At 63.4% G+C, this 114306-nt stretch carries 109 protein-coding genes (1 of these 109 only partly in view); 41 read left to right on the top strand and 68 right to left on the bottom strand.

The window, feature by feature from the left end; genetic code table 11:
* Together EYW47_RS30955 and EYW47_RS30950 are read left to right on the top strand one after the other, a co-directional pair.
* A protein-coding gene (locus tag EYW47_RS30955; RefSeq protein WP_133198615.1) for a LysR substrate-binding domain-containing protein crosses the window boundary here: on the top strand, positions 1-8 show its 3' end. The gene continues 868 nt to the left of window position 1, outside the view; 8 of the gene's 876 nt are visible here — the last part of the coding sequence; its start codon lies beyond the left edge, outside the window; its stop codon occupies positions 6-8.
* A gap of 111 nt (positions 9-119) precedes the next feature.
* A complete protein-coding gene (locus EYW47_RS30950; protein ID WP_133198614.1) occupies positions 120-419 on the top strand; it encodes a hypothetical protein in 300 nt (99 codons plus the stop codon).
* Positions 420-610: 191 nt separating this feature from the next.
* Here EYW47_RS30950 and EYW47_RS30945 read toward each other — a convergent pair whose 3' ends face one another.
* The 6 genes from EYW47_RS30945 to EYW47_RS30920 form a co-directional block, all read right to left on the bottom strand.
* Positions 611-1762, bottom strand: a complete 1152-nt coding sequence (locus tag EYW47_RS30945) for a porin (RefSeq protein ID WP_205710182.1) — start codon at positions 1760-1762, stop codon at positions 611-613.
* 156 nt (positions 1763-1918) lie between these two features.
* Positions 1919-2614, bottom strand: a complete 696-nt coding sequence (locus EYW47_RS30940) for a response regulator (protein WP_133198612.1) — start codon at positions 2612-2614, stop codon at positions 1919-1921.
* 65 nt (positions 2615-2679) lie between these two features.
* Positions 2680-4101 carry a sensor histidine kinase gene (locus EYW47_RS42800; RefSeq protein ID WP_133198611.1) on the bottom strand — a complete coding sequence of 474 codons (1422 nt, stop codon included), beginning with the start codon at positions 4099-4101 and terminating at the stop codon, positions 2680-2682.
* A 101-nt stretch (positions 4102-4202) separates the two neighbouring features.
* On the bottom strand, positions 4203-5072 hold the full coding sequence (locus tag EYW47_RS30930) for an ABC transporter permease (RefSeq protein WP_133198610.1): 870 nt from the start codon (positions 5070-5072) through the stop codon (positions 4203-4205).
* Between the two features lie 25 nt (positions 5073-5097).
* Entirely contained in the window at positions 5098-5919 is an 822-nt protein-coding gene (locus EYW47_RS30925; RefSeq protein ID WP_133198609.1) for an ABC transporter ATP-binding protein, read from the bottom strand.
* A 116-nt stretch (positions 5920-6035) separates the two neighbouring features.
* On the bottom strand, positions 6036-7022 hold the full coding sequence (locus EYW47_RS30920) for an ABC transporter substrate-binding protein (RefSeq protein WP_377785376.1): 987 nt from the start codon (positions 7020-7022) through the stop codon (positions 6036-6038).
* A 36-nt stretch (positions 7023-7058) separates the two neighbouring features.
* Here EYW47_RS30920 and EYW47_RS30915 point away from each other — a divergent pair, with 36 nt between their 5' ends.
* The gene (locus EYW47_RS30915; RefSeq protein ID WP_133198607.1) at positions 7059-7352 is read left to right on the top strand and encodes a hypothetical protein; all 294 of its coding nucleotides are present in this window, start codon (positions 7059-7061) and stop codon (positions 7350-7352) included.
* Between the two features lie 113 nt (positions 7353-7465).
* On the opposite strand, the gene EYW47_RS30910 is transcribed toward EYW47_RS30915, so the two are convergent.
* From EYW47_RS30910 to EYW47_RS30895, 4 genes are all read right to left on the bottom strand, one after another.
* On the bottom strand, positions 7466-8752 hold the full coding sequence (locus EYW47_RS30910) for a dicarboxylate/amino acid:cation symporter (protein ID WP_133198606.1): 1287 nt from the start codon (positions 8750-8752) through the stop codon (positions 7466-7468).
* A 509-nt stretch (positions 8753-9261) separates the two neighbouring features.
* A complete protein-coding gene (locus EYW47_RS30905) occupies positions 9262-12816 on the bottom strand; it encodes an autotransporter outer membrane beta-barrel domain-containing protein (RefSeq protein WP_240763989.1) in 3555 nt (1184 codons plus the stop codon).
* A gap of 331 nt (positions 12817-13147) precedes the next feature.
* The gene (locus EYW47_RS30900) at positions 13148-14143 is read right to left on the bottom strand and encodes a 2-hydroxyacid dehydrogenase (RefSeq protein WP_133198605.1); all 996 of its coding nucleotides are present in this window, start codon (positions 14141-14143) and stop codon (positions 13148-13150) included.
* Between the two features lie 54 nt (positions 14144-14197).
* Positions 14198-15790 carry an aspartate:alanine exchanger family transporter gene (locus EYW47_RS30895; protein ID WP_133198604.1) on the bottom strand — a complete coding sequence of 531 codons (1593 nt, stop codon included), beginning with the start codon at positions 15788-15790 and terminating at the stop codon, positions 14198-14200.
* A 387-nt stretch (positions 15791-16177) separates the two neighbouring features.
* Between EYW47_RS30895 and EYW47_RS30890 the strand changes: the two genes are divergently transcribed.
* Together EYW47_RS30890 and EYW47_RS30885 are read left to right on the top strand one after the other, a co-directional pair.
* Positions 16178-16381 carry a hypothetical protein gene (locus EYW47_RS30890; protein ID WP_028220288.1) on the top strand — a complete coding sequence of 68 codons (204 nt, stop codon included), beginning with the start codon at positions 16178-16180 and terminating at the stop codon, positions 16379-16381.
* Positions 16382-16655: 274 nt separating this feature from the next.
* Complete coding sequence (locus tag EYW47_RS30885; RefSeq protein WP_133198603.1) at positions 16656-16943, top strand: H-NS histone family protein; 288 nt, start codon at positions 16656-16658, stop codon at positions 16941-16943.
* A gap of 160 nt (positions 16944-17103) precedes the next feature.
* Here EYW47_RS30885 and EYW47_RS30880 read toward each other — a convergent pair whose 3' ends face one another.
* From EYW47_RS30880 to EYW47_RS30870, 3 genes are read right to left on the bottom strand one after another with little or no spacing between them, the layout of a single operon-like run.
* Positions 17104-17706 carry a phosphatase PAP2 family protein gene (locus EYW47_RS30880; protein WP_133198602.1) on the bottom strand — a complete coding sequence of 201 codons (603 nt, stop codon included), beginning with the start codon at positions 17704-17706 and terminating at the stop codon, positions 17104-17106.
* A gap of 30 nt (positions 17707-17736) precedes the next feature.
* Positions 17737-19140, bottom strand: a complete 1404-nt coding sequence (locus tag EYW47_RS30875; protein ID WP_133198601.1) for an ATP-binding protein — start codon at positions 19138-19140, stop codon at positions 17737-17739.
* On the bottom strand, positions 19137-19799 hold the full coding sequence (locus tag EYW47_RS30870; protein ID WP_133198600.1) for a response regulator: 663 nt from the start codon (positions 19797-19799) through the stop codon (positions 19137-19139). The genes EYW47_RS30875 and EYW47_RS30870 overlap by 4 nt, the downstream gene beginning before the upstream one ends.
* Before the next feature lie 187 nt (positions 19800-19986).
* Here EYW47_RS30870 and EYW47_RS30865 point away from each other — a divergent pair, with 187 nt between their 5' ends.
* Positions 19987-20337, top strand: coding sequence for a YgiW/YdeI family stress tolerance OB fold protein (locus EYW47_RS30865; protein ID WP_133198599.1), 351 nt, complete (start codon positions 19987-19989; stop codon positions 20335-20337).
* A gap of 270 nt (positions 20338-20607) precedes the next feature.
* On the opposite strand, the gene EYW47_RS42720 is transcribed toward EYW47_RS30865, so the two are convergent.
* Both EYW47_RS42720 and EYW47_RS30855 read right to left on the bottom strand, forming a co-directional pair.
* Positions 20608-20853 carry a hypothetical protein gene (locus tag EYW47_RS42720; protein ID WP_377785377.1) on the bottom strand — a complete coding sequence of 82 codons (246 nt, stop codon included), beginning with the start codon at positions 20851-20853 and terminating at the stop codon, positions 20608-20610.
* 275 nt (positions 20854-21128) lie between these two features.
* Positions 21129-21878 carry a TetR/AcrR family transcriptional regulator gene (locus EYW47_RS30855; RefSeq protein WP_133198638.1) on the bottom strand — a complete coding sequence of 250 codons (750 nt, stop codon included), beginning with the start codon at positions 21876-21878 and terminating at the stop codon, positions 21129-21131.
* A 229-nt stretch (positions 21879-22107) separates the two neighbouring features.
* Here EYW47_RS30855 and EYW47_RS30850 point away from each other — a divergent pair, with 229 nt between their 5' ends.
* From EYW47_RS30850 to EYW47_RS30840, 3 genes are all read left to right on the top strand, one after another.
* A complete protein-coding gene (locus EYW47_RS30850; protein ID WP_133198598.1) occupies positions 22108-22524 on the top strand; it encodes a nuclear transport factor 2 family protein in 417 nt (138 codons plus the stop codon).
* Positions 22525-22566: 42 nt separating this feature from the next.
* Positions 22567-23322, top strand: coding sequence for an SDR family oxidoreductase (locus EYW47_RS30845; protein ID WP_133198597.1), 756 nt, complete (start codon positions 22567-22569; stop codon positions 23320-23322).
* A gap of 156 nt (positions 23323-23478) precedes the next feature.
* Entirely contained in the window at positions 23479-25869 is a 2391-nt protein-coding gene (locus tag EYW47_RS30840) for a patatin-like phospholipase family protein (RefSeq protein WP_133198596.1), read from the top strand.
* 124 nt (positions 25870-25993) lie between these two features.
* Here EYW47_RS30840 and EYW47_RS30835 read toward each other — a convergent pair whose 3' ends face one another.
* From EYW47_RS30835 to EYW47_RS30805, 7 genes are all read right to left on the bottom strand, one after another.
* The gene (locus EYW47_RS30835; protein ID WP_133198595.1) at positions 25994-27511 is read right to left on the bottom strand and encodes a CoA transferase; all 1518 of its coding nucleotides are present in this window, start codon (positions 27509-27511) and stop codon (positions 25994-25996) included.
* Between the two features lie 20 nt (positions 27512-27531).
* The gene (locus tag EYW47_RS30830) at positions 27532-28461 is read right to left on the bottom strand and encodes an NHL repeat-containing protein (protein WP_133198594.1); all 930 of its coding nucleotides are present in this window, start codon (positions 28459-28461) and stop codon (positions 27532-27534) included.
* Positions 28462-28503: 42 nt separating this feature from the next.
* Positions 28504-29472 (bottom strand): 3-hydroxyacyl-CoA dehydrogenase NAD-binding domain-containing protein, encoded by a 969-nt coding sequence (locus EYW47_RS30825; RefSeq protein WP_133198593.1) that lies wholly within the window; start codon positions 29470-29472, stop codon positions 28504-28506.
* A 112-nt stretch (positions 29473-29584) separates the two neighbouring features.
* Complete coding sequence (locus EYW47_RS30820; protein ID WP_133198592.1) at positions 29585-30763, bottom strand: NAD(P)/FAD-dependent oxidoreductase; 1179 nt, start codon at positions 30761-30763, stop codon at positions 29585-29587.
* 293 nt (positions 30764-31056) lie between these two features.
* The gene (locus tag EYW47_RS30815) at positions 31057-31671 is read right to left on the bottom strand and encodes an HD domain-containing protein (protein WP_133198591.1); all 615 of its coding nucleotides are present in this window, start codon (positions 31669-31671) and stop codon (positions 31057-31059) included.
* Between the two features lie 56 nt (positions 31672-31727).
* Positions 31728-32777, bottom strand: a complete 1050-nt coding sequence (locus EYW47_RS30810; RefSeq protein ID WP_133198590.1) for a patatin-like phospholipase family protein — start codon at positions 32775-32777, stop codon at positions 31728-31730.
* Between the two features lie 170 nt (positions 32778-32947).
* Positions 32948-33955 (bottom strand): fatty acid desaturase, encoded by a 1008-nt coding sequence (locus tag EYW47_RS30805; RefSeq protein ID WP_133198589.1) that lies wholly within the window; start codon positions 33953-33955, stop codon positions 32948-32950.
* A 65-nt stretch (positions 33956-34020) separates the two neighbouring features.
* On the opposite strand from EYW47_RS30805, the gene EYW47_RS30800 reads away from it, so the two are divergent.
* Entirely contained in the window at positions 34021-34845 is an 825-nt protein-coding gene (locus EYW47_RS30800; RefSeq protein ID WP_133198588.1) for a phosphate/phosphite/phosphonate ABC transporter substrate-binding protein, read from the top strand.
* Positions 34846-35105: 260 nt separating this feature from the next.
* Entirely contained in the window at positions 35106-36926 is a 1821-nt protein-coding gene (locus EYW47_RS30795; protein WP_240763986.1) for a sigma-54-dependent Fis family transcriptional regulator, read from the top strand.
* 67 nt (positions 36927-36993) lie between these two features.
* On the opposite strand, the gene EYW47_RS30790 is transcribed toward EYW47_RS30795, so the two are convergent.
* Positions 36994-37299 carry a hypothetical protein gene (locus EYW47_RS30790; protein WP_133198587.1) on the bottom strand — a complete coding sequence of 102 codons (306 nt, stop codon included), beginning with the start codon at positions 37297-37299 and terminating at the stop codon, positions 36994-36996.
* 554 nt (positions 37300-37853) lie between these two features.
* Between EYW47_RS30790 and EYW47_RS30785 the strand changes: the two genes are divergently transcribed.
* The 9 genes from EYW47_RS30785 to EYW47_RS30745 all read left to right on the top strand — a co-directional run bounded on the left by EYW47_RS30785 (position 37854) and on the right by EYW47_RS30745 (position 45886).
* Positions 37854-38120 (top strand): phenol hydroxylase subunit, encoded by a 267-nt coding sequence (locus tag EYW47_RS30785; protein WP_240763985.1) that lies wholly within the window; start codon positions 37854-37856, stop codon positions 38118-38120.
* 52 nt (positions 38121-38172) lie between these two features.
* Positions 38173-39255 carry an aromatic/alkene monooxygenase hydroxylase subunit beta gene (locus EYW47_RS30780; RefSeq protein ID WP_133198586.1) on the top strand — a complete coding sequence of 361 codons (1083 nt, stop codon included), beginning with the start codon at positions 38173-38175 and terminating at the stop codon, positions 39253-39255.
* A complete protein-coding gene (locus EYW47_RS30775) occupies positions 39248-39520 on the top strand; it encodes an MmoB/DmpM family protein (RefSeq protein ID WP_133198585.1) in 273 nt (90 codons plus the stop codon). Before EYW47_RS30780 ends, EYW47_RS30775 begins: the two co-directional genes overlap by 8 nt.
* A 23-nt stretch (positions 39521-39543) precedes the next feature.
* Complete coding sequence (locus tag EYW47_RS30770) at positions 39544-41151, top strand: aromatic/alkene/methane monooxygenase hydroxylase/oxygenase subunit alpha (RefSeq protein WP_133198584.1); 1608 nt, start codon at positions 39544-39546, stop codon at positions 41149-41151.
* A 78-nt stretch (positions 41152-41229) separates the two neighbouring features.
* Positions 41230-41592 carry a phenol hydroxylase subunit P4 gene (locus tag EYW47_RS30765; RefSeq protein WP_133198583.1) on the top strand — a complete coding sequence of 121 codons (363 nt, stop codon included), beginning with the start codon at positions 41230-41232 and terminating at the stop codon, positions 41590-41592.
* A gap of 30 nt (positions 41593-41622) precedes the next feature.
* A complete protein-coding gene (locus EYW47_RS30760; protein ID WP_133198582.1) occupies positions 41623-42687 on the top strand; it encodes an NADH:ubiquinone reductase (Na(+)-transporting) subunit F in 1065 nt (354 codons plus the stop codon).
* Between the two features lie 37 nt (positions 42688-42724).
* Positions 42725-43627, top strand: coding sequence for a catechol 1,2-dioxygenase (catA, locus tag EYW47_RS30755; RefSeq protein WP_133198581.1), 903 nt, complete (start codon positions 42725-42727; stop codon positions 43625-43627).
* A gap of 119 nt (positions 43628-43746) precedes the next feature.
* On the top strand, positions 43747-44838 hold the full coding sequence (locus EYW47_RS30750; protein ID WP_133198580.1) for a porin: 1092 nt from the start codon (positions 43747-43749) through the stop codon (positions 44836-44838).
* Positions 44839-45271: 433 nt separating this feature from the next.
* Positions 45272-45886 carry an outer membrane lipoprotein gene (locus EYW47_RS30745; protein WP_133198579.1) on the top strand — a complete coding sequence of 205 codons (615 nt, stop codon included), beginning with the start codon at positions 45272-45274 and terminating at the stop codon, positions 45884-45886.
* An 801-nt stretch (positions 45887-46687) separates the two neighbouring features.
* Here EYW47_RS30745 and EYW47_RS30740 read toward each other — a convergent pair.
* The 4 genes from EYW47_RS30740 to EYW47_RS30725 form a co-directional block, all read right to left on the bottom strand.
* Positions 46688-48295, bottom strand: coding sequence for a purine-cytosine permease family protein (locus EYW47_RS30740; RefSeq protein ID WP_133198578.1), 1608 nt, complete (start codon positions 48293-48295; stop codon positions 46688-46690).
* A 168-nt stretch (positions 48296-48463) separates the two neighbouring features.
* On the bottom strand, positions 48464-49393 hold the full coding sequence (locus tag EYW47_RS30735; RefSeq protein ID WP_133198577.1) for a LysR family transcriptional regulator: 930 nt from the start codon (positions 49391-49393) through the stop codon (positions 48464-48466).
* Between the two features lie 4 nt (positions 49394-49397).
* On the bottom strand, positions 49398-50864 hold the full coding sequence (locus tag EYW47_RS30730) for an NAD(P)/FAD-dependent oxidoreductase (RefSeq protein WP_133198576.1): 1467 nt from the start codon (positions 50862-50864) through the stop codon (positions 49398-49400).
* A 60-nt stretch (positions 50865-50924) separates the two neighbouring features.
* Positions 50925-51269 carry a cupin domain-containing protein gene (locus EYW47_RS30725; protein ID WP_028219658.1) on the bottom strand — a complete coding sequence of 115 codons (345 nt, stop codon included), beginning with the start codon at positions 51267-51269 and terminating at the stop codon, positions 50925-50927.
* Positions 51270-51429: 160 nt separating this feature from the next.
* Between EYW47_RS30725 and EYW47_RS30720 the strand changes: the two genes are divergently transcribed.
* From EYW47_RS30720 to EYW47_RS30710, 3 genes are all read left to right on the top strand, one after another.
* Positions 51430-52278 carry a helix-turn-helix transcriptional regulator gene (locus EYW47_RS30720; protein WP_133198575.1) on the top strand — a complete coding sequence of 283 codons (849 nt, stop codon included), beginning with the start codon at positions 51430-51432 and terminating at the stop codon, positions 52276-52278.
* 188 nt (positions 52279-52466) lie between these two features.
* Positions 52467-53417 carry an agmatinase gene (speB, locus tag EYW47_RS30715; protein WP_133198574.1) on the top strand — a complete coding sequence of 317 codons (951 nt, stop codon included), beginning with the start codon at positions 52467-52469 and terminating at the stop codon, positions 53415-53417.
* A 19-nt stretch (positions 53418-53436) separates the two neighbouring features.
* Positions 53437-54960 (top strand): aldehyde dehydrogenase family protein, encoded by a 1524-nt coding sequence (locus EYW47_RS30710; protein WP_133198573.1) that lies wholly within the window; start codon positions 53437-53439, stop codon positions 54958-54960.
* Between the two features lie 99 nt (positions 54961-55059).
* Here the strand turns inward: EYW47_RS30710 and EYW47_RS30705 are convergent, their stop codons facing one another.
* Both EYW47_RS30705 and EYW47_RS30700 read right to left on the bottom strand, forming a co-directional pair.
* Positions 55060-56211 carry an MFS transporter gene (locus EYW47_RS30705; RefSeq protein WP_133198572.1) on the bottom strand — a complete coding sequence of 384 codons (1152 nt, stop codon included), beginning with the start codon at positions 56209-56211 and terminating at the stop codon, positions 55060-55062.
* A gap of 41 nt (positions 56212-56252) precedes the next feature.
* Positions 56253-57035: a DeoR/GlpR family DNA-binding transcription regulator gene (locus EYW47_RS30700; protein ID WP_133198571.1), complete on the bottom strand. Its 783-nt coding sequence runs from the start codon at positions 57033-57035 to the stop codon at positions 56253-56255.
* Between the two features lie 174 nt (positions 57036-57209).
* Between EYW47_RS30700 and EYW47_RS30695 the strand changes: the two genes are divergently transcribed.
* A complete protein-coding gene (locus EYW47_RS30695; RefSeq protein WP_133198570.1) occupies positions 57210-58124 on the top strand; it encodes a LysR substrate-binding domain-containing protein in 915 nt (304 codons plus the stop codon).
* A gap of 62 nt (positions 58125-58186) precedes the next feature.
* Positions 58187-59332: an alpha-hydroxy acid oxidase gene (locus EYW47_RS30690; RefSeq protein ID WP_133198569.1), complete on the top strand. Its 1146-nt coding sequence runs from the start codon at positions 58187-58189 to the stop codon at positions 59330-59332.
* A 153-nt stretch (positions 59333-59485) separates the two neighbouring features.
* Here EYW47_RS30690 and EYW47_RS30685 read toward each other — a convergent pair whose 3' ends face one another.
* The gene (locus EYW47_RS30685; RefSeq protein ID WP_133198568.1) at positions 59486-60088 is read right to left on the bottom strand and encodes a lytic transglycosylase domain-containing protein; all 603 of its coding nucleotides are present in this window, start codon (positions 60086-60088) and stop codon (positions 59486-59488) included.
* Positions 60089-60335: 247 nt separating this feature from the next.
* Between EYW47_RS30685 and EYW47_RS30680 the strand changes: the two genes are divergently transcribed.
* The 5 genes from EYW47_RS30680 to EYW47_RS30660 all read left to right on the top strand — a co-directional run bounded on the left by EYW47_RS30680 (position 60336) and on the right by EYW47_RS30660 (position 65769).
* Positions 60336-61382 (top strand): LysR family transcriptional regulator, encoded by a 1047-nt coding sequence (locus EYW47_RS30680; protein ID WP_133198567.1) that lies wholly within the window; start codon positions 60336-60338, stop codon positions 61380-61382.
* Between the two features lie 104 nt (positions 61383-61486).
* On the top strand, positions 61487-62137 hold the full coding sequence (locus EYW47_RS30675; protein WP_133198566.1) for a DUF4286 family protein: 651 nt from the start codon (positions 61487-61489) through the stop codon (positions 62135-62137).
* Between the two features lie 138 nt (positions 62138-62275).
* Positions 62276-63586 (top strand): MFS transporter, encoded by a 1311-nt coding sequence (locus tag EYW47_RS30670; RefSeq protein ID WP_133198565.1) that lies wholly within the window; start codon positions 62276-62278, stop codon positions 63584-63586.
* A 2-nt stretch (positions 63587-63588) separates the two neighbouring features.
* Entirely contained in the window at positions 63589-64323 is a 735-nt protein-coding gene (locus tag EYW47_RS30665) for a DUF2848 domain-containing protein (protein ID WP_133198564.1), read from the top strand.
* A 69-nt stretch (positions 64324-64392) separates the two neighbouring features.
* A complete protein-coding gene (locus tag EYW47_RS30660; RefSeq protein WP_133198635.1) occupies positions 64393-65769 on the top strand; it encodes an amidase in 1377 nt (458 codons plus the stop codon).
* Between the two features lie 327 nt (positions 65770-66096).
* On the opposite strand, the gene EYW47_RS30655 is transcribed toward EYW47_RS30660, so the two are convergent.
* The 10 genes from EYW47_RS30655 to EYW47_RS30615 all read right to left on the bottom strand — a co-directional run bounded on the left by EYW47_RS30655 (position 66097) and on the right by EYW47_RS30615 (position 74765).
* On the bottom strand, positions 66097-66813 hold the full coding sequence (locus tag EYW47_RS30655; protein WP_133198563.1) for a hypothetical protein: 717 nt from the start codon (positions 66811-66813) through the stop codon (positions 66097-66099).
* Between the two features lie 101 nt (positions 66814-66914).
* Positions 66915-67124, bottom strand: coding sequence for an NAD(P)-binding domain-containing protein (locus EYW47_RS30650; protein ID WP_205710181.1), 210 nt, complete (start codon positions 67122-67124; stop codon positions 66915-66917).
* 34 nt (positions 67125-67158) lie between these two features.
* On the bottom strand, positions 67159-67923 hold the full coding sequence (locus tag EYW47_RS30645) for an SDR family NAD(P)-dependent oxidoreductase (RefSeq protein ID WP_133198562.1): 765 nt from the start codon (positions 67921-67923) through the stop codon (positions 67159-67161).
* A gap of 88 nt (positions 67924-68011) precedes the next feature.
* On the bottom strand, positions 68012-68176 hold the full coding sequence (locus EYW47_RS41085; RefSeq protein WP_165976722.1) for a hypothetical protein: 165 nt from the start codon (positions 68174-68176) through the stop codon (positions 68012-68014).
* Between the two features lie 151 nt (positions 68177-68327).
* Positions 68328-69629, bottom strand: a complete 1302-nt coding sequence (locus EYW47_RS30640; protein ID WP_133198561.1) for an Nramp family divalent metal transporter — start codon at positions 69627-69629, stop codon at positions 68328-68330.
* 219 nt (positions 69630-69848) lie between these two features.
* On the bottom strand, positions 69849-70373 hold the full coding sequence (locus tag EYW47_RS30635) for a DUF302 domain-containing protein (RefSeq protein ID WP_165976721.1): 525 nt from the start codon (positions 70371-70373) through the stop codon (positions 69849-69851).
* Between the two features lie 102 nt (positions 70374-70475).
* Positions 70476-71333, bottom strand: coding sequence for an FAD binding domain-containing protein (locus EYW47_RS30630; RefSeq protein ID WP_133198559.1), 858 nt, complete (start codon positions 71331-71333; stop codon positions 70476-70478).
* Complete coding sequence (locus EYW47_RS30625) at positions 71330-73702, bottom strand: xanthine dehydrogenase family protein molybdopterin-binding subunit (RefSeq protein ID WP_133198558.1); 2373 nt, start codon at positions 73700-73702, stop codon at positions 71330-71332. The genes EYW47_RS30630 and EYW47_RS30625 overlap by 4 nt, the downstream gene beginning before the upstream one ends.
* Positions 73695-74195, bottom strand: a complete 501-nt coding sequence (locus EYW47_RS30620; protein ID WP_133198634.1) for a (2Fe-2S)-binding protein — start codon at positions 74193-74195, stop codon at positions 73695-73697. Before EYW47_RS30620 ends, EYW47_RS30625 begins: the two co-directional genes overlap by 8 nt.
* A gap of 93 nt (positions 74196-74288) precedes the next feature.
* On the bottom strand, positions 74289-74765 hold the full coding sequence (locus EYW47_RS30615; RefSeq protein ID WP_338117852.1) for an SRPBCC family protein: 477 nt from the start codon (positions 74763-74765) through the stop codon (positions 74289-74291).
* Positions 74766-74960: 195 nt separating this feature from the next.
* Here EYW47_RS30615 and EYW47_RS30610 point away from each other — a divergent pair, with 195 nt between their 5' ends.
* Positions 74961-75518 carry a TetR/AcrR family transcriptional regulator gene (locus EYW47_RS30610; protein WP_240763984.1) on the top strand — a complete coding sequence of 186 codons (558 nt, stop codon included), beginning with the start codon at positions 74961-74963 and terminating at the stop codon, positions 75516-75518.
* Positions 75519-75576: 58 nt separating this feature from the next.
* Here EYW47_RS30610 and EYW47_RS30605 read toward each other — a convergent pair whose 3' ends face one another.
* The 3 genes from EYW47_RS30605 to EYW47_RS30595 all read right to left on the bottom strand — a co-directional run bounded on the left by EYW47_RS30605 (position 75577) and on the right by EYW47_RS30595 (position 77825).
* Positions 75577-76713: a thiolase family protein gene (locus EYW47_RS30605; protein WP_133198631.1), complete on the bottom strand. Its 1137-nt coding sequence runs from the start codon at positions 76711-76713 to the stop codon at positions 75577-75579.
* A 43-nt stretch (positions 76714-76756) separates the two neighbouring features.
* A complete protein-coding gene (locus EYW47_RS30600) occupies positions 76757-77140 on the bottom strand; it encodes a tautomerase family protein (RefSeq protein ID WP_133198557.1) in 384 nt (127 codons plus the stop codon).
* A 100-nt stretch (positions 77141-77240) separates the two neighbouring features.
* Complete coding sequence (locus EYW47_RS30595; RefSeq protein ID WP_133198556.1) at positions 77241-77825, bottom strand: GNAT family N-acetyltransferase; 585 nt, start codon at positions 77823-77825, stop codon at positions 77241-77243.
* Between the two features lie 358 nt (positions 77826-78183).
* Between EYW47_RS30595 and EYW47_RS30590 the strand changes: the two genes are divergently transcribed.
* The 4 genes from EYW47_RS30590 (at position 78184) to EYW47_RS30575 (ending at position 82035) form a co-directional block, all read left to right on the top strand.
* Positions 78184-79077, top strand: a complete 894-nt coding sequence (locus EYW47_RS30590) for an alpha/beta hydrolase (RefSeq protein WP_133198630.1) — start codon at positions 78184-78186, stop codon at positions 79075-79077.
* 28 nt (positions 79078-79105) lie between these two features.
* Positions 79106-79894 (top strand): enoyl-CoA hydratase/isomerase family protein, encoded by a 789-nt coding sequence (locus tag EYW47_RS30585; RefSeq protein ID WP_133198555.1) that lies wholly within the window; start codon positions 79106-79108, stop codon positions 79892-79894.
* A 55-nt stretch (positions 79895-79949) separates the two neighbouring features.
* Entirely contained in the window at positions 79950-80861 is a 912-nt protein-coding gene (locus tag EYW47_RS30580; protein ID WP_133198554.1) for a LysR family transcriptional regulator, read from the top strand.
* Positions 80862-81078: 217 nt separating this feature from the next.
* Positions 81079-82035: a helix-turn-helix domain-containing protein gene (locus tag EYW47_RS30575; protein ID WP_133198553.1), complete on the top strand. Its 957-nt coding sequence runs from the start codon at positions 81079-81081 to the stop codon at positions 82033-82035.
* Positions 82036-82121: 86 nt separating this feature from the next.
* On the opposite strand, the gene EYW47_RS30570 is transcribed toward EYW47_RS30575, so the two are convergent.
* The 9 genes from EYW47_RS30570 to EYW47_RS30530 form a co-directional block, all read right to left on the bottom strand.
* A complete protein-coding gene (locus EYW47_RS30570; protein WP_276322968.1) occupies positions 82122-82550 on the bottom strand; it encodes a MarR family winged helix-turn-helix transcriptional regulator in 429 nt (142 codons plus the stop codon).
* Positions 82551-82736: 186 nt separating this feature from the next.
* Positions 82737-83921 carry a thiolase family protein gene (locus EYW47_RS30565; RefSeq protein WP_133198551.1) on the bottom strand — a complete coding sequence of 395 codons (1185 nt, stop codon included), beginning with the start codon at positions 83919-83921 and terminating at the stop codon, positions 82737-82739.
* Between the two features lie 134 nt (positions 83922-84055).
* Positions 84056-85615 carry a DHA2 family efflux MFS transporter permease subunit gene (locus EYW47_RS30560; RefSeq protein WP_133198550.1) on the bottom strand — a complete coding sequence of 520 codons (1560 nt, stop codon included), beginning with the start codon at positions 85613-85615 and terminating at the stop codon, positions 84056-84058.
* A gap of 72 nt (positions 85616-85687) precedes the next feature.
* Complete coding sequence (locus tag EYW47_RS30555; RefSeq protein ID WP_133198549.1) at positions 85688-86866, bottom strand: HlyD/EmrA/EmrK family protein; 1179 nt, start codon at positions 86864-86866, stop codon at positions 85688-85690.
* 68 nt (positions 86867-86934) lie between these two features.
* The gene (locus EYW47_RS30550; protein ID WP_133198548.1) at positions 86935-88452 is read right to left on the bottom strand and encodes an efflux transporter outer membrane subunit; all 1518 of its coding nucleotides are present in this window, start codon (positions 88450-88452) and stop codon (positions 86935-86937) included.
* A 383-nt stretch (positions 88453-88835) separates the two neighbouring features.
* Positions 88836-89270, bottom strand: a complete 435-nt coding sequence (locus tag EYW47_RS30545; protein ID WP_133198547.1) for a MarR family winged helix-turn-helix transcriptional regulator — start codon at positions 89268-89270, stop codon at positions 88836-88838.
* Positions 89271-89496: 226 nt separating this feature from the next.
* On the bottom strand, positions 89497-89892 hold the full coding sequence (locus EYW47_RS30540; protein WP_133198546.1) for a VOC family protein: 396 nt from the start codon (positions 89890-89892) through the stop codon (positions 89497-89499).
* Positions 89893-89946: 54 nt separating this feature from the next.
* Positions 89947-90303, bottom strand: coding sequence for a nuclear transport factor 2 family protein (locus EYW47_RS30535; protein ID WP_133198545.1), 357 nt, complete (start codon positions 90301-90303; stop codon positions 89947-89949).
* A gap of 65 nt (positions 90304-90368) precedes the next feature.
* The gene (locus tag EYW47_RS30530) at positions 90369-90806 is read right to left on the bottom strand and encodes a cupin domain-containing protein (protein ID WP_133198544.1); all 438 of its coding nucleotides are present in this window, start codon (positions 90804-90806) and stop codon (positions 90369-90371) included.
* A gap of 281 nt (positions 90807-91087) precedes the next feature.
* On the opposite strand from EYW47_RS30530, the gene EYW47_RS30525 reads away from it, so the two are divergent.
* Positions 91088-91588: a hypothetical protein gene (locus EYW47_RS30525; protein WP_133198543.1), complete on the top strand. Its 501-nt coding sequence runs from the start codon at positions 91088-91090 to the stop codon at positions 91586-91588.
* 93 nt (positions 91589-91681) lie between these two features.
* Here the strand turns inward: EYW47_RS30525 and EYW47_RS30520 are convergent, their stop codons facing one another.
* The 8 genes from EYW47_RS30520 to EYW47_RS30485 all read right to left on the bottom strand — a co-directional run bounded on the left by EYW47_RS30520 (position 91682) and on the right by EYW47_RS30485 (position 100317).
* A complete protein-coding gene (locus EYW47_RS30520) occupies positions 91682-92299 on the bottom strand; it encodes a TetR/AcrR family transcriptional regulator (protein ID WP_165976720.1) in 618 nt (205 codons plus the stop codon).
* Between the two features lie 562 nt (positions 92300-92861).
* A complete protein-coding gene (locus EYW47_RS30515) occupies positions 92862-93761 on the bottom strand; it encodes a LysR family transcriptional regulator (protein ID WP_133198541.1) in 900 nt (299 codons plus the stop codon).
* 105 nt (positions 93762-93866) lie between these two features.
* Positions 93867-94133: a superinfection immunity protein gene (locus EYW47_RS30510; protein WP_133198540.1), complete on the bottom strand. Its 267-nt coding sequence runs from the start codon at positions 94131-94133 to the stop codon at positions 93867-93869.
* 130 nt (positions 94134-94263) lie between these two features.
* A complete protein-coding gene (locus tag EYW47_RS30505) occupies positions 94264-95466 on the bottom strand; it encodes a porin (protein WP_165976719.1) in 1203 nt (400 codons plus the stop codon).
* A gap of 79 nt (positions 95467-95545) precedes the next feature.
* Entirely contained in the window at positions 95546-96901 is a 1356-nt protein-coding gene (locus EYW47_RS30500) for an MFS transporter (protein ID WP_133198538.1), read from the bottom strand.
* An 89-nt stretch (positions 96902-96990) separates the two neighbouring features.
* Positions 96991-98325, bottom strand: a complete 1335-nt coding sequence (gene fahA, locus EYW47_RS30495) for a fumarylacetoacetase (RefSeq protein WP_133198537.1) — start codon at positions 98323-98325, stop codon at positions 96991-96993.
* Positions 98315-99550 (bottom strand): CaiB/BaiF CoA transferase family protein, encoded by a 1236-nt coding sequence (locus tag EYW47_RS30490; protein ID WP_133198536.1) that lies wholly within the window; start codon positions 99548-99550, stop codon positions 98315-98317. The genes fahA and EYW47_RS30490 overlap by 11 nt, the downstream gene beginning before the upstream one ends.
* 2 nt (positions 99551-99552) lie before the next feature.
* Positions 99553-100317, bottom strand: a complete 765-nt coding sequence (locus EYW47_RS30485; protein ID WP_133198535.1) for an enoyl-CoA hydratase/isomerase family protein — start codon at positions 100315-100317, stop codon at positions 99553-99555.
* 322 nt (positions 100318-100639) lie between these two features.
* On the opposite strand from EYW47_RS30485, the gene EYW47_RS30480 reads away from it, so the two are divergent.
* Positions 100640-101326: a TetR/AcrR family transcriptional regulator gene (locus tag EYW47_RS30480; RefSeq protein WP_133198534.1), complete on the top strand. Its 687-nt coding sequence runs from the start codon at positions 100640-100642 to the stop codon at positions 101324-101326.
* On the opposite strand, the gene EYW47_RS30475 is transcribed toward EYW47_RS30480, so the two are convergent.
* The 6 genes from EYW47_RS30475 to antA form a co-directional block, all read right to left on the bottom strand.
* Positions 101323-102240 carry a LysR family transcriptional regulator gene (locus EYW47_RS30475; protein ID WP_133198533.1) on the bottom strand — a complete coding sequence of 306 codons (918 nt, stop codon included), beginning with the start codon at positions 102238-102240 and terminating at the stop codon, positions 101323-101325. The two genes, EYW47_RS30480 and EYW47_RS30475, sit on opposite strands and share 4 nt — an antisense overlap.
* A 96-nt stretch (positions 102241-102336) precedes the next feature.
* Positions 102337-102858 carry a DUF302 domain-containing protein gene (locus tag EYW47_RS30470; protein ID WP_133198532.1) on the bottom strand — a complete coding sequence of 174 codons (522 nt, stop codon included), beginning with the start codon at positions 102856-102858 and terminating at the stop codon, positions 102337-102339.
* Positions 102859-103182: 324 nt separating this feature from the next.
* On the bottom strand, positions 103183-104181 hold the full coding sequence (locus EYW47_RS30465; protein ID WP_133198531.1) for an AraC family transcriptional regulator: 999 nt from the start codon (positions 104179-104181) through the stop codon (positions 103183-103185).
* 84 nt (positions 104182-104265) lie between these two features.
* A complete protein-coding gene (gene antC, locus EYW47_RS30460) occupies positions 104266-105306 on the bottom strand; it encodes an anthranilate 1,2-dioxygenase electron transfer component AntC (protein WP_133198530.1) in 1041 nt (346 codons plus the stop codon).
* A gap of 16 nt (positions 105307-105322) precedes the next feature.
* A complete protein-coding gene (gene antB / locus EYW47_RS30455) occupies positions 105323-105814 on the bottom strand; it encodes an anthranilate 1,2-dioxygenase small subunit (protein ID WP_133198529.1) in 492 nt (163 codons plus the stop codon).
* A 3-nt stretch (positions 105815-105817) separates the two neighbouring features.
* Positions 105818-107227, bottom strand: coding sequence for an anthranilate 1,2-dioxygenase large subunit (antA, locus tag EYW47_RS30450; RefSeq protein ID WP_377785292.1), 1410 nt, complete (start codon positions 107225-107227; stop codon positions 105818-105820).
* Positions 107228-107564: 337 nt separating this feature from the next.
* Between antA and EYW47_RS30445 the strand changes: the two genes are divergently transcribed.
* The 3 genes from EYW47_RS30445 to catA (EYW47_RS30435) all read left to right on the top strand — a co-directional run bounded on the left by EYW47_RS30445 (position 107565) and on the right by catA (EYW47_RS30435) (position 110038).
* On the top strand, positions 107565-108701 hold the full coding sequence (locus EYW47_RS30445; RefSeq protein ID WP_133198527.1) for a muconate/chloromuconate family cycloisomerase: 1137 nt from the start codon (positions 107565-107567) through the stop codon (positions 108699-108701).
* 31 nt (positions 108702-108732) lie between these two features.
* Positions 108733-109023 (top strand): muconolactone Delta-isomerase, encoded by a 291-nt coding sequence (gene catC / locus EYW47_RS30440; RefSeq protein ID WP_133198526.1) that lies wholly within the window; start codon positions 108733-108735, stop codon positions 109021-109023.
* A gap of 79 nt (positions 109024-109102) precedes the next feature.
* Entirely contained in the window at positions 109103-110038 is a 936-nt protein-coding gene (gene catA, locus EYW47_RS30435) for a catechol 1,2-dioxygenase (RefSeq protein WP_133198525.1), read from the top strand.
* Positions 110039-110233: 195 nt separating this feature from the next.
* Here the strand turns inward: catA (EYW47_RS30435) and EYW47_RS30430 are convergent, their stop codons facing one another.
* Both EYW47_RS30430 and EYW47_RS30425 read right to left on the bottom strand, forming a co-directional pair.
* Positions 110234-111325, bottom strand: a complete 1092-nt coding sequence (locus EYW47_RS30430) for a porin (protein ID WP_133198524.1) — start codon at positions 111323-111325, stop codon at positions 110234-110236.
* Between the two features lie 209 nt (positions 111326-111534).
* Positions 111535-112947 carry a carboxylesterase/lipase family protein gene (locus tag EYW47_RS30425; protein WP_165976718.1) on the bottom strand — a complete coding sequence of 471 codons (1413 nt, stop codon included), beginning with the start codon at positions 112945-112947 and terminating at the stop codon, positions 111535-111537.
* A 289-nt stretch (positions 112948-113236) separates the two neighbouring features.
* On the opposite strand from EYW47_RS30425, the gene EYW47_RS30420 reads away from it, so the two are divergent.
* Complete coding sequence (locus tag EYW47_RS30420) at positions 113237-114169, top strand: LysR family transcriptional regulator (RefSeq protein ID WP_133198522.1); 933 nt, start codon at positions 113237-113239, stop codon at positions 114167-114169.
* Positions 114170-114306 lie beyond the last annotated feature (137 nt).

The raw sequence follows: 114306 nt of genomic DNA, 5'->3' as shown, positions 1-114306 counted from the left end.
CGCGATGAGCATCCCCTGACACGATCCTTGAGCCGCCCGCAAGAGTGATTTTCCGAATTCGCGCTGGCGCGCAGCCTTGCCTTGGCCGAAGATAGGCCATCGCCATTCAGGAGCGTGCCATGAAACTCGTGCAATTCGGATACGCAATCGGCGTTGCCGCTGCGTTATGGAGTACTTGCAGTATTGCTGCCGAACCGGGTTCGGCCTACCAGACCCCGGTCCAGCTATCGAGCGGGAAGAATCTGCTTTGCGGCGTCAACGAAGCGCCGCCCGCCGGCGCGAAGGCCGTGCTGACACAGCGTGAGCAGGTGCAAGCCGATGTGCTGGCGACGCAACATCTGCGCCTCCTCAGCGGCCCGACTTCGCCGTACCCGTCGGACTACACCGCGCCGACCGTGGCGTGCGTGACTGCTGGCTGAAGCCTCGCCAGCCGAAGCACACGCCTCCAATGATGTGAAGAAAAAGCGATCCCTCTTCCCCAGACCGATCACACGATCAAGCGCCGTTCATCCGGCCGATGGCAGGCCAACGCTCCGGTCCCGGCATGGTTCATGCGTTTGCGCCATGACGCCTGCGGGACCGGAGCCTGCAGCATGAGAAACCAATCCGCTCAGAAGCGCGTGCGCACGCCCGTGGTCACTTCGACCTGGTTGGTCGCGCCGTACGTCGTGCCGACCGTGTAGCCGCCATGCAGCTTCATGAAGTCGCCGGCCAGATACACTTCGGTGCGCTTCGAGAGGTGATAGAAGATCGAGCCGTAGAGCGTTTCCTTGAAGCCGTTGTGCAGGCCGCTGGTCGGATCGAAAGCGCCAATGTTGGCGTTCGGAATGTCGCCATCGGCGTTGTAAGCGGCATTATGCGTGCGCATCTGCTGATAGCCGATTTCGTAGTCGAGCGCGCCCTTCGGAACGAGCTTGAGCGATACCGTCCACGCGTTGTCCTGACGCTGGCCCAGCGCCCCCTGGTTGCCCCAGTAGCGGAAATAGCCCGCATTGGCGCGCACGATGCCCAGCGTATAGTTGCCGCCCACCGAGAACGCCTGGTTCGTGTTGCCGTCGCGGTTCACGTGATTATAGAAGGTCGAAGCCGTCCAGGTCGGGGCGTTGTAGCCGAGCGCGAACTGGTAGTTCGAGTTGTTGCCGAAGCTCGTGGAGTTGCCGAACGCGTAGCCCGCGGCCGCGAAGATGCCGTTGTCGAACACCTTCTTCCACGCGAGACCGTTGTCGTAACGGGTGCCCGTCGCGCTCGCGGCGTAGAAAATCATCTGCTTGAAGTTGTTGGCGTTGGTCCAGCCGCCCTCTTCGGTCGTCAGCTTCGCGTTGCCATAGGGGTCGCCGTAGATCGCCGAAGCATCGCGCGCGATGGTGTTCTGGAAGCCGGCCGTGAGCTTGCCGAAGCGCTCGTCTTCCACGCCCACCCATGCGTCGCGGTCGAAGATCTGGCCCGGGTCTTCCATCTGGCCGTCGCTCGCGCGGTACTCGCTTTCGAGGCGGAAGATCACCTTGGTGCCGCCGCCAATGTCTTCCGCGCCCTTCACGCCCCAGCGGCTGCCACTGAACCACGGCTCGCCGCCAATGCCCATCCCGATCACGTGGTCGCCTTTGGCGTCCGCATGCGATTGATACGTGGGAACGCTCAGGTCGATGAGCCCGTAGAGCTGGACGCTCGACTGCGCATGCGCGCCACTCGCTGCCAGTGCGCCAGCTGCCACGGTGAATGCGAGATGCCTTTTCTTCAAGATTGTCTCCTCAGATAACTGCATTGAAGTTCTGATTGGTCCGTTGCCAACTCTTCGCCAGGTTTGCTCCAGCCACCCCCGGCTTGCATGACAATCAACGGATGAGACGAATCGTAGTGGTCACAATCCTTCGCGCTCCTTTCGCGAACGGTTCGCATCACTAAGTGGAATCACCAATGTTTAAACGGCGCTTTGCTCGCACCGGGCCACGTCCTTCGCACGCAGGATGTAGCCGAGCCCGCGCAGGGTCATGATCTGGGCGCTCGAGTCCACGAGATGCTTGCGCAACCGGTGGATATAGATGTCGATGGCGTCGGCGCTCGGCTCGTCGTCGAGGCTGTAGACGCGCTCCATGAGGGTGTGCTTCGAGACGGTCTTGCCCTGCTGCAGCATCAGCGCCTCGAGAATCGCATGCTCGCGCCGGCGCAGCGCGAGCGGATCCTCGTTGTGGCGGAACTCGCGCGTGTCGGAGAGGTAATGCAGATCGCCGCAAGTCAGCCAGCCCGACTTGTCGCCAACCTGCCGGCGTATCAGCGCCTTGATGCGCGCGACCAGCTCGCGGCTGTCGAAGGGCTTCACCACATAATCGTCGGCGCCGGCGCTGAAGCACGCCACCTTGTCCTCGATCGAGCCATGCGCCGTGAGCATGAGCACCGGCACGTTGTCGCGCCGCCGTCTCAGGCGGTTGAGCACGTCCTTGCCGCTCATGCGCGGCAGGCGCATGTCGAGCAGCACGACGTCGTAGCTCTGCGTCATCAGCACCGAATCCGCGGACTCGCCATCGCTCACGCAGTCCACCGTGAAATTCTCGGCGCGCAACAGGTTGACGATCCAGTGCGCCAGCTCGGCGTTGTCTTCCACGAGCATCAGCTTCATTGTCTTTCCTCGTTCATGTCACCGATTCATCCCACTGATTCATCCCGCTGATTCCCCCCATCGATTCATGCCAGCGATGCATGCAGCTCCTTCAAGCCGGCGCTTCGTGCCATCGCCACTTCGCGCCAGACCGGCAAGCGCACGGTCACCACGAGCCCGACACGCCCGTCACCGGGCGCCATGCTCACCGAGCCGCCATGCGAGCGCGCCACCTGGTGCACGATGGCCAGCCCGAGGCCCGTTCCTTCGGTGTCCGTTGCAACGCGGTAGAAGCGCTCGAACACGTGCTTGCGCGCCTCGGCAGGAATGCCCGGGCCGTTGTCCACCACCTGCAGCACGACCTCGTCGCCCACGCGGCGGCACAGCGCCGTCACGTTGCCGCCCGGTTGGGTGTAGCGGATCGCGTTGTCGACCAGATTGGAGGCGAGCGAAGCCAGCAGGCCCGCATTGCCCGCCACTTCCACCCCGTTGGCCAGCTCCGCGCCTAGATCGATCTCGCGTTGCTGCGCCGCCTGGATCAGCTCTTCGAGCACCGAAGACACCACCGCCCCGAGATCCACGCGGATGCCCTTGCGCGCGGGCGCCATCGATTCGGCTTGCGCCAGCAGCAAGAGCTGGTTGGTGAGCTCCGCCATCTTGTGGCTGGTGCGGCGCACCCCGCGCAGCGCGTCGAACAGCGCCGGGTCGCGGGCATCGCACTGGCTCGCGAACTGGATCTGCGTGGCGAGCAGCGTGAGCGGCGTGCGCAATTGATGTGCCGCGTCGGCGATGAACTGACGCTGGGTCGAAGCATGCACCTTCAGGCGCGCAATGCACTGATTGATCGCGTCGACGATCGGCCTTAGTTCGGAGGGCAAATGATCTGGGCGGATTGGTTCGAGCTGCGTCGGCTCGCGGTCCGCCACGTCGTCCTTGAGCTTCATGAGCGGGCGCAGCTCGAGCGTGAGCCCGAGCGGCACGAGCAGCACGGCGAGTGCGAGCATCAGCCACTGGCGCATCAGCTGCGGCCGCCAGAGCCCGTCGATCATCGCCTGGCGCGAAGCCACGGTCTTGCCGACGATCACCGTGACGCGCTCGGCATGGCCCGAGTCGTAAAGCATGCGCTCGTAGGCCACGGCGCGAATGGGCGCGCCATCGTAGGTGGTGTCGTAGAACGCCGGCAGCGGCGCGCCAGCGGGCGGCGGCACGAGATCCGGTGCGCCGCCCAGCAGCCGGCCGTCGCCCGCCAGCACCTTGTAGAACACCTGATCCTGGTACGGCGACTCGAAAATCTCCAGCGCGGCCGGCGGAATATTCGCAGTGAGCGCGCCGTTGTCCCAATCGACGTCTTCGATGATCGTGCGCGCCGAGGCCAGCAACGCGTTGTCCTGCAACAGATCGGCCGTCTGGCGCGCGGCGTCGTAAGACATCCGGCCCGAGACGACCGCGAACGCCGCCAGCGGCAGCAACAGCCACAACAGCAGGCGCGCGCGCAGGCTATGTACCATTTTCAAGCACTCCAGTACAAAGCCGTCCCGCAAAGCGGGACGGCGTTCGAACGCTTCGGACCTGATCTGCTGAAAAGGTCAGCGGTTCGGCATATCGACACTCAGAATGCCGCAGGCCGCCATTTGAGCAGGCGCTTTTCCAGCGCGCTCAGCAGGTAATCGGTTGATAGCGCAACCACTGCCAGCACGATCATCGCCGCGAATACGCCGCTCGCATTGAAGGCGCCCTGCGCCGTCGAGATCAACAGACCGATGCCCTGCTTCGAGCCGAGGAATTCACCCACCACGGCACCCACCAGCGCAAAGCCGAAGCTCACGTGCAGGCTCGCGAGAATCCACGAGAGCGCGGAGGGAATCACCACCGAGGTCGTCACCTGGCGGCGCGACGCACCGAGAATCTGCGCATTGGCGATCATGTAGCGGTCGGCTTCGCGCACGCCCTGGAAGGCATTGCCGAACACCACGAAGAACACCATCACCACGGCGAGCGCGACCTTCGAGGCCATGCCCAGACCCAGCGCGATCACGAACACCGAGCCCAGCACCACGCGCGGGATCGAGTTGGCAATCTTGATGTAGAGGCTGAACACGTCGGAGAGCAGCTTGTTGCGGCCCAGCAGCACGCCGCACACCACGCCGCCCGCGGCGCCGATCAGAAAGCCCAGCACCGTCTCCTCGAGCGTGACCCACACCTGCAACAGCAGCGGCCCCTGGGACGTGCCGTTCACGAACCAGTCGACGATCTGCTGAAAGATCAGCGAGGGCATCGAGAAGAAGAACGGGTCGATCCACTTGTTGCGTCCCGCGAGTTCCCAGCCGCCCAGCACGACGACGAGCACGAGCACGCGCAGGCCAATCACGAGTGCGTGGCGCTGCCGGATGCGGCGCTGCGCCATCCGCTCGACCTGGGCGAGCGAGTTGCGGTCGAGAGCGGCCGCGTTCGAAGCGGTTGCAGATGCGGGAGCGGTCATGGGCGGTTTCCGGAGTTCGAGCGTGTCAGGCAATTTGCACCTCCTCGCGCAGGTCGTGCCAGATGTCACGGGAGATTTCGATAAAGCGCGGTTCGTAGCGGATTTCCGAGGTGATGCGCGGGCGCGGCAGGTCGATTTCGTAGACCTTCTTGAGCGTCGCGGGCCGCGCCGTGAGCACGAACACGCGGTCGGCGAGCGCGATGGCTTCTTCCAGGTCGTGCGTGACGAACACGACCGAGCCCGTGCCGCCCCACAACTGCAGCAGCTCGTCCTGCATCAGCGTGCGGGTCTGCATGTCGAGCGCCGAGAACGGCTCGTCCATCAGCAGGATCTCGGGCTTGTTGATGAAGGTCTGCGCGAGCGCCACGCGCTTGCGCATGCCGCCGGAGAGCTGATGCGGGTAATGCTTGCCGAATTTGTCGAGGCCGACGCGGCGCAGCCATTCGTTCGCCTCGCCATAGGCCACGTCTTTCGAGCGGCCGCGAAACAGCGGGCCGGCCGCCACGTTGTCGAGCACCGAGCGCCATGGAAACACCGCATCGGCCTGAAACACGAAGCCGATGCGCGGGTCGATGCCGTTCACGGGCGCGCCCATCACGCGCACTTCACCGGTGGTGGGCTTGAGCAGCCCCGTGATCATGCTGAGCGTGGTGGACTTGCCGCAGCCGGTGGGGCCGACGATGGCGACGAATTCCCCCTGCGCGACGGCCATGCTGAAATCGCGCAGCGCCACGGTCGCCTTGCCGTCGGGCGCGATAAAGCGGCACGAGACAGAACGAAATTCGATGGCCGGCGTAGCGGTTTGCGCGGCGGTTCGCGCAGTGGCTTGAACTGGAGCTTGCTTCATCAAGGACATCTCACGATTGTTCCGGCGCCGCCAGGGAAAAAGCCGGCGCCGAAGCCTCAAAACACAAGGAAGCGGCGGCGAAGGCGGCCCGCAAGGACCACCCCGCCGCTACGGCGTCATTTCGCGCTAACGAACTCGTTCGTATAGGTCCTCGCCAGATCCACGTGCTTGCCCTTGACCGACGGATTGAACGCCGAGAGCACCTTCAGCACGGTGGCGGGGCCATCGGCCGGCATCTTGCCGTCCGCCGTGTACATGGGCAGCGACGCCTTGAGCGCCGTCACGTAGAGCGCCTTGTCCTTCTGATAGTCGTCCGGCATCTTCGCTGCGATTTCCTCGGCGCTATGCGTGTGGATGAACTGCATCGTGCGCGCGAACGCATGCGCGAGCTTGACCGCCTCGGCCTTGTGCGAAGCCGCCCACGCGTCCTGCACATAAAGGCTCGCCGCCGGATAGGTGCCGCCGAGCGCAGCGCGCGTGCCGTCCACGGTGCGCATGTCCACCAGCACCTTGGCGTCGCCAGTCTGCAGCAGGCGCGACACGGTGGGCTCGGTGGTCATGCCCGCGTCGATGCGGTTCTGCTTGACCGCTGCGATGAAGCTCGCGTCGGCGCCGACCGGCAGCATCGTGTACTCGGTCGACGCAATGCCGTGCTGGCCCGCGAGATATTGCGTGAGAAAGCTCGTGGAAGAGCCAAGACCGGTCACGCCGAGCGTCTTGCCCTTGACGTCGGCCATGGACTTGAGCGTGTCGGCCGACTTCGAGGACACCACTTCCACTTCGCCCGGCACCTGGCCAAACACGGCGATCGCCTTGACGTCCTTGCCCTTCGTCTGCAGGTCGATGGTGTGGTCGTAGAAGCCCACCACGCCTTGCACGGCGCCCGCCAGCAGCTCGTTTTCGGCGTCCACGCCGGCAGGCTGCGAGAGCAGCTCGACGTTCAGCCCTTCGTCCTTGAAGTAGCCGAGCTGCTCCGTGAGCTTCGCGGGCAGATAGATGAGCTTCGTGATTCCGCCCACCATGATGGTGATCTTGCCGGGCTCGTCGGCGGCGCGGGCGCTTTGAAGCGCGGCACCGAACAGCAGGCCGCAAGCGATCGCCATGGCGGGCACACGACGGCGCAATGCGCGAGAAGTGGGTTGCATCGACTGTCTCCATTATTTTGGGCCGGCGGCACGATACCGCTTGCCTCGATGAATGGCGGCATTCTATCCAGCGGAACCCTTCTCGATGCTTTCGCGCCAGGTGCTGAAATATGGGGGATTTCCATGAATCGCCAGGGCGGCGGGTCGTTGTTTTTCAACACGAATCACTTTTATTCAATGATTTGCCATGCGCGCACTGTGCAGCGGATATTGAAGCGGGCACGTCAATTGAAATTAATTTGTAATGATCTGGAAGCAATTTGGAAAATGCGAAACATCCGTTTTTGAGCGTTGCCGTCAGGTGTTTTGCCGCCTCCAATAGCAATGGGCCCCGCATTGCTGCGGGGCCCATCATTTCGTGCTTCCAGTTTCAGGCAACCGCTCGCGCAGCCGCCCGGCGCTCAAACCTTCTCCGTCTCGCGCGCGCTCACCATCGCCTCGTATTCGTCGTCGCTCAGCACGGGACCCAGTTGGCCCTCCCACTTCGTCACGACCGCCGCGGCCACGCTGTTGCCGAGCACGTTGGTGGCCGTGCGCCCCATGTCGAGGAAGGTATCCACCCCGAGGATCAGCAGCAGTCCCGCCTCGGGAATATTGAACTGCCCCAGTGTGGCCGCGATCACCACGAGCGAGGCCTTCGGCACCGCCGCCATGCCCTTGCTCGTGAGCATCAGGATGGCGAGCATCGTGGCCTGCTGCACGAACGAGAGCTCGATGCCATACGCCTGCGCGATGAACAGCGTGGCGAAGGTGCAATAGATCATCGACCCGTCGAGGTTGAACGAATAGCCGAGCGGCAACACGAAGCTCGAAATGCGGCGCGGCACGCCGCCTCGCTCGAGCTGCTCGAGCAGCTTCGGATAAGCGGATTCGCTGCTCGCGGTGCTGAATGCCAGCAGCATGGGCGTGCGCACGCCGCGCACGAGATCGAACACGCGGCCGCGCAGCACCACGGCGCCCGCTGCGATGATCACGCACCACAGCAGCGCCAGCGCGCCAAAGAAGACGCCCATGAAGGTCCCGTAGCTGACCAGGATCCCGAGCCCCTGAATGGCGACCACGTGGGCGAGCGCGGAAAACACCGCCACCGGCGCGAACGCCATGACATAACCGGTCACCTTGAACATCACGAACGAAACCTGCTCGAGCAAGGTGACAATGCCCTTGCCGTGTTCGCCGACTGCGATGATGCCAAGGCTGAAGAACGCCGCGAACACGACAATCTGCAGAATCTCGTTCTCGGCCATGGCCTGCACGATGCTCTTGGGCACGAGGTGCGTGACGAACTCCTTCACGTTGATCGCGCCCGCGCGAATGCCGGTGCTCGCGTGCGAGTCGGGCAGCGGCAGGTTCAAGCCCGCGCCGGGCTGAAGCCAGTTCGCCACCAGCGCGCCGAGCAGCAGCGAGACGAAGCTCGCGCCAAGAAACCATGCGAGCGTACGCATGCCGACACGGCCCACCGATTTGGCGTCGCCCATCTTGCCCACGCCCACGACGAGCGTCGTGAACACGAGCGGCGCGACGATCATCTTGATGAGCCGCAGGAAGAGCTCAGTGACGAGCCCAAAGTAGTCCGCGACCGCTTTGAGCTCCTGGGGGTCGGCAATGCTGCCATGGCAAGCGTAGCCCACCGCAATGCCCAGCACCATGCCGATCACGATCCATGTGGTCAGCTTCAAACGTTTCATTGCGTCACCCCTCGCAGTCCAGGCAATACAGCCTTTCAAAAATCTTACAACCGAATTGGTGCGGTACTTTACGACGTCGCATCGAATGTTGCAATCGTTGTAAAAGCCCTGTATTTACGGGATAAAACCGCGCTTTGATCCACCACATACCGATACGCGCCATGACGTTGCGTGCTGCAAACAGGCGCTGAGCAAGTGCGGGAGTAGCGTTGCTGGAGTGGTTGAGGTAACCGTCTGCTCACGTTTTCATGAGCAGTTTTATTGACTGCGCTCAATCGCATGCATATCTAGAAATAGATATGGGGTGCGAAAAGATCGATCGCTGTACGGAGCGCCTGACGGCTGGCGTAGGCATTGTTCGAAAAGCGCGCGAATAGAGATGCGCATGTGATTATCGCTTCAGCTCAAGTCCGGCGGAGATGACGCGCCGGCCATACAGACATGGCCGGCGCGCCCGGTGATCTACTGTGCAGGTGCACCGGTACGGATTGCCCGCACGATCATCGTGCTCACCACGCCCACCTCACGCCCACGTCGCCGCCAATCACGCGCTGGTGCTCGCCGCCGAAATTTGTCAGATAGCTCACGGTCGCAAACGCGCTGCCGCGCTTCGTCAGTTGCGCGACGAGCCCCAGGCCGACTTGTCCCATCGTCTGGCCTACCGGCGTGCCCAGGGTGGTCACGCCGCCGAACGTGGTCTTGTCGTCGGCGCCGAACGAGCGCAGCACGTTCATGCGCAGGTACGGCTTCCAGTTCACGCCGCTCGCGTCGAAGGCCCATTGCAGGCGCGCGCCGATGCGGCCCAGGAACGTATTGCCATTGTTCCAGGTGACATCGGAAATGCCGTCGTTGAATTTTTCGAGGGCGAGCCATTGCCACACGAGCTGCGCTTGCGGCTCCAGCGTCAATCCGTACCCCAAAGCAATCGGCAAGCCCGCTTCGATCGAGCCCGTGAACGCGTTGCCGTCGGTCGAGCCGCCCACGTTCTCGATCGAGTGCGTACGCACCGTGAGCGCGCTGCCCATCGCGACGGCGTCGGTGTACCAGCCGCCCGCGCCGATGTGGGTCCAGTACGCGCCCAGGTTGTACGCGTTGACCTGCAGCGAACCGGCGCCGTAGTCGTACTGACCCAGCGCGAGCCCGTTCACGTCGCCCACCGCGCGCGAGAAGCCGAGGAAGAAGCCGTAGTGATTGCGCGCGCCGCCCGGCTGATTGTCCGCGTAGAGGTCCTGACCGACCTGCATGCCCCACACCGAGCCGTCGAACGAAGGCTTCACGTCGCCGCTCTGCGCGATGTTGCTGTACGCGCCCCACGCGCGCGCCCATGACGCCGGGACCGTGCCGCTTTCGGTCAGGAGGCCCTGTTCGCCCTGGCGGTCGTGGAAGGTGTCGATCTGCAGGAGACCCAGTTGCCGCGCGACGCTCGGCGCTTCTGCATAGAGCGCCACTTCGGGGCGGTAGACCGGCACCGCTGGGGCGGTTGCGCCGGCATTCACGCTTGCATTCGCGCTCGCGCTAGCGCCGGAATTCGCGCTGGCCTCGGCACCCGCCAGGGCCTCGACGATCGGCTCCGGGGTGCCCGGGGCCGCCACGATCGGCGTCTGCGTCGTGGTGGACGTGGGCGAGGACGGCGTGCCAGGGTTGCCAGGCGAGGTCGGGGTCGTCGGCGGCGTGCCCGGATTGGCCGGCGAAGTGGGCGAAGTGGGCGAAGTGGGCGAAGTGGGCGAAGTGGGCGAAGTGGGCGATGTCGGCGATGTCGGCGATGTCGGTGAGATGGGCGACGTCGGCGACGTCGCGGGCGGCGTAACCTCGGAAACCGCCGGAATCGTATTGCGCAGGTACCAGCTCTCGCCCGTCCCCGCGCTCACCCCGCCTTTCGCGAGGAAGTACTCGTAGGCACCCGCCTTGATCGTCCCGCCCGCGAGCGTGAATGCACCCGTGCTCGTCGTGGCGCCGTTCGCGGCCTGCACGACCTGGATGCCGTCGGTGAGCGTGGGCGCGCCCGGGCCGCCCACGTTCGTCACTTTCAGCGCGCTCGTGCCGCTCGCGGCGCCGCCGCTCACCACCAGCTTGTCCGACGCCGCGCCGTCGCCGGCCAGATAAGTGTTCAGCGCGATCGCCGCGCTCTGGCCGACGTAATTGCCGGCCACGGTGAGCGTGTTGCCCACGCCACTGCCGCCGAGCTGCACAAGGCCCGCGTTCACGAGATTGCCGTTGAGCTGGAAGTTGCCTGTCGCGCCGCCCGCGAGACTCGCGAGCGCATTCGCAACGGCAATCGTGCCGTTGTTCGTGACATTTCCCGTCACGCTGCCATAGCCGCCGAGCGTCGCGCCGGCGGCGACCGCGACCGGCCCGCCGCCGGACAGCACAGGCGGATCGCCCGCCGCATCGCCCACGATCAGCGTGCCTTCGTTCACGTTCGTGCCGCCCGTGTAGCTGCTGTCGCCGTTCAGGGTGAGCGTGCCAGTGCCCAGTTTAGTGAGCGAGCCCGTCCCGGTGATGTTCTGCGCAATCGTGGAGCTGAAACCCTGTGTGTCGATGGTGCCGTTATTCGCGCTGATCGACATGGCGCGGCTCGCCGCGAGATCGAAGCTGCGGCCGAGCTGCAGCGTGCCGCCGTTGAGCGCGAGCGGTCCTGACGATGCGCCCAGCGCGCTGTCGGCAGCGACGGACAACGTGCCCTGCGTGATGGTCGTGCCGCCGGAATACGTGTTGCCGCCAGACGCCGACGGTGCGAGCGCAAGCGTTCCAGCGCCCGTCTTCTCCACCGCGCCCGTGCCGCCTATCAGCCCCGAGTAGGCGCCGTCGCTGTCCTGCTGGAAGCGCACGAGCCCGTTGTCGGTCACCACGAGCGGCAGGTTCGACGCATTCGCCTGCAAGGTCGCACCGCTATTGACGGTCGCGACAACCGTGGCCGTGGTCGTGCCGAGCGTGCCGGTGAGATTGAGCGTGCCGGTCTTGACGAGCGCGCTCGAAAACGTGCCGGTGCCAGCCCATGTCCAGGCGTCGCCCTCCATCGTCAGGCTCTGGTAGTTCACGAACGCGTTGGACGCCGTGCCGCTGCCCTGCAGCCGCACGATGTTGTTGCCGCCGCCGCCATCCGCCGTGCCCACGATCTGCGAGCCTGTCTGCAGGATCAGCGTGTCGTTGCCATTGCCGTTCTTGATGGCCGTGCCGCCGCCTCCCTGTATCAGGCCCGCGTTCGTAATCGTCGTGTTGCCGTTGGTCGAGCGCACGCCAATGCCGTTGTTGCTGATGATCTTGCCGCCCGCCGCGTTCGTGATCGTTGCCGTGAACGAGCTGCCGAGCGTGTTCGACACGACGGCATCCACGCTGCCGCCGCTCGATGCCGTGCCCGTGGTCTGGATCGTGCCGCTGTTGATGAGCGTATCGTTATTGCCCTGCATATAGACCGCGGGACTGTCGCGGCCTCCCGCCGTCAGCGTGCCGCTGTTTTCGATCACGCCATTGCCGCCCAGAATCGAGGCCGCCCGCGCATTGCTGCCCGATGTCGTTACCGTGCCCGTGTTGACGAGCACATTGCCCGACGCGCCAAGATTGCTTTGCCCCCACGCCGCGGTCATGCCGTACGAGTTCGCCCCCGTCGTGGCGATCTTGCCGTTGTTGACGAGCGTGTTGTTGTTGCCGTTCGCGGCGAGGCCGTCGTTGTACGCGCCCGTGGTCGAAACGACGCCGCTCGTGCCGTTGGTGATCGTGTTGCCGTGGCTCACGCCGAGCAGCATCGCACCGCGATTCGCGACGCCCGTGCCGTTGCCCGACAAGGAGAGGCGGCCGTTATTGGTGATCGTGCTCGAGGTATCGACGGAAAACGGCGTAGGCGTGCTCGCAAGCGTGTAGCTGCCCGTTGCGGTGCTCTCGAGATTGATCGTGACGTTCTTGCTGTCGGCTACCGCTACGACCGATGGAACGCCAGTGCCACTACAGGTGACGGTGGTATTGCTGGCGGGCGCGCTGGACGAACAGGCGGCATAAACGCCCGATGGCACGGTGCCGGCGAGAATGACCACGCCTCCAAGACTCAAATTCCACGCATTTATTTTCATTCTTCTGATCCACGTAATTGAACGTTACGGCGGCAATCTGGGCGTGAATCGGTTTATAGCACCGACCCATCAATTATCGCAAGACCGAATGAAATGATAATGCCGATATGAGTCGACACATTAAAGCCGATGTTTATGGAGACGTGATTGGGCAATTCAAAGGAAATTTTGACCGGATTATCGGCCGATAATCGGACAAAACTGCCGGCTGGCATCTGAAATGAATACCAGGGCGGACGCGCCGATAATTCATCCCGTCCGCACCCGGCCTTATGATCCCGTTATTGGGAATTGGAAAAAAGTTTGCAAACCACCATTACACGCGGCGCGCTCAGCCGGCGCCGATTTCGTTCGTCAGCGCTTGCCCTGTTTCGAACTCCGTAATGCTTCGCAAGGTCGTTTCACAAATCGTCGATACGGCCTCACGCGTCAAAAACGCCTGATGCCCTGTCACGATCACGTTCGGGAAAGTCATCAGCCGTTGCAGCACGTCGTCGTTGACGATCGTGCCGGATAAATCGCGGAAGAAAACGTCCGCCTCCTGCTCATAAACGTCGATCGCCAGTCCGCCCAGTTGCCCGCTCTTGAGCGCCTCGATCGCGGCTTCCGTATCGACCAGCCCGCCGCGGCTCGTGTTGATCAGCAGCGCGCCGCGTTTCGCGCGTGCCAGCATGTCGACGCCAATGATGTGGTGGGTCTGCGGTGTGAGTGGACAATGCAGCGAGACGATGTCCGCGTTCGCGCCAACCTCCTCCACCCGCGCGTAGCGCCCCCCCAGCGCCTCGAATTCCGGTGACGGGTACGCGTCGTAGCCAATCACATTGCAGCCGAATCCCACCATGATGCGCGCGAACACGCGGCCGATCTTGCCCGTGCCAATCACGGCGACGGTCTTGCCGCACAGATCGAAACCCATCAAGCCGTCGAGCGCGAAATTGAAATCCCGGGTGCGGTTATAGGCCCGGTGCACTTTTCGATTGATTGCCATCAGCAAGGCAACCGCATGCTCGGCGACTGAATTGGGCGAATAGTCAACCACGCGCACGACCTTGATGCCACGCTCCGCGGCGGCCTTCAGATCGACGTTGTTGTAGCCGGTGCAGCGCAACGCAATCAGTTGCGTGCCGCCGTGCGCCAGCACGTCGAGCACCGCCTCGTTGGCCTCGTCGTTGACGAAGATGCAGACGCCGCGATGCCCCGCGGCAAGCCCTGCGGTATCTGCATTGAGCGGGTCGTCGAGATACCTGATCCGGTGGCCATGATCCGCATTCGCCGCATCGAGAAACTGGCGATCGTAGGGCTTCGCGCTGAATACGGCTATGTCCATCAACACTCTCCGGGACGAAGGTTTGCACAGGGCCCTCACTGGACCCGCTGCCGGCTATCCGCCGCTCAATACAACGGCGAGCTGCACGAACAGAATTTTCACGATGGTCATTGAGGGGAAAATCATCGCATAACCGATGTCGGGGCGATCGGTCGGTGCGAGGCGATTGGCAAAAGCGAGTATCGCCGGATTCCCGGTCGCTCCGCTGATGACACCCACCGCAAGATCAAACGGCATGCGAAAAATCCAGAGGCAGCACGCCGCTGTGATGATCAGCAATGCGAGCGCAATCACCACCCCATAGAGCAGAAAGGAGGCGCCCGTCACGCCAACGGTCGCGAAGAATTTCGGTCCCGAGGCAATGCCCACCTGGGCGAGAAAAATCGTCAGGCCGAAATTGCGCAACACCAGATTCGCGGTGAGCGGCATGGTCCAGACGAACGGCCCGAAGCGGCGCACCCGGCCGAGGCAAAGCGCGACCAGCAGCAGCGCAGCCAGCCCGAACGTCATTTTGCCGACACCGGGAATCGCGAACGGAATCGCACCGGCCAGCAACCCGAGCGCCGCGCCAACGCCAATCGAAATGAAGCTCAGTTCAGCGGTGCCCTTGATCGAGTCGCCGAAGAACGCACGCATCGTCTTATGGTGGGCACTGTTGACCAGCAAGCCGACCCGGTCGCCAAATTCCAGGATCAGATCCTGGCCGGGCATCATGTCGGCATCGCCGCGGCGCACATGCGCGATCGAGCAGTCGACCCCGTCGGGAAAACGCAGGTCGCGCAGCGCGTGCCCGACCACGAGCCGGCTCGACGCGAACACGCGCAGATAGTCGAGGTCCTCTCGATGGCTCGTCATGCGCCCCGGCTGCAGCTCTCCGAACATCGACGTCGTTTCGCGCAGCAATGCCGGACTGGTCGCGGTCGCGAGCAGCACGTCGTCGGGCTCCAGGACGAGATCGTGAGCGGGCTGCTGGTTGTGGTGGGCGCGGCGCACGGCGGCGATGGCGACCTCATCGGGCAGGCGCTTGATGAGGTCGGACAGTTTCAGGCCGATGAGCGCCGGGTTGCGCAGCGCGATCTCAGCGGTCTCGATCACCTTTTGCGGCGGCCGCTCGATTGTCGGCTTGATCAGGGCGCTGAGCGCGTACAGAAAGAGGATGGGCCCGGCAACACCGAACGGATAAGAGACGCTATAGCCGACCGTCGCCCCGTCGCCTTTCAACATGGCCATCGCCGCCTGCAGGCTTGCGGTGCTGGTGCCGGAGCCGGCGAACATGCCCAGCGACTGATCGAGCCCCACCCCGAACAGATGAACCAGTGCGACCGAAACGAGGCCCGCGCCGATCACACCCAATGCAGCCGCGATATTCGCCTTGAGTCCATCGGCACTGGTCAAGCCCTTGAAGAACTGCTCGCCGTATTGAATGCCGATTCCATAGAGAAACAACAGCAACCCGAGCGTGCCGAGCAGTGCGGGCGGCGCCGACTTCGGCGCCCATCCGCCGATCGCGAGACCGACGAACAGCACGGCGCCCGAGCCGAGCGACACCCCCTTGATATTGATTTCGCCGACCACGTAGCCCAGCGCCACCGTTACAAAGAGCGTGAGCAACGGCTGGGTTTCAAGCAACGTCTTGAGCATGTCCATGCCAGCAGTCCCTGTTGACCAGCCTGATTCGGTTCACCGGCTTGCGCGCGCCTGGTTGTGGTCAGGCGGGCCGCGTCGCCGTCGTTCATACCATCTGAAAATATCAAATTCATTGATTCCGTGCGCTATTCGTGTGCTATTCGTGCGCCATTCAACCGAATCTCCAGTCACGGCTCTGTGGCCATGTAGCCTGGCACGGTGCTGGCTCACAATACAAAGGATTGCTAACATCATGACTTAATGAAGCAACGCAGCGAAGCTGCGAGCCATGCTGGGGTCATAGCGACTATCGGCCACTTTCTCGCATTGCATCCGTGCAATACGATTCATTCGATTACGTCAGAAAGTGAAGCATCGTTGCCTGTTTGGCAAAGGAGAAATCGGCAAATGAACGAATCGATGGTTGAAGCTTTTCTCTGTATGCGCGATGAAGATGAAGATCGCCAATACATTATTGACGCTGCCTATTGTCTCGACGCCAACGCAGCCTTGCCCGCCGGATCAACCATAAAAGAGCAGCAGCCCCGCAGCCTCATCGAACGCGGGCAGCCTCACTGGTACACGACTACGAGCGCGGCCACGCGGCACTGAATACGAATGGCCGCTGAAGCGCCCTGACCTCCATGGCTCCCGTGCAATGCGTCGAGCCCCCATGTTGTGCCACGGTCACGCGAAGTGCGGCCCAAGCGGCCTGTTACGCCGCGTTGTCTCGCCACCGGCGGGCCACTCCGATTTCACGCTCCGGACACGAGCGGCCCTGGTCCGCTCGATCATCCGCGCATTCCGGCGCGCTCGATGTGGGCACTGCGCGAACGCGCGCCCACGCGCGTTAAAATATCGGCGTTACCGTCAACCGCCCATCACGATGTCCAGCTACAAAGAATTGATCGCCCAGCGCGAGCAGCTCGAGGCCCAGCTTCAGGAAGCGTTCAAGGAAGAACGCCTGAACGTGCTCGACGAGATCGCCCGGAAGATGAAGCTCCACCGCATCACGCTCGATGAAATCCGCGGCCCCGCGCCGACGGCAAAGGCCAGCAAGGTGCCACCGAAGTATCGCGACCCGGTGACGGGCAGCGAATGGTCGGGGCGTGGCAAGCCGCCGAACTGGATCAAGGACGAGCCGGACCGCAGCAAGTTTTTGATCGGCGACTGACCTGCGTTGACCTGCAGCCGGCGCGCGCGCCGCGTGCGATGACCGGCGCGCCCGCGTGCGGAACCCCGCGCGCGGCACTTCGGCGCTCGCTCAGAGCCGTACTCCGGGCGTGTTCAGCGCCGTACTCCGGGGCGTGCTCAGAACCTACTCCGGGCCGTGCTCAGGGCCGCAGCCAGCCGAGGCGGATAGGGGCCGAGAGCAGCGCGCGATAAAGCGCGACAGCGAACCGTGTGAGCGCCGCGCCGCACGCCATCCAGACCGGCGCCGCCACTGCGTAGACGAGGCACGAGACCACGACTGCGCCGATCATGTCGAACGGATAGTGCACGCCCACGAAGATCCGGGACCACGCGACCGCGACGCCCACGGCAAGCGCAAACAAGCCGGTCCGCACCCTCCCGCCCATCAGCAGCGTCAGCACGAACGTCGAAAACACGGTCCCGTGATCGCTCGGAAACGACGGGTCGCTCGCATGCGCGAGGAACGTGTGCCCAAGCCCGATCACGAATGGGCGCGGATGCGGATAGACGTAGCCGATCGCCTGGTTGACGCCCAGCGCCAGCAGCGTGACCGCGCACGCGCGAATGGCGGTGGCGCGCTGCCGGGCATCCCCGGAAAGCCACATCAGCACCAGCGTGAGCGGCACCAGCAAGATCAGGTAGTTCGCGATGAAGAGCGCCGTGTCGATGAGCCAGGGCGGTGTGGCGGGCGTTGCGTTGATCGAGAGAAAGAGCGAACGGTTCAATGCTTCGAGTGTTTCCATTGCAAAGTCGGATAAGTCCAGTCGGATAAATCAAGTTGAAGTACAGCCGCTCGCCCCGGCGCCTGGGCGCGCGAGCGGCTCCCGTGCCGGAAAGCGCACGCGGACCGTCAAGCCGCGCCCGTCGGGCCCGGTGTCGAGCGTGACGCTCGCCTGATGCTGCTCGGCGATGCGCCGCACGATCGACAGCCCCAGTCCGCTGCCTGAAGCAGCGTGGCCGCTGCCGCGATAGAAGCGCTCCCACACGCGTGCGCGATCGGCCTCGGGAATTCCCGGGCCATTGTCGCTGACTTCGAGCACCGCGCACGATCCCTCTTGCCGCACGACGACGTCGACGCGTGTGTGCGCGCCGGCATAGCGAATCGCGTTGTCGACCAGGTTGTTGAGCAGAACACGCAGGTTCTCGCCGTAACCGCCAACGCTCACCGCAGGCTTGCCCGCCAGCCCGAGGTCGATCTGGCTCGCCTCGGCAAGGCGAACGCGATCGGCAACAACGGAGCGCGCAAGCGCGCTTAGGTCCACCTCCTGCCTCGCTTCACGGCCGGTATCCGGATCGAGCCGGGCCAGCGTCAGCAACTGGGCGACCAGATGCGCGAGCCGCTGCGTGCCCGAGCGGATCTGCATGACGATCTCGTCGTGCTCCTGCGCGCTCTCCGCCTTCGGCAATAGTTCGGCCTGCAAACCAAGCCCCATGATCGGCGTGCGCAATTCATGCGCGGCGTCCGCAATGAAATGCTTCTGCAGCGTAAAGGCGTGATCGAGCCGCACCAGCAGGTCGTTGAGGGCATCGACGAGCGGCTTGACTTCGTTGGGCATCCGGGACGTCTCGATCGTCTGCATGTTGTTCGCATCGCGGCGCTTCAGTCCCGAGGCGACCTGGCGCAGCGGCCTCAAGCCGTAGCCGATCCCGAACCACAGCAACAGCGCAACCACCGGCACGAGCGAGAGCACCGGCCAGAACAAATGCATGGAGACCTCGGCCAGCGCTTCCCAGCGCGCGTAGCGCGCCTGGGCGACGCGCACCAGCGTGGCGCCGCTCGTGCTCGCGTACGTGTGCCAGACCTGGCCGCCGACGTTGACATCGGCGTAGCCCGGGCCCTGCGGCGGCGGCAACGCCGCGTCCGGGTCGCTGCTGAACACGAGCTTGCGGTTCTCCCACACCTGCAGCAGCACGCCGTGCGATTTCCGGCCGGAGAGCCGGCCCTTGGCGTCCGTGCCCGTGAGCGAGAGCCGGCCGTCGGCATCCACCACGACATGCCGCGCAATCGTCTTCATCTGGTCGTTGAGGATCTCGTCGATCTCGGCAAGCGTTCCCCACCAGGTCGCCGCGCTCGCCAGCACGCCGGCGAGCAGCGTGGCCGGCAGCAGCCACAGCAGCAGGCGGCGGCGCAGCGACGACATGAACCAGCGCGCGGAGCGCGAGCGCAACGTACTCATTCGATGGTTCCGATCCCGTAGCCCACGCCGCGCACGTTGCGGATAGCCTCGGCGCCCAACTTGCGGCGCAGGTTGTAGACGTGCACCTGGATGGCGTTGCTCTCGATTTCCTCGTTCCAGCCATAGAGGCGCTCTTCGAGCTGCTCGCGCGTCACGATGGCGCCCGGGTCGCGCATCAACTCCTCGAGCAGCGCGAATTCGCGTGCCGTGATGGGGATCTCCGTGTCGCGCACCCAGCAGCGATGCCGGGCCGGATCCAGCCGCAACGCGCCCGCCGTCAGCATGGCCTGGGCACGCCCCGCCTGGCGGCGGCTCATGACGCGAATGCGCGCGAGCAGCTCCTCGAGTGCGAAGGGCTTGACGAGATAGTCGTCGGCGCCGCCGTCCAGACCGGCGACCCGGTCCGGCACGCTGTCGCGCGCGGTGATGACGATCACGGGCGTGGCATCGTCGCGCCGGCGCAATGCGGCAAGCAGCGTCATGCCGTCCTGGTTCGGCAAGCCCAGATCGAGCAGCACGAGCCCGTAGGCCGTGGTGCGCAGCGCCAGCGCGCCGGCGTTGCCGTCCTGCGCCCAGTCCACGGCAAAGCCTTCCCGGCGCAAGCCGAGCCTCAGCCCATTGCCGATCAGCGGATCGTCCTCAACCAGCAGTATTCGCATCCCGTTGTCATCTCCTGTTCCGGCCGGTTCCCCGACAAGGCCGCACGAGCTTACCTTCGCGCAGGTTAACAGAGCATTAACGCGACGGCCCGCGTTGCCACCCCGGCTTCACGCAGGCTTCAGCCTCGGGTCCGTAGACTGCTTCCTGTCGCGGCCACCGGGCCGCACAATTGCACAAGGAGAACTCATGAAAAAGCTCATTATCGCCTGCCTGGTCGCCACCTTCGCCGCCGCTGCGCATGCCGACTACGCGGGCCCGGGCGCGCAACCCGCGGCCACGACGGTCCAGCAGTTGACCAATGCGGGCAAGGACGATCAGCGCGTCGTGCTGCGCGGCCATGTGTTGAAGGCGATGGGCGACGAAAAATACACGTTCAGCGACGGCACCGGCGAGATCGCGGTCAAGATCGACCCTAAGCGCTGGCCGGCGGGACAACAGGTGAGCGAGACGACTACGGTCGAGCTGACGGGCAAATACGACAAGGAATTGTTCGGCAAGCCCAAGGTCAAGGTCCACGAGGTCCGGGTCGTGCAGTGACGGGGCGTGGCGCGCCGTATGCGTGTTGAGGCACGCGTGCGCTTCGAGGCGTTTTCAGAGGGCGCCGCCATGGCGCATTTCATCAGGATTGCAGATTGATCGGGATGAAACGCGCGATGGCCCGTCGTGCCCGGGCGCACTGGCGTCAGCGTCTCTCTGCGATGGGTCAGGCTGGGGCCACGCCCCTGCCTTGAACAACGGGATATGCACGGCAAAGGTGTGCGAAGCCGCGCGCCTTCAATGGCAAGCGGCTTCGGCCGTGCATCGTGGTTAGACCTCGTGGCCGACGGCCAGGTGCTCACCGTGCTTGCTGTGCACATGCTCGGCGTGCTTGCTGGGATGCGATAGCGCGTGCATGCTCGCGCGATCGCTGGCGCGCTCATGGCCCTTGTCACGGTCCGCCGACACGTGGCTATTCGTGTTGGTCATGCCCTTGCCGCTCATATGGCCAGCCGACATGCCGCCCGCGTGGCCGTCACCCATGCCACCACCCACGCCGCCATTGCCGCCGCCCATTCCACCACCCGCACCGCCATTACCTCCACCTCCACCTCCACCGCCGCCGCCATTACCTCCACCGGCGCCGTGCGCGAACGCCGGTGCGCTGGCACAAGCCACCAGAAAGGCGGACACCGCAACGATCGATCGTATTTTTGCCATCGTCTTCTCCAAGAGTACCTGTTCGATGGCTGGATTGTATGAGCGCCGTTATCGCCCGGATGCGTCAGATATGTAATCGTCTGTAAAACCTGTTTCGGGCCGGGTAGCGTGCCTGCGCAAGCCCCGCGTGATCAGCTTTGCCGCGCGCGTGCACGGGCCCGCTGTCCGCGTTGTCCGCCGTCTTGTTCGCCGTCTTGTCCGCCGTGTTGCCCGCCGTCTTGTCCGCGATGCGCGCCGGTCGCGTCGAGCAAATGGCGCCGGCCCTCATCGAGTATTTCATCGGCCAGTGCCGGGGCCACGTCCACAACGGCGCGTGACAGCACCAGCGTTCCCACCAACTGGCTGAGCAGCGCGATCGCTTCCGCGCGGCTGCCTTCGCCGCGCGCTGCCGCGTGGGTCGCTGCCGCTTGGGTCGCTGCCGGCCTCCCCGGCTGGCTTCCTCCACGCTCTTCGATCACCGCGGCGATCCGTTCGAGATAGATCGCGAGCCCCTGCGCGTAGGCGGCCCGAGCCTCGTCGTCCAGCCGGCGGGCGTCGCCCGCGAAACCGGACAAAGGGCAACCCGCTTCGATATCCCTGCGATGCTCGGGAGACAGGTACGTGCGGATGTGCTGCTCGATCGCGTCGGCGCCGGCCTGCCTCGCGTGATCGATGACACCGGCAATCGTCTCGCCGCCCTCTTCCAGCGCCTTGTCCATCACCGCGGCCACCAGCGCGTCCTTCGATTTGAAGTGGTTGTAGAAACCGCCCTGCGTAAAGCCCGCTGCCTTCATCAGCTCGGCGAGCCCGACCGCATCAACGCCGCGCTCGCGAAACAGTTTTTCTGCGGCCGCCACAATCGCGCGCCGGTTCTCCGCTGCCTGTTCCCTCGAAACACCCATATCGCCCTCTTTTCGGCCTGCCTCGGCCCAATCGAATTCATCGAAAAATACAATGGTGATCACCATTGACATCGCCGGAGCGCACGACCACAATCCACTGCATTGACGATGTCGATCACCATTGTCTTGAGTATAGCCTGCTTTTGCCCGGACGGTCAGGCAAAGCAGGTCCGGTCACCATCGGACGCGCATGCGCGCCCCTGCAGGAACCTTTCAAGAGAGATTGAAAATGACGAAAACCACGCCTGAACAGAACAAGGCCCTCGTGCTGGAAGCCTTCGACACCTTGTTCAACAAGCGCGACTACGACGCCGCGCAGCGCTTCTGGTCCGAGCGCTACATTCAGCACAGCGCGCATATCGCACCGGGACGCGACGGCCTGTTCGATCTGGTCCGCACGCTGCCCGCCACCTTGCGCTACGAGAACCAGTTGATCCTGGCCGAGGGCGATTACGTGATCGCCCATGGCCGCTTCTCCGGGCACGGCAGGCCGGCGGCGTGGATCGCCGCCGACGTCGTGCGCTTCGAAGACGGCAAGCTCGCCGAGCATTGGGACGTGCTCCAGGACGAGGCGACGCAAGCCGAATCGGCGAGCGGTCTGCCGATGTTCGGCGACCGGTTCCCCGGCGAGCGCACTGCCGCCTGATTCAATCCGCTGCATCGATACCATTTATTCAGGAGTACGATCATGAAACTCACCGGCAACACGATCTTCATCACGGGCGGCACCTCGGGCATCGGCCGCGCACTCGCAGAAGCGCTCCACCAGCGCGGCAACAAGGTCATTATCAGCGGGCGCCGGCGCAGCCATCTCGACGAGGTGGTCGCGGCCAATCCCGGCATGGCCGCCGTCGAGCTCGACATCACCGACCCGGCCAGCATCTCGCGGGTGGCGGCGCGGCTGATCGCTGAATACCCCGATCTGAACGTGCTCATCAATAACGCGGGCGTCATGCAGCCTGACGACGCGGGCGGCCACATCGACGACGCACTGCTGGTCTCCACCATCGACACCAATCTGATTGGGCCGATCCGCATGACGTCGGCGCTGATCGAGCATCTGAAGACGCGCAACGACGCCGTCGTGGCCTATACGAGCTCGGTGCTGGCATTCGTTCCGCTGGCTCTGACGGCCGTGTATTCGTCGACCAAGGCGGCGGTGCATTCGTACGTGCTCTCGCAGCGCTTCATGCTGCGCGACACGAGCGTGCGCGTGCTGGAGATCGCACCGCCCTGGGTCCGCACGGACCTCATGAACAGCCGCGAGGCCGAGCAGGCGATGCCGCTCGATGCGTTCATCGAAGAAACGATGGCGGTGCTCGGCACCGATGTGGACGAGGTGCTGGTCGAAGGAGCGAAGCCGTTCCGCGCGAATCCGGGGCCGGGCGAGCATGGCTTCGTCAATAGCTTCAACACGGAGGCCATGGAAATCTTCGGCCGGTGATCCGGCCGTAGAATCTTTCGGCCAGAAAAGAGTATTGACATAAATTAAAACACCCCGCGTTTTCATCACGCGGCTGATAGCTCACATCGGTCCCGGTTCGTAGACTACGGCCCCCGCACATGCATCCGGCTGTGCGGCCCGTCAGACGAACGACTCGTGACCGATTCTCCCCTCTCCCATCGCCTTGCCAGCCTCGCGCTGTTGGGCCTGCTGCTCGTGTCCGCCGCGCGAGCGGCGCAGCCAGATCCCGCTGCCGCTACCGCGTCGCCAGTCGTCGCCTCGGGAGCGGCCGTCCCAGCCCGCCCGCTCCCGGTTTCCACGGCCACGCAGCTTGCGGACACCCGAGCGCCATCCGCCTCCGCAGCGCATCGGCCGCGCATCTGCGTTGCGTTGTCGGGAGGCGGCGCGCGCGGCTATGCGCATATCGGCGTACTCAGGGAGCTGGAAAGGCTGCATGTGCCCGTGGACTGCATCGCGGGCACCAGCATGGGCGCCGTGATCGGCGGACTCTACGCGAGCGGCATGTCCGCCGACCAGATCGAGCACGCGCTGTCCGCGAACAACCTGAACGACGTCGCATTCGATCGCGATCCCCGCGAGGACTGGCCACAGTCCGTGCGCGACGACAACCTCGCGTATCCCGTCGGCATGCCGGTGGGCTTCGGCAACGGCCAGTTGAAGATGCCGAACGGCTTCGTCCAGGGCAACAAGCTCACCGCACTCTTGCGGGCCAATACGGGCCAGATACCCAGCGACGTGGACTTCGACCGCCTGCCGATTCCGTATCGCGCCGTGGCGACCGATCTCGAAACCGGCGACCGGGTCGTGCTGAGCCACGGATCGCTGCCGCAGGCCATCCGCGCGAGCATGGCGGTGCCGGGGCTCTTCGCGCCCGTGAAGATCGATGGCCGCACCCTGATCGACGGCGGCGCGGTGTCGAATCTGCCGATCGACATTGCGCGGCAGATGGGCGCCGACATTGTGATTGCGGTCGATATCGGCACGCCGCTGAACCGCGCCGACCAGATCACGTCGATGGCGGGCGTCACTTCGCAGATGATGCGTCTGATGATGAACCGCAACGTGCTCGAACAGAAAGCGACGCTGCGCCCAACCGACGTGCTGCTCGAACCGGATCTCGGCGACCTGTCGTTCAGCGACTTTGGCGCGATGGATCAAGGCGTTGCCGCCGGCACGGCGTCCGCGCAGGCGCACAGCCAGCAGCTTGCCGCACTGTCGATCGCCGGCACACAGTACGCGGCGTATCGCGCCGGCCTCTCCCACGAGACCTTCCTGCCCCCCGGCACGCGCATCGACCGCATCGAAATCGCCACGCACGGCAACGTGCCGGCAAGCCGCGTGCGAGCGGCCCTGCATGCCCAACCCGGCGACGTATACGATCCCGCGGCCATCGATCACAGCCTGGGCATTCTGGTCAGCGCCGACGACTTCGAAAGCGTCTCGCACTCGTTTACCGGGCCGCCCGGCGACCGTGTGCTGAGCGTCGATGCCAGCGCGAAAAGCTGGGGGCCGAATCTGCTGCTGTTCGGCCTCGCCCTCTCGACCAACTTCGATGGCGACGGCGCCTTCGCGCTGCAAATCGGCCATCGCCTGCCCTGGATCACGGAGAGCGGGCTGTCCTGGCGCAACGACATCGTGCTCGGCAGCCGCGATCTCGGCTGGCGCACGGAGCTGCGCCAGCCGGTCTTCGGCGACGTCTACGTGGCCCCTTACGCGGGCATCCGGCGCAACGACATCAACCTCTACAGCGACGACGTCACCAATAGCGAGCCCATTGCCAAGTATGTGCAGCAGGACGTGCGGGCGGGCATCGATATCGGCGTGCCGCTCGGCAACTGGGGGGAGGTGCGGGCCGGCGTCGCACAGGTGTGGACGTCCTACAAGGCGCGCTCGTCGATTCTCGCCATGACCGATAACGGCAACGGCGACTGGTCATTCGGGACCACTCAAGTCACGCCCGAGTCGACCAGCCAGGCCGTCGGCAACGTCGGCATCAAGATCGATCAGCTCGACGACCCACTGTTCCCCCGCCACGGCTTCTATCTCGACAGCAACGTCCAGGTGAGCCTGACCCAGAGCGACGGCAGCTACAACCTGGCGCACGCCCGCGGCCTGTGGGCGGCGAGCCATGGCATCTTCAGCGTCAACGCCGCAATCGAGGTGGGCGGAAAGTTCGGCGCCGACCGCGGAGCGCCCACGTACGTCTTCAATCTCGGCGGCTTCCAGCGGCTCTCGGCCTACGCGCAGGACCAGTTCAGCGGCGACTACATCCTCTACGGGCGCACCACCGGCTTCGCGCAGCTCTCGAAAGCCGACACCGGACCGCTGCGCGGCGTGTTCGCCGGCGCGAGCCTCGAAGCCGGCAACGTCTGGACCTGGTCGCGGCAATTCGCGCGCGGCCCGTGGCTCACCAGCGCGAGCGTCTTTGTCGGCTCCACAACCATGATCGGCCCCGTGTATCTGGGCTTCGCCATGGCGCCGCGCGGCATCTACAACGTCTACTTCCAGCTCGGCAACCGGTTCTGAGCCGCCAGCAATCACCGGTAGTCACCGGTAGTCACCGTTAATCACCGGTAGTCGAGCGTGCACCGGCCGGCTGCGAAAACGCCGGCCGGCACGCGGCCAGGTTATGGAGACCCGCCCGCGAATCTCACCTCGGCAGCCACTCGGGGGCACAGGCGCCCAGCGGCAGCAGGGGGTAGCGGTAGCGCCCCGGCGTGCGCGACATGTACACCTGCTCGGCCACGCCACGATAGAGACCCATAGGCGTTTGCTCGATCATGGGATCGGGATCGACATAGGCATGCTCGTCGTTCGAACCGGCCACGCGTCTCGCATACCCCTGGTCGAAAATGCCCATCGACATCAGCCACGCGACGGCCCGCGACAGCGAGACCGACACCTTGTAGCTACCGCCTTCGGTAGCGCGACGCTTGAGCGCCTGCACGATGCCCACCATCCCTAGCCACGCCACCACGTAGTCGCTGATGATCGAAATCTGTGGTGTAGTGTGCGGCGTGCGGGTGGGCGTATCGGTGCCGCCGAGGCTTTCGAGCCAGTACGGTCCGGCGTAAGCGCCGGTCGACACGTCGAAGCCCGCGCGCCCGGACCAGGGGCCTTCAGAGCCGCTGAAATAGACGGACGCACTGATCAGCCCCGGATGCTTGCGGCAGATGTCGTCCGGCGAAAGACCGTAGCGCTCGAGAAATCCCGCACGCCGGTTCGCGAAGAAAATATCGGCGCCGTCGAGCAATTCGTCGAAAGTCTTGCGCGCGGTCGGCGCATCGAGATTCATGCGCGCCGAGCGCATGCCGACGTTAGACGTGAAGTGAAACAGGCTGTGCTCGTAATCGGACTGCCGCCAGATGTTCAGCACGTCCGCGCCGTGCAACGCCAGCGCGCGCCCCATGCCCGCGCCCGCAATGACGTGTCCGAGGCCAAGCGCGCGAATGCCCGAGAGAACGTCGCCGCCTTGCTGGAAAGGGATGGGGTCGCCGTCCGCCACCTTTTCGACCGAGATCAGTGGCTGGTTCTTCAGCACGTCCTGGAACACGTCCAGTTTGAGAAATTCCTCCGGAGACCGAACCATGTAAAGCGGAATGGCGATCTTCGCGGCGGCGGCTTCCAGCGCAACGGCGTCCCATTGGGCGACGGCTCTCGCCACCTGTTCTTTGCCCGGCGCGCATTGGAGCAATTGCAGCGCCGCATTGCGCAGCTTTGGGTAGTTGCAGGTGAAAAAGACCCACCTTCCATCCCTGCATTGATGGAAGTCCGCCATCACGCCGGACTCGGCTTCCGAACCCATATTGCCGGGCAGGCCGTTGACGAGTTCGAGCGTTCCCTCATGGAATGTCGCGAACCGGCGCAGCGCCTTGCGAACGTCGACATGGATATTCTGGCTCTGCCCCGTCTTCATGCGCCAGACGCTCGCCATCTGAGCGGCTTTCGCGGCAAGACCGATCGCCGAAAACGTGCCATAGCGCAATACGCTCGGAATGATCGGATCCTTTCCGTAGAAACTGAGTTCGCCGCCAAATTCCGTGAGCGAAGCCCCCACCGAATTCAGAACAGCCTCGGTTTCCGCATGAATGTCGAACGCGTCGCTGGTTGTCCGGCAGTCCAGATGCTGGCGAATCCGGGCTTCGAGATTGAATGTGTCGTTCTGCATATTGAATTGTCCTGTTCTGTTCAAGACCGGGCTCGTTCCCGCAAACGAACGAGCGGCGCCTCGCAAAGCGCGATGCCGGTCAGCTTGCCGCACTGACCACCTACCCTCTTCTTGCTGCCGGTGACAACGTCGACCGCAACGAGGTTTCCGCCCAGGTCCGACACATAGGCGAGGTTGCGCGCCGGATCGAGGGCGAGGCCGATCGCTTCGGCGAAGCCGGTGCAGATCACCCTGTGCCCCTCTAGACCCGTCTCCGTGATAGCTGCGCAGTTCAGCGAATTGCCATCGGGCTCGGCGCCCCGGTCTGTCCAGTACAGGAGGTCCTTGGCAGCGTCGATTTCGAGGTCGATGGGCTCCGGCAAATCCCCCAGCAGCAATTCGATATCCGTGCGACTGGCGGCTGTCTCGCCGGAAAGCATCGCGAGCGGCGCCCTGAAGATCCTTCCCTTGCCGCCTTTTGCCGGTCCTTTCTGCGTCCAGATAAAAGCATGCCGGCGATGATCGACGGCGATGCCGACGCACGCGTTCAACACGTCGTCCTTGCCTCCGGGCGCCGATGAACGGTCGACCAGCTTCGTGAGGTTTTTGCCATCGGCGTCAGAACGCCAGATCGCGGCGCCTTCTCGATCGCACCAGTAAAGGCGCTTTTCATGACGATCCAGATAGATTTGCTTTGGTGTGCGTATCGCCCCATTTCCAACCAGTACACGCCGGCCGGTGCCGTCGAGACGAGCGACCTCAACGGTGCCGTCGTCCAGATGGAAGTCCTTGCCCATGTTGGTCCAATAGACAAGGTTTTGCGCAAGGTCGACCTGAATGCCGTCCGGTGTCCCCCCCAGATCGTCCAGCACGATGTGCGCATCGCCGCTATCAGCGTCGATCGAGACGATCGAAGGGTGATCGATGCGCAGCGCGAGTATCGCGCGCGCGGATGTTGAATCAGCTTTCATAGAGAGCTCGCGAGAGTGGCAATAGATGTCTGGCGTGGTTTTTTACTGCGGCAAATCGCGGACACTATTGAGTACGGCGATCTCCTTCGTGTCGCGCGCCGCGGCCAGTTGCGCAATCGAACGGTTTCCATAACCGCTTTGAATCTGCTCGATGATGAGCCGCTTCGTGGGCTCGTCGAAATGGACCGACGAGGCCAGTTGCTCGCGCCAGCGGGTTTCCATGCCCGGCGCGAGATGGTCGAGGAAATGAGCGAACCCGCCGTCGCCCCCGCCGAGATGGAACGAGAGGAATGGGCCATTGGTCGCCCAGCGAATACCGAGGGAATGCGTCACGACACTGTCGAGATCGGCCACCGTGATCACGCCTTGACTGACGAGATACACGCACTCCCGAAAGATGGCCGATTGCAGACGGTTAGCAACGAACCCGTCGATTTCCTTGCGGATCTCGAGTGCGCACTTGCCCAGCGCCCGATAAAAGGCAAGCGACGCGTCGATCAAAGCGCGGCTCGTGCCGGGACCCGGAACGACTTCCACCAGAGGAAGCAAATGCGGCGGATTGAAGGGATGGCCGATCACCAGCCTGCCAGGCGCACGCATTTTCTCCGACTGAACCGAAGCCGGAATACCGGAACTGGACGAGAAGAACAGACAGGTGGCCGGCGCTGCCTTTTCGATCTGAGCCCAGACGGACGTCTTGAAGTCCACCCGTTCAGGACCGTTTTCCTGTATGAAGTCGGCGTCCTGCACGGCCTTTTCGATGTCTGGCTCGAATGAGAGGTTGCTGCTCGCACCCTCCATACCGAAACCGAGCGAGCGCAACGCGGGTGTCGCCTGAGCCACATAGTCCCGAACCTTCTGCCCGATATTCGGCTGCGGGTCGCTGACCACCACCTGCATGCCGTTGGCAAGAAAGAGCGCCGTCCATGACGCACCAATGACGCCGCCGCCAATGACGGCAACCTTGCGTTGAGCCAGGGGGCGATCCTTATCGTTCAAAGACGTATTCATTCCGGTTCCTTAAATAAAATGAAAAAACAACCCGTACGCTTTCGCCGCAAAGCATCCTTTACCCATCCGGCCTGTGAAGAACGTATGCTCGACGACTTCTTCCACCTCTCAATTAATCAGCATGACTTATCATATTGCCGATACTCGATACCTCAAGAATCTCGGTGTCGTTGATCAGCTTCTTGATCGCAGCGACCTTGCGGCCCTCCAGTTTCATGCTGCCGTCTGCGCCGATTTGCGCAATACCCAGCAAGGGGCCGAGCGAACATACCGTTCCGCGAGACTTGAACGTGAAGTCGGTCATGGGTTTGCCGGCAATCTGGGCTTTCAGATTCAGCGCCGCATGCGTCGCTTGGGCCACGGAGATCTGTGCCGTGGTCGGATACACATGCCCGCTTCCCGGATCGGCAACGGCGCTAACGTCACCGATGAAGAAGACCTCCGGGTGGCCCTTGAGTGACAGGGAGGGTTCCACGGCGACGCGGTTGCGTTTCTGCGCGAAACCCGAATTCGCGACGACGTGACTGCCGCGCACGCCCGTAGTCCAGATAATGGTGTGCGCGGGAAATACTCGCTCGCCGCTCCTGACGCCAGTCGCGGTGACTTCGTCGATTGCCGACGAGGTTTGGAAGGACACCCCGCGATCGGCAAGGTGTGCAATCGCGTAACGACTCAGCTCGGCGTCGAACATCGGCAAGATCGCCGGCATGGCGTCGAGGCAGGTGATCCGGATCTTGTCGGCAGGCAGCTTGTGCTGGGCGACCCACTCCGGCATCCGATAAACCAGCTCGCCGACCAATTCGATGCCGGTGATGCCGGCGCCGCATACGACGATGCTCAGGTCGTTTTCATCGCGGCTATCGTTGAAACGCGCGAGGCGCTGCTCCAAATGCGTTCGAATCGCAAACGCGTCAGCCAGATTCGCAAGCGGCAATGCATATTGCGCAGCGCCTTTGATTCCGAAATCTTCAGATTCAAACCCCAAGGCAACGATGAGATAATCGTACGCAATGGGGATATTCTCGTCTTCGAGGTACACGCATTGGGTTTCGACATCGATTTTATTGACCGTTCCGCTTCTAAAATCAACACCTTCGGGAATGGAAGACTCTAGATCGAAGATAATGTCGGCAGGCGCTTTCGTTCCAGCCGCGACCGTGTGCAGTTCTGTTGCCTCGTAGTGGTACAGGTCGCGGTTGATCAATGTAATCTGGAGGCCGGCTTCCTTGTGCAACTCCTTCATTGCGCGCAGCCCCGCATAGCCCGCGCCTAGAATAACGATCTTCCGCATATTATGCTCACGCTCCGTAACTATGCTCGATTTGCCCAGCATAATTCGAAAGCGCGAATTCACCTTGATGCGGATATCGTTAATTGAGAATCAGCATCTATCTCAGTACAAGCATTGACAAACGTCATGCGCAGATCATTTACCTCAACAAATCAGACTTTCCAAAACGTAATCCTTAGCCCACGACTGAAATCAATTCGTAATTTATTATCGAGCGCGTTCGCTGCGCGCCGGAATGCGAATTTTTCGCCATCGATTGCGCTTGCCGCCGAATACGTATCGTTTTCTCGCCGCTATTGCGGCGCCTGCAAGCCAAGACGCCACGCCAGATTCCCGCGCGCGCGCTGCTCGCAGCGCGCGTAAAAATAATCGGTCAGATAGATGCGCGGCCGCGCGAGCAGGCCGCCCAGGAAGCGCCGTTCCTGCTGCCCGTATGCGAGATCGTCGAGATCCGGGCGCTCGGCACGCAAGCGTATGCCGTTCTCGCGAAACCGGCTGCGCGGCGCGCCCAGCGCTGCGAGGTCGATATCGCACGCGAAGCGATCGTCGAGTTCGTCCGGCACGCCGGTATGGCGGGTCGTGAGGATCATCGCGCCGATACGCTCGCGCGTCGCGATCCCATCGCCGGCCCAGTGCCGGAACCAGTCCGCGCTGCGTTGCTCGTTGTCCCGCGCGCCCGGCACATAAATGACGTCGTGGCACCACAGCGCAAGCTCCACGACATCGGGATGCGGAATCGCGCTGCGTGCCAGATCGAAATCGCGCAGGCAGCGAAGTACGTGACGCAAGGTGTGATAGTGGCGTACCGGCTCGCCATAGCATTGCGCAAGATCGGCATAGACCGCCTCCGCGCGCACGCCCCCGTTGCGCGCCCACAGCGAGACGAAGCGTGCTTGCGTCCGGTTCATCCCTGCTCCTTTCCTGCGCGGCCCGGCCACCAAGCCCAGCGCCGCCGTCCCGATGCTCAGAGAAACTCCCTGCGGATGTCGATGCTCGAACGCTGGCCGATATTCGCGTAGTGCTGCAGCAGCCACGCATCGGCTTCGCGCCGCCCGTTATCGCGCAGTTCGCAAAGGAAGCCCCATTCGGCGTTGTACTTGCTCGACACGCTGAGCGCGCACATCGCGGCATCCGACCGGATCGAGTGAATCAGCATCTCCTTCATCTCGTTGCGGTCGACCTTGCCTTGCTGGATCAGCTCGGTGACGAACGCGATCGCGCGCATTTCGCGCATCAGCGAGGAATTGAAACTGATCTCGCTGATGCGGTTGAGGATCTCGGCGGCCGTGACCGGCACGCCGCGGCGCACGAGCGGATTGATATGGACGATGATCACATCGCGCGCCGTGCCATGGTAGATCAGCGGATAGATGGCCGGATTGCCCATGTAGCCGCCGTCCCAGTAGTGCTCGCCGTCGATCGTGACGGCCTGGAACAGCGTCGGCACGCACGCGGACGCCAGCACGGCATCCGCGCAGACATCCTCGCCCGTGAAAAGCCGGATCTTGCCGGTCTCCACGTTGGTCGCGCACAGGTACAGCGGGATCGGACAGGCCTTGCGCAGCGCAGCAAAGTCGACCTGGCTTTCGAGCACTTCACGCAAGGGATTGAGGTTGTGCGGATTGAACTGGTACGGCGAGAACACGCGCAGCATCATGTCCGCGAACGCATAAATCGGCGAATGGTCGAGTCCGAAGCTGTGCGTGCCTTTGAGCCACGGCACCCAGCGCAGCGGGTTATAGCGCTCGGCCGACTGCGAGATCGCACGCCAGAAGTCGTGCAGCGCTTGCCGTGCGCCTTCCTCGCCACCCTTGAGCAGACCGTAAGCGAGCACGGCGCCGTTCATGGCCCCGGCGCTGGTCGCGCTCACGCCTTCGATCGAGAGCCTGCCGTCTTCGAGCAGCCGGTCGAGCACGCCCCACGTGAACGCGCCGTGCATCCCGCCGCCCTGCAAAGCCAGCGCGATCGGCTTGGGCGCCGCCTGCTCGCGGCTTCTTGTTTGCTTCGTCGCCATATGCCATCTCCTCGGCCCGTGCGGATCGGCGTACTACAACGCGTCGAGCAGCGCCCTCGCCTCGCCTGGCGGACTGAAAAGCGGCGGCCGCCAGCGTCTCGGTGAGCGAAGCCCTGCGCCATTATGCGCTGCATTTCGCTATCTGCCGAAGACTCGAACGGCGCTTTCGCTCACCCGGCCGCGGGCCGTTGCGTCGCGGGCCTGGGCGTCCCGGCCCCACTCAAGCGTGGCCAATTGGGGTGGACCGGCCCATCCGTGGCGCGCCACGCGTAAAGGCGCAAGAGTTCGCGGTATCCGCCGCGAATCACGAAATGCCCGCTTTTGACCGCATAGGCGTCGCGGCGCAGCCGGTACGCGCCGGGCAGGCAATACCAGGCGAGCGAGGGCAAGTCGTGGTGCACCAGGTGATAGTTGTTGTTGAGGAACAAGAGCCGCATGACGAAGCCCGCCTCGTTGATGACGATGCGCGCCTTCGGATCGGGCGCCGCGCGATGCTCGTAGAGCGAGCGGATGGTCGCGAGCGAAAGCGCGGGCCAGGTCACGGCGAGCAGGTAGTACCACCACGGCACGCCGGCCCACAGGTCCAGCGCCGCCAGCAATGCGGCGACGCACAACAGATGCGCCGCCCACATCGGCGCGTAGCGGCGGTCGCGCTCGCGCAGCGCACGCCATGCCTCTGCCAGCACGGCGGCGGCGCTCATGGGCGGCCCCACCACCATCCTGCCGACGAAGCGCTTGCGCGCGTGCCACAAGGCGCGGCGCCATGCCGGCCAACTGCGCCAGCGCTCGGCGGGCACATAGTTGCTCTCGGGGTCGAGGCCGGGCAGCGTGAGCGCCTCGTCGCGATGGTGTTCGAGATGAGTGTCGCGATAGAGCGTGCAGGGGAACCAGATGGCGAGCGGTGGGTAGCCGAGCAATTTGTTCAGGGCTGCGAATCGAGTGGGATGTCCATGCAGCAGCTCGTGCTGCATGGACATGTGCCAGGCGCATAGGACGACGGGGAGCGGCGTGGCGGCGCCCAGCGAGAGCGCGTGGGCGCGCACGAGCAGCACGGTGGCGACCCAGCCGCCATACACGGCAGCGATGAGGAGCCACGTCGGCCATTCGGTGCGAGCCGTCAGGCTCGCTTCGAGCGCGGCTACGTCCCGCGCATGCTCCGCGTCGATATATTCAGCCATGGTTTGCCTGATTCGCTTGATTCAAGTTGCCGGCACAGCGGCCCGCAATTGCCTACACTTGCACGATGAGCCAATGGATCACCGCCCTGCCGATGTACAACGTGACGCCGCACCACGGTGCGCTCTGGCGCGCCCTGCTGGAAGACGCCCTCGATGCCTTTGCGCAGGCGGGAGGCCCGCGTGACGTGGCCGTGCTCGACAACCCCGGCGACGACTTGCTCGCGCTCTGGCGCCGCCCCGATCTGCTGCTCTCGCAGACCTGCGGCTTCCCGTATCGCATGCTCGGCCTCACAGACGCCGTGCAACTGCTCGCGACGCCGGCCTTCGACGCCGAAGGCTGCGAGGGCGCGCATTACCGCAGCACGCTCGTCGTCTCGGCGCGCGCCTGGGCGCAAGGCGCCGTCACGCTCGCCGCCTGCTGCGGCTTGCGCGCCGCCTGCAACGGCCACGATTCGCACAGCGGCATGAATGCGCTGCGCCACGCCGTGGCGCCTTACGCGCGAGAAGGCCGCTTCTTCTCCTCGGTCGCGTGGGTCGGCTCGCATCTGAACGCCTTGCGCGCGCTCGGCGCGGGCGTTGCCGATGTGGCCGCGATCGACTGCGTGACGCTCGCCTATATACGCGACGCCCTGCCCGAGCTGCTGCACGACGTGCGCACGATCGGCGCAACGGCGTCCGCGCCCGGCCTGCCCTTCGTCACTTCGCATGCGCTGCCTGCCGAGGACGCCGCGCGCCTGCGCGACGCGCTCGACCTTGCCTGCGCCGCCGATGCGCCGCGCGCGAAGGCGCTGCGCCTGCGCGGCTTCGTGCGCCTTTCGAGCACCGATTACGCCGCCATCGAGCAATGCGCCGACGAAGCCCGCGCGCTCGGCTATCCGGAGCTCGCGTGAGCGCGACGCAGCATGCAATCTAACAACGAACGCCACACCGGCCAAACGAGCGTTTGAGACATCGATATTCCCCGGCGTGGCAAGCCAGCGCGCGAGCGAAGGCTGAATGTGTCGAAATGAGCGAATTCCATGCGATTTCCGCGTTTTCCAGTCGCTCAAAACAGCATCGGGGAATATCCGTAAAGACAAGGCGCCACTGAGGCAGTGCACTATGCAAAGGGAATGCGCGCATTCGGCATTGCATGGGAGCGAGAGACGGCATGGTGGATACAGAGAAAAGAGCACACGCGCAGGGCGACCCGATGAAGCTGGTCACGCCCAAGGGCGCGCGCGTGGATAGCGTGCGTTACCCGGATATCGCAGACCTGATGTCACGGCTGCGCTTTTCGCCCGGTGACGGACGCATCTGGCTCGACGACCAGCGCATGGTGCTGCTGCACACGGAGTCGATCGGCACGCTCCGGCGTGAGCTGATTGAAAGCCTCGGCATCGACACCGCACGGGGCCTGCTCACGCGCATGGGCTACAACTCGGGTGCGCGCGACGCGGAACTCGCGCGACGCGTGCGTCCCGACAACAACATCATGGACATGTTCTCCGTGGGCCCGCAGTTGCACATGCTCGAGGGGCTCACGGCGGTCGAGCCCGTGCACGTCGAAATCGACGTGGAAAAAGGCGTGTATCACGGCGAGTTCATCTGGAAGAACTGCTCCGAGGACGAAGAGCACGTGCGTATTTACGGCATCGGCGTGGAGCCGGTCTGCTGGACGCAGATCGGCTACGCATGCGGTTACACGAGCGTCTTCATGGGGCGGCCGATTCTCTACCGCGAGATCGAATGCCGGGGCCTCGGGCAGCCGCACTGCCGCATCATCGGCAAGCCAATCGAGGAATGGGGCGAGGAAGCCGCCAACGACCTGCGCTTCCTGCAGGCGCAGTCGTTCACCCAGGGGCTTTGCGCCGGGAGCGCACCGCGCGGCGGCGTGGCCGATCTCGGCCAGCGTCCGACGCCCACGGCGTTCGGCGACAGCAACATGGTGGGCGCGTCGCCTGGCTTCAACGCGGTCTGCCACATGATCCGCCGCGTGGCCGACACCAAGGCCACGGTGCTTTTTCTCGGCGAGAGCGGCGTAGGCAAGGAAGTGTGCGCACGCACACTGCACCGGATCAGCCGCCGCAATGACGGGCCTTTCGTGGCCGTGAACTGTGCGGCGATTCCCGAGGCGCTGGTCGAGTCCGAACTGTTCGGCGTGGAGAAAGGCGGCTTCACGGACGCCACGCAGAGCCGCCCCGGCCGCTTCGAGCGAGCGCATGGCGGCACGCTCTTTCTCGACGAAGTCGGCATTCTCAGCCCAACCGCCCAGGGCAAGCTGCTGCGCGCGCTGCAGGAAGGCGAGATCGAGCGCGTGGGCGACACGCAAACGCGCCGTGTCGACGTGCGCGTGGTCGCCGCGACCAATCTCGATCTCAAGGACGAAATCCGCGCGGGACGCTTTCGCGAGGATCTCTATTTCCGTCTGAATGTCTTTCCGATCCGCGTGCCTTCGTTGCGCGAGCGGCGCGAGGATCTGCCCGTCCTTCTCAATCACATGCTGCACAAGTACCGCGAATTGCACGGACGCCCCGTCACGGGCTTCACGAGCCGCGCGATCGATGCGCTGTTGAACTACGGCTGGCCGGGCAATATTCGCGAGATGGAGAACATTGTCGAGCGCGGCGTGATCCTCGCGCCCGAAGGCGGCGCGATCGACATCGGCCATCTGTTCATCAGCGGGGAAACCATCGAGGCCTCGCTGTTCGGCCTCGATACGAGCGGTGCGCTCTCGCCTTCCGGCTCGCTGCTCGCCCAAATGGAAAGCCAGGCGGGCACCGAGGTGGACCGCGTGAGCCGCAAAGTGAACAGCCTGCTCATGGGGCTAGGCGGCGACGCGGAGCCGACTTCGCTCGACGACATCGAGTCCGCGCTGCTCAAGAGCGCCGTTCGCCAGGCCGACGGCAATCTCTCCGCGGCGGCACGCACCCTGGGGATCACGCGTGCCCAGCTCGTGTATCGGTTGAAGAGCCGCGGCCTGCGGGTTTGAGGGCGGCTGTGTACGTTGGTATGCGGTGGTATGCGGCGGCGTGCGGTGGAACCCGGCGGCGCCGGGATCAGGCCGCCTCGCCAAAAATCCGCACGACGGGGCTCACGTCGCTCGGCGGGAAGATGTACCACGCGCCGTCGTCATGGCGAAAGAAGAAGAGACCCACCTCGCTCGCCATGCCGAGGGCCCGGATATAGACGCAGCGCCGCTTACCCTTGTGCACATGCTCGCGCCCTTGCGCGTATCGCGTCACCTCGACCAACGTGTCCGCCCGCAGTGCGAGCCATTTGTCTGCCATGGCCCGCAGCGACTGCCTTGTCCCGTCCATCATCGTCTCCTTCGCGCCTGCCCCAGTGCCCTTGATGTTTTGCACCGAACCTCGCCGGCATGCTCTATAACGCAATCGCCATGCCAAACCTCACCTGGCAGCCGCGCCAATCGGCAATCGCCGGGTGAACCACGCCGTGCGGCCCGCCCGACAAGGCGCCGCGCACGCGCGCCTTAACGTCGGACGAAAGCCACTGGCGCCACACCGCTGGCGTAATTGCTCAAATGAGCAACATCCCGCCTCGGCGGTGCGTCGCAAATGGATCAATTCGTCACGCGCGGTGGCATCTGCACGTGCGGCTTCGGGCTCGCGCGTGCGGGTTACTCCCGATGCTCGTTTGAGCGACCGAATTCCGGTCCGCATCCGCCGGTTTCGATCACTTCAGCGAATCGCAAATCGTGCTTCGCTCACACGTCGCATTGGCGTTCGCGCGCCTGCTCACGCCAGAGCCTTGAAGCAAAAGCGATTTTCAGGAATCGCACGACGCTTCACCGCGCTCGCGCAGCGCGCTGGCCCGCTCATTGCGTATAGAGAGCCACACGCGGCCCACCAGACGAAAACATCGAGCGGCGCCGCGCACACCACCAAGGAGACAAGCCGTGAGCGAATCGCAAGCACCACTTGGGCGGCCGTTCGACGTCTCGCAGCGCTACGTGCGCATGCGGGAGCATCGCGCGGACGGCTTCGTGGAGTTCGATTTTTCGATTGGCGACCCGCGCATTTGCGTGGAGCTCGTCATGCGTGAAGCCGACTATCGCGCTTTCTGCCGCACGCACGAAGTCGAGCATCTGAGAGGCGAAGACGGCGCCGCGCTCGACGCGGAAGAACTCAAGTGGCGCTACGGACTGCCTGGTATTGCTCAATGAGCGTGCTGGCCGGGCGCTGAGCCCAGTACCCAACTACAAGGAGGAGCACACGATGCAAATCGATATCAAAACCTCGGCGGTGCAGCCGATACGCCAGACGTTCTCGCACGTCGCACGGCGCCTGGGCGCCGACAAGCCTGCGTCGCGCTATCAGGAGGCCACGCTGGATCTGCAGCCCGAAACCAACTTCCACTATCGCCCGCTCTGGCAGCCCGAGCTCGAGCTCTACGACACGCGCCGCACGGCTATCCGCATGAGCGACTGGTACGCGTTCAAGGACCCGCGCCAGTACTACTACGGCGCCTACACGATCGCGCGCTCGCGCCAGCAGGAGATGATGGAAAAGAACATCGAGTTCGTCACGCGGCGCGCACTGCTGAGCGGCTTGTCTGATGCACAGAAGCAGGCGATTGCCGCGCTGATGGTGCCGCTGCGCCACGTCGAATGGGCCGCGAACACGAACAACTGCTACGTCACGGCCTACGGCTGGGGCACGGCCATCACCCAGGCCACCATGTATCACAGCATGGACCGCCTCGGTCTCGCGCAGTACCTCTCGCGCATTGGCCTGCTGCTCGACGGCAACCAGGGCACTTCGCTGGAGCAAGGCAAGGCGCGCTGGCTCGACGATCCGGTATGGCAGCCGCTGCGCCGGCTCGTGGAGGACCTGATGGTCGTGCAGGACTGGTTCGAGACCTTCGTTGCGCAAAACGCCGTGCTCGACGGCCTGCTCTATCCGCTCGTCTACCGTCACGCGGACGCGCATCTCTCGGCACAATGCGGCGCGGGCCTCGGCATGCTCAACGAGTTCGCCATCGGCTGGTTCGACGAAACGAGCCGCTGGGTGGACGCCACGCTCAAGACCGCCGCTTCGGAATCGCCCGAGAATGCTGCCCGCCTTGCGCAATGGATTGCGCGCTGGCGCGAGCGCGCGCTCGAAGCGTTGCGGCCGATTGCGCGCGCGGCCCTGAACAATACGCAGGACAACGCGCTGGGCGATACCCAGGGCGATAGTGCCCTCGCCGAAGTCGATGCCGCTTTCGCGGCCCGCATGACGAAGCTTGGCATCGATGTGTCCGCACAGGCCGCAACGGCCCGCGCAGAATCGCTCGCCACGGAGGCCGGCCATGTCTGACACCGTCTTCATCGCCTTCCAGACCAACGACGATTCGCGCCCGATCATCGAGGCCATCGCCGAAGACAACCCGCATGCCGTCGTGAATGCCATGCCCGCCATGGTGAAGATCGACGCGCAGGGGCTGCTCGTGATCCGGCGCGAGTCCATCGAGGCGCGCATCGGCCGCGCGTTCGACCTGCGCGAGCTGCAACTGAACCTGATCTCGCTCTCCGGCAACATCGACGAAACCGACGACGAATTCATCCTCGCGTGGAATAACTGAGAGAAGGAAAGAGGAGCACGAACATGACCAATGCATCCAATACCGTAAGCATGCCTAAAAAGCTCAGCATCAAGGAAAACTACGCGCTGCTCACGCGCGGCCTCGCCTGGGAAACCACGTATCAGCCCATGGACGCGATCTTCCCCTACGACCGCTTCGAAGGCATCAAGGTGCACGACTGGGACCGCTGGGAAGATCCGTTCCGCCTCACCATGGACGCCTACTGGAAATATCAGGGCGAAAAGGAGCGCAAACTCTACGCGATCATCGACGCATTCCAGCAGAACAACGGCCAGTTCAACGTCACCGACGCGCGCTATATCAACGCGCTCAAGCTGTTCCTGACGGGCGTGAGCCCGCTCGAATACGCGGCCCACCGCGGCTTCGCGCTCGCGGGCCGCAACTTCCGCGGCGCCGGCGCACGCATTGCCTGCCAGATGCAGGCGATCGACGAGTTGCGCCACGCGCAGACCCAGGTTCACACCATCAGCCAGTACAACAAGTACTTCAACGGCTTTCACGACTTCAAGCACATGCACGACCGCGTGTGGTACCTCTCGGTGCCGAAGTCGTATTTCGAAGACGCCATGAGCGCCGGGCCTTTCGAGTTCGTCACCGCCATCTCGTTCTCTTTCGAATATGTGCTCACCAACCTGCTCTTCATGCCGTTCATGTCGGGGGCGGCGTTCAATGGCGACATGGCGACGGTCACGTTTGGCTTCTCGGCGCAGTCGGACGAATCGCGGCACATGACGCTCGGCCTCGAAGTCGTGAAGTTCCTGCTCGAACAGGACCCCGGCAATGTGCCCATCATCCAGAAGTGGATCGACAAGTGGTTCTGGCGCGGCTATCGCCTGCTCACGCTCGTCGCGATGATGATGGACTACATGCTGCCCAAGCGCATCATGTCCTGGCAGGAGGCGTGGGAGACCTACTTCGAGCAGAACGGCGGCGCGCTCTTTCACGACCTCGAACGCTACGGCATTCGCCTGCCGAAGTATCACGACGTGGCGGCCAAGGAGAAGGACCGCCTCTCGCACCAGGCGTGGGGCATCTTCTACAACTACACGCACGCGGCGGCCATCCATACCTGGATTCCCTCCGACGACGAAATGGACTGGCTCGCGCAAAAGTATCCGCGCACGTTCAACCAGCTTTACCGGCCGCGCTACGAGCACTGGCGCCGCGAGCAACAGGAAGGCAAGCGCTTCTATAACAACTCGCTGCCGATGCTGTGCCAGATCTGCCAGATTCCGATGGCCTTCACCGAGCCCGACGATCCGACCAAGACCTGCTACCGCGAGAGCGACTACCTCGGCAACAAGTTCCACTTCTGCTCGGACGGCTGCAAGGACATCTTCGACAACGAGCCGCAGAAGTACGTGCAGGCATGGCTGCCCGTGCACCAGATCCACCAGGGCAACTGCTTCGAGCCCGACGTGGACCCCACGGCCAGCGACTTCGACCCGATGCGCGAAGTGCTGCGCTACTACCACATCGCGCCGGGCGTGGACGGCCACGAGTTCGACGACTCGCCCGACTGCGCGAACTGGCAGCGCTGGACCGGCAAGCCCGCACACGGCGGCGAGACCGCGGCCGACGAAACCACGCCATCCACACGGGCCGCTTGAAGGCGTTCAAAGCCGCTCAGGGCCATTCAAAGCCGCATCGAGCCGCACGTAAGCGGCGACTATCGAAGGAGACAGATCATGGCCGTAATCGCATTGCACGAAGACTACGCGGGGCCCATGCGCGACCGCGTCGAGAATTTCCACGGCAACCAGCTTCTGTATGTGGGCTGGGACGATCACCTGATGTTCTGCGCGCCGCACTGCATCGCCGTGCAGCCGTCGATGAGCTTCGCCGCGCTCGCGCACGACGTCATTCCCGCGATGTACAGCGCGCATCCCGACTGGCCCTCGGTGCGCGCCGAGTCGATCGAGTGGTATCGCGGCAGCGAGCGCTTCGCGCCTGACTTCGACGCGAGCCTTGCTGAAAACGGGCTCGGCCACAAGGCCGTGCTGCGCCTGCGCACGCCGGGCCTCACGGGCATCGGCGGCTCGTGCAGCTAGCCGCCGGCCCACCAGAAGGAGCTGAGCATCATGAGCTATCAATTGACCATCGAGCCCATCGGCCAGACCATCGAGATCGAAGAGGATCAGACGATGCTTGACGCGTGCCTGCGCGCGGGCGTCTGGTTGCCTCACGCGTGCTGCCACGGTCTGTGCGCGACCTGCAAGGTCCAGGTCGTGGACGGCGAAGTGGAGCACGGCGAAGCCTCGCCGTTCGCGCTGATGGACTTCGAGCGCGACGAGGGCAAGTGCCTCGCGTGTTGCGCGCGCGTGCAGTCCGACGTGACCATCGAGGCCGACATCGACGAGGATCCCGACGCGCGCCACTACCCCGTGCGCGACCACGTGGGGCGCGTCGCTGAAGTGGTCGATCTCACGCCGACCATCAAGGGCATCTTCGTCGATCTCGAAGGCGCCGGCATCGAGTTCCAGGCAGGCCAGTACGTGAACGTGCAGATTCCGGGGGAAAGCGTGCCGCGCGCGTTTTCGCTCGCGGGCGAGCCCGGCGCGAGCGCGCGCATCGAGCTCAACGTGCGCCTCGTGCCGGGCGGAAAAGGCACGACATATCTGCACGAGCAGTTGAAGCCCGGCGACGCGCTGCGCTTCGCCGGCCCGTTCGGCCGCTTCTTCGTGCGCCGCTCCGACCCGCAGCCCATCATCCTCATCGCGGGCGGCTCGGGGCTCTCTAGCCCCAAGTCGATGCTGCTCGACCTGCTCGCGCAAGGCGAGTCGCGCCCGATCACGCTGCTCTATGGCGCGCGCAGCCGTGCCGAGCTCTACTACCACGAACTCTTTCGCAAGCTCGAGCAAGCCCACCGGAATTTCAGCTACGTGCCCGCGCTGTCCGACGAACCCGGCGATTCGCCGTGGGACGGTTTTCGCGGCTACGTGCACGACGCGGCGCAAACGCATTTCTCGGGCGATTTTCGCGGCCACAAGGCGTATTTGTGCGGGCCGCCTCCGATGATCGAAGCCGCCATCCGCACGCTCATGCAGGGCCAGCTTTTCGAACGCGACATCTATACCGAGAAGTTCCTCACGCATGCGGACGGCGAGCAGGCCGCCGCGCGAAGCCCGCTTTTCAAATCGATCTGATCGCAGATCCAGAACCCCACTATCAGGAGACGACTTCATGAATCATCAGGCCATCGACGCCCTGCTCGCCAGACTCAGCGCGCCCACCACCGGCGAGCCGCAGGCGCGGACCAAATCGATCGTCGATCGCATCGTGCGCGACCTCTTTTATACGATCGAAGATTTCGACGTGACGCCCGACGAATTCTGGACCGCCCTCAACTACCTCGCCGCGGCGGCACCGGAACTGGGCCTCATTGCGGCGGGACTCGGCTTCGAGCATTTTCTCGACGTGCGCCTCGACGAAGCCGAAGCGAAGCTCGGGCTCGAAGGCGGCACGCCACGCACGATCGAAGGGCCGCTCTACGTGGCGGGGGCACCGGAGTCGGCGGGGCACGCGCGCATCGACAACGGCACAAGCCCCGGCGAGACGCTGCTCATGCGCGGCCGCGTGCTGGGCGAGGATGGCGAGCGGGTTGCCGGCGCGCTCGTGGAGGTGTGGCACGCGAACCATCTCGGCAACTACTCGCACTTCGATCAGTCTCAGCCGCCGTTCCATCTGCGCGCGTCGATCCGCACCGGGGCCGACGGCAGCTACAGCTTCCAAAGCATCGTGCCCGTGGGCTACAGCGTGCCGCCCGCCGGCAAGACCCAGCAGTTGCTGGACGCCCTCGGGCGCCACGGCCACCGCCCCGCGCATATCCATTTCTTCGTTCGCGCCCCAGGCCATCGCACGCTCACCACGCAGATCAACATCGACGGCGACCCGCATCTGTGGGACGACTTCGCTTTCGCCACCCGCGACGGTCTCGTGCCCGCAGTGAAGCGCCAGGGCGCGGGCGACGGCAAGGCCTTCGGCATCGACGGGCAGTTCGCGCTGATCGACTTCGACTTCAAGCTGTCTCGCGATCGCGCGGAAGCACCCGCCAGCGAAGTCGCGCGAGCCCGCGCAGCGGCCTGACAAGCCGGATAAACACGCAAGCAAGGCGGACCGCAAGGCTCTGGACCCCGTACGATCCGCCCGGATGTTCGCCGCCATTCAGTAAGGATTCCAATTTAAATTAGATTCGGAGGAGACAGATGATCCGCATTATCAATCAGCGCAACACCGCCGCGCTTGCGATAGGGCTGCTGCTGGCCGGCGCCGCGCACGCGCAAGGCAGCGTCACGTTATACGGCGTGCTGGACGCGAGCATGCTGTATCTGAGCAAGACCGAGAACCCCACGACTGGCGCCAACGGCGGCAAGTTCATCGGCTTTGGCGACAGCGGCTATTCGCCCTCGCTTTTCGGGCTCAAGGGCACCGAAGACCTCGGCGGCGGCATGAAGGCGAACTTCACGCTGGAAAGCGGCATCAACATGGGCACCGGCGGCTTCAACGATTCAAACGGCAACCTGTTCGGCCGCCAGGCGTGGGTTGGCCTCAGCGGCGGATTCGGCGACGTCAAGCTCGGCCTGCAATACTCGCCGCTCTTTTTGGCGCTCTACGACCTCGATCCCCGCCTTTCGCTCACGGGCAACTCGCTGTTGCCGTGGCTGAACAACGTGGCGGCCACCGGTATTTTCACGCGCAACGCGGTCTCGTATACCAGCCCGCAGTTCTACGGGTTCCAGGGCAGCGTGCTGTATGCGTTCGGCAATGTGGCTGGCAATTTCCAGGCCGGCAAGCAGGTTTCCGCGAGCCTCAAATACCAATGGCAGGACCTGATGGTGGAGGCCGCGTATTTCGACAGCAACGCGAGCCCGGCCGCCGACACCGTGCCGCCCACCGACGTGCCCTTCGAGGGCCGCCTGATCGGCGCCTCGTACAAGATCGGCAGCCTCACCGCCAAGGCATCGTTCACAAGCTTTCGCGTGAGCGGCGGGCCGAGCAACAACCTCTATGGCGGCGGACTCGACTACATGCTCACGCCGAGCATCGATCTGAACGGCGGCGCGTGGTACATGACGGACCGCAACGAGAGTTCGAGCCATGCGCTGCTGGGCTCGCTTGGCGCTTCGTATCTGCTCTCGAAACGCACGACGCTCTACGCGCAGATTGGCGTCGTGCACAACAACGGCGATGCACGCCTCGGGCTCGTAACGGGCGAAGGGCTCTCCTCGTCCAACACGATCTTCGCGCCGTCCGGCACGACCACCGCCGTGGATCTCGGCATCCGGCAGACGTTCTGAACGCGGATGCCTGGCGCGGCGGCATGTTCGCGCACCTTCTCCCGCACGCCCCTTCACGGGGCGTGCCATCCTCGCGGTCCTGCGCCTTGCGCCTTGCGCTGTGCGCTGCGCGCCGCGCGCCGCGCGTCCCGCGTCCCGCGATCTTGCTTGCCTTGCGCTCCATCCACGTACGTTCGTGGCGCTGATCGCTCTGTTTGTTGATGTCGAATGGGCCTGACCGTTAGTTGCATCACAACGGCGAGAAAAGACACACCGAAACAAGCGTGAGCGGCCGAAGGCTCGCACACGCGCCTCGCCGTTCACCCGGCAACAGACTTTACACGTTGTTACGCGCTGGCCGCGCACGGGCCGGCAGGCTTTCCTTATACTCCCGCGCATTCGCCTTACTACTCCTGCTCGCCGCGCACAGTGCGACGCCGATGCACACAACACCGTGATGCCCATGCTCTCTACCAAGTCCGCCCTGATCGCCGCCCTTGCCGCCGCCGCAAGTCTTTCGTTGTCGGCGTGCGTCGCGCCGGGCTATGCGCCTTATGGCGCACAGCAAGGCTACCAGGGCCAGGCGCCCGCCTATGGTCAGCCCGTCTACGCGCAGCCGGGCACCGTGCAACAGCCCGCTTACGCGCCGCCGCCCCCGCCGCAACAGCCGTATGACACGCAAAACAGCGGCCAGTACGGCGGCCAGTACGACTCGCAATACGGCAACCAATATGGCGCGCAGTACGGCACGATTTCGAATATCAGCCCCATCAGCAACGCCACCGGCACTTCGGGCATCGCGGGCACCGTGGTGGGCGCGCTGGTTGGTGGCGTGGTCGGCAACCAGTTCGGCGGCGGTCATGGCCGCGACGCGGCAACGGTCATCGGCGCGCTCGGCGGCGCCTACGCCGGCAACCAGATCGGCCAGCAGATGGGCCAGCCCGCGGGCTACCGCATCGACGTCCGCTTGAGCGATGGCTCGATGCGTTCGTTCAACGTGCCGACGCCGGGCGACCTGCACCCCGGCGACCGCGTCCAGGTGAACGGCAATCAACTAGCGAGGTATTGAGCGCTGGGCGCGCTCGGTTCGTTATCCTGATGATATGCGGGGCTGAGAGTGTGATTTGATATTGTGGTTTACTGGTTTTGGTGGGGTTCCTGGTGGCGTTGGCCTTTCCTTGTTTTCATGTAGGTATATTGGTGTTGCCCCTGTGCGGGGCGGCACCTACTTTTCTTTGCAGCCGCAAAGAAAAGTAGGCAAAAGAAAGCGGCTCACACCGCCAGTGTGACGCCGTCCACCACTGCCCTGTAAATCGGAGCGGCTCCGGGGCATCCGTCTCCTCGCACACTCCGCGTTAGTGACAAAGGATTCATTCTTCCCGCCACGCGCTACGCGCGGGCGGAAGGGTCTGCAAGGAAAACCGGGCGTGCTGCCGGCGAATGCGCGAGAGTCTTTCCGGACGAATACGCTGGAGTCCTACAAATACGCGTGCATCCAACTGGTTTTGGTTATGCTCCACAGCGCGCGCAGCGCCGCCGGAGGGATGAGCCCTTAGTCACTCCGTGTGACGACGCGTGGTGACAGACGCTCCGGAGCCGCTCCGATATAAGTCGAGTGGTGGACAGCGTCACACTGGCGGTTTGAGCGGCTTTCTTTTGCCTACTTTTCTTTGCCGCTGCAAAGAAAAGTAGGTGCCGCCCCGCACAGGGGCAACACTCATATACCGACATGAAAACAAGGAAAGGCCAACGCCCAGCACCCAACACCCAACACCAAACAAATCTCAAACAGGCTCTGAGCGCGGCTTGAATCCGCCGCCAGAATCGGCTGCCCTTCGCTTAAGCATCGGGCAGCCGCCTCGGATACCAATTACTCGGCGAATTCCTCTGCGTACTCTCGATTGCGCGCGTAGTCGGGCGCACGGCGCGCCGCGCGATTGCCGGCCTCGTCGCGCTCATCGCGCGTCCTTGCCACAGCCGGCGCCGGTGCGACAGCACGCACTTCAGTTCGCCCGCCGCGCCCAACGCGGCGCCCCTGTGGCCCGTACACCGCATCGGCTTCGGGGAACATCCACAGCAGCGCCACATAAAGCGCGCCGCCCATGATCAGCGAAACCGGCACGCTCAAATCGCAGCCCCCTGCAAGGTTGCCCAGCGGCCCTACGAATTGACCCGGCAGATTCACGAACGACAGCCCGATAAGCGCGGCAGGCAGCCATGCGCCCATCGCGCGCAGATTCCAGCCATGCGTGAACCAGTAATGGCCGCCGCGTCCGCCGCGATTGAAGATCTGCAGGTCGTCCGCAAGATAGAAGCCGCGCCGCTGCAGGAAGCCAATCACCATGATGGCCATCCACGGGCAGCTGAAGGTGCAGATGAGGGTCGAGAACGTCGAGACGCTTTCCACGAGATTGAACGCAAAGCGGCCGACGAAGATGAAGCCAATGGCGAGCGTGCCGATCAAGAGCGTCGCACGCACACGGTTGAGCAGCTTGGGGAACATGCTCGACATGTCGAGACCCGTTCCGTAAAGCGCGGTGGTGCCCGTCGACATCCCGCCGACAATCGCGATCAGGCACATCGGCAGCAGGAACCAGCGCGGCGAAACCGCGAGCAGGCCGCCCACGTAATCGTTCGCGGTGATATAGCTGGGTGCGTGCGCGGCGATGATGGTGGCCGTGGCGAGACCGAAGAAGAACGGCACGAAGGTGGCGATCTGCGCGGCGAACACAGCGCCCATGACGCGATGGCGCGGCGTCGTTTCGGGAATGTAGCGGGCCCAGTCGCCGAGCGTCGAGGCAAACGATACCGGGTTGCTCAGCGCGACGAGCACCGAGCCCACGAACGCGGCCCAGAATCCCGCACCGCCCTGATGCAGCGTGCCGGCATAGTTGACGTCGAACGTATTCGCGAACGCAAAGCCGCCGAGGATGAACATGAGGCTCGCGGCCCATACGGCAATCTTGTTCACCCACAGCATGAAGCGGAATCCGTATATGCAGACGGCTAACACGAGCACCGCGAACACCATGTACGCTGAGCCGAGCGTCCAGCCGTTCACGGGCACGCTCGCGAGGTCGTGCGCGCCGCCCACGAGCGCATCGCCCGAGCTCCACACCGCCAGCGAGAAAAATGCAATGGACGTGAGCAGCGCGAGAAACGAACCCACGATCCGCCCGTGAATGCCGAAGTGCGCGCCCGAGGACACGGGGTCGCTCGTGCCGTTGCGCGGCCCGAACAGGCTCATGGGCGCAAGAATGCAGGTGCCCACGAGCACGCCGAGGACGATCGAATACAAACTCGCCTTGAACGAGAGGCCGACCAGCACCGGGAAACTGCCGAGCACCGAAGTGGAGAAGGTATTGCAGCCGCCGAACAGCAGCCGGAATAGATCGATGGGGCGCGCATAGCGCGAGGCGTCGGGGATGCGCTCGAAACCGAATGTTTCGATCTGCGTAATACTGGTATTTTCAGCCAAGATGTCTCACTCCTTGCAGCGCCGGTCAGATCCGGCCGCGATGATCGCTCTGGGGCCGGCCGGCGCACTGTCTTCATTTCAGGCGCTCACTCTAAATCAGTCGAATGCGCGCCGTATTGCCAATTCAAAACGTTTACTTCATGCGTGCGCAATGTATTGCTGCCCGCCTCACGCGCATGCGCACTCCTCCTCTTCGGCACGCGCGCCGTACACATTGAGCAAGTCCTCGCAAAAGGCGCTCACGATGGGCTTGTCCTCCATGCCCCGCTTGATGGCGAGGTGCATCGGCACGTCGAAGCCGAACGCCGTGCGCCCCAGCACCCGAATGAGGCCGCGCTGCTCGAACAGCCGGGCGTGATGCTCGGGCAGATAGCCGATATGGCTGCCCGAGAGAATCAGCACGGTTGCCGCGTCGATGCTGTCCGCAATCGCCGTCACCTGGCGCTCGCCGATGCTCGCAAGCTCTTCGGGCACCGGGTAGCTGCGCCAGATCCAGTCGTGCGCGCGCAGCGCATCGAGCGTCACGTGAGGCTCCGCGTGAAAGAGCGGATGTCCGCGCCCGCAGCAGATCACCTGGCGCTCGCTGAAAAGCTCGGTGTAGGTGAGGCCGGCCACGCGATGCCAGAAGTAGCCAATCGCGAGATCGAGTTGCTGATTCACGAGGCTTTCTTCGAGCTCTTGCGGCGGCGCCACGCGCATGGCGAACCGCACGGCCTGGTCGCGCTTGCGAAACACGCCGATCGCCTCGGCAAGCCGCGCGTTCTCCACATGCGAGGCCTGCCCGATCAAGCCGATCGAGAGCGTGCCCACGAGCTTGCGGTCGATATCGCGCACCTGGGCGACGAATTGCGAAGTCGCTGCAACCAGCGCGCGCGCCGAGGCCACGAAGCGCTCACCCTTCGAAGTCAGGCGAAAGCCGCCGCGCCCGCGCTCGCACAGCGTGAAGCCCACCCGCGCCTCGAGCGCGGAAAGCTGCGAGCTGATGGTTGACTGGCGCACACCGAGCGTGGCTTCGGCGGCGGTGATGCCGCGCGCGTCCACCACGGCTAGAAAGACCCGCACGAGGCGCAGGTCGAGGTCAGAGGTATTGGAAAACATGCTGCTACATGGGAAAACCCATTGCCTTGATGCCCTTGATCCATGCGCGCTTCCAGCCGCCTTCGGCGTCGGCGCCATCGAACGCATGGAACGTGACCTTCGCCGCCAGCCAGCGCACCGGCTCGGGCGGGATGTACGTCGGGCTCAGTTTGGCGATATCGAGCGCCTGTTCCGGGCTGTTGCGCCCGAACAGGATGTTCAGGCCCATGAACGCGCCGAAACGGCTTGCCGCCACGCCAAAGCCCGTGTAGCCCGCAACGAACACGCCCTTGCCGCCGAGGTAACGCTTGGCGAACACCGAGCCGCGCGAGCAGTAGTCGATCGGTCCGCCCCATGCGTGCGAGAAGCGCACGTCGCACAGTTGCGGGAAGGTGTTGTAGAACGCCTGCGCGAGCCGGTAGTAGGTTTCGCGCTGCTGGTCCTGCTGCGGATTCGGATCGCCGTCGAAGTGATAGCTCACGAGGCCGCCGAAGATGATGTTGTTGTTCTTCGTGAGGCGGAAATAATTGAGCTGCGTGCGCGTGTCGTAAATGCCCTGGCGGTTCTTCCAGCCAATGCGCTCGAGCTGCTCCTCGGTGAGCGGCTCCGTGGCGAGCACGTGATCGCGCACCTGCAGGACGCGCCGGTTGATATCAGGAATGCCAACCTTTGCCGTGCCGCTGCCGAACAGCACGCGCGGCGCGCGCACGCTGCCATCGGGCGTTTTGACGTAGACCGTCTCGCCTTCGTCCTTCACGCTCAAGAGCGGGGTGTGCTCGTAGAGCCGCACGCCAAGCGTTAGCGCCGCGCGCTTCAAACCCCACGCGAGCTTGGCCGGGTGCACGATGCCGCTGCGGTTGCGCGACCACAGCGCGCCCGCGAAGAGCGGCGAATTCAACTGCTCACGCGTGGCCTGCTCGCCGAGCAGCACCACGTCGTGGCCATATTCCGTGTGCAGATCGTAGTCGGCGCGCAGGTGCTGGACGTGGTCCGGGTCCACCGCCACTGTCATCTCGCCGTTCCATTCGATATCGGCGTCGATGTCGTAGCGCTTGAGCGTTTCCTCGAAGCCGTCCAGATTGCGATGGCCGAATTCCTCGAGCTGCGCGATATCGTTCGGAAACACGCGCACCGCGTTGGGCAGGCCGTGCATCACCGAGGTCGAGATGATGCCGCCCGCGCGTCCCGAGGCGCCATGCGCGACGCGGCCCGCTTCGATCACCACCACGTCGAGCTCGGGCATCTGCTCCTTCGCCTGCACGGCGGCCCAGAGCCCCGTGAAGCCGCCGCCCACGATCAGGAGATCGGCGGAGGTGTCGCGCGTGAGCTTGGGCTCCGCGCTCGGCTGGGCCGGATTGTCGAGCCAGTACGGGGAGAGCTTGGTGCGCGAGAGCGCGTCTTCCACGCTCAATGCGCTGGGCTTGCGTGCCGCCTGGCGCGCGGCGGCGGGCGCCGGCGTGCCGGCTTCGTAGAGTTGAGCGCTTTCACTCATGATGGACTTCACTGCTTCAGACGTGAGGGAACGCCACCGCCCCGCACGGGGCGGCGCGGCTTACTGCTGTTCGAGCAGGACGTAGAACTTCTTGGCGTCCACGAGGGTCTCCCAGCGGCCCGCGAAGCCCGCCGGCAACAGATAGCCCTCGCCTGCCTTGAATTCCTTGCGGCCGCCGTTCACGTCGGTCAGCGCGATCTTGCCTTCGACGAGCCAGACGGCTTCGTCAGCCGTCGTGGCGGGGAAATCCACCGCGCCAACCTTGCCTTCCCACCAGCCGATCGCGTACTTGCCGCTCTGTCCCTCAGTGGCGCGCCAGTCGCTTTCGTCCATGCCGAATTCGAGTTTGGTGAATTCGCCCAGGCCTGCGCCCAGTTGCACGATGTCTTGAATCAGCTTGCTCATAATTGTCCTGTTTTGTTCAATTGGATCGGTGAGCGCAAAGTTACCGATTTGCGCCGTCCCGGTATGCCCTCCCTCGGGGGGGACAACACGCGTTTCGACGCTTTTAGAGGGCGTGCGGCGCTTCGGCTATAATGGGTTCGCCTTTCAATTGGGGCACGCCATGCAGATCTCCGTCCCCCCGCAAATTAGCGATTCCTCGAATAATTTCCCGCTGTCGTTCAAAACGCTCGGCAACGTTATTGAAGCCGTCGGCACGCCCGAATTCGTGCGGCGTCTCACGCTATTGCTCAACGAAGTCATTCCGCTGAACGTCGTGCATCTCGAGCGCTCGCGCGCGGACAGCGCCATGCCCAACGGCTTTCGGTGCGAATGGATCGGCAGCAGCGGCGTGGGCATGGACACCGGCACGATCTCCGAGGTCATGACGCTTTACTACGATCGCTTCTATGAAAGCGATCCGCTGTTTGCCGGCATTCGCGGCAAGATCGGCACCATGCTCGTGGTGCGCGACATCGGCGCGATTCCGCCCGGCGAGTTCCGCCAGCGGCTGTTCGACGAAGCGCTCATCGCCCATGAATGCGTGCTCGCGCGCGGCACGCGCCACGCCCAGCATTCGATCGCGATCGAACGCTCGCTCGACGCTCCGCCGTTCTCGCTCGCGGAAATGAGCCTGTTTCGCAACGTGAGCGACTTTCTGTTTCCGCTGCTCGAGCTGCATGCCTCGACCAGTGCGGCCAGGCGCGTGGCGCATCCCACCTCGTTTCTGCACCCGCTCGCGCAGTTCGACGCGCGCATCGCGGCCGACTGCGTGCGCCTTTCGAAGCGCGAATACGAAATCTGCGCCCACCTCATCACGGGCAAGACGGTGCCCGAGGCCGCTGAAATCGTCGGCGTGCGCGCGGCCACGGCCGAGACCTATGTGAAACGCGCCTTCGCCAAGCTCGGCGTGCGCACCAAGCGCGAACTGGTCGCCTGGGGGCATGCCTCGCCCCTTCTGCACGCGCCGTAACACCGGCTGCCATGGCGCAGCGCGCTCGCGCGCGCCGCCGCTCTCCCCAATACCTTGCCCCCTAACCGGCGTAATGCCTCGCTCACATTGACTGGCTTCGATGTGAACATCTGAATTTCATTATTTACACGGGCTGCGGCTCGCCTACCATCATCCGGTCGCATCACCCACAATCGGAGACACGGTCCATGCAACGCGAATTCAACCAGCCGCTCGGCGGCAACGACATGCCGCGCTTCGGCGGCATCGCCACCATGATGCGCCTGCCGCACGCGGCCACCACGGAAGGCCTCGACGCCTGCTTCGTGGGCGTGCCGCTCGATATCGGCACGTCGAACCGCTCGGGCGCGCGCTTCGGCCCGCGCCAGATCCGCTCGGAATCGGTGCTGCTGCGCCCGTACAACATGGCGACGCGCGCGGCGCCGTTCGATTCGCTGCAAGTGGCCGATATCGGCGACGTCGCGACCAACCCCTATAACCTCAAGGACTCGATCCGACTGATCGAAGAGGCCTACGACGAGATCGTCGCGAACGGCTGCCGGCCGATCACGCTGGGCGGCGATCACACGATCGCATGGCCGATCCTGCGCGCGCTGCACAAGAAGTACGGCAAGGTGGCCGTGGTGCACGTGGACGCGCACGCCGACGTGAACGACACGATGTTCGGCGAGAAGATCGCGCACGGCACGCCGTTCCGCCGCGCGGTGGAAGACGGCCTGCTCCAGTGCGATAAGGTCACGCAGATCGGCCTGCGCGGCACCGGCTATCACGCCGAGGATTTCGACTGGTGCCGCAAGCAGGGCTTCACCGTGGTGCAGGCCGAAGCCTGCTGGAACAAGTCGCTCGCGCCGCTCATGGAAGAAGTGCGCGCGCGAGTGGGCGACACCCCCGTGTACCTGAGCTTCGACATCGACGGGCTCGACCCCGCGTTCGCGCCCGGCACCGGCACGCCCGAAGTGGGCGGTCTCACCGTGCAGCAGGGCCTCGAAATCATTCGCGGCATGAAGGGCCTCAATCTGGTGGGCGCCGATCTCGTCGAAGTCTCGCCGCCTTACGACCAGGCCGGCACGACCGCGCTCGTGGGCGCGAATCTCGCGTACGAAATGCTCTGCGTCATGCCCGGCGTGGCGTACCGCTAAAACCGGGGAGACCACCACGATGGCTACGATACCTACGATAGCGACGCCCGCCGCCGACACAGACGTCTTCGTCCTGCCCGCCGCGACCATCGCCGGCACGCCGGTGCGCACGCATGGCGCGGAAGGCACTCAAGGCGCGAACGGCGTCGCGCATGACGCGACGCCCATTTTCAACGCCTCGACGGGCGCCACGATAGGCTGGCAGGAGCATGCCAGCGCAGCGCTCGTCGACGCGGCGGTGCGGTCCGCGCATGGCGCACTCGCCTCGTGGCGCGGCACGACGCCCGTCGCGCGCGGCAAGCTGCTGAAAAAGATCGCAGAACTGATCGAAGCGGACCGCGCGCGCCTCGCCGCGATGCAAATGCAAGTGAGCGGCAAGCCGCCGCTCGAAGCGGATATCGACGTGGGCGATGCCGCCGCCACGTTCAACTATTACGGCGACCTGTGCCTCGACGAAAAAGCCTTCGCGCCCGAAACGCTCGCGCTGCCGGACGACGCCGTAACCGGCGAGCGCTTCTATGAAGCGGTCGGCGTGGCCGCGCTGATCGTGCCGTGGAACTTCCCGATGGTCACCACGGCATGGAAGATCGCCCCGGCGCTGGCCGCCGGCTGCACCGTGGTGCTCAAGCCTTCCGAAATCACGTCGCCGGTCGAGCACCTGCTCGCGGAAATCATCAGCGAAGCGGGTGTGCCCGAGGGCGTCGTCAACCTCGTGAATGGCGGCGGCGAAGTGGGCGCGCTGCTCACCGCCCATCCGCTAGTCGACAAGATCTCGTTCACGGGCAGCACGGCGTCGGGCACCAAAGTGATGCAGGCGGCCGCGCAGGACATGAAGCGCCTCACGCTGGAGCTGGGCGGCAAGTCGGCGCTCATCGTGCGCGCGGACGCCGATGTCGAACGCGCCGTGACGCTCGCCGTGGGCGGCGCGTTCACGAATGCCGGGCAGATGTGCTCGGCCACCGCGCGCATCCTCGTGCACGACGACGTGTACCGCAAGTTCATGGCCGCGTTCGAGACTGCCGTGCGCGCCATCGTCGTCGGGCCGCCGCAAAGCGCCAATGTCGCGATGGGGCCGCTCGTTTGCGCGGCGCAGCGCTCGCGCGTGCAGGCGCTCGTCGAGCAAGGCGTGCAGGCGGGCGCGTCTGTCGCGTTCTCGGGCAGTCTCGAGACCGCCTGCGCGGACGGCTTCTTCATGGCGCCCGTGGTGATTGCGGAGCCGCCGGCAGACAACCTCCTCTGGACCGATGAAGTGTTCGGGCCGGTGGCGTGCGTCAAGTCCTTCCGCACCGATGAAGAAGCCATCGCGCTCGCCAACGATACGCGCTATGGCCTGGTTGCCACCGTCGTGACCGCCGATCGCGAAGCGGCGCGGCGCTACAAGGCGCAATTGCGCGCGGGGCTCGTGTGGATCAACACGCCGCAACTGATCTTCCCGCAAGTCTGCTGGGGCGGGCTGGGGCTGAGCGGCATCGGGCGCGAGCTCGGTCTGGCCGGGCTGCGCAGCTACCAGGAGTTGCGGCACGCGCTGGCCGACATCGGCTAAAGCGGCGGCGCGGCGCTACACGGCGCCGCGCCGTATTTTATCGTTTCACGTTATTTAGTATTGCCTGGCACTACGCCGGCAAATGTATCGCGACACCCTTCAGCCCGCACCGCGCTGCGGCGCCGCCGTCACCAGCGCCGCGCAGCACGGCACGACGCACAGCAGCCCGAGCAGCATCCAGAATGCCGTCTCGAGGCCAAGCGCCTTGGCGACGAAGCCCACACCCGCGGGCCCGACGAGGATACCCGCATAGCCCGTTGTCGTGATCGCGGCAATCGCGAGCGCCGCGGGCATGACCTGCTGCGCACCCGCACGGCGAAACAGCACGGGCACGATATTCGACGCGCCCAGCCCGATCAGCAGAAAACCCGCCAGCGCCAGCGCGGCGAACGGCGAGGCCAGCAGCACCACGAAGCCGCCCGCCGCCACCACGCCGCCCCAGACCAGCGTGGCGCGGTCGCCGATGCGCGCCGTGACGGCGTCGCCGGTCAGACGCCCCGCCGTCATCGCGATGGCGAACAGCATGTAGCCCACGCCCCCTTGCGCCGCGGCCACGATCCCCTTGCCGGTGATCAGCAGCGCGCTCCAGTCGAGCAGCGCGCCTTCGGCAAGAAACGTGATGCCGGTGAGCCCCGCGATCAGCAGGACGATGCCGCGCGGCGTGACGAAGAGCGGGCCGCGCTGCGCCTGCGCCGCGCGCAGCAGGCGCGGCCGCGCCACGAACATGGCAACCAGCATGAGCGCGGAGCACAGCACGGTGCTCTCGAATGCGCCGAGATGCAGCGAGAGCAGGAAGGTCATGAACATCGATCCCGCGAACCCGCCCACACTGAAGAGCGCGTGAAAGCCCGACATGAGCGGGCGCCCTGCCGCGCGCTCCACCTCGACCGCATGGACGTTCATGGCGACGTCGAGTGAGCCGAGCGACGCGCCGAACACGAAGAGCGCGAGACCGAGCGCGAGCGGCGTGGCCGCAATCGTGAGCAGCGGCAGAACGAGCGCCACGCCAATCCCGCCCGCAACGATAACGGGCCTGCTGCCGTAGCGCGCGGTGAGCGCCCCCGTCGCCAGCATGGCGAACACCGACCCCATGCCGATGCATAGCAGCAGCAGGCCGAGCGTGGCATCGTCGACCGCGAGTCGCTCCCGCGCGAACGGCACCAACGGGGCCCAGCACGCAATGCCGAAGCCGGCAACGAGAAATGCCAGCCGGGTCGCTAGACGCGTGGCGGGCCGATCGGCGAATTCCATCGATGTTTGCTCCAATGTCGCGGTGCAAGCCGAGTCCGGCTTCAGAGGCCTGCGGGAGGGTCTGCCCGCAGCACAGTCGTGCCGGCTTTCGAAAGGGCCGTGATTTGCGCGCGCGGCGCATCGTGCTCGACGATCACGCATTCGAGCGCGTCGAGATCGGCAATGCGGTGGGACGCTTGCGCGCCGAGCTTGTCAGTCGTACTGAGAATGAACGTGCGGCGGCTTCGGGCGAGCACGGCGCGCTTGAACGACGCATCGGCGAATTCAAATGCGCTCACGCCTTCACGAGGCGAAACCGCGCAGGCGCCCAGAAAGCAGGCGTCGATATTCATGTTCAGGACGCTCGCCACGGCGGCTGCATCGACGCAGCCGCCCACCACCGGGTCCACGGCGCCGCCCACCATGATGAGCCTGACGTCGCCGCGCCTGAGCAGCGCGGCGGCAATATCCACGGAGTTGGTGGCCACGGTCAGTTCGTGGTCCTCAGGAAGTGCGTCGGCAAGCGCGAGGTTGGTGCTGCCGCTGTCGAGGAAAAGCAGTTCGCCTCGGCGCACCTGGGCGGCGCCGGTACGTGCGAGTGCCTCCTTACGTTCGCGGGCCTCGTCCATGCGCGCAGCCATGGGGGCCGAAGCGGGCGTTATGGGCAGCGCGCCGCCGTAGACGCGGCGGCACTGCCCTTGCGCCGCAAGCGCGCGCAGATCGCGCCGGATGGCGTCTTCGGACACGCCGAATTCGGCGGCCAGCGTGGCCGCAACGACCGCCTGGCCGGCGGCGAGCCGGCTGGCGATCAGCTCGCGCCGGGCGATGGGGATTTCATCAGTCATGCCCCATGATAACGCGCACAAACGAGAATGTAAACGTGCAAGAACGTGCACGCCGGAAAAATGAATGCCTTCGATGAGCTTGTTTGCGCACGACAGAAGGGAAGCATCTCCATGCTTTCTACCTTCCATGCCCCCTGTTCCAGGCTGTACGGACATTGCATTTAAAATGTCCGAATGAACACGCCCCGCCTCCATCTCCCGTCTCTCGATGGGCTGCTCGCCTTCGAGGCAGCCGCGCGCCACGGCACTTTCGAACGGGCGGCGGACGAACTTTGTGTGACGGGCAGCGCCATCGCCAAGCGGGTCGCCGCCGTGGAGCAACTGCTGGGCGTGCAACTGCTCGTGCGCCGCGGAAAATCATTGACGTTGACGCCGGTTGGCAAAGAGTACCTGGATCAGTTGCGCAGCCCGCTGCGCCTGCTCGCCGAGATGCCGCTGCATCGGAAACACCGCGAACAGAAGGAACGGCTGCGCGTTTGCTCGCCTCCGACATTCGCGCGACAGATCATCATGCCGCGCCTCGCGACATTCACGGCAGCGCATCCTGAACTGGAACTCGAGATCGTGCTAACCGCACCCAACGCGGATACAGCCGCGTCCGATGCTGACCTCTGGATTCGCGGCGGGGACCCACTCAGCATCGGCGGCATGGTGCTGATGCTCGATTGCATCACACCGTTGGCGGCACCTGCGCTGCTGCAACGACTCGGGCCTGTCCACGAACCTGCGGACCTTGCCTCGATGCCATTGTTGCGCACCCCGCTAGAACACTGGACGCCCTGGTTCCGCGCCGCGAACCTCGACTGGCCGGAGCCGGCGCGCGGCCCGAAATTGATGGACCTCGGACTCCTTCTTGAGGCGGCGGCCAGCGGCCAGGGCGTCGCGCTCGGCAGCCCGGCGCTGGCGCATCACTGGCTCGCGAACGATACGCTCGTTCCCTTGTTTCCCGGCGTCGTGTGCCCCGCCACCCCGTATTGCCTGATGCCGCATGCGTCGCAAGGAGCCGCGGCGGCATTTGCCCGGTGGCTCGTCGGCGTTTGCGAGCGGGCGGTCCAGGAAGCATCGGAATTTCTTTCGCGCCGGATCTGACAACATTTCCGACGCCAGGGCAAAGGGGATGGGTAGCATCGGTGCAACCTTCTGGAGCCCCCATGCCCGTCCCAATCACCTGTATTGAAGATCTCCGCGCCCTCGCAAAAGGGCGTATCCCCCGCATGTTCTACGACTATGTCGACGTCGGGTCTTATACCGAGTCGACCTATCACGCCAACGAAGCCGATTTTCAGGCAATCAGGTTGCGTCAGCGGGTCGGCGTCAACATCGAAAACCGCACGCTGCGCACGACGATGGCAGGACACAGCGTCGCGATGCCTGTCGCGCTGGCGCCGACCGGCCTGACCGGGATGATGCGGGCCGATGGAGAAATCCTGGCTGCACGGGCTGCCCAACGGTTCGGCGTGCCGTTCACATTGTCGACGATGAGCATCTGTTCGATTGAGGACGTCGCGCAAAACGTGCCGGGACCGTTCTGGTTCCAGCTCTATATGATGCGCGACCGTGCGTTCATGGAGCGTCTGATTGCCCGCGCCGAATCCGCTGGTTGCACCGCGCTGGTGCTAACGATGGATCTCCAGATCGGCGGCCAGCGCCACAAAGACATCAAGAATGGTCTGTCTACGCCGCCGCGCCTTACGCTGCCGAACCTGCTGAACATAGCGAGCAAGCCGCGCTGGTGCATGCAGATGGCGCGTACCCGGCGTCGCCACTTCGGCAATATCGTCGGCCACGTCGACGGCGTGACCGACATGTCCTCTCTCAATTCGTGGACCAACGACCAGTTCGACCCGACCCTTGGCTGGGCCGATGTCGAGTGGGTGCGAAAACGCTGGGGCGGGAAATTGATCGTCAAGGGCATTCTCGATTCGACCGATGCGTTGCATGCGGCGAAGGCAGGTGCGGACGTCATCGTGGTATCCAATCACGGAGGCCGTCAACTGGACGGCGCGCTATCGTCGATCAAGGCGTTGCCAGCCGTCGTCGATGCCGTGGGAAATCACGTCGAGGTGTGGCTCGATGGCGGCATTCGAACTGGACAGGATGTGCTGAAGGCGGTGGCGCTCGGCGCCCGCGGCACGATGATCGGGCGCGCGTTTCTGTACGGATTGGCGGCAATGGGAGAGGAAGGCGTCAGCAAGAGCCTCGACGTCATCGCGAGCGAACTCGACACCACCATGGGACTGTGCGGTTATACGGATATCAACGCCGTGGACGCAAACATTCTGTCGATCCGGCACTAGCGCGCACACTCAAAATCGACAGCCTGGTTCCACCCAGCCCGCTCTATCAAGACTGGAGCGGCTTTGCCGATTCTTTCAGGTGGCACATCAGCGCAAGCAAGCGCCTGTGCCACGCCACAATCGTTTTCCGGGTCTTTTGCGTAGCGATATCGACTACAAGCCGAATTGCGCTTTCATCATGCTCATGTGATCGACCACGCGTCGCGCATAGTCCTTGGCGCCGCCGCTATAGCGATATAAAGCGTCGTCGAGGTTGCCATCCGAAGCTCTTATGTAGTCCTGCAGAATGGCGGAGCCAATGCGGACGTTCGTGCGCGCGTCATTCAAATCGGATGTGCGAAGGACAAGGTCCCTGTGCTGGGACGGCAGCACTTGCATAAGCCCTCTCGCGCCAACCACACTGACCGCGAATCGGTCAAAACTGGATTCGACCGCGATCACGGCAAGCAATAACAACGGCGAGATGGTGTAGCGCCTGGCCGCATTGAGCACCGCGTAACCAATTTCCAGGGCGTTGCGCAAGCCGATATGGAAGCGGGCATTCACAAAACTTGCGATTTCCTCGGCTGTGGGCGCGCTTTCTTGCGGCACGTCGACAGCGTGATTGGGCGTCGTCCAGGCCGGCGCGTCTGCGCCATAACACAGCCCCGCTTGCGATCCGAAGATCACGATTGCCGCCGCGAGAATAATACTGCTCAGGCGGTACGCCATGGCGCGTGGCCAATCACCAAGTTCCCGTTTCAGCTTCGCATACATGATCCATGTTCCTGACAATGCATACCGCGCCCCGAGCGCATTTCCCAGCTTCAGAAACTGCTGCCATTCGGCGAGATAGTGTCCTCACAACCACATTATTCATCTTACGATCATTCTTATAAGAATGATTTTATATAGGATGATGTGGCTGAGCGTGGTAAAAGTCAAGGACACCAGGGAATCTCCTGGATAAAGGGCGCGATATCATGGCCGCTTGCGACTACTCACGACAGCCCAGCCGAAACCCATGAACATCCGGTTTCTCGAGACCTTCATCTGGCTCGCACGCCTGCAGAACTTCCGCCTCACCGCCGAGAAGCTGCACACGACCCAGGCCGCCGTATCGAGCCGCATCGCCTCGCTCGAGGAAACCTTCGGCGTGCGCCTGTTCGACCGCAACTCGCGCTCGGCCACGCTCACGCCCGCGGGCCGCAAGATGCTGGCTTACGCCGAGCGCATCGTGCGGCTGGGCGACGAAATGCGCCGCGAAGTGGAAGACGCGAGCGGCGACGCGGGCCTGATCCGCATCGGCGTGATCGAGTCGATCGTGCATAGCTGGTTTCCGGCGCTGATGGCGCGCGTGCGCGAGCGCTTTCCGCATCTCGAAGTCGAGGTGACGAGCGACACCACGATCCATCTCGTGCAATTGCTGCGCGCCGACGCCGTCGATCTGATCCTCCAAACCGACCCACTGCCCGAGCGCGACTTCGTCAACCATCCGTTGTGCGAATTTCCCATGCGCTGGGTCGCGAGCCCCTCGCTGGGACTCGCGGGCACGCGCGTCGACCTTGCCCAGCTCGCGGCCTTGCCCATCCTCAGCTTCTCGCGCCATTCGGGCCCGCACACCGCACTCGAGCGCGCGTTCGCGCGCGCCGTGGAGCGCCCGGTGCGCATCAACTGCATCAGCTCGGTGGCCGCGATGATCCGCCTCGTATCGGACGGCTTCGGGGTTGCCGCCCTGCCGCCCGCCATCATCCAGCGCGAGTTGCACGAGCACACGCTCGAGGTGCTGGACGTGGAAAGCGCGTTCGCGCCGCTGCCGCTCGTGGCGAGCTACCGGCTACAGAGCCACCCATTGCCCGCGCGCATTGCCGAATTAGCGACGGAGCAGGCGCGCGCGTTCGTGGCGGCGCTCGGCCCGGAACTCGAAGGCCTGTCCGCGCGCGAGGCGGGCGACGCTGCGCGGGGGGCCGCGAAATCCATGAAATCTACGAAATCTACGAGCGCGACGAAATCAGCGAAAGGCGTTGAGGGCGCCCGGACCACGAAAGCCGCCGGCAACCGCAAGCGATAAGAAAACCTGGTCGGTGCGTATTTTATTTCTTGTTGGACCGAAACACCGTGCGCTCGCCAAACTGCGCTTGTCCGAATTTCAATTCACAGCGCAGGAAATCAACCATGAGCCATCCCACGAGCGCCCCGGCCGGCCAACTTTGCATCTGGACCGACACGGATCCGCACACCGAAGCCGACTTCAACGCCTGGTACGACCGCGAGCACATGCAGGAACGCGTCGCGATTCCGGGCTTTCGCCACGCTCGCCGCTTTCTCGCCAATGACGGCAGCGCGCGCCGCTATCTCGCGCTCTACGTCACGGCATCGCTCGACGTATTCCGCAGCGACGCCTATCGCCAGGCCTTCACGCTGCAAACCGACTGGTCGATGCGCAATTTCGCGCGCATGAGCGACACGCAGCGCCGCGTGGGTGAGCTCGCCTTCGAGGCCGGCGCGGGTGAAGGCGGCCATGCAGCCATCTTTGTCGCGCCGCCGCACAGCGTGGCCGCCCAAGCCTGGCGCAACGAAGCGCAAGCCGCCACGCAAACGCCCGGCATCCACGCCGTGCGCGTGTTCGCCACCGATGCGGCGCTCTCCGCCCCGCTCGCCACGCGCGACGGCGCGGCTGCCGAGGCGCCACAGGATGCGCTCGTCATCGTGGAAGGCAGCTCGAACGCCACTGCGCGGCTCGTGGCCGAGCGCCTCGCCATGCTGGCAAGCGACGCGCCCGCGTCCGTGCGCACCTTCGACATGCTCTGGCGCCTCGCGGCCTGAGCGGGCGCGAGCGAACGATCACGCAGGCCAGCTCGCACGCCATCGCGCGAGCTGGCCGACCAAGCGACAACAAGAACAACGAGCACGAGACACACCCCGGCGCACAGTGCGCGCCGCGCGTTTCCCCTGGAGAACCCGATGAACGCTCTCGCCCAGACCTCTTCCACGCTCGAGCGCCCGCGCACGGGCCGCGGACGCCTCGCCACCGCCAGCATGATCGGCACGTCGCTGGAGTGGTACGACTTCACCGTCTACAACACGCTCGCCGCGCTGGTCTTCAATCACCTGTTCTTTCCCTCGGTCGATCCGCTCGCGGGCACGCTGCTCGCGTTCTCGACCTATGCCGTGGGCTACGTCTCGCGCCCGCTCGGCGGCTTCGTGTTCGGCAATCTCGGCGACCGCGTGGGCCGCCGCGCCGTGCTCATGATCACGCTGGTCCTCATGGGCCTCACCACCGCGCTGATGGGCGTGCTGCCCACCTACGCGAGCGTCGGCATCCTGAGCCCGATCCTGCTCGTCGCCCTGCGCTTCGTGCAAGGCATCGCGCTGGGCGGCGAGTGGGCCGGCGCCGTGCTGCTCGCCGTCGAACATGGCGATCAGAACAAGCGCGGCCTGAACGCGTCGTGGGCGCAGGTGGGGCCCTCGTTCGGCACGCTGCTCGGCACGGGCTTCATCGCGCTCATTACGCTCGCCCTCTCCACTAGCGACTTTCTCTCGTGGGGCTGGCGCGTGCCGTTCATCGCGAGCCTGCTGCTGGTGATCTTCGGGCTGTGGGTGCGCAGCAGCGTGGGTGAGACGCCGCAATTCGAAAAGCTCAGCGAGTCGCACGCGCAAGCCAAGGTGCCTGTGGTTGAAGTGTTTTCGCACCACTGGCGGCGTCTGCTGGTGGCCGGCGGCGCGCGCATCGGCTCCGACGTGCTCTACGCGCTGCTCGTGGTGTTCACGCTCACCTACGTAACCACGGTGCTCAATCTTTCGCGCTCGCTCGCGCTTGGCGCCGTGCTCGCGGGCACCGCCTGCAACGCCTTGGCCGTGCCGTTCTTCGGCGCGCTCTCGGACCGCCTCGGGCGCCGCCCCGTCTATCTGGGCGGGGTGCTGGCCGCCATCGTCTGGGCGTTCGGCTTCTTCTCGCTCGTCAATACTTCGCAGCCCGTACTGATCGTGCTCGCGGTCATGATCGGCCTCGTGATCCATGCCGTGATGTACGGCCCGCAGGCGGCCTTCGTCACCGAGCAGTTCCCGACCCGCGTGCGCTACGCAGGCGCCTCGCTCGCCTATACGCTCGCAGGCATTCTCGGCGGCGGCTTCGCGCCGCTCATCATCGTCGCGCTGTTTCGCAGCTGGCACAGCACCACGGCCGTGTCGCTCTATGTGAGCGGCGCCCTCGCCGTCACCGCGCTCGCACTCTTTACCGCCCGCGAAACCGCGCGCCGTCCCCTCGAGGAGTAAGAATGACCACGCTTTCCCTGACCGTTTTCCCCCTGAACGGCGCCGCCACGGCGCTGCCCGTCGAGATCGACACGCTCGTGATCGCGGGCTGGGCCGGCCGCGACGCGCAGGCCATCCAGGCCCATATCGACGAGCTCGCCGCCCTGGGCGTCGCCCCGCCCACGAGCACGCCGTGCTTCTATCGCGTGGCCGCCAGCCAGCTCACGCAAGCCGAAACCGTCGAGGTGCTCGGCACGCACACGAGCGGCGAAGTTGAATGCGTGTTGCTGGACAGCCCGCTCGGCACACTGGTCACGATCGGCTCCGACCACACGGACCGCAAAGCGGAGGCCTATAGCGTGGCGGTCTCCAAGCAGGTCTGCGCGAAGCCGCTCGCCCGCGAGGCCTGGCGCTATGCCGACGTCGCCGCGCACTGGGACCAGTTGCAGTTGCGCGCGACGGTCGTGGACGCGAGCGGCCAGGCGCGCCCATACCAGCGCGGCGCCGTGGACGGCCTGCTGCCGCCACCGGCGCTCTGGCGCGGCTATGCGCAAACGGAAGGCGCGCACGCCATGAGCGAAGCGCACGAAGGCGCACTGCCCGCGCGCTGCGCGATGTTCAGCGGCACGCTCGCCGTGCACGGCGAGCTCGCGGCGATGACCTCGGGCGACGCCTTCGAGATGGAGCTGCACGATCCGGTGCTGGGCCGCAGCCTGCGCCAGCGCTACAGCGTGCGCGCACTGCCGGTCGTCGCCTGAGCTCGAGTCGCGCATGCGCATTCGCCGCGCCCTTGCATACCTTTAAACGCATCCCACACCATGCCGCAGATGACTTTCCCGCCCGCTGCACCGCTTGAGCAACTCGCCGCCGCGCTCGACGCCGGCGCCACCACGAGCCGCGCGCTCATCGAGACCGCGCTCGAGCGCATCGCCGCCGATGGCGGCAACGGCGCTCACGCCTTCTGTGATGTCGATACCGAAGGCGCCCGCCGCCAGGCCGACGCGCAAGACGCATTGCGCCGCGCCGGCGTCAAGCTCTCGCCGCTCGCCGGCTTGCCGGTATCGATCAAGGATCTCTTCGATGTGGCGGGGCAGCCGACGCGCGCCGGCTCCCGCGTGCTCGCCGACGCCACGCCCGCCTCCTCCGACGCGCCTGCCGTGGCCCGCCTGCGCCGCGCTGGCGCGGTGCTGATCGGCCGCACCAACATGAGCGAATTCGCGTTCTCGGGGCTCGGGCTCAACCCGTGGCACGGCACGCCGCGCTCGCCATGGCGCACAGATGCCGATACCCCACGCGTGGCGGGCGGCTCCTCGTCGGGTGCGGCGGCATCGGTGGCGCAAGGCATGGCGGTGGCGGGCCTCGGCAGCGACACAGGCGGCTCGCTGCGCATTCCCGCCGCGTTCTGCGGCCTGACCGGCTTCAAGCCGACGGCGCGGCGCATCCCCACCGCGGGCATGGTCCCGCTTTCGACGACGCTCGACACCGCGGGCGCGATCGCGCCGAGCGTGGCGTGCTGCGCGCTCCTCGACCGCGTGCTGGCCGCGCAAGCCAACGGCGACGCAGCCATGCCGCATTGGCCGCGCGCGACGCTCGACGGCGCGCGGCTTGCCGTGCTCTCGCACGCTGTGACCGACGGCATGGACGCAACGGTTGGCGCGGCCTGGGACGCGGCGCTCGCGCGCCTGTCGCGCGCGGGGGCGCATCTGGTGCCGCTGCGCCTGCCGGTGCTCGACACGCTCCCGAGCATCAACCGCTACGGTTTCTCGCCCATCGAGGCCTACGCGGCGCACCGCGCGCGCCTGCCCAGCCAGGCGGACCGCTACGACCCGCGCGTGCTCGCCCGCATCCGCCACGGCGAAGCAGCGAGCGCCGCCGACTACCTCGACCTGCTCGCGGCGCGCGCCGACGCCATCGCGCAAGCGCGCGCCGCGCTCGCGGGCTTCGACGCCTTCCTCATGCCGACCGTGCCGATCGTGCCGCCCGCCATCGACGCGCTTCAAGCCGATGCGGCCCACTTTGCGGCCACCAACGCGCTGGTGCTGCGCAATCCCTCGATCGTGAACTTTCTGGACGGCTGCGCCGTGTCGCTGCCGTGCACCCCTGCTGGCGAAGCGCCGGTGGGGATCAGCGTTGCGGGCCTCGCGCTGGCAGACGCGCGCGTGCTGGGCATCGCGCAAGCGATGGAGGTTGCGCTGCACCAATGAGCCGGGCGCCTGGCCACAGCGAGCTTGGATCTTCCGCTGGGCGTCCTATACTAGATATCAGCCGCGCGGAAGCCGGCCCTGATGTAGCAATAGACGGGAAACTCCGTTTAATGGGGCGCGGTAGCGGGGCCACGGAAACGCCTGCGTAAAAAACGTGGGCGTTTTCTTTTCCGCATCTACGATGCAAAACCCCGAGGGCGCCACTTATGGCTGGGGCGTCGTGTTCTCCGACGTCGCGGCCTGTCCTTCCTCGAGGAAGCCGATCCGGAAGCGGCAAACGACACAGCGGGCGCTTGATCGAACCGCCGGTATCGTTGCTGCTGACGCTCAGTTGAACTCGATATCCGTGTAATCAATCCAGATCAGCAGCCTGTCTTCGAGCACCTGGCCGTTTTCGTCGCAAAGGTACGCTCTCCTGCGGCCCGGAACGAGCAGACCGTTCGCGTCCACCAGGTCATACGCGTAATTCGCAACGTAACCACCGCCTGCAATATCGAGCGTGTAGTCCTGGCGGCGCAGCAGGAAATCGTCGCCGAAATAGAAGGTCTGGACGGGACTGTGGCTGGCAATCGCGGGGGGAAACGTAACGCGCAGCGCGCGCCATGTCTCGTCACCCTGTTCAAGCGGGGCCACCTCTTCGAGCGCTATCCCGGGCAGCGCGAGCGAAAAAGGCGCATTCAGATAGATCCACTGTGTATATCCGCCGAAGTACGCCCGGTCCAGTGGGTCCCACGGCGTATTCAGATCATGCCCACTAAAGTGCTCGCGCGGATTCGTCCTCTCGGTCAGCACCTTGCCATCGAGCGTTTCGATCGTGACGCGCTCCGGCACAAAGCGCGCAAGCTTGTCGGCTCCGCCAAACGGAGTGATCGAGCTCGTTTCCTCTGTGGTGCCCACCGTCACTCGCCGGGGTTCGGGCGCTTGTGGCGCTTTTCGGTCGAGTAATTCACCTCCGCTAATCAGCGTCGCCGCTACATGACTGAAACTCGTCCAGCGTTCAAGCCCGCCATGCGCCCGAAGCGCGGACGCCAGTAATTCGTTCATCGTAGTTTTTCCTGCTTCCTTGAATCGTCAAAATCATTAGCTGCACATGAGCGGCCGGCGACGAAACCGGCGCCATGTGGAGCCAAGCGGGAATCGCCCGCTTATGGAGCCACGACCCAGTCGCGGCCGGCGATCGGGCCACCCGCTTGCTGCATGCGGGCGCCCGATGGCAGATCACCCAGATCGCCAGGCGCGCAACCGAGCGCTGTGACGAGTCCGGTCACCACCGCCTTCGCCTCCTTGTCGTCACCGGAGACGAAGATGACGCGCTTGCCGTCATGGAAGTTCGGACCCCTATCGTAATGCTCCATGCGTCAACGGCAACGCCGCGCGAGCATGGCGGGCTTAGGCCGTACCGCCGCCGTCCACACTGATGCTCTGGCCATTGATATAGTGCCCGGCGCCCGAGACGAGCAGGAGCGCCAGGCCGGCCACATCCTCAGGCTCGGCAATGCGTCCCATCGGAATGGTCGAGACCGTCATCTTCTCGCGCTCCGGGTTCTCCCAAAGCATGCGCGAGAAGTCCGTGCGCACCGCGCCCGGGTTGATCGAGTTGACGTTGATGTTCGACGGCCCAAGCTCGACAGCCAGGTTGCGCACGAGTTGGTCGATCGACGCCTTGGCCATGCCGTACAGTCCGAGCACACCCGTGCCGCGCTTCGCTGCGCGGCTCGACATGAAGACGATCGAGCCGTGCTTGCGCTCGACCATTTGCGGAGCGAGTGCCTGGACGAGCGAGAAGCTGCCGCGTACCCCTTCGGCCATCGTCTTGTCGAATTCCTCGGCTGTCTGGCCCAGCAACGGGCCCGCGGCGGGATTGCCCGCCGCATTGAGCACGAGCGCGTCCACGCGCCCGAAGGCGGCAAGCGCACCGGCCGCGAAACGCTGCACGCTCGCGGGGTCCGTGATGTCACAGGCGAATGCCGCGACTTCGAAGCCGTCTTCGTCGCGCAACTTCGCGGCGGCCGCATCGGCCGTTTCCTGGGTGCGTCCGGAAATGACGAGCTTCGCTCCCGCTGCGCCGAGTGCCCGCGCAATGGCCAGGCCCATGCCCTTGGTGGATGCCGTTACGACGGCAACTTGGGATGTGAGGTCAAACAGATTCACCACGATCGAGGCTCCTGTTTCCCGCGCCCTCGCGGGAAACGGTTGAATATCAGCTAATGAAGAATGTCCTGCATTTAGTTAGCAGAACACGTTAGTGTTGCTCCTTGGCTTCGGCTTGTTTCGCCGCCGCTATCAGCGCAGCGAACCGCTCCAGTGCAGCCACGCTGCTGTGCACCGAGTGATATTCCTGTTGTCCAATGCGTGCGTCAAGCACGATTGTCATGCCGGATTGTCGGGCGACGTTCAGGATGTCCATTTCATCCTCCTTACCTCAGTACTGTGCGATTCGTGCTGCGCCAGATTCGACGCTTCCTGTTTGACAGGGTACGCGCTGGCACACGAAGATCAACGAGGCTGGGATGAAATATGCTTTCGCATAACCCGAACAATCGCCGCGGCGTCCCTCATCACAGTCCGGGAATCGCAATACCAAAGGTCTGGAGAACCAACACCACGTTGAGCGCCAGGATAACCACGGTTCCAAGGATGGCCATGCCGGCCACCCATCGGCGATTCGCAAACGGTCCCATCACGTCTTGCCGTGAAGTCAGAATGACGAGAGCGATCATCGGCACCGGCAAGGCGAAGCTCAACACCACCTGACTGTAGACGAGCGCCTCGGTCGCGTTGACACCGCACGCGACGACAACGAATGCCGGCACCATGGTGACGAGCCGGCGAACCCAAACCGGAATGCGCCATCCCATGAAGCCTTGCATGATCATCTGCCCGGCCATCGTTCCGACCACCGAACTGGACACACCGGATGCCAGCAACGCGACGAGAAAGATGCCAGCGGCTGCCGCGCCGAGCACCGGCGTCAGGCTGTGATACGCCGTTTCGATTTCGGCCACCTCGGGATGGCCCGCATGAAAGGCCCCCGACGCCATGATCACCATCGCCATGTTGACGAGCCCGGCGACGGTGAGTGCGACAATGACCTCGACATTCGAAAAGCGCACCAGCTTGTAGCGTTCCGTATTGCTGCGAGCGCGCGTGCGGCCTTGCGTCAGCCCCGAGTGCAGATAAATCGCGTGCGGCATCACCGTGGCGCCGAGAATGCCGACCGCGACAGACAGCGCGTCCGCGCCGTGAAGCCGGGGGACGAACGTTCCCTTGAACGCAGCGGGCCAGTCGACATGAACGATCAAGAGTTCGAACACGTAAGACAGCGCGACGGCTACGATGAGGCCGCCGATCACCAGCTCGAGTGGGCGGAACCCCTGCTTCTCCCCAGTGAGAATCGCATAGGTGACGATGCCCGTGACGATCATGCCGACCAGTAACGGGATGTGAAAAAGCAGAGACAGGCCGATTGCACCGCCGAGGAACTCGGCAAGGTCGGTTGCCATCGCCGCGATTTCGCTCACGCCCCACATCCCATAGGCCACCGGCAGCGGAAAATGCTCGCGGCTCAACTGTGCGAGATTGCGATTCGTCACGATGCCGAGCTTCGCGGACAGCGCCTGAAACAACATGGCGATGACATTGGCCGCCAGCACGACCCAGAGCAGCGAGTACCCGTATTTCGCCCCCGCCTGGATGTTGGTCGCGAAGTTGCCCGGGTCCATATAGGCGATCGACGCCACGACGGCGGGCCCGGCGAAGAGCAGCTTCGAGCGCCAGCTATCGTCGCGCCCGGCCAGCACGCCGGCGATGGTTCGCGAGGTACGCTCGGTCAGTCCCAGTTGTCCTTCAGCGGTGCTCATTTCGTTCTTCCTGTTCAAGTCGGGCCGCCGAACGGCCAGCACTATGGCAGGAGTCATGTTGCCGGGAATTGGCCGCCGTGAACAATTGAACGTTCGAATCGTGCCGATATCGTTTTGCGTCGTTGAGTCCCTCGGAAAAAGGGAAGCGATCGCCGTCAGGGCGTTCTATCGTTTGCTTACGGACCGTAAGTAACGCTGCGGGAAACGGCTTGGGATGGCTCAAGACGCAGCCGCCAGCCTCGCCGCATGCTCTATGACTCTGGCGAGCTTGCCGTCGAGCTCGCGTCCCACCGCGGCAACATCCGCATTGCCGAATTGACCGAACAGCGTTGAGGGCCGGTCGTATTCGACCCGCACTGTGCCAGGCGCCGATTCATAGACCAGCACGGACAGCGGCGCATAAAGACCGGCACGGATATCATGGCGCGTCATCTGCATGGCAACACGCGGGTTGCCGATGTTGTAGCGGATGGCTTGCCTCGGGGCTCCGGCGATATTGAGCACCATCCCGTGATTCTGCGTCGAGAAGATCATCAATCCCTGATCCCCTTCCATCTTCGCGAGACGGGCATCCGCCGCGGCCGGGTCGGTTTGCAGCAGTGCCTTGAGGGAGGAAGGGTCGAAGCGGCCCAGCAAGGCTTCCAGGTGTTGCGTGAACGCCCCAAAATCGACTTTGGCTTCCAGGGTGACGTGGGTGACAGCGATTTGCTGCGATGAAGTTTGAATCAAAGAATCGGTTTGCATGGTAGTCGACGATAACCCGCTATGCGCGGTGGTAGAAAGGAGTCCAAGGTAAATCAGGATCGCGATGGATGGGATGCGGAAGGACCTCATCATCCACGGCGCCTACGATTGCCGCGCAGCATCAGCCAGCGCCCGGCCGAGCATGACTTTGGCCAATTGCGTGCGATAAGCGCCATCGGCAAAACCGTCTTCGAGCGGCGTCACGTCCACGAAAGCGGCCTCGACAATGCGGCGGATTTCCTCTGCCGATCCGGTAAACCCACGGCCCAGCTCCGCTTCAGCCGCATGAGCGCGGCACGCCGTTTCCGCCACACCGGTCACGCCGATCATGCCGCCTGTGCAGCGATTGCCCGCGTAGCGCAAGGCGACGGCGGCCGCGGCGACGGCGTAACCCGAAGCGGGATGGCGGAATTTCCGGTACGCCACGCGATCGGGCCCAGGCAACGGAATGACGATGCGCGTGAGCAACTCGTCCTGCTGCACCGCCGACGACATGAGGCCAACAAAGAATTCGTCAGCGGGCACCACGCGCACACCGGCGCTGCCGGTGACTTCCATGCGCGCATCGAGCGCCAGCATGACGGCGGGCCAGTCGGCCGACGGGTCGGCGTGGACCAGCGAACCGCCGAGGGTTCCGCGATTGCGCACAGTCGGATCCGCAATGACGCCGGCGGCCAGCGCGATCAACGGCACGCGCTCCGCCAGCCCGGCATGACTGCCAAGCTCGGCATGCGTGGTCGCGGCACCGATCGCAATGTGATCGGGATGGATCTCGGTGCCTCGGAGTTCCGGCAGCGTGCCGATGTCGACGAGCCGCGAGACGCCGGTCAGGCGCAGCTTCATGAGCGGGATCAGCGAATGGCCCCCGGCCAGCAAGCGGGCGTCGGGGTCGCTTGCGAGCACGGCAAGCGCATGCGCCACACTGGTGGCTCTAACATAGTCGACCGCATAGGGGATCATGCAGGGCTCCTGGTGGCGTTCTGGACGGCGCGCCAGATTTTCGGCGGCGTAAGCGGCATGTCGAGGTGAGTGATGCCGAATGGCTTCAGCGCATCGCAAACGGCGGAAACGATCGCAGGCGGCGCGCCGACGCAACCCGCTTCGCCGATGCCCTTCACGCCAAGCGGATTCGTCGGCGATGGCGATACGTGGAAAGCCGTGCGCATGCGCGGAACCTGCTCGATGCGCGGGAACCCGTAGTCGAGCAGGGATCCCGAAAGCAGTTGCCCGCTTGCGTCATATCGGGCCTCTTCATAAAGCGCCTGGCCGATGCCTTGAGCAATGCCGCCGTGCATCTGCCCATGGCACAGCATGGGGTTGATCAGCACGCCGACGTCGTCAACCGCAACATAGTCAAGAATGCTAACGACCCCGGTTTCTGGATCCACTTCCACGACCACCGCGTGACATCCGTTGGGCGCCCCCATCGCGACGGGCTCGTAGAACACGCGCTCTTCCAGGCCGGCCTCCATGTCGCGCGGGAGCTTGCTGGCCACATAGGCCATCCTGGCGACCTCGGCAAAGGACACCGTCGCACCATCCTTCGTGGCAAACACGCCGCCGGCGTATTGCACGCCCTCTTCGTCGGCCTCCAGCATGATCGCGGCGATCTTGCACGCTTTGGCAAGAATCTTGCCCGCCGCCATCCAGGCTGCGGAGCCCCCCACCGGCATGGAGCGCGAATTGAACGTGCCATGACCGGCCAGCACGCGGTCGGTGTCGCCCTGCACCACGTCGATGTCTTCCATCGGCAGTTGCAGCGCGTCGCCCACAATCTGCGCGTAGCTGGTGGCGTGGCCGTGGCCCTGCGGCATCGACCCGCTGAACAAGGTCACCTTGCCATCGGAATGCACGCGAATATGGGCGCTTTCCCAGCCGCCGCGGTCGAAGCCGACCCGGCGCAGCAGTTGGGAATTGCCCATGCCGACGAGCTCGAGATAGCAGATCACGCCAATGCCGATATACCGGCCTTCGTGCCTCATAGCGGCCTGCCGCTTGCGCCAGCCGTCGTAATCGATCATCTCCGTGGCGCGGGACAGGCAGGCTTCATAGTCGCCACTGTCCCATTTGCCGCGTGCAGTGTCGTGCGGCTGATACGGAAACTGGTGCGCCTGGACCAGGTTCAGGCGGCGCAGCGCAACGGGGTCGAGGTCGAGCGCATTGGCCACCGCATCCATCGCGCGCTCGATGATATAGGCGGCCTCTGGCCGGCCCGCGCCGCGATAGGCATCGACGGGCGTGGTATGGGTCGTCACGAGATCGACCTGCACATCCACACTCGCAATCTGGTAGTTGCCGGTGACGTAGCTCGCCGTGTTGATGGTGGGAATGCCGGTCCCCATGTTGGAGAGGTAAGCGCCCAGGTTCGCATACGAGCGAACCTTGATCCCCAGTACCTTGCCTTCCTTCGTGACGGCGGCATCCACGTATTCCACGTGGTCGCGGCCGTGGGTGGTGGCCACGTGGTTCTCGCTGCGCGTTTCAGTCCAGCTCACCGGGCGGCCGAAGCGCTTCGAGGCAAAGGCGACAAGCACCTCCTCGACGTAGAAGTGCATCTTGCACCCGAAGCCGCCGCCAATATCGGGCGCAACAATGCGGATCCGGTGCTCGGGCCAGCCCAGCGTCTCGGCGAGCCATCGCCGGGACATGTGCGGCACCTGGCTTGGCAGGATGAAGGTGAGCCGCTCGTCCAGCGCATCGTAGCTGGCGCAGAGCGCACGCGGTTCCAGCGGACTCGGAATCAGCCGCTGGTTGACGATGCGAATGGACACGACCCGGTCCGCCGCCTTCACGGCTTCCTCGTAGTTGCCGCCCTTCAGCTTGAATACGCCAATCAGGTTGCCGGGAACATTGTCATGAAGCTGCGGAGCCCCCTCCTGAAGCGCCGCCTCCGCATCCACGACCACGGGCATTTCGTCGTACTCGACGCTCACGAGCTCGGCGGCGTCGGCGGCCAGTTCGCGCGTCTGGGCCACCACCATGGCCACGGCCTCTCCGGCGTAGCGCACGTATTCGGCAGGCAGCACGGGGTGCGGCGGCACGATGGAATTGCCCACGACCCAGTTGGGACGGATATCGCCGACCTTGCCGGCAATATCGGCATGGGTCAGCACACCCACCACGCCGGGCAGCGCCAGCGCGGCGGCCGTGTCGATATGCCGGACGCGCGCATGGGCAAAAGGCGAGCGGACAAACGCGGCAAACGTCATTCCGGGGAATTGATGATCGTCCGTAAACCGGCCCTTGCCACTCATCAGGCGCTCGTCTTCCCGCCGCTTCACGGGCTTGCCGATATAGCGTGTGCCGACGTCGCTATGGCCTTCACTCATGACTCGCCTCCTCTACCGGTTGAGCGGCGTGCTCCTTCAGGCGAGATGCCGCCAGCAGGACGGCGTCCACGATGTGCTGGTATCCCGTGCAGCGGCACAGATTGCCATGCAGCGCCTCGCGAACCGCATGCTCCGAAGGTTCGGGCGTCGTGACCAGCAGCGCGCGCGCCGCCATCAGCATGCCAGGCGTACAGAAGCCGCACTGCAGCCCGTGGCACTCATTGAACGCGCGCTTGAGCACGGTGATGATGCGATCGCGCTCCATGCCTTCGATGGTCTGCACGCTGCAGCCCTCGGTCTGTACCGCCAGCACGGTGCAGGACCTCGCGGTCTTCTGGTCGATCAGCACCGTGCAGGCGCCGCACTGCGAGGTGTCACAGCCGATATGCACGCCCGTCAGCCGCAATGAATCTCGCAGAACATGGACGAGCAGCCGCCTCGGTTCTGCCTCAATGGTGCGCAGCTCACCATTGACGGAATTCTGTATCTGCATGGGTGTCACCCTGTCCCTTTGACCGCTCGTCTTGCTCGATAACCAGAACGCTTCTGGCACCACGCGAACTCATTAAATGATGATCGTCATACTTCACGGCGAAGCCGTATCCCCGCACTCGCTCACCAGTTTTTCGAACCGCGAAAAGAAGTCCGCGAGAAACTTGTTGGCCACGGAGCCGACGAGGCGCGAGCCGATTTGCGCGAGCTTGCCGCCGAGCTGCGCTGTGGCGGCATAGTGCAGCGTGGTCCCGCCATAGATGTCTTCCAGCTGAACGTCGGCCGTCAGTTTGCCGAAGCCCGCGATTCCGCCGCTGCCGTTGCCTTCGATTCGATATCCGGTGTCCTCGCGCAGATCCGCGAAACGCGCAGTCCCTTTGAAACGGGCCTTGATCGGCCCGAAGGCCGCCGCGATGACGGCGTCGTAGCTCCCGTCCTCGGCCAGCTCATACTGTTCGCAGCCGGGCAGGCACTGCCGCAAGGTATGCGGGTCGTTGAGCCGCTGCCACACGACGGCGCGCGATGCACTGATGTGCTGTGATCCTTTGAATTCCAAAACATCCTCCTTCAATCCGGCAATGTATTCACCGATAACATGCTAGGGAGCCATGCCGGCATGGTCAAGAGCGGACCGCGTCAATCTCGGCAGGTGTTTACCCCGAGATCCCGAGCTGCCTGAGCTTCGATCAAGGGCCAGCGCCATGCAATGACGGTTATCATCTAATATATCGATTACAGGTTTCAGCGTTTGCATGACAGGAGCTCAATGATGCGCTACCCGCCCGAGCACAAGGAAGAAACCCGCGGCAAGATCGTCAAGGCGGCGGCCAAGGCGTTCCGCAAGCACGGCGTTGACGGCATTGGCGTCGCGCAGTTGATGAAAGGTGCCAAGCTCACGCATGGCGGCTTCTATGCCCATTTCGACTCAAAGGATGCACTTGTCGTCGCGGCAATCGATGCGGCCTTCGAGCAGATGAGAACCCGGCTCGAAACCGCAGTGTCGGGCGCGCCGCCCGATCAGCATCGGCGCGCCGTCCTCGACGCCTACCTGTCACAGGCGCATCGTGATCACCCGGAAGCCGGTTGCGTCATCCCCGCGCTCGGCGCCGATGTCTCGCGCCTGGACGCCGCCGCAAAACGCTCCTTCGCAGCGGGCATCAACGCGCTGATCGAACTGATCGGCGGAGAGGAGCAAGACAGCGAGGCGCGCGCGGCGACCATCACGACCCTGGCGGCCATGGTCGGTGGCATGGTCCTGGCGCGCGCGGTCCGCCCCGATGCGCTCTCCCAGGAGATACTCGATGCGGTGCGAAACATGGCGTAGCCGCGCGGGGCGGCGCTGCATCTTGCCCCGCGCCGCGTAACGCCTGGATACCCGGCATCTAGACCGCTTCGAGGATAGTCGCAATACCCTGTCCGCCGCCAATGCACTGCGTAGCCAAAGCAAACTGGCCGCCGCCGCGTGCAAGCAACGCAGCGGCTTTGCCGACAAGGCGCGCTCCGGTCGCACCTAGCGGGTGCCCGATGGCGAGCGCCCCACCGTCCACGTTGGTACGTTCAGGATCGAGCCCCAGCTCGCGGACACTCGCAATGGCCTGGCTGGCAAATGCTTCATTGATTTCCACCACGTCGAGATCTTTTGCAGCGATCCCTGCGCGCGCGAGCGCCTTGCGGGTCGCGGGAATCGGCCCGATTCCCATCAATTCCGGCTGGCAGGACGCAACCGCTGCGCTGCGATACTTTGCGAGCGGACGCAGTCCATTACGGCGGGCAAATTCTGCACTGCAGAGCAAAATGGCCGACGCCCCATCGGTCAGCGGCGAAGACGTGCCGGCGGTCACGCTGCCGTCTTCAATGAAGGCCGGCTTGAGCGAGCGCAGTGCGTCCAGATTCGTACCGGGACGGATGCAACCGTCCTGCGAGACCAGGCCCTGCGGGGTTTGAATGGGCACGATCTCGTCGTCCAGCCTGCCGCCCTCACGCGCGGCGGCAGCCTTCGCGTGCGAAACGACGGCGAGTGCCTCCTGGGCTGCGCGATCGACGCCGAACGCCTTCGCGACATTTTCCGCGGTGATCCCCATTGGGACATAGGCTTGCGGATACGTTTCCTGCAAGCGGGGATTGGGCGAGCGATTGAAGCCCCCTTGCGGCACCCGCGTCATCGACTCGACACCCGCGCAAATGAAAGCCTCCCCAAGCCCCAGCGCAATTTGACCCGCGGCGTAGTGTACCGAGGACATTGAAGAGCCGCAGAAGCGGTTGATGGTCACGCCGGGAACGGTGTCACCAAATCCGGCCAGGAAGCCAATGATGCGTGCGATATTCAGCCCTTGCTCGGCTTCCGGATAAGAACATCCCACCACGATGTCCTCGATCATGGCCGGTTCGAGGCCCGTGCGTGAGAGCAATGCCGATACCACCTGGGCCGCCAGGTCGTCGGGCCGAACGTCGATCAGCGCCCCCTTGCGGGCGAAGTGGAACGGCGAGCGTGCATATGCAGCGACTACGATATCTGACAAAGTTATCTCCTGATATTTGCTGGACTTACCGCGTTTGCGGCCCTCAGAGCGCGTACTGCGCCACACCGTTGCCGAAGGACCAGTTCTCCTTCCTGACCTCGACGAGACTGATGAACACGTCCTGTGGACGCACCGCCAGCGCCTCGTTCAGACGATCGGCAATCGTCTTGTAGAGCAACTTCTTTTGCTCCGTGCTCCGCCCCTCGTTGAGCGTGATCTGGATGATGACGAGGTCGTCGGTTCGCTCGATACCCAAATAAGTCGGGTCGTACACAAAATGGTTTTCGTCGTGCTCGCCGAGGATCTGGAAGTTGTCCTGGTCGGGCACGTTGACCGCGCTCTTGAGCGACTCATAAACCACCTTTCCGACCCTCTGGGCAAACGTCGGATCAGAGCGCTTCTTGATGTCGATTCGAACAATGGGCATGAGCTTTCTCCTGCAGTATGGGCGGAGTTGAACAGGGCGCGCTGCTTTATATGACGATCATAATTCATTGCGGCGAGCTTTGCTTTCCCCTCGAACCGCTTCAGTCGGGAGTGTGTATATCCACGGATATTCTCGTGTACGCAGCCGCGCCCGGCTCGAAGGCGATCTTGAATCCAAGACGCCGCGCGAGGGTGACCATTGCGTGGTTTTCGCTGAGGGTGGTGCCAAACATGCGCTTCACACCGGACGCCCTGGCAAGGTCGAGCAGGCTGGTCAGCAAAGCCCCACCCAGCCCCACTCGCTGCCATGCGTCCGCGATGACAATGGCGAACTCGGCCTCCTCGGCTGCGGGCTCCATCGCGTATCGGGCCACGCCAATCTGCCTCAGGTGGCCTTCAACAGACGCCGTAGCCACCACGGCGCCCTGATATTGGCGATCGAGATTAGCCCAGCGTTGCAGTTCGGCCGGAGACGGACATCTCGTGGACATCATTCTCATGTACCCCGTACGCCTGGACAGGCCAGCGACGAAATCGCGTGCAAGGTCGACGTCGTCCGGCCGGATCGGACGCAAAATTACAGGCTGCCCCTTCTTGTCGATCCAGACATGCTTGCCAACGTCCATCAGGACAGGAGCATCCGTCCAATCACTCGCTCCTGGCAGAATCTCTATCGCGCCCATCATTGCCTCACACCGGTTTTTGCCCCTGGACGAGCTACGTCGTGCCGCTTCCCATGCCGACAAAGCTCCAGACACTCCTTGCCAGCATCACCGCATGAGCGCCTTGCACGCATTCTAGGAGCGAATGCCCGGTCTCAACAGCATTGCAGAGCGAACTTGTTATTGCGCGCGAAAGAACAATCCGCATCGAATCCTGGACGGCATCGTTTCTCGTGTCGGCGCATTATTGCTAAATGTCGAATGTTGCATTCATCCGGGCCACCTTCCCTTGCGCAGCGATTTTTTCTACAGTAGCCGCAAGCCGCGCCCGATCTCGGAGCGGCAGGATCCGGCGCATGCATCCTTGCCAGAGGGGATTGAATTGGTACAACGTACAGATGTGGAATTCGAGGTCGACGGCAACGTCAAGCTGCGCGGCTGGCTCTATGTGCTACCAGGCGCTGGGCGACGTCCCGCGATCACGATGGCGCATGGCTATGCCGGCGTGAAAGAGCACGGCCTCGATCCCTTTGCCCAAGCCTTCGCCGAGGCCGGTTTCGTGGTCCTGCTGCACGACCATCGCGGGTTCGGCGCCAGTGAAGGCACGCCGCGCCACGACATCGATCCCTGGCGCCAGATCGCCGACTGGCGACGCGCAATCAGCTATCTGGAAACCCTGGAGGTCGTGGACCCGCAGCGCATCGGCTTGTGGGGCACCAGCTATGCCGGGGGACATGCCATCGTGCTCGGCGCGACGGAGCGGCGGCTGCGTTGTGTAGTCTCACAGGTTCCGACCATCAGCGGCTATGAGCAGGGCCTGCGCCGGATTGCGCCCGAGAATGTGGGCGCAATCGAAGAAGCCTTTTCCGACGACGAGCGCGCACAACAGCGCGGCGAGCCGCCTCGCCGCCAGGCGATTGTCAGCGCCGACCCCGGCATTGCGGCGTCGTATCGCGCCAAGGATGCGATCGACTTCTACCTGCAGCCGCTGCCCGAGGGCGCCTGGCAGAACGACGTCACGGTCCGCTCCACGCGTGCGGCTCGCATGTATGAGCCGGGGCACTGGATTGCCCGCGTTTCGCCGACTCCGCTGCTGATGGTCGTGGCCACGCGAGACACCATCACGCTGACCGACCTCGAGCTTGCCGCGTACGAACGCGCACTGCAGCCCAAGCGCCTCGTGACCATCGAAGGCGGCCATTTCGATCCGTATCTTTCCATGTTCAAGCAGTCGAGCGAAGCCGCCGTCGAGTGGTTCAAGCTCCACCTGGGCTAATCCCCGCATCCACGGACAAAGGTTTTCCATGGCTCATTTGACTGTCCATTTCGACGATCGCATTGCAACCATCGTCCTGAATCGCCCGCCTCAGAATCGCATCGACGATCAGATGATCGATGAGCTCGCCGCCGCGGTGAGCGCCATCGAGCGCAGCGACGCACGGGTTGTCGTCGTGCGAAGCGAGGGCAAGGACTTCTCGTTCGGCGGCGACATCATGACGTGGCCCGATGCGGACGTTCGCGAACTTCGCGCCCGCTTCGAGTACTACCTGTCTGTCTTCAATCGCTTCGAGCGGCTTGCGTTGCCGGTGATCGCAGCGGTGCAAGGCTTGTGCTTCGGTGGCGGGTTCGAGCTGGCGCTGCGCGCCGACATGATCTTTGCCGCGGAGTCGGCCACGTTTGGGCATCCTGAGCAAAGCCTTGGGATCGTTACGATCCTGGGTGGCATCTACCGCGTGGCCGAGCGCGCCGGGCGCTCACGCGCTGCCGAGTGGGCGATGACGTCCGAGAAGGTTCCGGCCGCCACGATGGCCCATTTCGGCATCGTGAATCGCGTGGTCGCCGACGACAGCCTTCTGCAGGAAACGCTGGCTTTCGCGGAGAAAGTGGCTCGCGGCCCCACGCGCGCGTATGCGGCCCACAAAGCCCTGCTGCGCGCCTGGGCGGTGGGTGGCGTATCGGCGGCCGACGAAGCGATGTTCGATATTGCCATGCCGCTGTTCGAAACCGACGATGTCCGACGCGGCCTGAGCTCCGCCGTGGATGCCCTCAACGCGGGCCGGGCGCGACCGGTACTGGAGTTCAAGGGGCGCTAGCGGGATGAACGCGGTTTGCGGTTTAATGATGCCTCCCGTTACGCGGAGGCACATCATGGACCGCATCGCCGCTATGAACGCATTCGTCCGCGTTGTCGAGGCCGGGACATTCACGAAAGCGGCCGACACGCTGGATTTGCCCAACTCGACGGTGACGCGGCTGATCCAGCAACTGGAAGACGATCTGAAGGTCCGCTTGCTGCACCGCACGACCCGCGTCATTACCGTTACGCCCGAAGGCGCGACCTATTACGAGCGCGTCGTGCGCCTGCTCGCCGATCTCGCCGATATCGAGTCGTCGACCAAACAATCGCGCGCCAAACCCTCGGGAAAGATCCGGGTCGTTACGCCCGCAGCCATTGGCGCGCTCGTGGTCGTACCCGCACTCGCCGACTTCTATCGACTGTATCCCGATGTCGACATCGAGCTCGACATTGGCAACAGGCACATCGATCTGGTCGCGGAAGGCATCGACTGTGCAATCCGAGCTGGGGAAGTGGACGCGCAGTACCTTGCTGCGCGCCCAATAGGCGAATTTGGCTTCACGACTTGCGCGACGCCCGAATATTTGCGGATTCACGGCAAGCCCCATTCCCCCGACGATTTACGCGCGCAACCGACTGTCGGGATGGGCTCGGCTCGCGATGGGCGGTCGCTACCCTTTCAATTCTCCAAGGATGGGCAAGAGCACGAGTTGGCGCTGAATCACAAGCTGGTGGTCAACGACACTAACGCCTATTTGGCCGCGGGGCTGGCCAGCCTGGGGATCATTCAGGCACCGACGTATTGCGTGCGTGAAGCCGTCGAGCGCGGCCAGCTGATCCCCGTGCTGGAAGACTGGGACCAGAGCCTTGTTCCCGTGCACGTGCTTTATGCACCCAATCGGTATCTGAGCGCGAAGGTCCGCGCCTTTATCGACTGGGTGATCGAATTGTTCGAGCGGCACGAATACTTGCGCCGCCACTGATGGCTACGCCATCGCCCGCTCCACATCGACTCGTTTGCGGCTCGTTTGCGCCTCGTTTGCGCCTCGATACGCCCGGCTCACGCAGTGGTGCAACGCAGCGAATCCCGGATCATGAACGACGCACCCTCTGCCCACGGTGGCGCATAGGGTGTAGTGTTTACGATTGCGCGGGTGCCTCCCGTTGAAGAGGCGCTGTGACTGGAGACAGGAGACGAACTTGCCAAACGCTTCCACTGAATGGTCGATCGAACAGGTTCCCGCAAGCGATCGAACCGACGCCTGGCAAGATGCGCTGAGCCGCAGCTACCAGGAATGGCAGGTGCCGCAACGATTGCCGGCAACGTTCTACGCGCGCGTGAGGCGACACGACTTTGCAGGCGCCGGGATTGTCGAAACGATATGCGATCCTTGCATTGGGCAAAGGACGCGCCGCCAGCTAAGTCACGACGACGCCTTGTATGTCGGCGTCCAGTTGACCACTAGCGGCCGTGAGCGATTCAGGATGGGAGATTCCGGCGTCGAGGTCACCTCAGGCGACCTGGTCGTCTGGACGACCGATCAGGTGGTGCAGTTCGAAGTGCTTGAACGGCTCCACAAGGTGACGCTGATGATCCCGTGGTCGCTGATGCGCGAACGCCTGCCGGAGCGCAAGCAACCGCCTTCGGGTGGCAAGATTGAAAGCCGCAGCGGCGTGGGTTTGCTGCTCGCCGTTCATCTGCTCGCCCTGTCCAACCAGATCGAGACGCTCGATCAAAGCGTGCAGGGTTCCGTGAGCCGGTCCACGCTCGAGCTGCTTGGCATTGCCCTCTCCGGGCTGCAACCGTCGAGCGCTTTCGATGCGAGCGCAGCGATGCTGCGACGCGTTCAGGACTTTATCCTCCAGCATCTTCATGAGGAGGATCTGAATCCGACGCGCATCGCCGAAGCGAACCATATCTCGCTGCGATATCTGCACATGCTGTTTCAGCGCAGCGATATGACCGTATCCGGCTATATCCTCAACAGTCGCCTGCACGCGTGCAAACAGGCGCTCACCGACCCCGCCTTCCAGAGGCTGCAGATCTCCGAGGTTGCATTCCGCTGGGGCTTCAATTCAGTCAGCCATTTTTGCCGGACGTTCAAGGAGCGCTACGGGGTCTCGCCCAGCGACGCGCGCCGTGCTGCGATTGTCTAAACCGCTGCGCGTCGGCCTGTCGATTAGCACTGCAATCTGGCGTTCAAACGCTACGCCAGATAACGCAACGCCCACCCTCAATGCGTCTACGCATACTCGGCGGAAAGCTCACGCCCCACGCGAATCAGCGATTGGGTCAATTCCAGAATTCGCTTCGCTTCGCGCTTGCCGACCTTTTCCTCGAACCTCGTCTGCACAGCACGCCAAAGAGGAATCGCGCGCTCCAGCGTCTTGCGTCCGTTTGCAGTCACGCTGACGATACGTTCGCGCCGGTCCTCTCCCACCACGACCTGAATGAATTTATCGCGCTCGAGAGGCTTCAAATTGCGTGCGAGTGTCGTTCGATCCATGGCGATCTGGTCCGCGAGTTCGCCCATCGACACTTCTTTCGCCGACGCGACGTTGGCAAGGATCGAAAACTGCGTGACGCGTAGCCCGCTCGGCCGCAGGGCATCGTCATAGGCGAGCGATACGGCCCGCGTCGCGCCCCGGAGTGACGCACAGTTGCAATGCATTAGTTCCACCTGGACTTCCTCACTTTAGAGCCGGACACCCATCCAGCCGAGCACGACGATAGCAGATTGTTTATCGCCAGGTAGTCAATCTGCAGACGGAAACAGGGCGCCATCGTGGCGCCCTGTGAGCCTCGCACTCAATTAGCGCGCTGCGAAGCGAGATTGCGCAGCACTTACTTCAGCGTTCTACAGCGCTTCGAGCGCCACCGCAATGCCCTGGCCACCACCGATGCACAACGTCACGATACCGCGCTTGATGCCGTCACGCCGCATGGAATGAACCAGGCGAGTCGTCAATACGGCACCGGTCGCGCCAATGGCGTGCCCGTGCGCGATTGCACCGCCTTCGACGTTGACCAGTTCTTCGTCGATACCGAGTTGCTGCAAGACCGCGAGCGGCACGGCGGCAAACGCTTCATTGATCTCGAAGCGCTGCACGTCGCTCAGCGACCAGCCGGCACGCGCAAGCGCCATGTGCACCGCGGGCACGGGGCCCAGTCCAAACATGCCAGGTTCGACAGCCGCCACGCCGTAGGACACGATCCTCGCGATCGGCTCGATTCCATGGGCCTCAGCGTACTGCCGCTCGGCCACCACCATCGCCGACGCACCGCTATTCAACCCGGGGGCGTTGCCGGCCGTGATGGTGCCATCGGGGCGAAACGCCGGGCGCAGCTTCGCAAGCGCCTCGAAGGTCGTATCCGGACGCGGCTGCTCGTCACGCTCGAACTTGACAGCCTGCTTGCGCCCTTCGATCTCCACCGCCACCAGCTCGGCGTCGAATGCGCCTCGCGCTTGAGCCGCTGCAAAGCGCTTTTGCGAGCGCTCCGCCCAGCGGTCCTGCCGCTCGCGGGTAATCTCGAGCTTCGCAACGAGGTCTTCCGTGTGCCACCCGGAATGCTGGCCGGAGAATGCATCGACAAGACCGTCCGTGAGCATGCTGTCGATGATCTCGACATTGCCCATGCGCTGCCCCCAGCGGCCGCTGCCGAGCAGATACGGCGCGCGGTCCATGTTCTCCATGCCGCCGGCCACAGCAACGTCGCCGAATCCGAGCCAGATTTCCTGTGCGGCATTCACAATCGCCTGCGCACCCGATCCGCACACGCGATTCACGCTGAGTGCCGGCACCGCCACCGGCACGCCACCGCCAACGGCCGCCTGACGCGCGGGGTTCATACGGTTGCCGGCCTGAATGACGTTGCCCATCACAACGGACGCCAGTTCGGCAGGATCGATCTTGCTGCGACGCACCGTTTCGCGCACCGCGGCTGCGCCCAGCGTGGTCGCCGGCACATCTTTCAACGCTCCGCCGAACGCCCCGATTGGGGTTCGAACGGGATTGCAAATCACTACTTGTCGAGCACTCATCGTCAACACTCCTTTCGAGGATTCGGCGTATATGCACGCTTTTTTGGATCGTACCACACCGTAATTCAAAACGTACTCGCTGCGCCTCGCCCCCTTCCGGACGCCAGGCGCAGCGTTTCAGTTCGCGCTTGCGTTCAATGTGCCGCAGCGGCAGCGTCACTTCCGGCGGCCGACTTGCCCGGCCTCTTCGTAATCCAGATCAGCGGGATGATGATGATCATCACCAGCGCGGAGCCATAGAAAACGTCGTTCAACCCCATCATTGCCGCCTGTTTCTGAACCACCTGATCGAACAGTGCGTACGAGGCTCCTTGACCGAGATGGAGCAGCGAATGATAGGCGTCCAGTTGCTGGTTGAACATCGGATTGGTCGCGCTCGATTGCTGCGTCAGGATCTCGTGATGAAGAATCGTTCTGTTGTTCCAGATGACGTTCGCGATCGAGGTTCCGATTCCGCCAAAGAACATCCGTGCGAAGGTCGAGAGACCGGCCGCCGCGGGTATCTTCGCAGGCGGCTGCCCCGACAGGATGATGACCGTCAGCGGTGCGAAGAAAAGCGCCATCGGGATGCCTTGCAGCAGCGTCGGCAGGATGATGTAGCCTTCGCTCAGGTCCGTGTAGAAGAACGAGCGCATGTAGTACACGATGGCGAAGCCAACGAACGCACAGGTGCCGATGATGCGGGCGTCCGAGCGCGGCAGGATCTTGCCCATGATCGGCGCGCCTATTACCGCGAAGATGCCCAGTGGCGCAGTGGCCAGCCCCGCGTCCACGGCCCGGTAGCCCAGGTACTCCTGCATCCATTGCGGAAGCAACACGAGCGTCCCGAAGAAAATCCCATACACCACAGCGATTGAAACGGTTCCACCGAGGAAATTACGCTGCTTGAACAGTGTCAGGTCCACCACCGGATTCTTGTCCGTGAGCTCCCAGATGATGAAGAGCGCAAGCCCCACTGCTGCCATGATCGCCAGAACGATAATCGTGTTCGACGAAAACCAGTCCAGATCCTTGCCCTTATCCAGCATGACCTGAAGCGACGCCACCCACACAATCAGCAGCAGCAAGCCGACCATGTCAACCGGCAGCTTCTTGCGCGGCGTATCGCGGTGGCGGTAGAGCGCCCATACGCCCCCTGCAGCAAGCAGTCCCACAGGAATATTGATGTAGAAGATCCACGACCAGCTGTAGCTGTCGGTCACCCAGCCGCCCAGCGCGGGACCCACGATCGGGCCGGTGACGACGATCATCGAGAATAACGACAGTGCCAGCGCCGACTTGGCCTTTGGCCATGAGCTGAGCAGCAGTGCTTGCGACATGGGAATCAGCGGTCCGGCCACCGCCCCCTGAAACACGCGTGCCATCAGCAGGATGGGAAGCGTTGGTGCGACGCCGCACAACCACGATGCAAAGACGAACAGCAGAATCGACCCGACGAACAGGCGCACCTGCCCCAACCGTTGCGTCAACCAGCCGGTCAACGGGATCGATACCGAGTTCGCGGCGGCAAACACCGTGATCACCCACGTTCCCTCGTCGCCGGAGACGCCCAGGTTACCCGAGATGGTTGGAATGGCGACGTTGGCGATCGACGAATCGAGCACGGTCATGAAGCCCGCGAGGCCCACGCACAGCGAGCCGAGCGCGAGAGCTGCCCCCGTGAGGGGCGGATGTTCCTGATGACTGGTAGTCATGGCAATCCAGAGATGAGTGGCAGTCCTTACTGCCTGGTTAACCGTCAGGCCGAATGGTTCGTCATGGCCGCGTCAGTCGTTTGCCTTGATGATGCTGGCAATCGCCGCATTGGCTTCGTCGCCGTAGTGGACGAATACGCTGGTCTGGTAGGTCGACGTGGAGCCCGCACCGAGTTGCGCGCCGCTTGCGTCTTTGGTGTTGACGTCGACGTTCATCGAGAGGCCGACACGCAGCGGGTGTTTCTGCAGCTCATCGACCGGAATTTCGATCCGCACCGGCAGACGCTGAACCACCTTGATCCAGTTGCCCGTTGCATTCTGGGCGGGCAGCAGCGCGAGCGCTGAGCCCGTGCCCGGCGTGAACCCGACCACCTTGCCGTGATACACGGTCGACGAACCATAGACGTCCGCCGTCAGCTCCACCGGCTGCCCCACCCGGATGTGACGGAGCTGCCATTCCTTGAAATTCGCATCCACCCACACCTGATTGAGCGGCACCACCGACATGAGCGGCGTACCGGGCGATACGCGCTGCCCGACTTGCACCGTGCGCTGCGCAACATAGCCCGTCACCGGAGCCGGCAGCGTCGTACGCGAATAGGCAAGGTAAGCGTCCCGCACCCGTGCCGCGCTTGCGAGGACGTCCGGATGCTGATCGACCGTCGTGTTCGCCGTGAGCGCGCGATTGGCGCCGAGCTTGTGCGTGGCGGCATCGAGCGCGGCCTTCGCGTTGTTGACGGCGTCGCGTGCATGCGAGATGTCTTCTTCCGAAACCGCCCCCGTGACGCCGGTTGCGAGACGGCGGCGCAGATCGTCCTGTGCCTTGTTCAGGTCGGACTGGCGTTGCGCGATTTCCGCACGGTACTGGTCGTCGTCGGCATACAGTCCATGCACGCGGCGCACCGTCTGCCCGAGGTCGGCTTCTGCCTGTTGCAGGGCAATCCGCGTATCGGCGGGGTCCAGTTGCACGACGGGCTCGCCCGTCTTGACGATCTGCGTGTTGTCGGCATTCACCGCCACCACGGTACCCGTGACCTGTGGCGTGATCTGAACAACGTTGCCGTTCACATAGGCGTCGTCGGTGTCAACGTGATAGCGTGCAACGAGCTCGTAGTAGGCGCCATAGGCGACCCCGGCAACGGCCAGCGACGCTACCAGCGTGGCAAGCAGAAATTTGCGCTTTCCGCCCTTTTTCTTTTCTTCGTTGTTCTCGTCGTTTTCGATTTTCACAGCAGGTTGATTCTGGTTCATGGATGCTCTCCGACAAAGCTTGGCCTACGTCACCGATCGATGACGCATAACGGTTTAAAGGGGGAATTTCAGCGGTTGGGATGCAGGGCAGACAGCGTCGTATCCGGCGTGCCCGATCGCGTTGCGAGGTCGGTTTTCGTGGCGTCGAATCCGCCACCCATCGCCTTGATCAGCGCAATCTGCTGGTTGCGCCGATCCATTTGCAGGTTCGCCACGGCCTGATCGGCGGCGAGACGGTTATCGTCTGCATTCAGCACCTGGAGCTGCTCGTTCAAACCGGAACGGTAGCGCACGGCCGCGAGCTGGTATGCCTTCGTCTGCGCATCGAGTGCGGCTTGCGCATCCACGAGCTGCTTGTCAGTAGAACGAATCAGCGTGACCTGCGTGGCAACCTCGGACAGCGCGTTGATTAGCGTCTTGTTGTAGTTCGCCACGTTGTAGTCGAAGTCGGCGTAGCGGCCCTTCAACTGCGAGCGCAGCGCGCCGGCATCGAAAATCGGCAGGTGAATGGCCGGGCCCGCCTGGATCTGCCGGCTGCCGGCCGTCAGGAAGCGGCCCCAGCCGAAAGCGTCCAGGCCCAGCGACGCCGAGAGGTTGACATCGGGGAAAAATTCGGCCTTCGCTTCCTTCACGCCATGTGCCGCGGAGTCGACTTGCCAATACGCTGCAACGAGGTCTGGGCGGCGCGAAATCAGATCCGCCGGCAGGTTGTCGGGCAACGAAACGGCCGCGCCGGTGCCGAGCGTGGGAACAGCGATAGCGAGTCCGCGATCAGGGCCCGCACCGAGCAGCGCGGCAAGCTGGTAGCGCACCGTCGTGATTTGTCCGTCGAGACTCGTCACGCTCGAACGAATGGTCGCAGTGTCGCCATTGGCCGTTTCACGTTCCACGTTCGTGTCCAGACCGGCATGGACGCGCCCGTTGGTAATCTGCTCGATATCTTGCCGGTTCTTCAGTTCGTTCGCGGCGATATCGCGCAGTGCATACAAACGCGCAAGCTCGTTGTAGGTCGTGGCGACCGAGGTGGCGAGCGTAATGCGCACCTCCTCCATTTCGGCCTCGGCCACGTTCTCGTCGGAGATGGCCCCCTTCAGCTTCTGGTGATTTTTTCCCCAAAAGTCGAGATCCCAGGAAGCGCCGGTCAACAAGGTGTTCTCGCTTTCCCAACTGCCGCCAATCGGCGACGGATAGACGGTGTTCTCCGAGTAGAGATTGCGTTGCCACGAATAGCTGGCGCTTGCATTCGGATAGAGCGTCGACTTCGCACTGCCTGCATACGAAGCCGCCTTGTCGACGCGAGCGCGCGCTTCATCGATGCTCGGATTGCCTTTCAGCGCTTCGTCAATCAACTTCGGCAGTTGCGGATCGCCAAACTGCTCAGACCAGTCGAGCGAAGGCCATTGCCCGCCTTCAGTCGGCAAGCTCTGCTGCGTTTCATATTTGGCCGGCGGCTCGATCTGGTGATCGCTCTTGATGCCCGCGTAGTTGACGCAGCCCGCCAAAGTCAACGCCGCCGCAGCAGCTAGCGGAGACAGCCAGGTACCCAAATTTCTGGACGAACGATGAGCCTTCGTCTTGATTTCCATTTTTTCAGCATCCATATCTGTCGCATGCCTTCGCATGTGGTTAGGTGTATGTACACAGAATAGTGTGCGGCCTGTACGCCATCAACGATCCCCAGGACACAAGATTGTTGCAAACTGCGGATCCATTTCCCTGCCGGAGAAGCCAAAGCGTGCAACAGAGCGACAGCCAGCCGTTCTGATTGTCACTGTCCTGTGGCGAAGACCATTGGGTTGATCTGCCGGCAGGGTTTCCGGGACGCGCAATGCTTGCCGGAAGCGGCACGAGGAGTGGATTACTGGGGCGTACGGCGAGATTGACGTGCCGGCCTGCTCCCTGGCTGGCGGCCGGGCGCGAGTCGAATGCTTTTCGCTATTCCGTTCGCGTACCGGCGCTTCGGCGCCTGCTAGCGCGCGGTGTGGTCGCCCGTGATTCTGAAGAGCTCCAGCCGCAGCCGGGCAGCCTCCTGCTCGCCAAAACTCGTTTCGAAGCTGGCCTGCGCGGTGCGCCAATGCCCGACGGCCTCAGCCAGCTTCGCTGCGCCGGCCGCAGTGATATGCAGCCTGAAGCGGCGCTTGTTCCCCGGCTCGGCGGACTCGCTAACGAGTCCGCTGCGCTGCAACGGCTTGAGCGTGCGAATCAGGGTTGTTCTGTCCATGACCATCGCATCGGCCATTTCCAGCATGGTCAGTGCCGGAGCACGACCCAAAGTGCTCAAAATACTGAACTGGGTCGGCGTAATGCCCACTTCGGAGAGGTGACGCTCGTACAGCTTCGAGATGTGCCGGGCAGCTTGCCGGACAGCGAAGCAATCGTCGGCATAGAGGGAGAGAGTATCCATGGCGACAGAATATCTATGTCGAATCCGACGAACCATCCTGTCGATGGCATCAATTTATCGCTTCCGTGACAACGATATTGTTGCGAAAGTGCGCGAGCCGCCATTCAGAAACAAGCCGAATGTTTTCTGCCGCCATGACTCGCACGCCCCATCGCACCGGTGACGCGGTGCAACAAGGCGAACGAACGCGGCGATCGAGGGGAATGCGGTATCGAAAACGGCTGGATCAGACGTAGTGGCCCGACTTCTCGAGCACTTCGATCTTGTAGCCATCGGGGTCCTGAACAAAAAAGTAACGTGCGAGCAGTTGATCCCCTTCCTTGAACTCCTTTACAAGCGTTGGCTCGAATCCGAGCGCCGCAAAGCGGGTCCGCTCCGCTTCGAGCTCGGAGACCGCAACCGCCACATGCCCGTAACCATCGCCGTGGGTGTAAGCCTGCTCGCGGCCCTTGTTCCACGTAAGTTCGATTTCGAAATCGTTTTCGGCGTTGTGCAGGTAGACCAGGGCGAAGTCCGGGAAGTCGAGCCGGTAGCTTTCGGTCAGCCCGAAAGCATCGCGGTAGAACTCGAGCGACCGGCCGAGTTCCCGGACCCGAATCATGGTATGAATCAGCTTTGCCAATTTATTCAATCCTTGCAGAATTGCGCGACGCGCCATTCGACGCGCCGGCAAGCATTAAGCGGACAGCGAAGTGAAGGTCTGGACGGAAATCTTTCCGTTCTTGATGACAAGCGTATCGGTTGCCAGCATGACCCAGGGCTTCGCCTCCCATGCGAAGTAAGCCACTTCGCGGGCAATGCATTGGCTCACGATCTTGAATGCCGGCCAGAACGCGGGATCGGCACCGTCGAGGAATCCCTTGAAGAAGCCACGGATCTCGTCGAGCCCTCGATAAACCTTCTGCGGCGTGGCCAGTACCGAGGTCTCGTCGTAGTCGCTCAGGATGGCATCGAGGCCCTGCGCGAACGCCCCAAGATGATGTTCAAAGACCCGCTTCGTTGATTCCTCGATTTGCGCGGTAGTTTCCGTCATGGAAATCGACTCCTCAAATGATTGGGGTCACACTCGCCTGCCGCGCGTGCGAACCCCGCTGACCATCAGCCGGCGTATGCCCGCTGCGCCTCATCCCACGTGACAACGACGATCGGGCTGCCGTCCTCGCGGATAAACGACAGCGGACCGAGAAAGGTCATATAGAACTCGCTGTCCACGGGGAAATACGTTTTGTCGTGCCGGGCGTTGGCCGACTCGTAACCGTAAGCCGGGGCGACAACGGTGTCCCCGCCGTGCTCCTTCCCGCCACGCACGTCCATCCTCCCCTTCGTCAACAGATACTCGCCCGGTCCCACGTGAAAATGGGCGTTGAAGGACGATCCAGCGGGGCAGTCGAAGATGGCGGTCCACGCGCCCATTTCGGGTGACGCATGCAGCATCTTCCAGCGAATGCCACCTTGCGAAAGCGCATCGGGAAATGGCTTCCACGGAATCTCGTCAATCTGAACCGCCTCTTCGTGGACCTTCTCTTTGATTTCCATCTTCGTCTCCTGGGTAGTCGAGTCGGCGTTCATAAGGGGTGAAAGTATTGCGCCGATGAGACAAAGATAGGCCACCCGCCCGCTCAGCAATTGCTCTGGAGCGCAAGCCCGCTTGCCTCGCAGCGCATAGCTGCTGATGCCGGCCCCTGGCCCGGGATGGCCCGAATGCACCTTGCGGCAACGACTCGTGCACGGACAAGCAAACGCGGCGCACGGCGCGTTGCTACTCTGCCTGCCATCGGCTTCCTCAATGGGTGGATAGCCATACGCAAGGAGCAATCATGCCGCTGATCGACTTTACTTTTGCAGAAGGTTCGTTGAGCCCGGACGCCCAAAGCCGTCTGGCCGACAAGATGTGGTCCACCGCGCTACGCTGGGAAGGCATCGAAGTCAACGAAACAACAGGCTCGGTTGCCTGGGTCTATTTCGACGAACGCCCGCGCAGTCATATCACCGTCGCCGGCCGGGTGCCCGGCCAGAATATTTACCGGCTCAACGTGCGCGTCATGACAGGGTTCATGGACCAGGCTCGCATCGACAATCTCACTCGCGATTTAACCGCGTCGGTACTTGAAGCAGATGGATCGAAGGGCGATGGCAGCGGGCCGAGAGTCTTCTGCATCGTCGAGGAGATTCCGAGCGGAACGTGGAGCATCGACGGGAAGACGTGGACCACGGTCTTCACCGCCCAAGCCCTGGGGCTCGATAGCGCGCGCATTGCGGCCATGGAAAAGGCAGTGGCATCGAGGCCTCGCATCGATGTTCCACATGATGTGAAGTAGCCGCGAATTGCCGTCTACCACTTGCCTACCTGCCAGGCCGAGGCGCCAGCCTCGCCTGACCGGGCACTCAAGCGGGCGGCACGCCGCGCATCGTCAAGCGCAACAGGATGGCGTGCGCGAGCGTGTTCTGTGGTGGCCTGCGCCGTCGACGTAGCTAACTATGATGTGAAGCGACAAGTCTCGAACACGCTGATCAACGCGCTGCGCATCCCGCTCAACGCGTGGGGTTAGCGCGACTCCGCGGCAAACCAGCATCAATGTGTCCGCCAGCGCTTCAGGATTCAGCACGCCCGCTGAGTTGGCAAGCGTGACCAGCAACGCTCGAAATGATCGTTCGTGCTCCCACAGATTGAAGCTGAACGGATGGCCTTGGCCTATGGCTTGCGATGCCAAAACCTTGATTGATGACGTCGATAGACGTTCGACCACTAGACCGACCATGACATCCACGACACGATCACGTTGATCCAGACAGGACTGCTGATCGATGCACGATGCCATCGCATTCCATCGATTACGTTCACGCTGGCACAGCTCCTCAACGCACGCCTCGAGCAGTGCCTCTCGCGAGCCGAACGCACGATAGATCGCCATCTTGTGAAGTCCAGCGTGTCTGGCCAGGCGGGTAAGGCTCACCGATTCGAGCCCCTCCTCGCCCGCCAATGCTACGGCCGACTCAAGAATGGCCTTGCGCGCCTCAATGGCAGACATCCGCGGTCTCATGCCATCACGATTCCGGATTGAATCTGCACTGTCATCACTCATTTCACTCCGATGCAGCATGACGTGGTTGCCTGGATCGAACGCCTGTGGCCTGCCAGCGCCAGGCAGTGCTAGAAGCAGTGCTAGCGCGCAATGTAGATCGGCGGCGAATAGGAGCTGTACGTCACTTCGGCCCGCCGAGTTTCGTTCGATTGGCCGCCGACGCCCGATCGGTCATTGCTGGCCGCAATCGGCTGGGCTTGCCGAGACGAGGCACCGAGGTCTTGACTCGCGTCGCCGGCGGCCGTCTGAACCGGGACCGTGTGCTGCGGCTGTACCTGGAGGCTGTCCGCCGTAGAAACGGACTGTGCGTTCGCGAGGACAGGCATCGTAAAAATGCCTGCCACGATAACCATGCTTGCTGCTAGTTTCACCGTAATCCCCTTCGGATATAGCCTGAAAATCCGCCGCAACCTGGGTGTGCGCGACGTCAAATCAGATTAAGGCAGGACGGGTGAAACATAAATGACGGGAAGCAAACAGATTGTTGTCGGGATTCGTTCCTGTAGCGCTACGGGTGAGATTCGAAGAAAGCCGTCGCGTGGTCAATAAACGCCCGAACTTTTGCAGGCATCAGGGTCCTCGTCACATAGGCAAGCCGCAGCTCAATGGCGCTTTCGGCCAACTCAAAATCTTCCAGCAGCCGCACAAGTCGCCCGGAGGCCAGCTCATCACGTAACAGCGCTTCCGGCAGCACCCCCAAGCCAAACCCTTTGCGGACCATCTCGCGGTTGAACATCGGGTTATTGGAGGCAATGTCGAACTTCAAGGGGATCGAAATTTCCTCCTCTCCGACCTTGAACGCCAGCGCTGGCTTCCTGATCGACGGAGAAAACGCCACAAAAACATGCTCGGCGAGGTCTGCGGGCTCACTTGGCCGCCGATGCTTCTCAAGATACTCCGGCGAGCCCACGATGACCTGCGGAACGCGTTCCAGCAGTTTCGTCACCGTCGTGTCGCTGGTGAGCATGTAAGGCACGACGATCCCCAGGTCGTAGCCATCGGCAACCAGATCGACGGGGCGCTCGATGAGCGTGACTTCCAGGACGACCTTGGGGTTTTGCACCTTGAAGCTGGCCAGAAGCGGCACCAGAAGATTGACTGTGGCCGTCGTATGCGCGACCAGGCGTAACACGCCCGTGGCCTCTTTGGCCTCGTTGAACGTCTCCGCCTCGAGCGCATCGAGATCGTCGAGGATCCGGACACACCGCTCGTAAAATCGCTCGGCGGTTTCCGTCATCGAGATTTGACGGGTGGTCCGATGAAACAGCCGGCCCCCCAAGCGCTGCTCCAACGCGGCAATGGCCCGGGACACGACTGGCGTCGTCACGCCCAGCGTGTCGGCGGCCCGAGTGAAGCTGCGCGCCTCGACGACGGTACGAAACACCCGCAACGATTCAACGTAGTCCATGACCATCCGCCTCGTTTGAAAGTATTTCGTAATGAAATGCCTACCGCGCCATCTGCAATATACACATAACGGCGTGACGATCGAACGCCAATTCCCTCCGTTTGCTCAGCACCGCGGCCCGCGGGCACGCCGCGCGTCGCCAATTGAGCGATGCCACCGGGTCGCGTTTTGCGCACTGCGCAAATCGGCTTCACGCGAGCTGGTCGCCCAGCTCAGCACGCCCAGCCAGCCCGTCACCGTCCAACCCAGCAGCAGATTGAACAGGAATATTCTCGCCGCTTGCTCCTTCATCCTTCGTTGAGCGATCATCGACGGCGTAAAGTAAGCGACAGCAACGAAAGCCAATAGAACGTACGCAATGACTGAACGCATCTGATACCTCGACCTGAATCATTTGATGACTGATTCTATGTCGGCCTCCTCGCGGATTGAACCTCAGGCCGGGCACCAGAGTGTTGTGCAATTTGGCAAGTTCAATAGCACCCCATTTCGCGGGAAGACGCTAGAAACGGTGCCTCACACCCACAGTCGCCGCGACTTGATAGCGGGAGTTCGTTCCTGTCGCGCCGCCAATATTGTTGATGGCTGCCACCAGCGCGCCGTTCAGCGCCTTTTGATACACCACAGCCCCGTATAGATCGGTGAGCTTGCTCATCGAATAGATCAAGCCACTGTTGAACTGGAGCCAGTGAGGATGCGGGCCGTCGCTGACGCCGGGCATCGACGATGCGCCGCCCACGTTGCCAACGCTATAGATGACGGCCACCCCGGCTTGCAAGGCAGGCGTAAACCGATACCGGCCGTTGACTTCGTAGTTGCCAATCGAGAAGTTGGTGTGATCGCTATAGCGCAGCTTTACAAAGGTATATGCACCGCCCAGCGTAAATTTATTCACCTCGTAGGCAATACCGGCGCCTGTGATGTCCTGGGAAGTCACGGGCCGCGTGTAGAAGATCGACGTCGTGTTCGAGTAGTCCCCCACGACGGCACCCGAGGTATTGCTGCCGCCGGTGACGCCGGCCGAAGGGCTACTGAGATGGAAATGCGCGACGCCCACCGAAAGCGAATTGCGCGCGTAGCTTCCGCCGACACTCCATGCCCGATTGTTCTGGAAGCCCTCTCCATCTGCGCCGGCTGCCTGGTTGCTGAACGCGTAAAGTCCGCCAAGCGTGAACCCGGCGAAATTCGCGCTCTCGAACTTGACCGTATTGTTCAGCCGGAAAGTGGTATAGAGATTGTCGACGTCGCCGACGTGAGCGCCGTACTGCGTACCCCATTGCCGCGACGACACCAACGGGCCAACGAAATCCACGAGCGGCTCGTACTGGCGCCCCAGCGAAAACGTGCCAACCGCGTTGTTCTGCAACCCTACGTAGGCCTGCCTTCCAAACAGACGGGAACCTTGCAACATGGTGCCGTTTGCCACGCTGAAGCCGTTTTCGAGCACGAAGACGGCTGCATTGCCCCCGCCAAGATCTTCATTGCCGCGCAATCCCCAGCGTGAGGGCACGCCAACTCCGGTCGTTTCCTGAAATTTGCTGGAACCTGATCCACCCGCGTGGGTCGCGACGTTGTTGACATAGCTGAGCCCGGCATCCACGATGCCGTAGAGCGTCACACTGCTCTGCGCCAGCGCGAAGGCAGGTGTCGCCCCGGCAATTGCCATAGACAGAACCCGTATCCGGTTCTTTCCCATCATCTTCATAGATCTCCTTTTCATACGGATGCCTTATTATTTTTATCAGAGGTAGTCTTCGTTGATTGTTCCAGCGCGATCTTCGATGCTAGACCTCAGTCGCCTGAATGTTTGACTTCATTCGCCGTGCGATCAGAGGAATCCCGGCAACCAGCAGAACCGCCGAAATAGCCTGAACCGCACCCGCCGTGATAAATCCGCTTGCATAACTTCCCGAGAGGTCCCGAACGTAACCGGTCAACCATGGCGTGAGGAAACCCGCGAGGTTCGAAATCGAGCTGATGAGCGGGATAGCCAGCGCGGTTTCGCCCGTTTTCAGGAACCGCGTGGGAATTTGCCAGAACAACGACACACCGGCACCGGTTCCCGCAATGGCGAGCACGAGCGTGCAGAACGTCGTCGTGCGATTGCTGTGCCACGCAAAGACCAGCACCATCAAGCTGATCACGCTAACCAGCGACGCAATCGCGCAAAACCAGCGGTTATCGCGATATCGACTCGCGAAAGTCGAAAATGCGATGTTTCCGGCCGCGCCGAGCAGGCAGATTGCCGCAATTGCATTTCCGATTTCGCGATATCCGCCAAAGCCCGCTTCATGCAGGATGGTCGGCATGAAGAATCCCAAAGCGGAATTCGCGGTCAAAATGCAGAAGTAGATTCCGGCAAGCATCCACAGCATCGGGTTGGCAAAGAGCGCAGACGACTGGCTGGAAGCGGGAGCAAACTTCTGCCGGTCTTGCGCGACGCTCTGCAAAATCATCTCGCGTTCGCGAGCGGACAACCAGCGGGCGCTAGCGGGTCCATCGGGCAGCACAAACGCTGCCACGCAGCCGAGCAACACGGTGGGAACGGCCTGCAGCACGAACATCCACCGCCAGCCGGCGAGGCCCAACACCCCGCTCATGTGCTCGAGCACGAAGCCGCCGCTCAATCCAACCGCAATGGTCGAGCAAATCGCCGCGGAATGAAAGATGCTGAAATTGCGCGTACGGCGTTGCGTCGGAAACCACTCGTTGAAGTAGAGAATGACACCGGGATAGAATCCCGCCTCGAACGCACCGAGAAGAAAGCGAAGCGCGTAGAACACCGTGGGTGAGCTCACGAACATCATCGCGATACTCGTCATGCCCCAGCCGATTGCGATTGCCGAGATTACGGTCCGCGCGCCCCACCGTTGCTGGAGCGCCGTGCTCGGCACGCCCATCACGACGTAGCCCAGGAAGAACAGCCCTGCGCCGAGTCCGTACGCCGTTTCGCTAAAGTGCAGATCGGACAGCATCTGAAGCTTCGCGAAGGCAACATTGGCGCGGTCGACCCACGCCAGCATCCACAAGCAAAAGAGAAGCGGAATGATGCGCCACTCCGACGACAAAAACGCCTTGCTCAGCTCACGGTCCGATTGACCGACCGGTTTCGCTGCATCTGTTTCCAACAGCACGCTCATGGGTTCGTCTCCAGGCACAAATGTCCCGATCTTTTGCCAGGATCACTTGAAAATTTGTCCGTCCGGGTGTTGCCCGGACGGACACTCTCTTATTCCCACATTGCAGGAAGGACTTCGCTGCGGCTTTCGCCGAAGCCGATGCTCGCGAAACCGGCACGCTCGCACCAGCCGCTCATGACAACCGCGTCCCCGTCTTCGAGGAATGAGCGCGTCTCGCCTGTGTCGAGCTCGACGGGCGACTGGCCGGCCCGAGACAGCTCGATCAATGCGCCGGCCTCCGAAGCAGTCGGCCCGGAGATGGTTCCACTCCCCAGCAAGTCGCCTGAGCGGAGATTGCACCCACCGATCGTGTGGTGCGCAACCATCTGCGCGATGCTCCAGTACTGGTGGCGGAAACTCGTGCGAGAAAGACGGCTGGCGCGCTTCCCGCTGCGCCGTGCGTCCGCCGTCTCGAGCGCCACTTCCAGCTGGATGTCGAATGCCGCTTGGTCGGGCAACGCCTGCGAGGAGAGGTAGTCGAGCGGCTGCGGGTCTCCCTCGGGTCGAGCCAGGGCCGTGCGAAACGGCGCGAGCGCGTCCATGGTGACGATCCACGGAGAAATCGTGGTAGCGAAATTCTTGGCGAGAAACGGTCCAAGCGGAACCGACTCCCACGTTTGAATATCGCGCGCCGACCAGTCATTGAGCAGGCAGAGTCCAAACACGTGCTCATCCGCCGACTCAACGGGAATGCGCGTCCCCTGCTCGTTACCCACGCCAATGAAAATGCCCAATTCCAGTTCGTAGTCGAGCCGGGCGGACGGTCCGAGTTCAGGCTCGCGCTTTCCAGCCGCAAGGCGCTGCCCAACGGGCCGTCGCACAGGCTGCCCCGACAATCCGATGCTCGACACCCTGCCGTGGTAAGCAATCGGCATCCACTGGAAATTCGCCGACAACGAGCCATCTGGGCGCATCAATTTGACGATGTTGCGCGCGTGATCGACAGACGTATAGAAGTCCGTGTAGTCACCAATCTGTGCCGGTAGCGCGTACTCGACCTCATTGCGCGGCACCAGACAGGCTGTGAGCTCATCGATCGAAACTCCGGTGCGTGCCGTCGCATCGCCCGCCTTGAACCATGCGAACAGCGCATGGCGCAAGGCGCGCCATGCATCCGGCCCCAACGCGAAGAACGCGTTCAGCGTGGGCTGCGCGCACGCGCTGGCAGCTTGCGCTGCCATGCCGGAAAGGCCACCGAGCGTCGCCACTGCATCGAGGTCGATGACGTAGTCGCCCAAAGCGACGCCCCCGCGAAATGCCTCCGCCGTGCCCGCGCGACGAAACACGGCGAACGGCAGATTCTGCAGGGGGAACGCACTTTGAGGCGCATTGGCCGATTCGACCCAACTCCTCGCGCCGATGTCGTGCGTATGATCAAGGCGCATCGAAGTCCCCGCGCAGGCTGCGGCGGCTCAACAGAATCCGGCGCTCGCGCAGTTCCTGAATCAGCGCAGGATCGACGTTCCGCTCGGTCAGCAATTCAATATTGTGCTCGCCCTGAAATGCGGGAATTCCGGGTGCCGGCAAGGTCGCGCCACTGAAGCGCCACGGCGAGCCCGGCATACGCATCGTTCCGCCGTTGCGGTCGTCAACCTCCACGATCGCCCCCCAATCCGCGGCCCATTCGGATTCCGCCAGTTCATTTGTAGTACGAACGACGCCGATTGCGAGTCCCTGTTCGCTGACCTGTGCCTGCAGTTCTTCCAGGTCGGTGAAAGTCAGAATCCACGCCCGCACTTCCGCCAGCAGCGCGTCCAGGTTCTGTCGACGAAGATGGGCCGACGCGAACCGGGGATCGAGCAGCAGATCGGTGCGGCGCATCATCGAACAGAAACGCACGAACATGGGCGAGTAGATCGGGCTGGCCGCGATCGTGACGTGGCGGCCATCGGGCATGCGGAAGATATGCGATTCCGTGGCGCTCAACGCGGGGGGCTCGCCGTTGGTGTCCACTCCGGAGAGCTGCGCGCCTGCACGCTCGTTGACAGCGAGCATGGTCGCGGCCATCGAGACGTCCACGTGCTGGCCTTCGCCCGTCCGGTTCCGATGTTGCAGGGCGGCGAGAACGGCGATGACGCCATGCAGGCCCGTATAGACGTCGGCATGGCTGCACGCGTCGTTCTTCATGTCGTCAGGGCCGAACTCATAGTGCTCGCGCAGAATGTCGGTCAGCCCCGTTTCCGCCTGTACGGTAGGCGCAAAAGCCGGGCGGTTGCGCCATGGCCCAGTCTGGCCATAACCGCTCATCGAAACGTACACGACGGCAGGATTGAATTCGCGCACCTGCTCATAGCCGAGCCCAAATCGGGCGAGCGTGCCCGGCCGAAAATTCTCGACAATGATGTCGGCCTCGCGGCACAAATCCGTGACGATGGCTCGAGCCTCGGGCCAGTTCAGGTCCAGGCTGAGATTGCGCTTGCCCGCGTTCTGCTGCGCGTAATAGACGGACATCGTCCCAATGTGAGGTACGCCGCCACGGCCCGTGTCGCCGCCCGGCGGCTCGATCTTGATCACCTCGGCGCCAAGATCGCGCAGCGTCTTCGTGCACAGCGGTCCCGCCAGCACGCGCGTGAAATCGATAACCTTCATTCCGTCGAGAGGAGCACCCATGATCAGTTCCCCTCGAAAATGGCCGCGCCCGGGCCCGACTTTGCGAATGCTTCAAGGCCGCGCTTTTGATCGGCACTGGCCCACATCGCGTTGCTGATTTCGGTCTGCCGGGCATCGGCACCCGCAATCCCGTGGCGCGCCGAAAGATTGGCCAGCGTCTTGATCCCCTTGAGCGCAACCGTTGGGCCGGCGGCCAGCTGGCGCGCCCAGGACATCGACACAGCCTGCAACTCGGATTCGGCCGTCACGAGGTTGATGACGCCCCATCGCTCCAGCGCCACGGGGTCGTGACGCCGGCCGAACATGGCGATCTCCTTCGCGCGGGCCGGGCCCGCGCGCTGGACGACACGCTGCACGCCCCCGAGCAGCGGCAGCAGGCCGAGGCTCGCCTCGGCCGCGGCAAAGAACGCGGTGTCGGCTGCCACGATCATGTCGCAGGTGAGCGCCAATTCGAATCCACCGCCCAGAGCGCCGCCGTGAACCGCGGCAACCGAGGGCAACGGAACGTTCTCGAGCGCGTCGAGCAGCTCTTCGAGGGCAGCCTGATCGCGGCGACGGGCACCGCCCGTGAATCCAGCAACGTCGGCGCCAGCACAGAAGTGACGCATGCCGCTGCGCAACAGGATGGAACGGCAGCCTTCATCGACAGCCTTGCCGTAGGCCGCGAGAAGGTCATTCAAGAAGTTATTCTCGATCAGGTTATGGGGCGGCTTCGACATCGTGACGACGCCAACCGCGCCGTCCTTTTCAAACTCGACAGTGCTCATCTCTCGTCCTGCATCGTGGCCCGACGCCATGTCGGGCGGGGTGGTTGAAACGCTCGAAAAAATACATAGGATGCCGAAACGGCATACGAAGCTTCAGCGCTGAAACCGGGTTTCCTGAAATCGCCCCGGTGTTCAGTCATCGGTTCAGTATGGCTCGATGATAACAGTGTTAACTTAGATGCAAACCAGGGTAATCCCAGGCCTTCGAGATGAACCTCATTCAACCGATCCCTATTTTCTCGGACGATGCGGCGAGATCATTGCGTGGCGCAAAGACGCCCGCCTATAATGACTCGCCCCCTCTACTGACCCTTCTTGCACCGTGAGTTCGAAACCGTCCCCTGCGGCCGCTACGCCCTATCACCACGGCGATCTGCGCAACGCCCTGATTGCAGAGGGCCGCCGGGCGCTCGAAGAAGTTGGCGCCCATGAACTGAGTCTCAGATACCTGGCGCGCGCCGTCGGGGTCTCGGAGGCCGCGCCATCGCGGCATTTCGCGGGTAAGGAGGGGCTGCTCGCGGCCATCGCGGCCGACGGCTGGCGCGATCTCGCGAGAATCCGCAGCGGCATATTGATGTCCGATGACCCGGCAATGACCAAGGCCTATCGGATGATGCGGGTGTACGTCGAATTCGCTCAAACGCACAAGGGGTTGTTCGACTTGATGGTTGGCCCCCGGATCGTCGCTCGCGATTCGTATCCCGAACTCACCGAGGAAGGATCGAAATCATTTGGGCTGTTCGCAAAGGTCGTCGAGCAGGCCGCGCTCGAGAGCGGCTGGAAAAAAAACGCGCTAACCTTGGTCACGCACGCGGCCTGGAGCGTCGAGCACGGGCTCGCGACCCTGATCCTTTCCGACCGGGTGCCGCGATCGGATCTTCCCGTCCGACTCGATCAGATGATCCACTTCTCGATCTCCGTGTTCCTGAGCGCCATTGACGCCGGCCCCGCCCACCTCGAGAAAGTGATGAATGGCTTGCCGGCAGCGAAGCGGCACGCTGAAGCTTAGGCTGCCTGATCTTGAACCAGGTCGTCGAAGAATTCGCTTGCGTGATCGATGAACACCCGCACTTTCGCTGGCAACAGTGTGCGTGTGTTATAGGCCAGCCTGATCTCCACTTCCCCCTCCTTGATCTTGAACTGATCCAAGAGCCGAACGAGCTTGCCCGAGCGGATTTCCTCCTGAACCAGCGGGACCGGCAAGGCGCCGATACCCAGGCCGCGAAGGACCATCTCGCGGTTAAAAATCGAACTGTTCGATGCAACGTCATATCTGATCGGCACCGCAACACCCTCTTGCCCGGCACCGCGGAACGTTAGCGCAGGCTTGCGCAAGGAAGGCGGCATCACCACGAATTTGTGCCCGGTGAGGTCAGCGGGAGTCTGCGGGCGCCCATGGTTCGCCAGGTACGCTTCGGTTGCAAAGATGCCAAGCGGCACACGCTCCAGCAGCCGGGTCACGGCCTGGTCCGAGCTCAGCATGAACGGCAACACGATGCCCAGATCGAACCCGTCGGCGACAAGATCGACTGGACGCTCCGTCATGGTGATATCGAGGGTGACTTGCGGGTACTTGCGCTTGAACCTCGCGATAAGCGGAACGAGCCGGTTGTTCGTGGCCGTGGTGTGCGCGACCAACCGAAGCACGCCGCAGGGAACTTGAGTCTCGCCGGTCATCTGCGCTTCGAGGTTCGAGAGGTCGTCCAGAATCCGGCAGCAGCGCTCATAAATGCGCTCAGCCGATTCCGTGAGTGTCACTTGCCTTGTTGTGCGATTGAACAAGCGGGTTGCAAGACGCTGCTCCAGCATGGCGACGGCCCGGGAAATGACAGGCGGCGTCGTGTCCAGCACGTCGGCCGCGCGCCTGAAGCCCTTTGTCTCAACGACGGCACGAAAAATACGCAAGCTTTCGATATAGTCCATTGGCCCGCCACGTGGCTTCTTCCGGGTTAATTCATTGATTCGCATTCCGAATCTACCGGCACGATTCGAAACGGAATTTACATGCTTGAAGCCCGATCAATGGGGCGCGGTAATGCGCTCAATCAGTGATTCAAACTTCCGGTCAAGCGCTTGCGCAGCGTGCTTGAGCTCGGGATTGTCACCCAGCACGATGAGTGACGAGGGTCGGACATAGGTGACGAACGTCCCCTCACCGTCACTCGCTTCGGTCAGCAGCACTTCAACAGGGGCAAACAGACCGGCGGAGATGTCATGGCGCAGCATGGTAATCGCAATAAGCGGATTCCCGAGGATCCATCGCACGGTCCGGCGCTTGATGCCGAATTTTGCAATCCAGCCCCCGTGATCGATCTCGCTGAACAGCATGAAGCCGCTTTCGCCGACAAAGCGGCGCTCGACTTCCCTCACATAGGTGCCTTCCGAAATGTCTTCGCGGGCGAGCTTCACCAGTTCGGGAATGGACGACTTTCCGCACAGCTTGTTAAGGCGCTCCACCACGTCGTCAAAGGACGCAGGTGTCCTCACCTCGACCCGCACACCGGCAAATTGTGTTTCAACCACTGTGACTTCGCTGCTCATCAAAAAGGCTCCAGTACTGTCGTTTTCCCCCGGAGGGGCCTCATTCGCATCCGGGTTGAACTCTGAATCGTAGCCAGCCCTCGATACGAGTATATACGCGCTTCTCGCACCGAAAGTTGACTGCAGCGACAACAGATTGTTGAGCGAAAGTTTCGGAGACGGCTGCCGAACTCCGTCCCCATCGGACCGAAGCGGCTTGCGGATTTTCGATTTCCGACCGTCTGGGCGGCCCGCATCCATCACCCAGATTGCCTGGCTCCTTTGGGAGAGCCATCCTGGTTCGGGCCTTGCCTTTGGGGTTGTGGGGTTGCTTATGGGGTCGCGTTACCGCCCCGCCGCACGCTTGAGCGTTTGCGAAGGCGTCTCGCCGAAGAGTTGCTTGTAGTCGTTGGAAAAGCGCCCGAGGTGCGAAAAGCCCCAGTTCATCGCAATGGAAGAAACATTGCGTTCCGAGCAGTCCGTGAGCATTTCGCGCCGCACCGCTTCGAGCCTGTGCCGCTTCAGGTAGGCCATCGGCGCATGGCCAAAGTGCTCGCGAAAGCCATCGAACAGCTTGTAGCGCGACACGCCCGCTGCGCGCTCGATGTCCTCGAGCGCAATAGGTTCGCGGGCGTTGTCATGGATGAACTGCTTCGCGCGCAGCAGATAGTGCGGGCACGCGGGACGCATCGCCTCGGCAAGCGCCTGCGAGTAGTTGTGCGGCTGAGAGAGCAACAGGCCCTTGATGAGCGCCTGCTCGAGATCCCCCGCCATTTGCTGATGATTGAGCAACGGGCCGGCCGCGCCCATTTCCGCAAGCAGGAATTTGACCATGCGCCACCAGGCGGCCTGATCGCCGTCGGCGGCATTCATTTGCGGCTCGAACGTCAACGCGGCGTCGAGCGGTTTTTGCAGCAGCCCCTCGAGCACCTGACGCAGTGCGGGACGCGGAATGGAAACGATGATCTTGCGGCAGTTGCCCGTGATCGCCAGATCCTGGTTCTCGTGTGGCGACAGCACCAGGCCCCTGTCCTGATCCGAGAGCCACAGGCGCCCGCGCGCGGCGAGCTCCTGCTGCCCGCTGAGCGGCAGGCTCACGCTATAGCAGTTGAGCGGCGCGTCGTTGTGCACGGAGACGGTGACGTCGGTGCCGTATTCGACATATCCCAACGTGCTCGCCATCGAGCGCATCACCGTGCCCGAATGATGGAATTGCAGCGCCCCCGGGCTGCGTACCTGCAGCGCATGGGGTCCGCAAATCGATTCCATCCAGTCGCGCGCGCCTTCGAGGTCGTGACGCAGCGCGTCAATACCGCGAGTATCGTTGACGGCGGGGGTTGGCATGGCGTGGCATTGAGCAATTGACGAATACTCAATGGTAAACCACGCCGTGCAGGGACAAAAGGCCGAAACACCCCAAATGCAAGCTTACGAAGCCGGGTGCGCGCTGTTGCTGTCCCCAAATTTCTCGTAGAAAAGCCGGTGGCCGTCCAGACGCTCGTTCGCGAGCCACGTCTTGATGGCCTCCACCATCGGCGGCGGTCCGCATACATACATGTCGAACGGGTTCGCTTCGAGCATCGCGCGGTCGAAATGCTCGGGGATGAGCCCCGTCTTGCCCTGCCACGCTTCAGAGGGATTCATCACGACGATCTCGCTCGCGAAGTCGGCGATGCGCGCTTCGTAGGACTTCAAACGATCGAGCTCGCACAGATCGCGTGCATTCGTCACGCCGTAGTAGAGATGCACTTTCTGGCCGCAGCCGCCCTTGTGCGCGAGGTCGTCGAGCATGCCGAGGAACGCGGACAAACCCGTACCGCCCGCGACCATCACCAGCGGCCGCTCCACCTGCCGCAGATAGAACGTGCCGAGCGGCGCCTCGAATTCGATCGTCTGGCCCGGCTGGCAGCGCTCGCGCACATAGTTGCTCATCGCGCCGTCCGGCAGCAGCCGGATCAGGAACTGCAGCTGGTTATGCTCGTCGGGCCGGTTGGCGAACGAATACGAACGCCACACATCCGCGCCCGGCACCTTCAGGCGGGCATATTGCCCGGGCAGGAAATCGAGCCGTCCCGGATGCGCGCTCGCGTCCAGATGCAGGATCGCCGTTGTTTCGGAAACCTGCGTCACCGCCGTGACTTTCCCCGCGAGCGCGGTCGTGCCAGCCGCGCTGCACAGGCTCGAATCGAAGTCGAAGTAGAACGACGCATCGGATTGCACGCGCGTCTGGCACGACAGGATCTTGCGCGCGGCGAGATCGTCGGCGGAAAGCGTTTCCTCGTCGACATAGTCCTGCGTATAACTGCCCGATTCGCAGCGTCCCTGGCAGGTCCCGCACACGCCCTCGCGGCAATCGAGCGGGATGTTGACGCTATTGCGCAGCGCGGCGTCGAGTAAAAGCTCGCCCGAGCGGACATCGAAGAACACGGTCTTGCCATCGGCAAAACTGAACGCGACCTTGTGGCTCATGTCGTGGCACTCCCGCTTACAGATGGTAGAAATCGAGCACGGCGTTGATCTTGTCGTTCAGCAGCAGCACATGCTTGCGCGCGATCTTCCAGCTGTCGCCCGCGGGGCGCAGCCGGTAGGTGACGTGCCCGAAGAAGTGCTCGCCAATGCCCTGGCGCGCGTAGAACGTGGCCCAGTTGGCTTTCACTTCCAGTTCGCCGCTTTCGCGCTGGGCAATGCGCACGTTGGTGATCTGGTGCAGCGTGCGCGGCAGCGGCGTCGACGCCGCCGACTTGCCCGTGCGCAGACGAAACACGCGGTCTTCGAGACCCGTGCGGTTCGCATAGTAGATGAGCGACATGCCGCGCTTCGGGTCGGTCGTGTAGACGTGCTCGGAGTCCCACTGGGGCACGTGATATTCGCTGTTCTCGTCGAAGAGGTCGAGGTACTCGTCCCAGCTCTGCGCGTCGCAAAGCTCGGCCTTGCGATAGAGAAACTGCTCGACTGACTGTTGCAGGTTGGCGGTCATGGCTCAAGCCTCCTTCTTGCCGTTCGATTGCTGCGCGAGGCCGTTCATGAGGAACGTCTGCCACGCACCGTGCTGGTTGACATACAGGCCCTCGTGGGTCAGCTCCGTGCCGCACAGCACGGGCTCGATGCCAAGCAGGCGCGTATTCGCCGTCTCGCCCGCCACCCACTTATGATGCCCGCGCGAGATGTCGCTCCAGCGCTCGAGGCGCGCCTGGAAGCCGCGCTGCTGCTCGCGGAATTCCACGAGATCGTCGGGCGTGCCCATGCCCGAGACATTGAAGAAGTCCTCGAACTGGCGGATGCGGCTCTCGCGGTCCTGATCCGACTCGCCCTTCACGCCGATGCACTGGCTGATGACCTCGGTCTTGTTCCATGCGACCGGACGCACGATGCGCAGCTGCGAGCTGATCTGGTCCATGAAAAAGAGGCTCGGATAGATGTTCAGGTTGCGCAGGCGATGCATCATCCACTCGGCCTTCTCCTGACCATGCGACTGAACGAGGCGCGGCATGACGCTGGCATAGCCGGGACGCACGCTGGGGTTCGGCATGTCGCTGAACAGCACGCTATGGCCGTTCTTGAACGCGAACCAGCCGTCGTCGGTCTCGGCGTCGCCGGCGCCAAGCTTGCTGTAGTCGAGCGTGCCGCTCGTGGCGCCGCCGGCTTTCGCATTCGCTTCCTGGCGGCGCTGCACCGTGCTCACGTAGTTGTAGTGCACCGTGCTCACGTGATACCCGTCGAGGCCGTTCTCGTTCTGCAGCTTCCAGTTTCCATCGAAGGTGTAGGCGGACTTGCCCGGCAGCACTTCCAGCTCGCCGGTGGGCGACTGCGCGACCATCATGTCGAAGAAGATGCGCGCGTCGCCGAGATAATCCTCGAGTGTGTTAGTCCCGTCGACGTCGAGGCTGATGAACACGAAGCCCTTGTAGCTCGCGATGCGCGCTTTCTTCAGGCCGCGCGTGGACTTGTCGAAGTCTTCGCAGTACTCACCAGGCGCCTTGACCTTGACGAGGCGTCCATCGCTCTTGTAGCACCACGCGTGGAACGGGCACGTGAAGGTCGACTGATTGCCCTTGCTCATGCGCGTGAGCGTCGCGCCGCGATGCTGGCACGCGTTGATCATGGCGTTGAGCTGGCCGTTGCCGTCGCGCGAGATGATCATCGGCTGGCGCCCGGCGCGCATCGTCATGAAGTCGTTCGGCTTGGGGATCTCGCTCTCGTGGCACGCGTAGATCCAGTTCTTCTCGAAGATGAACTCCATCTCGAGGTCGAAAAGCTCCGGCTCCGTGAACATCTCACGCGCAATGCGATAGACGCCCTCAGCCGGACGGAAGTCCAGACAACCGCCAATGAATTCTTGCCATTGCGGCGTGATTTTCTCGGTGCTCACGATGGGTTCTCCTCCTGCCATTGATTGGTCTTGCGACCAGGTCCTTGATGAGCTGGATTGAATACCCGATGCGGCCCCGGCGCTATCCGCCTGATCGGCGATTGCTATCCGCTTTTTTCGCCGCCCCCGCATGCGGACCCGGGCGGCGCCGCGCCGCCGGCCGTGCGCCGGGGCGCGGCGCGGCCGAACCGAAAAAAATGGATAGCGAGCATCGACCAGGCGGATAGCGACCGCGCGGACGCGGGTATTTAATGCCGTCAACGCCCCATGAACGCCCATCGGTGCGACGAATACGGAGGTCTAGCGCTCGCGCTGGCGTCCTTGCGCCCGGTTCCCCGTACATCACTTAGCTGCCGCCATGACCCAAGCGACGATTGAACGTATCGAAACCCGCCTCGTCGATCTGCCGACGATTCGCCCTCACAAGCTCTCGGTCGCCACGATGCACGGGCAAACCCTCATGCTGGTGAAGATCTATTGCAGCGACGGCATCGTCGGTTTCGGCGAAGGTACGACGATTGCCGGGATGGCTTATGGCCCGGAAAGCCCGGAGGCGATGAAGCTGGCCATCGACGCCTACTTCGCCCTCGCGATGCTCGGCCGGGACGCCACGCAGGTTCAGGCGCTGATGGCGCACGTGGGCAAGCTCGTGAAGGTCAATCACTTCGCCAAATGCGCACTGGAAACCGCGCTGCTCGATGCCCACGGCAAGCGCCTTGGCGTACCGCTTGGCGAACTGCTGGGCGGCCGGCGCCGCGAGCGTCTGCCGGTTGCCTGGACACTCGCTTCGGGCGACACCGCAAAGGACATCGCCGAAGCGGAAACGATGCTCGAGGTGCGCCGGCACAAGATCTTCAAGCTGAAGATCGGCGCGAAGGAACTCAAGACCGATATCCGGCACGTCGCCGAGATCAAAAAAGCAGTCGGCGAGCGGGCCGCGGTGCGTGTCGACGTCAACATGGCCTGGAGCGAGACGCAGGCGGCCTGGGCGATTCCTGCGCTGGCCGAGGCGGGCTGCGAGCTCGTCGAGCAACCGGTGGCCTCCGCCGCCGCGCTCGCGCGCCTCATGCGCCGTTTCCCGGTGGCCCTGATGGCCGACGAAATCCTGCAGGGTCCGGAAAGCGCATTCGAGATCGCGAAGCACGCAGGCGCCGATGTGTTCGCCATCAAGATCGAACAAAGCGGCGGCCTGTTCGCCGCGCAGCGCGTGGCCGCGATTGCCGATGCGGCCGGCATCGAGCTCTACGGCGGCACGATGCTCGAGGGGGCGGTGAGCACGATTGCATCGGCGCATCTGTTCGCGAGCTTCGCCAATCTGCAATGGGGCACCGAGCTTTTTGGCCCATTGCTGATCACCGAAGAGATTCTGACCACGCCATTGGATTACAGCGACTTCGAGCTCACGGTGCCCAACGGCCCTGGTCTCGGCATTGAACTGGACGAAGAGAAGATCAGGCGATTCACCCGCGATGGCTTGATAAAAGTAACGAAGTAATCCGGACACCGAATAGAAGAGGACGTAGACCATGCTTTTCCAGGTACGAATGGATGTGAACATCCCCGCCGACATGCCCTCCGATGTCGCCAATGACATCAAGGCGCGCGAGAAGGCGTATTCGCAGGATTTGCAGAAGAGCGGCAAGTGGCGCCATATCTGGCGTGTGGTCGGCGAATACGCGAACTACAGCATCTTCGATGTAGAGAGCAACGCGGAGCTGCACGAGATCCTGACCGGCTTGCCGCTTTTCCCGTACATGAAGATTTCGGTAACGCCGTTGTGCCGTCACCCGTCGTCCGTCCGTGACAGCGACGCGTGAAGCAAAACAGATTGATGTTGTGCAGAGGGCAAGCCCGCCCGAAGACCGTTCCCCCCAAAGCCAAGTGGAGACAGTAATCATGAGCGTGAAGGTATTCGAAACCAAGGACGTGCAGGACTTGTTGACGGCCGCATCCAATCTCGGTGGCCAGGCAGGCAACGCCCGTTTCCAGCAGATCACCCACCGTCTGCTGAGCGACCTGTTCAAGGCCATCGACGATCTCGACATCACGCCCGACGAAGTGTGGGCGGGCGTCCACTACCTGAACAAGCTGGGCCAGGATGGGGAAGCTGCACTGCTCGCCGCGGGCATCGGTCTGGAGAAGTACCTGGACATTCGCATGGACGCCGCTGACAAGGCGGTCGGTCTCGAAGGCGGCACGCCGCGCACGATCGAAGGCCCGCTCTATGTGGCGGGCGCGCCGGTGCGCGAAGGCGTATCGCGGATCGACATCAATCCCGATGCGGATGCCGGCCCGCTGGTGATCCGTGGCACGGTCACCGACCTGGAGGGCAAGCCGCTCGCGGGTGCCCACGTCGAATGCTGGCATGCCAACTCGAAGGGCTTTTATTCGCACTTCGATCCGACCGGCGCGCAAACCGAATTCAACCTGCGCGGAGCGGTCAAGACCGGTGCCGATGGCAAGTACGAATTCCGCACGCTCATGCCGGTGGGCTACGGCTGCCCGCCGCAAGGCGCCACGCAGCAGTTGCTGGATGGGCTCGGCCGCCACGGCAACCGCCCGGCCCACGTGCACTTCTTCGTCACCAGCGACGATCACCGCAAGCTGACCACGCAGTTCAACATTGAAGGCGATCCGCTGATCTGGGACGACTTCGCTTACGCCACGCGTGAGGAGCTGATTCCGCCGGTAGTGGAAAAGACTGGCGGCGCGGCGCTGGGCTTGAAGGCCGACACGTACAAGGAGATCGAGTTCAACCTCACGCTGACTGCGCTGCTCCAGGGGAAGGACAACCAGATCGTCCATCGCCCCCGTGCTTCCGCCGAGGCCTAAGCGCGTGAAATGGTGGCAGGATTGCCGCCATGTTCGGAGTGCCCAGGGCCGGCTCACGCCAATAGCAGGCCCTGGCTCAACACCTGTGAAGACCGCCGTTCGCAAGGACGCCGGTCGAGCATCTAGAATCGAGGCGCCGGTGTCACGCGCCCGGCCACTTTGCAGGATCTTCGTGCCACCGCCGCCGTGAATTGCTCAGAACTTCTGTTGCAGTCCGACCATCACACCAAGCTGATCCATGCCAGTCCCGACCGTGCCACCGGCCGCAACCGCGTTTGCTGCCTGGGCACTGTTGAACATGTAGCCGAGCGATGCATACACCATGGTGCGCTTCGAGAAGAGATAATTCGCGCGGCCGATCAGTAGCGTCGAGCTTGCGTCCTTCTTGCCCTGCGAGCCGCGCTGGAGGTAGCGCACACCCTGAGCGTCGAAGAACAACGCTGGCGTGGCGTAGTATGTCGTGCCCGCAAACAGAATGTCCGTCTGCAAATGGGTCGCCGCCGCCAGGTTGTTTCTGATCCACCCGAAGCCGATCTTTGTGGGGCCGAAGGTCACGTAGCCGTCGACGATGTTGTGCGTATCGGTGTAGGCGCTGTTATTGAGCGGCGCGGTAGCGCCCGCCCCGCCGCGCAGCACGTCATAGGAAGCCGCCACGCCAAAGCTCGCGGAATCGTAGGCAAGCAGCGCGGTGTATTGGCGGCACGCCAGCATATTGCCAGGAACTTGCCCTGGGCAGTTGGTTGCGCCCGGACCGGCCGGGCCAGCCGCATCGCGGCCGAAACTGTATGTGCCCCCCACCGTGACACCATGGAATTTGCCCATATAGCCAATCGCGTTGTCGCTTCTCGCGTTCGGCAGATACGAATCGAATACGCTCAGCGAATGAATCGATGGACCGATCACGTCCGCGTTGATTAGCGCGTACATCGTCATGCCCAGCTGCCGCCCCAGCGTGACAGCCCCGTAGTCGCTGCTGACGCCCACGTTTGCCTGATCTCCAAAGAGACGGCCACCGTAATTCAGCGAGCCATTGCCGGACTGGAATCCGCTCTCCAGCACGAAGAATGTCTTGAAGCCTCCGCCAAGGTCCTCTGTGCCCCGCAAACCCCAGCGGGAAGGCAATCTGCCGGTCAATGAGGCCATGCCGACCATGGTGCCGCCATTCGCGGTCGCGTGGTTGTAATACGAAATACCGGTGTCGACGATCCCATAAAGCGAGACGCTACTTTGGCCGTACGCCAGCCCCGTCACAGCGGCCAGCAATGCGGCACTCCACTTCATCTTCATGACGATTTTGTCTCCAATATATGGCTCGATGCCTGGTTACAGGAATTGATGCGGGATTCCCGAACGCCGAACTATTTATTTCGTTTTCCTATCTATAATTGGCGTTCGGCCCGGGAAATCAGGTATAGCAAGCGTTCAGACGCGGTCGACCTGGCAGTCTCTACCAGGCGAGATGATTGAACGTGGGAAAGTCGAGGATGACTGACGCGCTATTTCAAGTACATCAATTCATCGTTCGCGTCGTTGTACTTCACCCATGCCGGCAAATCCCGTCCGTTGGGATTTCCGGATTCGACGAAATTGAGAAAGTGGCTCTGGAATCGCGTTGACAGTGCGCCGCTCAGCTGAGCGTCGAGTTGAGCGAGCATCGGTGCATCAGCCCAATTTGCAAAATTACCAAACAGGAACGGCAATTCGAAGCAATGGCAGGCACCTATATTCTGCTGACGAGACTGGAAATCGAACCGATACGCAAATACATCGCTTCCCGCCTTTGCCATCCGCGACGCGAACTGGCGCGTGGGTTCATTGATCAGCTTCTCCGAGCTCAGTTCGACCAGGGCAGCGTAAGGCTTGTGATCGAATCGTCCGGAGGCAACGCTCGCATATCGGCTTGGCCCCTCAACGCCCCATTCGAGCCCGAATTTCTCGAGCGCCTGATCCTCGGTGGCTGCAAGAACGGGAGGGTGGCTTGCAAAGAAGCTGGCGGTCTCATCACGCGTCCAACCGATGAGAACCGGCTTGCCACCAAAAGATGCCTGCGCCGTCGCGCCCGGATCTGCAGGCACGCGCTCGCTCGCGACGGGCATGAACGCTATTGGCACCTCGGCAAATTTCGCCACGGTCCCGAGCATCCTAGCTTGCTCGATGAGTATGCGCTCGACCGGCAGCGTAGCCAGCGCGTCGCCCGACGAGAGGCCCGCGCTTTCGCATAAACGAACGGCACTCGCGTGCGCGTTCTCCGGTGCCATTGGCTGAAGTCCCGGATAGCTGAGCATGGCGATCGCTTTCACCCGCTCATGCGTGGCCGGCATCGCTGCGAGGAGCTGCGCGTACCATGCGCCGGCCGATTGACCTGCCACGACGATGGAATTCGGGTCGCCGCCGAAACCGGCAATGTTCTCCTTGACCCACTCGAGTGCCCGCTCGAGATCCGAGACGCTGAGGTTACCCGGTGAAACGCCCTCCATATAGAGGTTGCCGAGCACCCCGAGACGATAGTTCATGGTCACCACCACCGCGCGGCCTAAGCGCGCTAGCGCGTCGCCGGAGTAGCAACGCAACGCGCCGCCGGTCATGAAGCCACCGCCATGAATCCAGAATACGACCGGCAGGCTGCCATTCAGATCCGGCGTGAAGACGTTCAGCCGGAACGCGTCTTCCGATTGCGGCACGCCCCTGCAGACCGGTCCCATGACGAAGTCCAGCCGCCCCGGCAATTGAGGGAAAACGGGTCCCGGCCGGGTCGCATGCCGCTGCCCACTCCAGCGCGCCGGTGCTCCGGCGGGCTTGAATCGACCGCTATCCGATGCATAGGGAATGTCGAAGAACGTGTGCACACCGTCGTTTGTCACGCCTTCTAGCACACCCTGTTCGCATCGGGTCAGTATGGTGTTTTTCATCCAGCCTCCTTGGTTTCGTGCGGGGGTCTCCGCTTTTTCCGCTGAAAACGGGTCGGCCTCGGTCAAGCGCGCCAGGCACGCATTCGCCCCGCCTCGCAATCCGGATACACTAGCGTCCCGACGTTTTCGCCAGTAAAGGGCTGACTGCCGCCCCAGCGCTGCGCATGACCGTGCCTTCCCATTGCCGTCCGATCCGGAATCGACATTCACGAGATTACGGATTGCCAGCAGAAAGAAAACGGAATTGTTCGCCGCCCCCCTATGACGAAAGTTCAACCGGCTCTGGATCATGAATTCACTGCATCAACGCTTGAAGCTGCGTCACATCACGGTCGTTGTCGAGATCGACAGGCAAGGTAGCCTGCAGAAGGCGGCAGAGTCACTGAAGATCAGCCAGTCGGCCGTGTCGAAGGCGCTGGCCGAGATCGAGGCGATCGTCGGCGCGCAACTGTTTGAACGGCTGCCGAGCGGCATGCGTCCCACCGTCTATGGCGAAACCCTGGTGCGGCATGGACATCTGATTTCAAGCGACGTCCAGAGGGCGGAGGCCGAGCTCGAAGCGTTGCTCAGCGGAGATGTAGGCAACCTGTCGATCGGGATCTTTTCACCGCTCGCCTGGTGGCGGGCGCTGCCGGAGTGCATTGGAGACTTTCGGGCCCAGTGGCCGCGCGTGCGGCTCGCGTTGCGCGAAGGGCCCATGGAGGACATGCTCGAGTGTCTCGACCAGGATCTCGTGGATGTCGTGATCGGACGAACGGCCAGCGGATTTGGCAGCGAACTGTACAAACTCGACATGCTGCAACAGGACGCGCCCGTTTTTCTTGCGCGGCAAGGGCATCCCCTTACCCAGGGGCCGAAGGCGCTGCAAGATCTTCTGGAATATCCGTGGGTGCTGCCCGCTCAACCGAATATTGTCAGGCAGCAGCTCGAGTTCGCGGTTCGCGATATGGGACTGCGCTTCCCTTCCGATGTGTTGTCGTCACAGGTTTCGCCTGTGGTGCTTCGCCTGGCGGGTCAGAGCGATAGCCTCGTGTTGTCGTCTCAGTGCATCGCAGACGAACTATGCGCTCAGTACCACTTACAGACGGTTCAGTGTGCATTGCCATTGCATATCGGCCCACTGGTCGCCCTTACGCGCAGCGACAAACCGCCTACGCGTGCAGCAGCGGCCTTCCTGCGGAATCTTGGCGCTTTTCTCGGCCATGGCGGAATTCAGAATTGAGTCGCGTCGACGATGAGCGTCGTCATTCTGACGCTCTCATGCGAGCCTCGATTCAAGAATCATTTTGAGGAATTCGGGCGCCCAAACGCCAGAACCCCGGTGCTCTTTCGGAGCCACCGGGGTTCTGGACGTACTGC

It is taken from the genome of Paraburkholderia silviterrae, from assembly GCF_004353915.1.
Taxonomy (GTDB): Bacteria; Pseudomonadota; Gammaproteobacteria; order Burkholderiales; family Burkholderiaceae; genus Paraburkholderia; species Paraburkholderia silviterrae.
The sequence above is the reverse complement of the archived record's forward strand: the minus strand, read 5'-3'. Positions and strand labels throughout refer to the sequence as shown.

Bases quoted from the DNA above. Each gene is read 5' to 3' on its own strand.
- EYW47_RS30920 (WP_377785376.1), bottom strand. From the start codon at position 7,022: ATGGCGATCGCTTGCGGCCTGCTGTTCGGTGCCGCGCTTCAAAGCGCC.
- EYW47_RS30820 (WP_133198592.1), bottom strand. From the start codon at position 30,763: ATGCGGAAGATCGTTATTCTAGGCGCGGGCTATGCGGGGCTGCGCGCA.
- EYW47_RS30690 (WP_133198569.1), top strand. From the start codon at position 58,187: ATGCCCGTCCCAATCACCTGTATTGAAGATCTCCGCGCCCTCGCAAAA.
- EYW47_RS30580 (WP_133198554.1), top strand. From the start codon at position 79,950: ATGGACCGCATCGCCGCTATGAACGCATTCGTCCGCGTTGTCGAGGCC.
- EYW47_RS30655 (WP_133198563.1), bottom strand. From the start codon at position 66,813: ATGAACGAATTACTGGCGTCCGCGCTTCGGGCGCATGGCGGGCTTGAA.
- EYW47_RS30830 (WP_133198594.1), bottom strand. From the start codon at position 28,461: ATGAAAGCTGATTCAACATCCGCGCGCGCGATACTCGCGCTGCGCATC.
- EYW47_RS30890 (WP_028220288.1), top strand. From the start codon at position 16,178: ATGAACGAATCGATGGTTGAAGCTTTTCTCTGTATGCGCGATGAAGAT.
- EYW47_RS30660 (WP_133198635.1), top strand. From the start codon at position 64,393: ATGACTTTCCCGCCCGCTGCACCGCTTGAGCAACTCGCCGCCGCGCTC.
- EYW47_RS30705 (WP_133198572.1), bottom strand. From the start codon at position 56,211: ATGGAATTCGCCGATCGGCCCGCCACGCGTCTAGCGACCCGGCTGGCA.
- EYW47_RS42800 (WP_133198611.1), bottom strand. From the start codon at position 4,101: ATGGTACATAGCCTGCGCGCGCGCCTGCTGTTGTGGCTGTTGCTGCCG.
- EYW47_RS30650 (WP_205710181.1), bottom strand. From the start codon at position 67,124: ATGGAGCATTACGATAGGGGTCCGAACTTCCATGACGGCAAGCGCGTC.
- EYW47_RS30855 (WP_133198638.1), bottom strand. From the start codon at position 21,878: ATGGGTGTTTCGAGGGAACAGGCAGCGGAGAACCGGCGCGCGATTGTG.
- EYW47_RS30620 (WP_133198634.1), bottom strand. From the start codon at position 74,195: ATGCAGATACAGAATTCCGTCAATGGTGAGCTGCGCACCATTGAGGCA.
- EYW47_RS30525 (WP_133198543.1), top strand. From the start codon at position 91,088: ATGCCGCTGATCGACTTTACTTTTGCAGAAGGTTCGTTGAGCCCGGAC.
- EYW47_RS30490 (WP_133198536.1), bottom strand. From the start codon at position 99,550: ATGGGTGCTCCTCTCGACGGAATGAAGGTTATCGATTTCACGCGCGTG.
- EYW47_RS30765 (WP_133198583.1), top strand. From the start codon at position 41,230: ATGGCCGTAATCGCATTGCACGAAGACTACGCGGGGCCCATGCGCGAC.
- EYW47_RS30925 (WP_133198609.1), bottom strand. From the start codon at position 5,919: ATGAAGCAAGCTCCAGTTCAAGCCACTGCGCGAACCGCCGCGCAAACC.
- EYW47_RS30665 (WP_133198564.1), top strand. From the start codon at position 63,589: ATGACCACGCTTTCCCTGACCGTTTTCCCCCTGAACGGCGCCGCCACG.
- EYW47_RS30800 (WP_133198588.1), top strand. From the start codon at position 34,021: ATGAGCCAATGGATCACCGCCCTGCCGATGTACAACGTGACGCCGCAC.
- EYW47_RS30695 (WP_133198570.1), top strand. From the start codon at position 57,210: ATGAACACGCCCCGCCTCCATCTCCCGTCTCTCGATGGGCTGCTCGCC.
- EYW47_RS30780 (WP_133198586.1), top strand. From the start codon at position 38,173: ATGCAAATCGATATCAAAACCTCGGCGGTGCAGCCGATACGCCAGACG.
- fahA (WP_133198537.1), bottom strand. From the start codon at position 98,325: ATGCGCCTTGATCATACGCACGACATCGGCGCGAGGAGTTGGGTCGAA.
- EYW47_RS30885 (WP_133198603.1), top strand. From the start codon at position 16,656: ATGTCCAGCTACAAAGAATTGATCGCCCAGCGCGAGCAGCTCGAGGCC.
- EYW47_RS30675 (WP_133198566.1), top strand. From the start codon at position 61,487: ATGAGCCATCCCACGAGCGCCCCGGCCGGCCAACTTTGCATCTGGACC.
- EYW47_RS30945 (WP_205710182.1), bottom strand. From the start codon at position 1,762: ATGCAGTTATCTGAGGAGACAATCTTGAAGAAAAGGCATCTCGCATTC.
- catA (WP_133198525.1), top strand. From the start codon at position 109,103: ATGAGCGTGAAGGTATTCGAAACCAAGGACGTGCAGGACTTGTTGACG.
- EYW47_RS30710 (WP_133198573.1), top strand. From the start codon at position 53,437: ATGGCTACGATACCTACGATAGCGACGCCCGCCGCCGACACAGACGTC.
- EYW47_RS30535 (WP_133198545.1), bottom strand. From the start codon at position 90,303: ATGACGGAAACTACCGCGCAAATCGAGGAATCAACGAAGCGGGTCTTT.
- EYW47_RS30515 (WP_133198541.1), bottom strand. From the start codon at position 93,761: ATGGACTACGTTGAATCGTTGCGGGTGTTTCGTACCGTCGTCGAGGCG.
- EYW47_RS30815 (WP_133198591.1), bottom strand. From the start codon at position 31,671: ATGAACCGGACGCAAGCACGCTTCGTCTCGCTGTGGGCGCGCAACGGG.
- EYW47_RS30600 (WP_133198557.1), bottom strand. From the start codon at position 77,140: ATGCCCATTGTTCGAATCGACATCAAGAAGCGCTCTGATCCGACGTTT.
- EYW47_RS30510 (WP_133198540.1), bottom strand. From the start codon at position 94,133: ATGCGTTCAGTCATTGCGTACGTTCTATTGGCTTTCGTTGCTGTCGCT.
- catC (WP_133198526.1), top strand. From the start codon at position 108,733: ATGCTTTTCCAGGTACGAATGGATGTGAACATCCCCGCCGACATGCCC.
- EYW47_RS30875 (WP_133198601.1), bottom strand. From the start codon at position 19,140: ATGAGTACGTTGCGCTCGCGCTCCGCGCGCTGGTTCATGTCGTCGCTG.
- EYW47_RS30930 (WP_133198610.1), bottom strand. From the start codon at position 5,072: ATGACCGCTCCCGCATCTGCAACCGCTTCGAACGCGGCCGCTCTCGAC.
- EYW47_RS30585 (WP_133198555.1), top strand. From the start codon at position 79,106: ATGGCTCATTTGACTGTCCATTTCGACGATCGCATTGCAACCATCGTC.
- EYW47_RS30910 (WP_133198606.1), bottom strand. From the start codon at position 8,752: ATGAAACGTTTGAAGCTGACCACATGGATCGTGATCGGCATGGTGCTG.
- EYW47_RS30770 (WP_133198584.1), top strand. From the start codon at position 39,544: ATGACCAATGCATCCAATACCGTAAGCATGCCTAAAAAGCTCAGCATC.
- EYW47_RS30505 (WP_165976719.1), bottom strand. From the start codon at position 95,466: ATGAAGATGATGGGAAAGAACCGGATACGGGTTCTGTCTATGGCAATT.
- EYW47_RS30950 (WP_133198614.1), top strand. From the start codon at position 120: ATGAAACTCGTGCAATTCGGATACGCAATCGGCGTTGCCGCTGCGTTA.
- EYW47_RS30680 (WP_133198567.1), top strand. From the start codon at position 60,336: ATGAACATCCGGTTTCTCGAGACCTTCATCTGGCTCGCACGCCTGCAG.
- EYW47_RS30610 (WP_240763984.1), top strand. From the start codon at position 74,961: ATGATGCGCTACCCGCCCGAGCACAAGGAAGAAACCCGCGGCAAGATC.
- EYW47_RS41085 (WP_165976722.1), bottom strand. From the start codon at position 68,176: ATGGACATCCTGAACGTCGCCCGACAATCCGGCATGACAATCGTGCTT.
- EYW47_RS30730 (WP_133198576.1), bottom strand. From the start codon at position 50,864: ATGAGTGAAAGCGCTCAACTCTACGAAGCCGGCACGCCGGCGCCCGCC.
- EYW47_RS30775 (WP_133198585.1), top strand. From the start codon at position 39,248: ATGTCTGACACCGTCTTCATCGCCTTCCAGACCAACGACGATTCGCGC.
- EYW47_RS30845 (WP_133198597.1), top strand. From the start codon at position 22,567: ATGAAACTCACCGGCAACACGATCTTCATCACGGGCGGCACCTCGGGC.
- antB (WP_133198529.1), bottom strand. From the start codon at position 105,814: ATGACCGCCAACCTGCAACAGTCAGTCGAGCAGTTTCTCTATCGCAAG.
- EYW47_RS30725 (WP_028219658.1), bottom strand. From the start codon at position 51,269: ATGAGCAAGCTGATTCAAGACATCGTGCAACTGGGCGCAGGCCTGGGC.
- EYW47_RS30570 (WP_276322968.1), bottom strand. From the start codon at position 82,550: ATGCATTGCAACTGTGCGTCACTCCGGGGCGCGACGCGGGCCGTATCG.
- EYW47_RS42720 (WP_377785377.1), bottom strand. From the start codon at position 20,853: ATGGGCGGCGGCAATGGCGGCGTGGGTGGTGGCATGGGTGACGGCCAC.
- EYW47_RS30485 (WP_133198535.1), bottom strand. From the start codon at position 100,317: ATGAGCACTGTCGAGTTTGAAAAGGACGGCGCGGTTGGCGTCGTCACG.
- antA (WP_377785292.1), bottom strand. From the start codon at position 107,227: ATGGCAGGAGGAGAACCCATCGTGAGCACCGAGAAAATCACGCCGCAA.
- EYW47_RS30750 (WP_133198580.1), top strand. From the start codon at position 43,747: ATGATCCGCATTATCAATCAGCGCAACACCGCCGCGCTTGCGATAGGG.
- EYW47_RS30670 (WP_133198565.1), top strand. From the start codon at position 62,276: ATGAACGCTCTCGCCCAGACCTCTTCCACGCTCGAGCGCCCGCGCACG.
- EYW47_RS30880 (WP_133198602.1), bottom strand. From the start codon at position 17,706: ATGGAAACACTCGAAGCATTGAACCGTTCGCTCTTTCTCTCGATCAAC.
- EYW47_RS30430 (WP_133198524.1), bottom strand. From the start codon at position 111,325: ATGAAGATGAAGTGGAGTGCCGCATTGCTGGCCGCTGTGACGGGGCTG.
- EYW47_RS30520 (WP_165976720.1), bottom strand. From the start codon at position 92,299: ATGTCTGCCATTGAGGCGCGCAAGGCCATTCTTGAGTCGGCCGTAGCA.
- EYW47_RS30555 (WP_133198549.1), bottom strand. From the start codon at position 86,866: ATGAACCAGAATCAACCTGCTGTGAAAATCGAAAACGACGAGAACAAC.
- EYW47_RS30630 (WP_133198559.1), bottom strand. From the start codon at position 71,333: ATGATCCCCTATGCGGTCGACTATGTTAGAGCCACCAGTGTGGCGCAT.
- EYW47_RS30595 (WP_133198556.1), bottom strand. From the start codon at position 77,825: ATGATGGGCGCGATAGAGATTCTGCCAGGAGCGAGTGATTGGACGGAT.
- EYW47_RS30865 (WP_133198599.1), top strand. From the start codon at position 19,987: ATGAAAAAGCTCATTATCGCCTGCCTGGTCGCCACCTTCGCCGCCGCT.
- EYW47_RS30700 (WP_133198571.1), bottom strand. From the start codon at position 57,035: ATGACTGATGAAATCCCCATCGCCCGGCGCGAGCTGATCGCCAGCCGG.
- EYW47_RS30825 (WP_133198593.1), bottom strand. From the start codon at position 29,472: ATGAATACGTCTTTGAACGATAAGGATCGCCCCCTGGCTCAACGCAAG.
- EYW47_RS30685 (WP_133198568.1), bottom strand. From the start codon at position 60,088: ATGTATGCGAAGCTGAAACGGGAACTTGGTGATTGGCCACGCGCCATG.
- EYW47_RS30850 (WP_133198598.1), top strand. From the start codon at position 22,108: ATGACGAAAACCACGCCTGAACAGAACAAGGCCCTCGTGCTGGAAGCC.
- EYW47_RS30635 (WP_165976721.1), bottom strand. From the start codon at position 70,373: ATGCAAACCGATTCTTTGATTCAAACTTCATCGCAGCAAATCGCTGTC.
- antC (WP_133198530.1), bottom strand. From the start codon at position 105,306: ATGAGCCACAAGGTCGCGTTCAGTTTTGCCGATGGCAAGACCGTGTTC.
- EYW47_RS30560 (WP_133198550.1), bottom strand. From the start codon at position 85,615: ATGACTACCAGTCATCAGGAACATCCGCCCCTCACGGGGGCAGCTCTC.
- speB (WP_133198574.1), top strand. From the start codon at position 52,467: ATGCAACGCGAATTCAACCAGCCGCTCGGCGGCAACGACATGCCGCGC.
- EYW47_RS30870 (WP_133198600.1), bottom strand. From the start codon at position 19,799: ATGCGAATACTGCTGGTTGAGGACGATCCGCTGATCGGCAATGGGCTG.
- EYW47_RS30735 (WP_133198577.1), bottom strand. From the start codon at position 49,393: ATGTTTTCCAATACCTCTGACCTCGACCTGCGCCTCGTGCGGGTCTTT.
- EYW47_RS30550 (WP_133198548.1), bottom strand. From the start codon at position 88,452: ATGGAAATCAAGACGAAGGCTCATCGTTCGTCCAGAAATTTGGGTACC.
- EYW47_RS30445 (WP_133198527.1), top strand. From the start codon at position 107,565: ATGACCCAAGCGACGATTGAACGTATCGAAACCCGCCTCGTCGATCTG.
- EYW47_RS30640 (WP_133198561.1), bottom strand. From the start codon at position 69,629: ATGAGCACCGCTGAAGGACAACTGGGACTGACCGAGCGTACCTCGCGA.
- EYW47_RS30530 (WP_133198544.1), bottom strand. From the start codon at position 90,806: ATGGAAATCAAAGAGAAGGTCCACGAAGAGGCGGTTCAGATTGACGAG.
- EYW47_RS30810 (WP_133198590.1), bottom strand. From the start codon at position 32,777: ATGGCGACGAAGCAAACAAGAAGCCGCGAGCAGGCGGCGCCCAAGCCG.
- EYW47_RS30425 (WP_165976718.1), bottom strand. From the start codon at position 112,947: ATGAAAAACACCATACTGACCCGATGCGAACAGGGTGTGCTAGAAGGC.
- EYW47_RS30940 (WP_133198612.1), bottom strand. From the start codon at position 2,614: ATGAAGCTGATGCTCGTGGAAGACAACGCCGAGCTGGCGCACTGGATC.
- EYW47_RS30565 (WP_133198551.1), bottom strand. From the start codon at position 83,921: ATGAGTGCTCGACAAGTAGTGATTTGCAATCCCGTTCGAACCCCAATC.
- EYW47_RS30625 (WP_133198558.1), bottom strand. From the start codon at position 73,702: ATGAGTGAAGGCCATAGCGACGTCGGCACACGCTATATCGGCAAGCCC.
- EYW47_RS30465 (WP_133198531.1), bottom strand. From the start codon at position 104,181: ATGCCAACCCCCGCCGTCAACGATACTCGCGGTATTGACGCGCTGCGT.
- EYW47_RS30905 (WP_240763989.1), bottom strand. From the start codon at position 12,816: ATGAAAATAAATGCGTGGAATTTGAGTCTTGGAGGCGTGGTCATTCTC.
- EYW47_RS30895 (WP_133198604.1), bottom strand. From the start codon at position 15,790: ATGGACATGCTCAAGACGTTGCTTGAAACCCAGCCGTTGCTCACGCTC.
- EYW47_RS30795 (WP_240763986.1), top strand. From the start codon at position 35,106: ATGGTGGATACAGAGAAAAGAGCACACGCGCAGGGCGACCCGATGAAG.
- EYW47_RS30805 (WP_133198589.1), bottom strand. From the start codon at position 33,955: ATGGCTGAATATATCGACGCGGAGCATGCGCGGGACGTAGCCGCGCTC.
- EYW47_RS30545 (WP_133198547.1), bottom strand. From the start codon at position 89,270: ATGGATACTCTCTCCCTCTATGCCGACGATTGCTTCGCTGTCCGGCAA.
- EYW47_RS30470 (WP_133198532.1), bottom strand. From the start codon at position 102,858: ATGAGCAGCGAAGTCACAGTGGTTGAAACACAATTTGCCGGTGTGCGG.
- EYW47_RS30720 (WP_133198575.1), top strand. From the start codon at position 51,430: ATGCAGATCTCCGTCCCCCCGCAAATTAGCGATTCCTCGAATAATTTC.
- EYW47_RS30760 (WP_133198582.1), top strand. From the start codon at position 41,623: ATGAGCTATCAATTGACCATCGAGCCCATCGGCCAGACCATCGAGATC.
- EYW47_RS30500 (WP_133198538.1), bottom strand. From the start codon at position 96,901: ATGAGCGTGCTGTTGGAAACAGATGCAGCGAAACCGGTCGGTCAATCG.
- EYW47_RS30835 (WP_133198595.1), bottom strand. From the start codon at position 27,511: ATGCAGAACGACACATTCAATCTCGAAGCCCGGATTCGCCAGCATCTG.
- EYW47_RS30475 (WP_133198533.1), bottom strand. From the start codon at position 102,240: ATGGACTATATCGAAAGCTTGCGTATTTTTCGTGCCGTCGTTGAGACA.
- EYW47_RS30900 (WP_133198605.1), bottom strand. From the start codon at position 14,143: ATGGACATAGCCGTATTCAGCGCGAAGCCCTACGATCGCCAGTTTCTC.
- EYW47_RS30420 (WP_133198522.1), top strand. From the start codon at position 113,237: ATGAATTCACTGCATCAACGCTTGAAGCTGCGTCACATCACGGTCGTT.
- catA (WP_133198581.1), top strand. From the start codon at position 42,725: ATGAATCATCAGGCCATCGACGCCCTGCTCGCCAGACTCAGCGCGCCC.